The 115343-nt window shown below is 44.5% G+C and carries 92 protein-coding genes, 2 tRNA genes and 1 pseudogene (2 of these 95 cut by a window edge); 53 read left to right on the top strand and 42 right to left on the bottom strand.

Features of this window, described 5'->3' with window-relative positions:
* The 9 genes from ldpA to cheB form a co-directional block, all read left to right on the top strand.
* Window positions 1-1070, top strand: partial view of a circadian clock protein LdpA gene (gene ldpA, locus AAFP14_RS06470; RefSeq protein ID WP_341731467.1) — the 3' portion only. It extends 82 nt beyond the left edge of the window; the window shows 1070 of its 1152 coding nt (coding positions 83-1152); its start codon lies off the left edge, out of view; its stop codon occupies window positions 1068-1070.
* Window positions 1071-1394: 324 nt separating this feature from the next.
* Window positions 1395-3170 carry a R3H domain-containing nucleic acid-binding protein gene (locus AAFP14_RS06460; RefSeq protein WP_341731554.1) on the top strand — a complete coding sequence of 592 codons (1776 nt, stop codon included), beginning with the start codon at window positions 1395-1397 and terminating at the stop codon, window positions 3168-3170.
* Between the two features lie 292 nt (window positions 3171-3462).
* Complete coding sequence (locus tag AAFP14_RS06455; RefSeq protein WP_341731466.1) at window positions 3463-5130, top strand: CheR family methyltransferase; 1668 nt, start codon at window positions 3463-3465, stop codon at window positions 5128-5130.
* 115 nt (window positions 5131-5245) lie between these two features.
* On the top strand, window positions 5246-6376 hold the full coding sequence (locus AAFP14_RS06450) for a chemotaxis protein CheW (protein WP_341731465.1): 1131 nt from the start codon (window positions 5246-5248) through the stop codon (window positions 6374-6376).
* Between the two features lie 185 nt (window positions 6377-6561).
* Window positions 6562-8022: a methyl-accepting chemotaxis protein gene (locus tag AAFP14_RS06445; protein ID WP_341731464.1), complete on the top strand. Its 1461-nt coding sequence runs from the start codon at window positions 6562-6564 to the stop codon at window positions 8020-8022.
* 74 nt (window positions 8023-8096) lie between these two features.
* Window positions 8097-9905, top strand: a complete 1809-nt coding sequence (locus AAFP14_RS06440; RefSeq protein ID WP_341731463.1) for a methyl-accepting chemotaxis protein — start codon at window positions 8097-8099, stop codon at window positions 9903-9905.
* Window positions 9906-9967: 62 nt separating this feature from the next.
* Entirely contained in the window at window positions 9968-11851 is a 1884-nt protein-coding gene (locus AAFP14_RS06435) for a methyl-accepting chemotaxis protein (protein ID WP_341731462.1), read from the top strand.
* Between the two features lie 33 nt (window positions 11852-11884).
* Complete coding sequence (locus AAFP14_RS06430) at window positions 11885-14386, top strand: hybrid sensor histidine kinase/response regulator (RefSeq protein WP_341731461.1); 2502 nt, start codon at window positions 11885-11887, stop codon at window positions 14384-14386.
* 296 nt (window positions 14387-14682) lie between these two features.
* Window positions 14683-15771, top strand: a complete 1089-nt coding sequence (cheB, locus tag AAFP14_RS06425; protein ID WP_341731460.1) for a chemotaxis-specific protein-glutamate methyltransferase CheB — start codon at window positions 14683-14685, stop codon at window positions 15769-15771.
* A 3-nt stretch (window positions 15772-15774) separates the two neighbouring features.
* Here the strand turns inward: cheB and AAFP14_RS06420 are convergent, their stop codons facing one another.
* Entirely contained in the window at window positions 15775-16155 is a 381-nt protein-coding gene (locus AAFP14_RS06420; RefSeq protein ID WP_340519901.1) for a response regulator, read from the bottom strand.
* Between the two features lie 647 nt (window positions 16156-16802).
* Between AAFP14_RS06420 and AAFP14_RS06415 the strand changes: the two genes are divergently transcribed.
* The 3 genes from AAFP14_RS06415 to AAFP14_RS06405 all read left to right on the top strand — a co-directional run bounded on the left by AAFP14_RS06415 (window position 16803) and on the right by AAFP14_RS06405 (window position 21122).
* On the top strand, window positions 16803-19460 hold the full coding sequence (locus AAFP14_RS06415) for a GAF domain-containing protein (RefSeq protein ID WP_341731459.1): 2658 nt from the start codon (window positions 16803-16805) through the stop codon (window positions 19458-19460).
* 103 nt (window positions 19461-19563) lie between these two features.
* Window positions 19564-19635 (top strand) — tRNA-Gln (locus tag AAFP14_RS06410).
* Window positions 19636-19796: 161 nt separating this feature from the next.
* A complete protein-coding gene (locus AAFP14_RS06405; protein WP_333294112.1) occupies window positions 19797-21122 on the top strand; it encodes an RNA-guided endonuclease InsQ/TnpB family protein in 1326 nt (441 codons plus the stop codon).
* Between the two features lie 210 nt (window positions 21123-21332).
* On the opposite strand, the gene AAFP14_RS06400 is transcribed toward AAFP14_RS06405, so the two are convergent.
* On the bottom strand, window positions 21333-22577 hold the full coding sequence (locus AAFP14_RS06400; RefSeq protein WP_341731458.1) for a serine hydrolase: 1245 nt from the start codon (window positions 22575-22577) through the stop codon (window positions 21333-21335).
* A 179-nt stretch (window positions 22578-22756) separates the two neighbouring features.
* Between AAFP14_RS06400 and AAFP14_RS06395 the strand changes: the two genes are divergently transcribed.
* Window positions 22757-23902, top strand: a complete 1146-nt coding sequence (locus tag AAFP14_RS06395; protein ID WP_341731457.1) for an N-acetylmuramoyl-L-alanine amidase-like domain-containing protein — start codon at window positions 22757-22759, stop codon at window positions 23900-23902.
* Between the two features lie 207 nt (window positions 23903-24109).
* Here the strand turns inward: AAFP14_RS06395 and AAFP14_RS06390 are convergent, their stop codons facing one another.
* Complete coding sequence (locus AAFP14_RS06390; RefSeq protein WP_341731456.1) at window positions 24110-25441, bottom strand: D-alanyl-D-alanine carboxypeptidase; 1332 nt, start codon at window positions 25439-25441, stop codon at window positions 24110-24112.
* A gap of 213 nt (window positions 25442-25654) precedes the next feature.
* Window positions 25655-25990: a ribbon-helix-helix domain-containing protein gene (locus AAFP14_RS06385; RefSeq protein WP_341731455.1), complete on the bottom strand. Its 336-nt coding sequence runs from the start codon at window positions 25988-25990 to the stop codon at window positions 25655-25657.
* 685 nt (window positions 25991-26675) lie between these two features.
* Here AAFP14_RS06385 and AAFP14_RS06380 point away from each other — a divergent pair.
* A complete protein-coding gene (locus AAFP14_RS06380; RefSeq protein WP_341731454.1) occupies window positions 26676-27191 on the top strand; it encodes an HNH endonuclease in 516 nt (171 codons plus the stop codon).
* Between the two features lie 78 nt (window positions 27192-27269).
* Window positions 27270-27668 carry an alr0857 family protein gene (locus tag AAFP14_RS06375; RefSeq protein WP_341731453.1) on the top strand — a complete coding sequence of 133 codons (399 nt, stop codon included), beginning with the start codon at window positions 27270-27272 and terminating at the stop codon, window positions 27666-27668.
* A 269-nt stretch (window positions 27669-27937) separates the two neighbouring features.
* Here AAFP14_RS06375 and AAFP14_RS06370 read toward each other — a convergent pair whose 3' ends face one another.
* Window positions 27938-29836: a ShlB/FhaC/HecB family hemolysin secretion/activation protein gene (locus AAFP14_RS06370; protein WP_341731452.1), complete on the bottom strand. Its 1899-nt coding sequence runs from the start codon at window positions 29834-29836 to the stop codon at window positions 27938-27940.
* 340 nt (window positions 29837-30176) lie between these two features.
* Window positions 30177-31037: a DUF928 domain-containing protein gene (locus AAFP14_RS06365; protein ID WP_341731451.1), complete on the bottom strand. Its 861-nt coding sequence runs from the start codon at window positions 31035-31037 to the stop codon at window positions 30177-30179.
* A 440-nt stretch (window positions 31038-31477) separates the two neighbouring features.
* On the opposite strand from AAFP14_RS06365, the gene AAFP14_RS06360 reads away from it, so the two are divergent.
* Together AAFP14_RS06360 and AAFP14_RS06355 are read left to right on the top strand one after the other, a co-directional pair.
* On the top strand, window positions 31478-33169 hold the full coding sequence (locus AAFP14_RS06360; protein WP_341731450.1) for a transglutaminase domain-containing protein: 1692 nt from the start codon (window positions 31478-31480) through the stop codon (window positions 33167-33169).
* Between the two features lie 258 nt (window positions 33170-33427).
* Window positions 33428-33568: a hypothetical protein gene (locus AAFP14_RS06355; protein ID WP_341731449.1), complete on the top strand. Its 141-nt coding sequence runs from the start codon at window positions 33428-33430 to the stop codon at window positions 33566-33568.
* Window positions 33569-33806: 238 nt separating this feature from the next.
* Here AAFP14_RS06355 and AAFP14_RS06350 read toward each other — a convergent pair whose 3' ends face one another.
* From AAFP14_RS06350 to AAFP14_RS06340, 3 genes are read right to left on the bottom strand one after another with little or no spacing between them, the layout of a single operon-like run.
* Complete coding sequence (locus tag AAFP14_RS06350) at window positions 33807-39533, bottom strand: DEAD/DEAH box helicase (protein WP_341731448.1); 5727 nt, start codon at window positions 39531-39533, stop codon at window positions 33807-33809.
* Window positions 39534-39544: 11 nt separating this feature from the next.
* Complete coding sequence (locus AAFP14_RS06345; protein ID WP_341731447.1) at window positions 39545-40555, bottom strand: hypothetical protein; 1011 nt, start codon at window positions 40553-40555, stop codon at window positions 39545-39547.
* A complete protein-coding gene (locus AAFP14_RS06340; protein WP_341731446.1) occupies window positions 40548-42572 on the bottom strand; it encodes a hypothetical protein in 2025 nt (674 codons plus the stop codon). The genes AAFP14_RS06345 and AAFP14_RS06340 overlap by 8 nt, the downstream gene beginning before the upstream one ends.
* 219 nt (window positions 42573-42791) lie before the next feature.
* Here AAFP14_RS06340 and AAFP14_RS06335 point away from each other — a divergent pair, with 219 nt between their 5' ends.
* Entirely contained in the window at window positions 42792-42998 is a 207-nt protein-coding gene (locus tag AAFP14_RS06335) for a type II toxin-antitoxin system HicB family antitoxin (protein WP_341731445.1), read from the top strand.
* Window positions 42999-43087: 89 nt separating this feature from the next.
* Here AAFP14_RS06335 and AAFP14_RS06330 read toward each other — a convergent pair whose 3' ends face one another.
* On the bottom strand, window positions 43088-44617 hold the full coding sequence (locus AAFP14_RS06330; RefSeq protein ID WP_341731444.1) for a YifB family Mg chelatase-like AAA ATPase: 1530 nt from the start codon (window positions 44615-44617) through the stop codon (window positions 43088-43090).
* A gap of 647 nt (window positions 44618-45264) precedes the next feature.
* Here AAFP14_RS06330 and AAFP14_RS06325 point away from each other — a divergent pair.
* The 4 genes from AAFP14_RS06325 to AAFP14_RS06310 all read left to right on the top strand — a co-directional run bounded on the left by AAFP14_RS06325 (window position 45265) and on the right by AAFP14_RS06310 (window position 50374).
* Window positions 45265-45612: a histidine triad nucleotide-binding protein gene (locus tag AAFP14_RS06325; protein ID WP_341731443.1), complete on the top strand. Its 348-nt coding sequence runs from the start codon at window positions 45265-45267 to the stop codon at window positions 45610-45612.
* Window positions 45613-46012: 400 nt separating this feature from the next.
* Window positions 46013-47095 (top strand): photosystem II q(b) protein, encoded by a 1083-nt coding sequence (gene psbA, locus AAFP14_RS06320; RefSeq protein WP_341731442.1) that lies wholly within the window; start codon window positions 46013-46015, stop codon window positions 47093-47095.
* 131 nt (window positions 47096-47226) lie between these two features.
* Complete coding sequence (locus tag AAFP14_RS06315) at window positions 47227-48519, top strand: ribonuclease D (protein WP_341731441.1); 1293 nt, start codon at window positions 47227-47229, stop codon at window positions 48517-48519.
* A 292-nt stretch (window positions 48520-48811) separates the two neighbouring features.
* Window positions 48812-50374 carry a calcium-binding protein gene (locus AAFP14_RS06310; RefSeq protein WP_341731440.1) on the top strand — a complete coding sequence of 521 codons (1563 nt, stop codon included), beginning with the start codon at window positions 48812-48814 and terminating at the stop codon, window positions 50372-50374.
* 73 nt (window positions 50375-50447) lie between these two features.
* Here the strand turns inward: AAFP14_RS06310 and AAFP14_RS06305 are convergent, their stop codons facing one another.
* Entirely contained in the window at window positions 50448-50810 is a 363-nt protein-coding gene (locus AAFP14_RS06305; RefSeq protein ID WP_341731439.1) for a hypothetical protein, read from the bottom strand.
* Between the two features lie 377 nt (window positions 50811-51187).
* On the opposite strand from AAFP14_RS06305, the gene psbO reads away from it, so the two are divergent.
* A complete protein-coding gene (gene psbO, locus AAFP14_RS06300; RefSeq protein WP_341731438.1) occupies window positions 51188-52030 on the top strand; it encodes a photosystem II manganese-stabilizing polypeptide in 843 nt (280 codons plus the stop codon).
* A 440-nt stretch (window positions 52031-52470) separates the two neighbouring features.
* Window positions 52471-53244: an RNA polymerase sigma factor SigF gene (locus AAFP14_RS06295; RefSeq protein ID WP_341731437.1), complete on the top strand. Its 774-nt coding sequence runs from the start codon at window positions 52471-52473 to the stop codon at window positions 53242-53244.
* A gap of 220 nt (window positions 53245-53464) precedes the next feature.
* On the opposite strand, the gene AAFP14_RS06290 is transcribed toward AAFP14_RS06295, so the two are convergent.
* Window positions 53465-54631, bottom strand: a complete 1167-nt coding sequence (locus AAFP14_RS06290; protein ID WP_341731436.1) for a pyridoxal phosphate-dependent aminotransferase — start codon at window positions 54629-54631, stop codon at window positions 53465-53467.
* Between the two features lie 238 nt (window positions 54632-54869).
* On the opposite strand from AAFP14_RS06290, the gene AAFP14_RS06285 reads away from it, so the two are divergent.
* Window positions 54870-55382 (top strand): adenine phosphoribosyltransferase, encoded by a 513-nt coding sequence (locus AAFP14_RS06285; RefSeq protein ID WP_341731435.1) that lies wholly within the window; start codon window positions 54870-54872, stop codon window positions 55380-55382.
* Between the two features lie 201 nt (window positions 55383-55583).
* Window positions 55584-56624 carry an ABC transporter permease gene (locus AAFP14_RS06280; RefSeq protein ID WP_341731434.1) on the top strand — a complete coding sequence of 347 codons (1041 nt, stop codon included), beginning with the start codon at window positions 55584-55586 and terminating at the stop codon, window positions 56622-56624.
* Between the two features lie 400 nt (window positions 56625-57024).
* Here the strand turns inward: AAFP14_RS06280 and AAFP14_RS06275 are convergent, their stop codons facing one another.
* From AAFP14_RS06275 to AAFP14_RS06265, 3 genes are all read right to left on the bottom strand, one after another.
* Window positions 57025-59010, bottom strand: a complete 1986-nt coding sequence (locus AAFP14_RS06275) for an ABC transporter ATP-binding protein (RefSeq protein ID WP_341731433.1) — start codon at window positions 59008-59010, stop codon at window positions 57025-57027.
* 68 nt (window positions 59011-59078) lie between these two features.
* Complete coding sequence (locus AAFP14_RS06270; RefSeq protein ID WP_341731432.1) at window positions 59079-59564, bottom strand: FxLYD domain-containing protein; 486 nt, start codon at window positions 59562-59564, stop codon at window positions 59079-59081.
* A 373-nt stretch (window positions 59565-59937) separates the two neighbouring features.
* On the bottom strand, window positions 59938-61641 hold the full coding sequence (locus AAFP14_RS06265) for a flavin monoamine oxidase family protein (RefSeq protein ID WP_341731431.1): 1704 nt from the start codon (window positions 61639-61641) through the stop codon (window positions 59938-59940).
* 97 nt (window positions 61642-61738) lie between these two features.
* Here AAFP14_RS06265 and AAFP14_RS06260 point away from each other — a divergent pair, with 97 nt between their 5' ends.
* Complete coding sequence (locus tag AAFP14_RS06260; protein WP_341731430.1) at window positions 61739-62638, top strand: PPC domain-containing protein; 900 nt, start codon at window positions 61739-61741, stop codon at window positions 62636-62638.
* A 54-nt stretch (window positions 62639-62692) separates the two neighbouring features.
* Here AAFP14_RS06260 and AAFP14_RS06255 read toward each other — a convergent pair whose 3' ends face one another.
* Both AAFP14_RS06255 and ribD read right to left on the bottom strand, forming a co-directional pair.
* Window positions 62693-63289, bottom strand: coding sequence for a hypothetical protein (locus tag AAFP14_RS06255; protein ID WP_341731429.1), 597 nt, complete (start codon window positions 63287-63289; stop codon window positions 62693-62695).
* Between the two features lie 63 nt (window positions 63290-63352).
* Window positions 63353-64507: a bifunctional diaminohydroxyphosphoribosylaminopyrimidine deaminase/5-amino-6-(5-phosphoribosylamino)uracil reductase RibD gene (gene ribD / locus AAFP14_RS06250; RefSeq protein ID WP_341731428.1), complete on the bottom strand. Its 1155-nt coding sequence runs from the start codon at window positions 64505-64507 to the stop codon at window positions 63353-63355.
* 74 nt (window positions 64508-64581) lie between these two features.
* On the opposite strand from ribD, the gene AAFP14_RS06245 reads away from it, so the two are divergent.
* Both AAFP14_RS06245 and AAFP14_RS06240 read left to right on the top strand, forming a co-directional pair.
* Complete coding sequence (locus AAFP14_RS06245; protein WP_341731427.1) at window positions 64582-65436, top strand: FAD-binding domain-containing protein; 855 nt, start codon at window positions 64582-64584, stop codon at window positions 65434-65436.
* A 59-nt stretch (window positions 65437-65495) separates the two neighbouring features.
* The gene (locus tag AAFP14_RS06240) at window positions 65496-65909 is read left to right on the top strand and encodes a hypothetical protein (protein ID WP_341731426.1); all 414 of its coding nucleotides are present in this window, start codon (window positions 65496-65498) and stop codon (window positions 65907-65909) included.
* 108 nt (window positions 65910-66017) lie between these two features.
* Here AAFP14_RS06240 and AAFP14_RS06235 read toward each other — a convergent pair.
* Window positions 66018-66106: transfer RNA gene (locus tag AAFP14_RS06235), tRNA-Ser, on the bottom strand.
* A 417-nt stretch (window positions 66107-66523) separates the two neighbouring features.
* Here AAFP14_RS06235 and AAFP14_RS06230 point away from each other — a divergent pair.
* From AAFP14_RS06230 to AAFP14_RS06220, 3 genes are all read left to right on the top strand, one after another.
* On the top strand, window positions 66524-67882 hold the full coding sequence (locus tag AAFP14_RS06230) for a P-loop NTPase fold protein (RefSeq protein WP_341731553.1): 1359 nt from the start codon (window positions 66524-66526) through the stop codon (window positions 67880-67882).
* A 57-nt stretch (window positions 67883-67939) separates the two neighbouring features.
* Window positions 67940-69073, top strand: coding sequence for a shikimate dehydrogenase (locus tag AAFP14_RS06225; RefSeq protein WP_341731425.1), 1134 nt, complete (start codon window positions 67940-67942; stop codon window positions 69071-69073).
* Window positions 69074-69135: 62 nt separating this feature from the next.
* A complete protein-coding gene (locus AAFP14_RS06220) occupies window positions 69136-69567 on the top strand; it encodes a hypothetical protein (RefSeq protein ID WP_341731424.1) in 432 nt (143 codons plus the stop codon).
* A 73-nt stretch (window positions 69568-69640) separates the two neighbouring features.
* Here the strand turns inward: AAFP14_RS06220 and AAFP14_RS06215 are convergent, their stop codons facing one another.
* From AAFP14_RS06215 to AAFP14_RS06205, 3 genes are all read right to left on the bottom strand, one after another.
* Complete coding sequence (locus AAFP14_RS06215; protein WP_340524505.1) at window positions 69641-69928, bottom strand: YggT family protein; 288 nt, start codon at window positions 69926-69928, stop codon at window positions 69641-69643.
* Between the two features lie 287 nt (window positions 69929-70215).
* Entirely contained in the window at window positions 70216-70536 is a 321-nt protein-coding gene (locus tag AAFP14_RS06210; RefSeq protein WP_341731423.1) for a ssl2009 family thylakoid membrane protein, read from the bottom strand.
* Window positions 70537-70673: 137 nt separating this feature from the next.
* Window positions 70674-71042, bottom strand: a complete 369-nt coding sequence (locus AAFP14_RS06205; protein WP_341731422.1) for a YkgJ family cysteine cluster protein — start codon at window positions 71040-71042, stop codon at window positions 70674-70676.
* 158 nt (window positions 71043-71200) lie between these two features.
* On the opposite strand from AAFP14_RS06205, the gene AAFP14_RS06200 reads away from it, so the two are divergent.
* A complete protein-coding gene (locus AAFP14_RS06200; protein ID WP_341731421.1) occupies window positions 71201-72223 on the top strand; it encodes an S-layer homology domain-containing protein in 1023 nt (340 codons plus the stop codon).
* A gap of 89 nt (window positions 72224-72312) precedes the next feature.
* Here the strand turns inward: AAFP14_RS06200 and AAFP14_RS06195 are convergent, their stop codons facing one another.
* Window positions 72313-73980: a peptidoglycan-binding protein gene (locus AAFP14_RS06195; RefSeq protein ID WP_341731420.1), complete on the bottom strand. Its 1668-nt coding sequence runs from the start codon at window positions 73978-73980 to the stop codon at window positions 72313-72315.
* A gap of 275 nt (window positions 73981-74255) precedes the next feature.
* Here AAFP14_RS06195 and alr point away from each other — a divergent pair, with 275 nt between their 5' ends.
* The 3 genes from alr to AAFP14_RS06180 all read left to right on the top strand — a co-directional run bounded on the left by alr (window position 74256) and on the right by AAFP14_RS06180 (window position 77693).
* Complete coding sequence (alr, locus tag AAFP14_RS06190; RefSeq protein WP_341731419.1) at window positions 74256-75455, top strand: alanine racemase; 1200 nt, start codon at window positions 74256-74258, stop codon at window positions 75453-75455.
* A gap of 223 nt (window positions 75456-75678) precedes the next feature.
* On the top strand, window positions 75679-76518 hold the full coding sequence (locus AAFP14_RS06185) for a mechanosensitive ion channel family protein (RefSeq protein ID WP_341731418.1): 840 nt from the start codon (window positions 75679-75681) through the stop codon (window positions 76516-76518).
* 50 nt (window positions 76519-76568) lie between these two features.
* Window positions 76569-77693, top strand: a complete 1125-nt coding sequence (locus tag AAFP14_RS06180) for a patatin-like phospholipase family protein (protein ID WP_341731417.1) — start codon at window positions 76569-76571, stop codon at window positions 77691-77693.
* Window positions 77694-77917: 224 nt separating this feature from the next.
* Here the strand turns inward: AAFP14_RS06180 and AAFP14_RS06175 are convergent, their stop codons facing one another.
* Window positions 77918-80689 (bottom strand): phycobilisome rod-core linker polypeptide, encoded by a 2772-nt coding sequence (locus AAFP14_RS06175; RefSeq protein WP_341731416.1) that lies wholly within the window; start codon window positions 80687-80689, stop codon window positions 77918-77920.
* Between the two features lie 310 nt (window positions 80690-80999).
* On the opposite strand from AAFP14_RS06175, the gene AAFP14_RS06170 reads away from it, so the two are divergent.
* Window positions 81000-82247: a class I SAM-dependent methyltransferase gene (locus AAFP14_RS06170; RefSeq protein WP_341731415.1), complete on the top strand. Its 1248-nt coding sequence runs from the start codon at window positions 81000-81002 to the stop codon at window positions 82245-82247.
* Window positions 82248-82552: 305 nt separating this feature from the next.
* On the opposite strand, the gene AAFP14_RS06165 is transcribed toward AAFP14_RS06170, so the two are convergent.
* The 6 genes from AAFP14_RS06165 to moaA all read right to left on the bottom strand — a co-directional run bounded on the left by AAFP14_RS06165 (window position 82553) and on the right by moaA (window position 89151).
* Complete coding sequence (locus AAFP14_RS06165) at window positions 82553-82888, bottom strand: DUF5615 family PIN-like protein (RefSeq protein ID WP_341731414.1); 336 nt, start codon at window positions 82886-82888, stop codon at window positions 82553-82555.
* Entirely contained in the window at window positions 82888-83118 is a 231-nt protein-coding gene (locus AAFP14_RS06160; RefSeq protein WP_341731413.1) for a DUF433 domain-containing protein, read from the bottom strand. The genes AAFP14_RS06165 and AAFP14_RS06160 overlap by 1 nt, the downstream gene beginning before the upstream one ends.
* Before the next feature lie 231 nt (window positions 83119-83349).
* Window positions 83350-83538, bottom strand: coding sequence for a hypothetical protein (locus AAFP14_RS06155; RefSeq protein ID WP_472851028.1), 189 nt, complete (start codon window positions 83536-83538; stop codon window positions 83350-83352).
* 368 nt (window positions 83539-83906) lie between these two features.
* The gene (locus tag AAFP14_RS06150) at window positions 83907-84572 is read right to left on the bottom strand and encodes a hypothetical protein (protein ID WP_341731411.1); all 666 of its coding nucleotides are present in this window, start codon (window positions 84570-84572) and stop codon (window positions 83907-83909) included.
* Window positions 84550-87483, bottom strand: coding sequence for a tetratricopeptide repeat protein (locus AAFP14_RS06145; RefSeq protein ID WP_341731410.1), 2934 nt, complete (start codon window positions 87481-87483; stop codon window positions 84550-84552). The genes AAFP14_RS06150 and AAFP14_RS06145 overlap by 23 nt, the downstream gene beginning before the upstream one ends.
* 678 nt (window positions 87484-88161) lie before the next feature.
* Entirely contained in the window at window positions 88162-89151 is a 990-nt protein-coding gene (gene moaA / locus AAFP14_RS06140) for a GTP 3',8-cyclase MoaA (RefSeq protein WP_341731409.1), read from the bottom strand.
* Between the two features lie 159 nt (window positions 89152-89310).
* Between moaA and AAFP14_RS06135 the strand changes: the two genes are divergently transcribed.
* Entirely contained in the window at window positions 89311-89763 is a 453-nt protein-coding gene (locus AAFP14_RS06135) for a nitrate reductase associated protein (RefSeq protein WP_341731408.1), read from the top strand.
* A 123-nt stretch (window positions 89764-89886) separates the two neighbouring features.
* Here the strand turns inward: AAFP14_RS06135 and AAFP14_RS06130 are convergent, their stop codons facing one another.
* Window positions 89887-90969, bottom strand: coding sequence for a S1 family peptidase (locus tag AAFP14_RS06130; protein ID WP_341731407.1), 1083 nt, complete (start codon window positions 90967-90969; stop codon window positions 89887-89889).
* Between the two features lie 368 nt (window positions 90970-91337).
* Between AAFP14_RS06130 and AAFP14_RS06125 the strand changes: the two genes are divergently transcribed.
* The 8 genes from AAFP14_RS06125 (at window position 91338) to AAFP14_RS06090 (ending at window position 97710) form a co-directional block, all read left to right on the top strand.
* Window positions 91338-91790: an ATP synthase subunit I gene (locus AAFP14_RS06125; RefSeq protein ID WP_341731406.1), complete on the top strand. Its 453-nt coding sequence runs from the start codon at window positions 91338-91340 to the stop codon at window positions 91788-91790.
* Between the two features lie 50 nt (window positions 91791-91840).
* Window positions 91841-92599 (top strand): F0F1 ATP synthase subunit A, encoded by a 759-nt coding sequence (gene atpB / locus AAFP14_RS06120; RefSeq protein ID WP_341731405.1) that lies wholly within the window; start codon window positions 91841-91843, stop codon window positions 92597-92599.
* Window positions 92600-92727: 128 nt separating this feature from the next.
* Window positions 92728-92973, top strand: coding sequence for an ATP synthase F0 subunit C (atpE, locus tag AAFP14_RS06115; protein WP_006631105.1), 246 nt, complete (start codon window positions 92728-92730; stop codon window positions 92971-92973).
* Between the two features lie 100 nt (window positions 92974-93073).
* Window positions 93074-93559: a F0F1 ATP synthase subunit B' gene (locus AAFP14_RS06110; RefSeq protein WP_341731404.1), complete on the top strand. Its 486-nt coding sequence runs from the start codon at window positions 93074-93076 to the stop codon at window positions 93557-93559.
* Between the two features lie 87 nt (window positions 93560-93646).
* Window positions 93647-94174 carry a F0F1 ATP synthase subunit B gene (locus tag AAFP14_RS06105; RefSeq protein ID WP_341731552.1) on the top strand — a complete coding sequence of 176 codons (528 nt, stop codon included), beginning with the start codon at window positions 93647-93649 and terminating at the stop codon, window positions 94172-94174.
* Between the two features lie 3 nt (window positions 94175-94177).
* The gene (gene atpH / locus AAFP14_RS06100; protein WP_341731403.1) at window positions 94178-94723 is read left to right on the top strand and encodes an ATP synthase F1 subunit delta; all 546 of its coding nucleotides are present in this window, start codon (window positions 94178-94180) and stop codon (window positions 94721-94723) included.
* 168 nt (window positions 94724-94891) lie between these two features.
* On the top strand, window positions 94892-96409 hold the full coding sequence (gene atpA, locus AAFP14_RS06095; protein WP_341731402.1) for a F0F1 ATP synthase subunit alpha: 1518 nt from the start codon (window positions 94892-94894) through the stop codon (window positions 96407-96409).
* 350 nt (window positions 96410-96759) lie between these two features.
* Window positions 96760-97710 (top strand): F0F1 ATP synthase subunit gamma, encoded by a 951-nt coding sequence (locus AAFP14_RS06090; RefSeq protein ID WP_341731401.1) that lies wholly within the window; start codon window positions 96760-96762, stop codon window positions 97708-97710.
* 143 nt (window positions 97711-97853) lie between these two features.
* Here the strand turns inward: AAFP14_RS06090 and AAFP14_RS06085 are convergent, their stop codons facing one another.
* Both AAFP14_RS06085 and AAFP14_RS06080 read right to left on the bottom strand, forming a co-directional pair.
* Window positions 97854-98162, bottom strand: a complete 309-nt coding sequence (locus AAFP14_RS06085; protein WP_341731400.1) for a DUF2442 domain-containing protein — start codon at window positions 98160-98162, stop codon at window positions 97854-97856.
* A pseudogene (locus AAFP14_RS06080) lies at window positions 98143-98256 on the bottom strand (DUF4160 domain-containing protein); the annotation flags it as partial. The gene AAFP14_RS06085 and the pseudogene AAFP14_RS06080, both read right to left, overlap by 20 nt.
* Window positions 98257-98487: 231 nt before the next feature.
* On the opposite strand from AAFP14_RS06080, the gene AAFP14_RS06075 reads away from it, so the two are divergent.
* A complete protein-coding gene (locus AAFP14_RS06075; protein WP_341731399.1) occupies window positions 98488-98856 on the top strand; it encodes a hypothetical protein in 369 nt (122 codons plus the stop codon).
* 36 nt (window positions 98857-98892) lie between these two features.
* On the opposite strand, the gene AAFP14_RS06070 is transcribed toward AAFP14_RS06075, so the two are convergent.
* The 4 genes from AAFP14_RS06070 to AAFP14_RS06055 are packed head-to-tail and all read right to left on the bottom strand — an operon-like array spanning window position 98893 to window position 99904.
* Entirely contained in the window at window positions 98893-99105 is a 213-nt protein-coding gene (locus tag AAFP14_RS06070) for a helix-turn-helix domain-containing protein (protein WP_341731551.1), read from the bottom strand.
* Window positions 99106-99161: 56 nt separating this feature from the next.
* Window positions 99162-99374 carry a helix-turn-helix domain-containing protein gene (locus tag AAFP14_RS06065; protein ID WP_341731398.1) on the bottom strand — a complete coding sequence of 71 codons (213 nt, stop codon included), beginning with the start codon at window positions 99372-99374 and terminating at the stop codon, window positions 99162-99164.
* A gap of 52 nt (window positions 99375-99426) precedes the next feature.
* Window positions 99427-99639, bottom strand: coding sequence for a helix-turn-helix domain-containing protein (locus AAFP14_RS06060; protein ID WP_341731397.1), 213 nt, complete (start codon window positions 99637-99639; stop codon window positions 99427-99429).
* Between the two features lie 52 nt (window positions 99640-99691).
* A complete protein-coding gene (locus tag AAFP14_RS06055; protein WP_190735550.1) occupies window positions 99692-99904 on the bottom strand; it encodes a helix-turn-helix domain-containing protein in 213 nt (70 codons plus the stop codon).
* 271 nt (window positions 99905-100175) lie between these two features.
* Here AAFP14_RS06055 and AAFP14_RS06050 point away from each other — a divergent pair, with 271 nt between their 5' ends.
* The gene (locus AAFP14_RS06050; protein WP_341731396.1) at window positions 100176-100577 is read left to right on the top strand and encodes a hypothetical protein; all 402 of its coding nucleotides are present in this window, start codon (window positions 100176-100178) and stop codon (window positions 100575-100577) included.
* A gap of 254 nt (window positions 100578-100831) precedes the next feature.
* Here the strand turns inward: AAFP14_RS06050 and AAFP14_RS06045 are convergent, their stop codons facing one another.
* A complete protein-coding gene (locus tag AAFP14_RS06045) occupies window positions 100832-102826 on the bottom strand; it encodes an ATP-binding protein (RefSeq protein WP_341731395.1) in 1995 nt (664 codons plus the stop codon).
* A gap of 178 nt (window positions 102827-103004) precedes the next feature.
* Between AAFP14_RS06045 and AAFP14_RS06040 the strand changes: the two genes are divergently transcribed.
* The 4 genes from AAFP14_RS06040 (at window position 103005) to AAFP14_RS06025 (ending at window position 106412) form a co-directional block, all read left to right on the top strand.
* Entirely contained in the window at window positions 103005-103562 is a 558-nt protein-coding gene (locus tag AAFP14_RS06040; protein WP_341731394.1) for a hypothetical protein, read from the top strand.
* Between the two features lie 7 nt (window positions 103563-103569).
* Window positions 103570-104142: a hypothetical protein gene (locus AAFP14_RS06035; protein ID WP_341731393.1), complete on the top strand. Its 573-nt coding sequence runs from the start codon at window positions 103570-103572 to the stop codon at window positions 104140-104142.
* A gap of 116 nt (window positions 104143-104258) precedes the next feature.
* Window positions 104259-104756 carry a DUF29 domain-containing protein gene (locus AAFP14_RS06030; RefSeq protein ID WP_341731392.1) on the top strand — a complete coding sequence of 166 codons (498 nt, stop codon included), beginning with the start codon at window positions 104259-104261 and terminating at the stop codon, window positions 104754-104756.
* Between the two features lie 474 nt (window positions 104757-105230).
* The gene (locus AAFP14_RS06025) at window positions 105231-106412 is read left to right on the top strand and encodes a YcjF family protein (RefSeq protein WP_341731391.1); all 1182 of its coding nucleotides are present in this window, start codon (window positions 105231-105233) and stop codon (window positions 106410-106412) included.
* 58 nt (window positions 106413-106470) lie between these two features.
* Here AAFP14_RS06025 and AAFP14_RS06020 read toward each other — a convergent pair whose 3' ends face one another.
* Window positions 106471-108723 (bottom strand): hypothetical protein, encoded by a 2253-nt coding sequence (locus tag AAFP14_RS06020; RefSeq protein WP_341731390.1) that lies wholly within the window; start codon window positions 108721-108723, stop codon window positions 106471-106473.
* A gap of 368 nt (window positions 108724-109091) precedes the next feature.
* Here AAFP14_RS06020 and AAFP14_RS06015 point away from each other — a divergent pair, with 368 nt between their 5' ends.
* Window positions 109092-109604, top strand: coding sequence for a phycobiliprotein lyase (locus tag AAFP14_RS06015; protein ID WP_341731389.1), 513 nt, complete (start codon window positions 109092-109094; stop codon window positions 109602-109604).
* 127 nt (window positions 109605-109731) lie between these two features.
* On the opposite strand, the gene AAFP14_RS06010 is transcribed toward AAFP14_RS06015, so the two are convergent.
* The 4 genes from AAFP14_RS06010 to AAFP14_RS05995 form a co-directional block, all read right to left on the bottom strand.
* Window positions 109732-110400 (bottom strand): hypothetical protein, encoded by a 669-nt coding sequence (locus AAFP14_RS06010; protein WP_341731388.1) that lies wholly within the window; start codon window positions 110398-110400, stop codon window positions 109732-109734.
* Between the two features lie 142 nt (window positions 110401-110542).
* On the bottom strand, window positions 110543-113116 hold the full coding sequence (locus tag AAFP14_RS06005) for a DUF3769 domain-containing protein (protein ID WP_341731387.1): 2574 nt from the start codon (window positions 113114-113116) through the stop codon (window positions 110543-110545).
* Window positions 113117-113655: 539 nt separating this feature from the next.
* Window positions 113656-113772 (bottom strand): photosystem II reaction center protein I, encoded by a 117-nt coding sequence (locus AAFP14_RS06000; RefSeq protein WP_341731386.1) that lies wholly within the window; start codon window positions 113770-113772, stop codon window positions 113656-113658.
* Window positions 113773-113855: 83 nt separating this feature from the next.
* A protein-coding gene (locus tag AAFP14_RS05995; RefSeq protein WP_341731385.1) for a hypothetical protein crosses the window boundary here: on the bottom strand, window positions 113856-115343 show its 3' portion. 474 nt of this gene lie beyond the right edge of the window; 1488 of the gene's 1962 nt are visible here — the last part of the coding sequence; its start codon lies off the right edge, out of view; its stop codon occupies window positions 113856-113858.

Below are 115343 nucleotides of genomic sequence, written 5' to 3'. Positions count from 1 at the left end.
TGCCTGCGGTTCGGAACCTAACCTTGGCTTACACCTTAGCAGGCGCTGACTGTATCGATGTCGCGGCAGACCCGGCGGCGATCGCAGCAGCGAAAGAAGCCCTACAGGTGGCCGGCACCATACAGACTCAAGCCCAAAACCCCAGGTTTGACCGACAAGGTTTGCCCTGGCTGATGGTAAGTTTAAATGATGGGGAAGACCCGCATTTTCGTAAGGCCGAATTCAACCCAGCCGAGTGTCCGGTGGACTGCTGGCGACCTTGCGAAAAAATTTGTCCAGCCACAGCCATCGTTTTTCAGGGTGGTGGCGAAGGTGTTTCCGGGGTCATAGACCAGCAATGCTATGGCTGCGGTCGCTGTCTCCCGGTTTGTCCCAGCCAACTAATTTACACCCGTTCCTACGTGTCGGCCCCTGCCGCGATCGCACCTTTAATCCTGCAATCCGGTGTGGACGCCCTAGAAATCCACACCCAAATAGGCAGAGAAACAGATTTTGCAAGACTTTGGTCAAGCATAAATCCCTGGGTCGATCGACTCAAATTAATTGCCATTAGTTGCCCCGATGGAGAAGGTTTGATTGATTATTTGCGGACACTTTATCAAATAATTTCCCCCCTTCCTTGTCCCCTAATTTGGCAAACCGACGGTAGGCCAATGAGTGGAGATATTGGAACCGGAGCTACTAGAGCAGCCGTCAAACTAGGCCAAAAAGTCTTAGCGGCCGGCTTACCCGGATACGTGCAACTTGCTGGTGGCACTAATGCTCATACTGTCAGCAAACTCAGAGCATCTGGGCTGATGAGGGAGGGCAAGAAAAATTTGTCAATTTCCCAAACCCCATATATTGCAGGTGTAGCTTATGGCAGCTATGCCCGTGTTTTGCTGTCACCAATTTTAGAGCAATTAGAAACAATGCAAATCGATCGAGCCTTGGCGATTCCAAACGCCATCACGCCACCAGTAGCCGGAACTCAAACACCAAGACTAACTCAACTAGAAGCCTTCCCAGCACTGCTCAGGCAGGCCGTGAGTTTAGCTGATTCTCTAGTTTCCCAACTCAAAGAAGATTAGTTAGTAGTCAGTAGTCATTAGTCAGTAGTCATTAGTCAGTAGTCATTAGTCAGTAGTCGTTGGTTAGTAGTTACACCAGTCGCCAAGGCGCTTTGAGCATCGCTCAGGGAGCGGAGTCGCAGGGCAGGATAAACGCAGTCATTGGGTTCAATGATTATAAATGCCTTGACCACATTGGCGATTGCTATAGTTCCAATAACTAATAACCAATACCTAATAACTAATAACCAATAACCAATAACTAATAACTAATAACCAATGACTAATAACTAATGACTAATGACTAAAAAGCTTGAAAACGTCACCCGAACAGATGGACGGCGAATGCAGATTACAGACGACCTCAATAAATTACTCGACATCGTGCCAGATGACATCCGGCAACCCCTAGAACAGCACCCGCAGCGTAACAATCTGATTGAGATTGTGATGGATTTGGGGCGCCTTCCCGAAGCTCGTTTTCCATCCAAGGCCGAACACCTTTCCCAGAAGCCGATTTCCAAGGCAGACCTGAATTACTGCATTGAGCGAGTCGGTCATTTCGGTGGGGACAACCGAGCCGGCATCGAGCAAACCCTGCACCGGATCAGCGCCCTTCGCAACCGCAGTGGTGAGATTATTGGCTTGACTTTGAGGGTTGGTCGTGCTGTGTTTGGTACGATCAAGATTATCCGGGATTTGGTGGAAACCGGCCAATCGATTCTGATGCTCGGCCGCCCCGGAGTCGGCAAAACAACAGCGCTGCGGGAAATTGCCCGCGTGTTAGCTGATGATTTGGAAAAACGAGTGGTGATTATTGATACCTCCAATGAAATTGCCGGAGATGGAGATATTCCTCACCCAGCGATCGGCAGAGCTCGCAGAATGCAAGTTTCCCGTCCCGAACTTCAACACCAAGTCATGATCGAAGCAGTGGAAAACCATATGCCGGAAGTGATCGTGATTGACGAAATCGGCACGGAATTGGAAGCTTTGGCCGCCCGAACCATCGCCGAAAGGGGCGTGCAGTTAGTCGGTACTGCCCACGGGAACCGGATCGAAAACTTGATGAAAAACCCGACTCTAGCTGATTTAATTGGCGGCATTCAAGCGGTGACGCTCGGAGATGATGAGGCTAGGCGTCGCGGTTCTCAAAAGACGGTTTTGGAGCGCAAAGCACCCCCAACTTTTGCCATTGCCATCGAAATGCTCGAACGCCAGAAGTGGGTGGTACACGAGCAAGTTGCAGAGGCGATCGACACTCTACTACGAGGAAAACAACCGAACCAACAAATCAGAAGCATCAGCGAGACAGGAGAAGTCCTCATCGCTCACGAAGCAGGCACTCCTCCCGCCCGGTTTCCGGGGAACTCAGGTACTGCGTCGTCGTCATCGTCGGCTTCGGTATCGGCAATCCGGCCCGTCACTCCCCTATCCGGGTGGCGCAGTGCTGGGAAAATGGTACCCATGCCCCCTCCCGCTGACAAATTCCCAGCCAACAATGCCCCAGTGTCTGAAACTAGATATTTTGAGCAACTGCTGGAAGAGTCGTTGTCAGTGGAACCAGTCGCCAAGCCCGGACGCTTTTCTCAAAATGTCGGGCCCAATGGGGAAGATTTGCCACTCCACGTTTATCCTTATGGCATAGCTCGTCATCACCTCGAACAGGTAATTTCGACTTTGAATCTGCCTGTGGTGCTGACTAAGGATATTGACACTGCTGACGTGGTTTTAGCTTTGCGCTCTAATGTTCGCAACCAGTCGAAACTGCGTCATTTGGCAAAAACTCGCCAAGTTCCTCTGCACACCATTAAAGCTAGCACTCTGCCTCACGTAGCGAGAGCTTTGCGACGCTTGTTGGACATGGAGGACCCCGCAACCCCGGAAATCGCTGACCTCAGCTTATTTGCCCGCAGCGGTTCTTCTGACGAACTCGAAGCTCTGGAAGAAACTCGCTTAGCTGTGGAGCAAATTGTGATTCCCAAGGGACAGCCTGTGGAACTCTTGCCCCGTTCTCCTAATGTTCGCAAAATGCAGCATGAACTTGTGGAACACTATCACCTAAAATCCGACAGTTTTGGTGAAGAACCGAATCGCCGCCTGCGGATATATCCAGCTTAAAGTTGGGAATTGAGGCGGTTGCACCCAGAAGGCAGAAGACAGAATTTTTTCTGTTTTCTGCCTTTTGCCTTGGAGTTGCTGACTATTTTAGTCCAGGACACGCAAATAAGGTAATTCTGTCCGGTGCAGCCTAAATTTATATTACAATGCCTCCAGGAGACAATTTTCTGATATGATGTTCTTGGTATAGCTTTTTTCAGGGCGATCAGCTAAAATACCTACTAAAAAATAACAACTAACAAATAAGCATCACTAATTCACACAAATTTTAGAATAAATCTACACATTTAATATGAATGATTCACTAATTCAACTATTTATTCAATTAATTAGTTCTCAAATTGGATTACAAATTCGGCCTCAAGACCGACCTAATTTGTGTCAAAAAATTGTGGAGAGAATGCAAGTATTAAAAATAAAAGAACCCGAAAAATATTATAAAATATTAAATGAGAAAAGCTTTGAAAGTCAAAACGAATGGCGCGAGTTAGTATTGCTGTTGACAACGGTAGAAAGTTATTTCATGCGCGATCAGGGACAATTTGATTTATTGAAAAAAGTAATTTTACCTGAATTAATAGAGCAGAAAAGAAAGTTACAAAATGTCTTGGGAATTGTGCCGACACTCCGACTCTGGAGTGCGGGATGTTCCACTGGTGAAGAGCCTTATTCTTTAGCTATTTTGTTAAAACAATTGATTGGCGATTGGCCTCAATGGAAAATATTAATTTTAGGGACTGATATAAATGAAAAAGTAATCGAAAAAGCCCAACAGGGAGTATACAGCCCTTGGTCGTTTCGCTTGGTTGACCCCCAAGTACAAAAACAGTATTTTAATCAGCGACAAATTGAATGGGAAATAAGTCGAGAATTGCGCCAAAGTGTAAATTTTAGCTGTGTAAATTTAATCGCAGACGACTTTCCTAATATTTACAAAAATATTTATAATTTTGATTTAATTTTGTGTAGAAACGTTTTTGTTTATTTTGAGCATCAGTATATTTCACTGGTACTGAAAAAATTTGCCAAGACTCTGAGACCGGGAGGATATTTAATGACTGGCCACGCTGAAGTGCATGGTCAAATTATGAACGAGTTTCTACCCAAGGTTTTCCCGGAGTCCATTGTTTATCAGCGTCGAGATCAATTACTGGGAGAAGGCTCTCAAAATGAATCTTGGAACTTACAGCAACTCAAGTCATCCCTTGAGAAATCAGAAAATTCTGGATTCGTTGACGATCGCAATTTCCTAGGACTAGCAACCAAATCAGCTAGTTTTGCTCAGGGGCCTTTTGCAGAACTCACTCCCCTATTAACAGAATCTAGTCCCCTAGGAAAAATGCTGAGAAATCGCTATTTAGTGGGAGATTTAACCGAAAAAAAAGCTACTAAAGCACCCCATAACGAATTATTGAATCAACGCCAGGAAAAAACCTCTTCAGTATTGATTGAAGAAGCTAAGAAAAATTTTAAAAATAAAGCTTATGCAGCAGCAATTGCCCAAGCAAAACAATCTCTGAAAATGCAGCCGTATAATTTTGATGCCGATTATTTATTAGCTCAAATTTATGCAAATTTAGGTAAGTATTCTCAGGCGATCGAACACTGCCAACGAGCTAGTAAAGTTGATGTAATGTCGGTGTTTCCCTATTATTTACAAGCTCAAATTGCCGAAGAGCAGGGAAAATTAGAAACAGCTAAGCAGTTTCTTAAGAGGATAATTTATCTGTGTCCATCTTTTATTTCAGCTTATTTAGATCTGGGCAATATATACCATAAAGAAGGCCAGATAACAAGAGCTATGAAAATGTATAATTCATCCTGTGAAATTCTCGGAAAATTACCGCCCAATACTCCGATCGAGCAGCAGGGTAAAATGACGGCGAGCCAAGTTTTGTTAGAACTTAAAAAAAAATTGTTAAGATTGTACAGCCAACAAAATTTATGCACTGGTAGCTAACAACTGGCTTTCTCTATAAACCAGTCCTTCTCTAATATGTAGTCCCCGGGAATATGTATAATGTTCGCTCCCTCCCCTTCGCTGTTCCCTATACCTTTGTCCCAAATAGTTCAATATGGAAACTAAACCGTATCTTATTTTTGAACAGAACGGTTTTCTCTACGGTGTAGAAGCCTGCTGTGTTCAAGAAATTTTCTTTCTGCCGGAGTTGACGCCCATTGCAGAAGCGCCTCAAGATATTGTTGGGGCGATCGACCTTCGGGGTGAAATTCTGCCTGTGATGGATCTGAATCTCCGTTTTGGATACGTTTGGCAGGAGTATACTGTGACAGATAGTGCGATCGTCATAGAGTGGCAAGAATGGAAAGTCGGTATCATTGTCAATCAAGTTCGCGAAGTTAAAGAAATCTCAGAACATACCACCACTCCCCAGCTATCTTATGGGCGAGACGAAGGCGTCGCATCCCATCACTTTGTCGCTGGATTCGCCCGCTGCGAAGCCGATATTATCATGCTACTCAATCTGGATCGCCTAATTCGATATTCTGCTGAAAAAACAGAGGAAAGCTTACCTATTTCTATCAGCGATGCAGGTGGTGAAGAAACAGCACTAGAGACAGAAACAGAAAATCTACCCTGGTATCTCAAAGCCAAATTGTTGAGTGAAAATGCGAAAATTTTAAGCAAGCATCAGATTTTTTGCCCCCAAGCTACCCCGGAAGAAAGAGCAATTTTTAAATCGCGGGCTGACAATTTGAGGCGGCAAGCCGAGGGGGACTATTCTGCCGCAATTAATATATCCGTAGCCGTGTTTACTTTGAATGGTGAATACTTTGGTATGGAGCTGGATGTAGTCCGTGAATTTACAGAAATTCGCCCACTAACCCCAATTCCTTGCACTCCAGATCACATAATTGGCAATATGAATTTACGGGGAGAAATTTTAACCATACTGGATATTCGCAATGTTTTAAATATTTCTTTAAATATGCCGAGTGCCACAAATTATCAATCTCAGGCGATCGTGGTGCAAGTGGCAGATTTAGTCACTGGAATAGTTGTAGACGAAATTTTAGATATTGTATATTTAAGAGTTTCAGAAATTGCAAATGTTCCCGCGGCACTGCATTCAGCTAACCGCGAATATCTACGAGGTACAGCTCTTTACGGAGGAAAAATGATGGCGATTCTGAATTTGGAAAAACTCCTCACAAAAGGAGGAGTCATCGTGGATGAAGAGGTGTGAATCAAAACAATCTACCAAATCGGTTTTAAAAACGATATTTGACTAAAGAAGATAATTTGGTATTATAAATATTGATTAGGACTTACGCAAAATTTCTGCCCAAGCATTTAATCGGGGGGCATTCCCCGACTATTGCCCCGTCAGCATTGATGCAGCGTAAGTGCTGTTAAATCCCGGAGAAAAATATGTTTGCTATCTTAAAAAAAATAAATATTAGAAATAAAATGCTGATCGCCTATTTAGCGCCCGCAGCTATCTACTTAGGTTTACCCATCCTAGTTTATCAAACCACCACTCAGGTATTGAGTAGTTTTCAAGAAGTAGAAAGAATAGAAAATGTCATCGGACTAACCAACAATATTTCCGCAGGAAATGAGCAAATGATACGCGGATTACGGGGATATTTAATCAATCAAAATCCCCGGTTTTTAAATGATTTTAAAACAGGTGCAGAATTGGCTCGTCAGTCTGCTAATAATGTGGAACCCATCATTAAAAACCCTCAACAGAAAACTCGTTTACAAAAAATGCTAAGTCTCAGCAACGAATATTATAAGAATTCTAACGAAATAGTTAATTTATTGCAAGCCAATAAAAAAAGTGAAGCCCTCGCAATATTTAATACAGGAAGACACACAAAACTTGTGAATGAATTTGTCGAAATACATAGACAATTTAGTGAATTAGAATCAGACTTAATTAAACAAGAGACAAAAAAAACTAAGGACTCTTTGATATTTTTAATATCGGTATTGGTAGTTAGTTGTGGGTTTTTAGTCCTGTTAGGTGGGGTGATAGCTTGGCTAATTTCGTCAGGAATTGCCCGAACTATCGATCGCGCAATTAGCTCGATCGTCACTTCTTCCAGCCAGATTGCAGCCACCATCGAAGAACAGGAACGGATGGCCAGTCAACAAGCAGCTTCTGTCAATCAAACTACGACTACAATGGACGAACTGGGTGCATCTTCCAGGGCGACAGCACAGCAGGTAGAAACAGCAGCGATGCAAGCAATGCAAGCTTTGAATTTAGCTGGAGGTGGCACAAAAGCTGTAGCACAAACTTTAGAAGCCATGGGAACTCTCAAAACCAAAGTTGAGGATATGCAAGGACAAATTATGCAATTAAGCGAACAAACCGATCGCATTGGTAATATTTCAACTTTAGTTAGCGATTTGGCTAATCAGACCAATATGTTAGCACTCAATGCCGCCGTGGAAGCCGTGCGGGCGGGGGACAATGGCAAGGGGTTTGGTGTTGTGGCGTCCGAAATTCGCAAACTGGCCGAGCGCAGTAAAAAATCAGCAGCCCAAATTAATCTATTAGTTGCAGATATTCAAAGAGCAATTAATTCAACAGTAATGGTCACAGAAGAAGGGACTAAAACAGTAGAATTTGGCGTGAATATTGCCTCAGAAACCGCCGCTGCATTTGGCGGGGTTGTCAATGCAATTAATAATGTCGTCTTGAGTTCTCAGCAGATTTCATTGAATGCCAAACAACAAGCGATCGCGATCGAACAGGTGGTGGAAGCTATGAACTCCCTGAATCAAGCCGCAGCTCAAACAGCTTGCGGTATCAGTCAAACTAAAATCGGGACCCAAAAATTGAATGAAGCAGCCCTAGACTTGAAAGCAGTTGTGTAAGATATTTCTAATTTATGCCCCACCCTGACCCTGTGTAATTCATGATATTTTGAAATTATGAGAAGTTCAAAAAAATGCCAAATATATCCTTAAGAATTAAAGCGATTGCATTTGCTCTCGCCCTCGGTACACTTCCAGCTATCTTAACAGGAGCAATAACTTTTTTCTTTGCCAATCAGAACCTAAATAATTATGTAATTAAATATCAAGAGTCACGAGCCGTGGCCATAGCCCATGATGTCAGTAATTTTGTTTTTGAAAGGTACTTAGATGTTCAGGAGCTAGCTAATTTAAGTATACTCAACGATCCCAGAGTCAGCGAAACTACTTCCAAGAGCCAAAAACAAGCTCGGTTAGATAAATATGTAAAACAAGGGGAAGGTTACGACAGCATTGCCATCGCAGATATGCTGGGAAATACTATTTTACAATCCAGCGGAGAGCCAATTATAGATTTGGGTAAACGCGATTATTTCCAGGAAGTAGTTAAAACTAATCTGCCGACGCTCGTGCAACCTAGAGAATCATTTATCACTGGCAAATACTCTATTTTTGCTGCGGCTCCTATAGTCGAAATTAATACGGGAAAAACTATCGCAATTCTGAGAACTCGCACGCCCATAAAATATTTAGAAGAGGCTTTTCAGGAAAACAAAGAAAAATTAATTAGAGACTCCGAAGACTCCGAAGGACTAGAAGCAGATGAGTATCATTTAATTGATGGCAATGGCAAGTTTTTTTCTGCTACAGAAATCGAACATCTGGGCAGAGATGCACGTTCAGATTATAGTGTTTTTGCGACAATGCAAGCCGCCAATAAAATCAACAGTCTCATCGATACCGATCAGATTGGCGCAGGACAACAACTGCTGACCTATGCTCCTATTGAAATTGAAAAATCCAACAATATGCCGAAATTAGGTTGGAGTGTCCTGATTGCAAACGATACAGATAACGTATTTGCTCCTCAAAAACAATTGCTATTTGCTCTGATAGCAGGAGTGGGACTAACTGCTGCTGTTGTCAGCGCCATGGCAACTTTTATCGCTAGTCGAACTACCAGATCCGTGAATAAAATTGTGCGGACCATCGCCTATTCTTCCTCACAGATTGCTGTCACCATCGAACAACAAGAACGTATCGCCAGTCAACAACTATATGCTGTGGAGCGAACTGTGAGTACAATGGATGAATTGGGTGAATCAAGCAGGGCTTGTGCTTCCCAAGCAGAAGCTGCTGCTCTCGGAGCCAAACAAGCTCTCGCCCTCACCACTGGAGGTAGTCAAGCAGTACAGAATACCCTCAAAGAAATGGCAATTTTGAAACAAAATGTTGAAGCAATTGAAAAGCAAATTTTGCTTTTGAGCGAACAAACGAGTCGCATTGGTAATATCTCTAGTTTAGTTAGCGATTTAGCCAATCAAACAAATATGTTAGCGATTAATGCTGCCATCGAAGCCTGGAGGGCTGGCGAAAGTGGCAAAGGATTTGCAGTTGTTGCTACAGAAATTCGGCAATTGGCAGATTTAAGCAAGGAATCTGCGAGCAAAATCAATGCTTTAGTTGCCGACATCCAGACATCAATTAGTTCCACAACGATGGTGACGGATGATGGAGCAAAAACCGTGGATAGTGGAGTAAAAATTGCCCGAAAAACTGCCGACGCATTTGCTGGTGTAGCACAGGCGATCGATCGCATTGTTTTGAATAGCCAACAAATTTCTTTTACTGCGAAAGACCAGGCGATCGCCATTCAGGATGTAGTTCATGCCGTTAATTCTCTCAACCTCGCCGCCCAGGAAAATGCCACCGGCATTTCTCAAGTCAAACTCGGAATCGAACAGCTTAATAAAGCAGCCCAAAATCTCAAATCATCAGTCTAATCAGTCGTCAACATTCAACAGGAATTTCCTACTAACTAGCCCTTTCATATTACCCATTACTAATGATTAAAAATTTATTCAGAAAACTCCAGTACCGACTGCTAATTCTCTTGATTTTAAGTACCTTAATTCCCTTATTGATTGTTGGTTCCTATGGGGTTTATTCTTCCACTGTAGCCCTTAAATCTTTAGCATTATTAAGTCTTGATGAAGGTGTTAAATCTAGTGGCAATCAAATGATTAATAAATTAGAAAATTTTAGTTCTGATATTTTATTTATCGGCAAATCTCCCCCGATTCAGGGTATTATTAGAGCGAGAGAGGGAACTGGAGTAGACAGAGAAAGTAATTCAACTTATCAAAATTGGGTCGAGCGAATGCAAATAATCTTTTCATCACTGATGGAAGTCAAGCCCTATTATATGAAATTGCGTTACATAGACGAAAAAGGTAACGAACTTGTTCGTGTAGATTCTGATGGTAAAAATCTTAAAATTATTCGGGATAATCAATTACAGAATCAAGCAGGCAGAGATTACTTTTATTTGACTATGAAACTAAAACCTGGAGAAATCTATGTCTCTCAATTTAATCTCAATCAGGAATACGGCAAAATAGAACTTCCTTACAAACCAACAATTCGCTACGCTACTCCAATTTTTGATAGCAAAGGACAAAGAAAAGGCATTTTGATTGCTAATGCTCTGGGTCAAAGTCTGATCGATATTGCGAAAGAACTCAATCATCAAGGTTCAGACCAAGTTTTTATGTTAAATCAAGATGGTTACTATATCCACCATTCAAATCCTGACAAAGAATGGGGTTCGGAAATAAAAACCGATGAGAATTTCCACAAAGATTATTCAGAAGATATAGTTAATCAAATACTTTCCGGGGGTCAAGGCAATGTGGAACTCAGGGATGTAGTTATTAGTTATTATACAATATTTCCCATCAAAGACAACAAGCAAAGATTTTTTGTAATTGTGCATCAGGCAAACAAAAATTCCATATTTAATTCTATTTTAGGGTTCAAAATAATCGGAATCCTAGTTACTATATTATCCCTAGGGACTGTACTGTCGTTAGGACTGTTAATACTACACAAACTGGTGAAACTAATTCAGGGTTTGATATACCAAATATCTTCATTTTCCCTAGAAATAGTATCCAATATGAATCAACAAGAACAAATAGTTGAACGGCAATTTGTGTCAGTGAAAGAAAGCACTATAACTTTAGAAAATGTCGCCATATCTTCTCACCAAACGGTAGAGCAAGCTGAGGCGGTGGCGAGGGCTGCTCGCCAAGCTTTAAATCTCGCGGAACAAGGTACTGAAATGGTAGAGAAAACTCTCGATCAAATGCTGCATCTTAGAGAAGCTGTTTTGGCAATTTCTCAGCATAATCATCGACTAGATGACAGTACAAGTCAGATTGGAAATATTTCTAGTTTAGCAAGTTTGGTGAGCGATTTAGCTAGCCAAACAAATATTTTAGCCCTCAACGCCGCCGTCGAAGCAGTCAGAGCTGGCGAGTATGGTAAAGGTTTTGCAGTGGTAGCCAGCGAAATTCGGAAGTTAGCTGATGAAAGTCAACAAGCAGCACAAAAGATTAATGGTATTATTCCAGAAATTAAGAGCGCGATCGCCTCGACGGTGAAAGCCACGGAAGATGGCAAAAAAACCGCAGCAGCAGGGGTGAAAACAGCACGAGATACGGCATCCGCTTTTACTGGTGTCAGGGAAGCTTGCAATCTGGTGTTTGCGAGCAACCAACAAATTTATTTTAATATTAAACAGCAGGCGATCGCGATTCAGCAAGTAGGTGATACCATGAATGCTCTCAATCAAGCAGCATCTCAAACAGTCCATGGGATTACTCAAGTCAAAATAGGTACTCACAAACTTAATGAAGCTGCATTAAATCTCAAGTCTGTAGTGTAGTAATTTGTCAATTCCCCATTCTTGAAAATATTTATGATCATTGAAGATGAAGAACTCCGAGATATATTTAAAATTGCTAGTGAAGAACACTTGCAGAAACTCGATGACGGATTACTGTATTTGGAAGAACACCCACGGGATGCCGCTAAATTAGAAGAATTGCTGAGAGAAACCCATTCTCTCAAAGGTGATGCGGGAATGCTAGGAGTAAAAAGTGTGGCATCTTTAGCTCATCAAATGGAGCATATTTTGGGAGGTGTCAAGCGCGGAGAAACTCAACTAACTTCAGATATTAGCGATAAACTTTCCCAAGGTTTAGAAGCCATCCGCAAGCTAGTTGACGAAGCTGTAACTGGCGAAGATTCGGGAGTTAATACATTTTATATCCTTGCCAGCATGATGGGTGCTTCTAGTCAACCACAACCACAAGTTACTAACCCCATAGTAGAGCCATCATCGGCAAAATTACCAGACTTAGAAAAAGCCTTGGTAGAACCGCAAATTACTGAGCATTATACCGCAGAAATAGAAACAAGTATTAAAAAATCAGAAGTTGTTAATTCAGACGATAATTATTCTTTTTTACCGATACAATCCGAGCAAGAATTGCTGCTACAAGCTCAAAACTTGCCTACCCCTTCGGCATCAACTACTTCGGATTCACCATCCCCTGTCACTGCCTTATCTACCTCATCTTATCGTATAGAAACCATTCGCGTTGCTACCCAAAACTTAGATGATTTAATGACTCAAGCTGGGGAACTTACTGTCACTAAAACTAGACTGGGACACCGAGTGGCAGATATCGAACAAATTACGACTTTGTGGGAAGAGTGGAGTCGAGAATATTTTGCCACTAGCTTGACTTTTCATCAGATACAAATAGATGAAAACAGGATGAAAGAAAATGATAAATTTATGCAATTGCAGAATTACTGTCAACATACCCAAGAACGCTTAGAACGTCTTGGCATTTTAGTCAACCGCTTGAAAAATTTAGTGTATGAAGATACGGCGAGACTTGAAATAATTGCCGAGGAACTAGAATCAGGTATTCGCACTCTCAGACTGCTGCCTTTATCTACTATTTTTAATTTATTTTCTAGAACTGTAAGAGACTTAGCGAAACGGGAAGGTAAAGAAGTTGCCTTAGTGATTGAAGGAGGCGAAACTACAGCAGATAAACGTATTTTAGAGGAAATGAAAGACCCTTTGATGCACATGATTCGGAATGCGATCGACCACGGAATTGAAACTGTTGCCGATCGCCAAAAAATTGGCAAACCACCTGTGGCGACTCTCCGCATTAAAGGTTATAGTATAGCCAGTAATGTGATTATTGAAGTGGCTGATGATGGTCGGGGACTAAATCTTGAGCGTATTAAACAAACGGCAATTAAACGTAATATTTGTACCTTAGAACAACTTGCAGGCATGACCACAAATCAAGTGCAATCTTTGATTTTTGCTCCTGGTTTTTCCACGAGAACATTTGTAACTGAAGTATCGGGACGTGGGGTGGGTTTAGATGTAGTGCGTACTAATGTTGAAGCCTTGAAAGGTACTATTCAAGTGGATTCAGTGTGGGGAAAAGGATGTACTTTTAAATTGCAACTAAGTACGTCTTTAGCTACAGCGAATGTATTGATTGTAGTAGTTGAAAATATTGCTTATGCTCTCCCACTAGAGTTTGTAGAAACAGCACAATTAGTTTCTACTTCTGATATTTTTGCTATGGAAGGTAGGGAAACTATACTTTTAAAAGGTCAGCCTCTGTCAGTGGCTCATCTGAGAGATTTACTGGAATTAAATAATCTAAGCTGGAGGCAAATAAATCGCGCAGGTAAAGAGGAAAATTTGCCCGGAATTTACCCCCATACTCCCAAGGACTTGATGGGTTCACATTCGGGAAAAATTCCTTGTATTATTTTAAAGATAGGGGAGGAAAGATTGGGATTATTTGTAGATGCTTTGATAGACGAACAGGATGTGGTGATTAAACCTCAAAGTAAATTACTAAAAAGGGTGCGAAATGTTTCCGGTGCAACAATTCTTGGTAACGGGGAAGTTTGTATGGTACTGAATCCCCAGGATTTGATAAAATCGGTACGCCAGCAAGTTTTGTCGCGTACTATTGGTGGTTTGCGATCGCCCATGGAGACTGCCAGCCGAAAACAAGTTATACTTTTAGCAGAAGACTCGATCGCCACCCGCACTCAAGAAAAACGCATCCTGGAAAGTGCCGGTTATGAAGTGGTGACGGCGGTAGATGGATTGGATGCGTTCAATAAGTTAAAAACTCGCGATTTTGATGCGGTGATTTCTGATGTACAAATGCCAAATTTGGATGGTTTGGGACTGACTGTTAAGATTCGTCAGCAACAAAAATACAGTGATTTGCCGATAATTTTAGTGACTTCTTTGGCTTCGGATGAAGATAGAAAGAGAGGTGCTGATGCCGGGGCAAATGCTTATATTCCTAAAGGTACTTTTAATCAAGATGTGTTGGTAGAGACTTTAAAAAGGTTAGTTTAGTCATTAGTCATTAGTCATTAGTTATTAGTCATTAGTTAGTAGTTATTAGTCATTAGTCATTAGTCATTAGTCAACAGTCAACAGTCAACAGTCAACAGTCAACAGTCAACAGTCAACAGTCAACAGTCATTAATTATTAGTCATTAGTCAACAGTTAACAGTCATTAGTTATTAGTTATTAGTCATTAGTTAACAGTTAACAGTTAACAGTCAACAGTCAACAGTCAACAGTCAACAGTCAACAGTCAACAGTCAACGCCCTAGGCCCAATTAATTCCCCATTCTCCTAAAAACTGATGTTATCGCCTATTAAAGTATTGTTAGTTGAAGATTCTCCAGTAGTGACTATTATCCTCAAACGAATTTTTGATGCCTCACCGGAAATCAAAGTTGTGGGTACTGCTTGCAACGGATTAGAAGCATTAGAATTAATCCCAAAACTTCAGCCACAAGTCATCTGTACAGATTTAAATATGGCACCCATGAACGGGTTAGAATTCACCCAAGAAGTAATGAAGAAATATCCTCTACCAATTTTAGTCATCAGTGCTTCCGTGCAAGCAGATGATACTCAGAATGTATTTCAACTGTTAAAAGCAGGTGCATTGGATGTTTTTCCCAAACCGATGGGTGGCTCTGCCTCAGATTACAATGGCCTTGCTAATCAATTAGTCGCTAAAATTAAAATCCTTTCAGGAGTGAAAGTATTTACACGGCATCAAAAGTTCGTACCCACCGAACCTCTTAACAAAAATGTCACAAAAATCAACCAATTACCAGTTTCTCCTTACCAATTTTTACCTGAAAATGTTAAACCTCCAACTATTAAATTATTGGTTATAGGGGCTTCTACAGGCGGGCCACAGGCATTGCACGCGATTATTTCTAAGCTGCCGGCTAATTTCCCCGTGCCTGTAATTTGTATCCAGCACATTAGTGAAGGTTTTTTGCAAGGATTAGTTGATTGGCTGGGCTATGAATCGAAACTACCTGTTAAGATAGCTGCTGTTGGGGAATTGCCACAAGCGGGTACTGTTTATTTTCCACCGGAAAAGTTTCATTTAGAATTGGACTCTAAAGGGCGATTTGTTTATTCAGAAGCTCCTCCTGTCGGGGGACACTGCCCTTCTGTAACAGTGACATTTAAGTCAGTAGCTAATTTTTATAGTCGCGCGGCGGCGGCGGTGTTGCTGACAGGTATGGGCAGAGATGGTGCTGACGGAATGTTGGCAATCGCCAAAGTTGGTGGTTTGACAATAGCGCAAGACGAAGCTACATCTGTTGTCTTCGGGATGCCCAAGGAGGCGATCGCCCTAAGTGCTGTCCAACAGATTCTGCCCATTAGTGCCATCGCTCCTTTCCTGTTAGCTAAATTAAAAATTTAGAACTTATTGGTTAATAAATTTATGAATTACCTCGCGTAACATATCAGCATCAAAGGGCTTAGTTAAATACTCCGTTGCTCCCGCCAAGCGCCCCTGTACCTTATCAAAAGCTCCATCTCGCCCTGTGAGCATGACGATGGGCAAGTTCTGAAACTGAGGTAAACTGCGCACAGTGCGGCACAGTTCCAATCCGTCAATACCGGGCATTGAAACATCCAGTAGCAAAACTGCAACTTGTTCGTGATAAATAGTTGACAAAGCATCCACTGCATTGTCAGTCACCAGCACCCGAAACTCTTTGCTTAAAGCCTGTTTGACCAATCCTTGCATTACCGCGCTATCATCAACAGCCAGAATAGTTGGTAAGCTGCTACTTGCAGACATATTCTTCTCCCCAATCTATAATCTATTTATACTTCTTTCAAGAAGTATGCAACATAATTTCACTGTTTCATTTTTGAGTTTTCCCCAGAGGGACTAACTGCAAATGCTTTGCTATCCCGATTACTTGTGAGCTGTCACCGCTACTGGCGCGTGGGAGGCACCAATAATCTGGCTTGGGAGCATTCATCCACCTTGTGCGACTGACTCGCCTTCACTGCCAGCCCTAATCTCGACCGATGCACCAGAGGCTGAATGATATCGCTTCCAAGGAGTTTTACTCACTATTGTTACGAAATTTAACAAGTTAGGAATTTTTTCCACTGAATTTTCTAGCTGTACTTCAGTAGCAGGCATCATGGCTAGGAGTAGGACACTGGTATTGTGACACACACTCAGGATTTTAATCTACCAGTGTGGTAACTAGCTGCCTGATATAAATACGCTAGAAAAAATTTATACTGATTGAATAAACTAAATCTAAGTAACGATCTCAGTCCCCCAACTCCCAATTTCCCACATATCTCTAAACCAGGCACAACGATCCTAGATGCCACTAGGCTACAGTCTGCCCAAACCACAATCTATGCCTTTTAATTCTGTTCTCTATTGATAATTCTTAGCAAAAGCAACTCAACGGGCAGTTACACATGAAAGCACCCTTGCCTTTTACGAAAAAAGTGTTAAAGCTCCAAAATATAGACCTGTATCAGATCCTGGGCTCTGCTTCGGAGGCTTGTTTCGATGATTTGGCGGGCTTAGCTGCTCAGATGACTCAGAGTTCTATGGCTTTTGTGAGTTTCAATGACTCTAACGGCCACTGGCTCAAGTCTCACATAGGTCTCGATCGAACTTTTACCCACCACTACCTCAATTTTTGCGCCCTCGCGACGGGTCAAAACCCTCAAGAGTTCGATCGACTCTCCGCATCTAACTCCGAAGTTAGTATCATCCGAGACGCTGCCACCGATCCCCGATTTGCCAGTCATCATCTAGTCGCCTCTGACCCTTTGGTGAAATTTTACGCCGGAGTCCCGATCGTCACCAAGGACGGGGAAATGCTGGGAATCCTCTCGGTCATGGATGCCGTACCGAAAGACTTGACAAAAGAAGCAATCAATGCTATGAAAGCTTTGAGTCGGCAAGTTGCTACCCTGGTGGAACTGCGTTGCCAACTAGCCCAAGCCCAGGAACATGGCACTAAGCTAGAACCAACCAAGGAAGACTCAGGAGAATTAGCGGAATTAGAGCGATCGTCTGTGGACGAATTCTTCTCTGGCGTACAGAAGCCAGAAGAAGCTACAAAGATATTTGGCACCAAAAATCTCTCAGTGTTTGGTGAGGGTGGGACATCAATTTATCCGTGGGAAACGGCCATCATCGACCAGCAGCCAGTAGAAATAGCGCTCCGAGAAAGCCAAGAGCGATCGCGCCTGTCCACATTGCAAGCTCAAGTCGGTACGGCCCTAGGACAAGGTGGGACTATACCGACGATGCTCAAGGGCTGCATCGACGCCATAGTCAAACACCTAGACGCCACAGCGGCGAGCATCTGGACCTTGAACCGGCAGACCGATCGACTAGAATTGCAAGCTGCTTCAGGACTGAGCAATCCAGCCTGGGAAATAGAAATAGAGGAGTGGATGCCAACACAACCAGGAAAACTGCCCACAGCCCCCCTGTTTCTGCTGTCGATGCCATCTGCCATCGCAAGCGGGTTGATTGTGGAGAAGCGACTGGTGGGAGTGATGGCCCTGTGCTGCCGCCATGCAACCACGGAGGGAACCCTAGAGGCGATCGTCTCCATGGCTAACGTGATTGCTGTGGGGATCGATCGAGTGAAAGCTCGCGAAGAATTGTTGAGTAGACCCGAAGGTTTGCTGTTTGGTCTCGCCAGCCAAATGCGAAACTCCCTGGACCTCGACAAAATTTTAGATACTGCCGTCAACCAAATTCGTAACTTATTACAGATTGACCAATGCTACTTTTTATGGTATTCAGTCTCACCCCAGAACCAGGAGAGCTTTGCCATGACCCACGAGGCGGCAAATCCAGAGTTGAAGGACAGACTAGCAGATTACCCGATCGCCCAAATCACGCTCCTGGGTGAAAAAATTCGTCACCGCCAACCGCTCAGGATCGGCGATGTGGCAAATACCACTTGCATTGAGCCGCCCACCCAAGCTTTTTTGGCAGATTTGGGGATTGCGTCCAAGCTGCTGCTACCGCTCAAGACTCGCGCCGGTCAAATGGGAGCAATTGTTTGCAATCACTACAGCAACCGCCGGGAGTGGTCCTGGAGCGAAGTAGAATTGCTGCAAGCGGTGGTAGACCAACTGGCGATCGCGATCGACCAAGCCGAACTTTATGCCCAAAGTCGCGCCACTGCCTTAGCCGCTCAAACTCAAGCCCGCCAACTAAGCGAAACATTGCTGAATTTGCAGCAAAAAGAAGCTCAACTCATCCAAAACGAAAAAATGTCATCTCTCGGTCAAATGGTGGCCGGTGTCGCCCACGAAATTAACAATCCGGTAAACTTTATTTACGGCAACTTGACTTACTGCGAGCAGTACATGAAAGATCTGCTGGATTTGCTGCGCTTGTACCAAAAACACTACCCCGAACCCTGCGCCGAAATTCTCCACAAGAGCGAAGAAATTGATGTGGATTTCGTCATCCCCGACTTGCTGAAAATTTTGTCTTCCATGGAAATGGGAGTCGAACGCATCCGTAAAATAGTCGTTTCTTTGCGAAACTTCTCACGACACGACGAAGGCGAGATGAAGCCCGTGGACATTCACGAAGGCATAGATAGCACCTTGCTGATTTTGAACAGCCGCTTGAAATCCAACGGGCAGATTTCTCCCATTGAAGTAGTCAAAAATTACGGCGAGTTGCCAAAGGTGGAGTGTTACCCCAGTCAACTCAACCAAGTATTTATGAACGTGATCGGCAATGCGATCGACGCCTTGGAGCATCAGCCCGCACCCAAGAAGATCGAAATTTCGACACAGATAGTGGGAACCGACTCCCAGGAAACAGACTCAGCCAAATCCAGGGGTCAATTTGTGCTGATTCGGATTCGGGACAATGGCCCAGGATTGACAGAAAAAGCCAAAGGTCGTTTGTTTGACCCATTTTTTACAACAAAGCCTGTGGGTAAGGGAACTGGACTGGGCTTGTCCATCAGTTATCAAATAGTGGTAGAAAAACACTCCGGGAGCTTGGAGTGTATCTCACACACAGGACAGGGCGCGGAATTCAGGATTAAAATCCCGATCGCCCTCCCCTCTGTGAGCAAGACTTGAACAAGAGCGGGCGATCGTCTTCCAGAAAAATTTGAAAATTTTATTGTCAAACCCCTTGACAAATTCCGGCATCCCAATGGTAAGATAATAAAGGTTAAGACATTGGGGCGTCGCCAAGTGGTAAGGCAGCTGGTTTTGGTCCAGCCATTCAGAGGTTCGAATCCTTTCGCCCCAGTTATATTATCACAGAAATTGGGTCTAAAACCCCGTCCTTGTAGGACGGCTTTGTTAGCAGAAGTAAAAACATTGAATCTTTTCCATAAAGATATGTGACAACATCAGATAGAACGTTGTCCTACAATATACTAACAGTAGCTCAAAAAGGAGGAGTTAAACTTGTTAACAAACTATGTATACAAGTTGCGCCCAAATCAAACACAGACTTTAAAAATGTCCAATTGGGTCGATATGTTACGAAGCCATTTCAACTGGTGTCTCAGTGACAGAATCACTCAATATAGTCAACAGTTCATTCAAGGTAACTATTGCGACATTAGGACAAAAAGTGAAGCCTGCCCCTTGACCAGTTGTGTCAGTAAAAACGGTGCAACCGGAGAGCCTTGGAAAACAAGCAAAACAGATAAAGAGGGGAAAGTCAAAAACCCTCGACGCAACCCAGGTGACATTCAAATCACCGCTTTGCCCGAACTGAAAGCAGCTAGACCCTGGTTTGCAGGGATAGATTCAACAGTTCTACAGCAGAACGTCAAACGGTTAGACACTGCCTACAAAAATTTCTTTGAGGGGCGTGGTTTTCCTAAATTTAAAAACCGCAGTAACTTTACTTCTTTCACTTTTGTGATGGGGGTAAAAATACAGGGTAATAAAATTTACTTGCCAAAGTTGGGTTGGATGCGTTTTCATAAATCGCGCCCAATTTCTGGTAGTTTTACCATTAAAGCTTGTGCGGTGAGGAGGCGACAAAATGGCTGGTATGTATCTATCCGTATCGAGGATAAGTCTATCCCTGATTACACGACAAAACCTCTTAAGGGTGTCGTTAAAGTCATTGGCTGCGATATGGGAATTACGAAATTAGTCCATCTCTCAGATGGCGATCAAATTGAAAATCCCAAGTTCTCAACCACCAAAAAAACTAAACGCACTTTAAAAATCAGGCAGAGGCGGGTTACTAGAAAAGCAAAAGGGAGCAATAACCGCAAGAAAGCGGCTAAAAAACTAGGGCTTTTTCATCAGAAAATTAGCGATAAACGCCAAGCTTACCAATGGAAAGTTGCTAATAAAATAGTTTCCCGTCGCGTTGACGCGATTGCCCTGGAAGACTTGAATATTTCCGGCATGATGCGTCGGTGTAGAGTAAAGATTGACGAAAAAACAGGTAGATTCCTGAAAAATGGGCAATCAAGAAAGAAGGGGCTAAACCGTTCTATTTCTGATGCCAGTTGGGGCGAATTAATTTTGAAGATCGAGTATCTGGCTGCAAAGCAAGGAAAGGTCGCAATTAAAATTAATCCCAAACACTCCAGCCAAGAATGCCGAAACTGCGGTCATATCGATAAGTCTAATCGAGACGGCGAAAAGTTCATCTGCACTGAATGCGGATACCACGAACACGCCGATATCGGTGCAGCAAAAACTATTCGCGATCGAGCTTTGAATTTGGTACGCGGGGACTCCGCGAAACCTGGCGTTAGCGCCTAAACGCCCAAAAGATATCCTCACGCTCGATTGAGCAAACGTGAGGAGTTTGGGAACCCTGGAAACAGGGATATTAAGTTGGAAACATCTTAAGAATCCTCGCGCCTTCAGGCCGAGTGAGTGTCAACAAACAATAAAGAATCAGTATGAAAAGTACATAACTTTTCAAGGGTAGACACCATGCCTACCCTACAATGATTTTATTGCTGAATATTATTTTTGAGGATTACGAGCATTGAGGCGATCGAAAATCGAGCGCGAAATTGCCGGAAATATGGTTTCGTCCTTGGCATAGGCCGGGTCGTCAGCGAAAACCACTAAGATATAAATCGCTCGATCGTCTAAAGTCCTGACAAACGCCACTTCGCTGCGACACTTGGAAGTATAACCCACTTTAGAACCAAAATAAATATTAGTTGGCAAAGATTCCCCAAGAAATCCCTGTATCGAGTTACTAGGGTCATTTTTCCAAGCCTTGGGGTCTAAATCTCGCGTCAGCAAGTAAGCCATTTTGCGGCTGGCGATGCTGGAAACAGCTTGTCTGGTATAAATTTCATACATTAATCTGGCTCCTTGATCGGTAGTTACTTGATTCCGAATGGGCCGATCCCGGTCTCTTTGCAACTGCAATTCCCGACCTGTAGGCTGTTCTTGCTTTAAATAATATATCGGATAATTTTTGGTGGTCAAACTAATATTTTCATAACCAGATGACTGAAAAAATGTATTAATTTGATTCCTTTTTGTGAGCCAATTTTCCCAGGGTTCTCCTGTTAGTTTCCCCCCGGATTCTGTATCCGTAATCTTGTCTAAAATCCGGCTGGCTGCGTCGTTGTTGGAAACACGAATCATTTGTTCTAAATCCGAAGTAAAAGCCGATTCTTTTTCGGCGATTCTGCCTTTTTCCATGGCGGAGTAAAAGGCAGCCATCCAAAATAATTTAGCCACGCTAGCGGGAAATCTCAGGGTTTGATTTTGATATCCGGCGAAGGTGTGGGCTTGGGAATTGCTGACATCCAGCAAGCTAATTGATAGTGGTTCTATGGGTAATCCTTTGGAGGCCGCAATCTGCACTGCTTCATCAACAATAACTTGCAATTCTTGAGAATAAACTGGATTGGGCGGTGTTTTGATATTATAGGTGAAGCTAGTATCAGAATTTGATTCTAGTACATTTTCTGGTGTGGAAGTTGTTGGTGGTGCGATCGTCTCTTGAGGTGAGATTACAGGCGGTTCCATGGGACGACGACCTCTAAATGGTAGTGTGACGATCCAACCGATGGCGATCGCCCCTAGAATTAAATACAGAATATTGCGATATTTTAAACGAGCCCAAGTCGTTCTCCGTCGGCGACGGGAGTTGACTAGACGCTGATTAGTTGGGCGTCCTGGGCTGGTGCGTCCTTTGGTGGTTGGGCGTCTGGGGGAGATGGGGCGGCGGCGTCGGTCTACTTGCATTACAGTGGTGTGGTATCAAACTCGCAGGATCAGTGTATAATGAGGCGGCCTCTAAATGACAACTGTGTCGATCGACTCAGTTTTTGCCCCTTTTAAATGTTTTATGGGCTGATTTATACTTCGGGCAATTGTAAAAATCTCAGGATAGCACTCCGTTGAAGCAACATCCATTGAAAAATATGAGAAATTTTTGGGGGCTGGCTGTTTTGGGATTAACAATAGTTGGCGTTACTAATTCTTTGATACCTGCGGTTGTGGTATTTGTCCCCCAATCTGCTGCTGCTGAACCTATTGTCCATCTACAAACATCCAGACGCAACGCGGATGTGTCGCCACAGTTTACAGAAGCAAGCCCAAAACTGGAGGTAACAAACCAGCCAACTATTTTCAGTAGCAGTAGTTGGTTTTGGGAACTCAATAATTTATCCCAAATTTCCTACACTCAATTGCTTGACTTGTTGGTCAGACAACCTGATGCGAATCATATTACTACAGAAACCGTTGCACATCCTGAAGACGTATCACGTTTTGAGCGGGTTGTAAAGTATGCAAAACAACAAAATTTGTCCGATCGCCCCATGGGAGAAATTGTACAGGCGATCGGCAATTATTTTCTCGGTCAACCCTACGCTGAGGGTTTGTTAGATAAATCCGGGACCGAAAAATTAGTCATCACTTTAGACAAGTTTGATTGCGTCTTATTTGTCGAAACTGTACTGGCGATCGCACGGGGTGTGGCCGCCCAAGATTACGATTATCCAAATTTTGTAAATAGGATTGAGTCTCAGCGCTATTTAAACGGTAAAATGAACGGTTATTGCAGCCGGTTGCACTATTTTTCGGAATGGATCAATGACAATCAAAAACGCGCAAATGTAGAAAATATCACAGCCAAGTTGGGAGGAGTACCCCTGGATAAAAAACTCAATTTTATGAGTCAGCACCGCAGCAGTTATCCCCAAATGCGGCAGGATGAAGCTACTTATCAGTGCATTGTTAACATTGAAACTGATTTGGCTAAATCTACAGTTAATTACATCCCAAAAAATCAGATTAAAAATATTTATTCTGATTTAAAACCAGGGGATATTGTGGCGGTAGCTACGGATGTGAAAGGATTGGATGTCACCCATACTGGCTTGGTTTATCGAAATGCGGACGGGAATCTGGGTTTGATTCATGCTTCGCCGGCGGGACAGGTGGTGGTGGCCTATGACTTACATCGATATATTGGTCGGGTGGAAAGTGCGATCGGGATTGTGGTGGCTAGGGCGATCGATCCTAGGCAAAATGGAGTCAGATTAAACGAACCGCGAAGGCGCTAAGAACGCGAAGGAAGAGAGAGAAGAGATAGATTAAGATGTTGTTCTTTCTTCGCGCGATAGGGCGATCGATCCTAGGCAAAATGGAGTTAGATTAAACGAACCGCGAAGGCGCTAAGAACGCGAAGGAAGAGAGAGAAGAGATAGATTAAGATGTTGTTCTTGCTTCGCGCTATGATGGTGTTCGCTGTTGAATGCTCAAATTTGATGTCAATTGACAATTTCGCTACGAGATACTTTACTATTTCTCGCAGGATTTACTGTTAATTCGGGCGGTGAGGCTGCAACTGCTCCCCATTCACTCAAAAAGCTTTTTAACAATACTTCTTGCTGAGTGCGCAATACCTCGACATTAGTGCCTCCATTCATAATCACAAACCAGACTGTTTGTTGTTTCTGGGTTGGTAATGCTCCGCCTAAAGCACTGACATTATCCAATGTTCCTGATTTGATTACTGCTAGTTTTGGCAAGGGTCGTTCTGAAAGTATCCCTTTGTCTTTTCCGACTACGGTTAATACATCGGCCACTGTCATATTATAAGGTTGAAGATAGCGTTCTAATGCTAAAAATAAACCGCAGGCGGCGCGAGGTGAAATCCGGTTGTCTTCGCTTAAGCCGGAACCGTTGACAAGTTGAATTTCTGCGGGGGGAACTCCTGTTGCTGCTGCTGCTTGTTGGGCGACAATTTTTGCGCCACCGACACTATCGGCTAACATATCTGCCATCAAATTGTTGCTGTACTGGTTCATTTTTTTGATGAGTTCAGCTAGGGGCAAAGAATAATGTTTAACTAAGGGTTTTAGGCTGTCGGGGACTGCGGGCAAAACTTTGACAGTGCCCTCAATTGTTACTTGCGGTTTGGGGGTATTGGGAGGCAGTGTTTGATATTGGGCTGCTGGTTCGGCAGACCAGATTTGGCTGTTCAATCCTTCTTTGAGTAATTCTCCTGATTTCTGGGGGTTTGATTCAAAGTTCATGTAAAATTTATCGGCGATGATCAGGTTGCCGGTTACTCGTTTGATGCCTTTTTGATTTAAGGTGTTTCCTAGGGCGATCGCCTCTTCCCACACAAAAAATGGATCTTGGCTTCCTTGGATAATTAAGTCGCCTTTTAATACGCCGTTTTCGATATTTCCGGTGGTGCCAATTAAGGTGATAAATTCATGTTCTGGTCCGAATTTTTGTAGGGCTGCGAGGGATGTTGCTACTTTGGTAATTGAAGCGGCGGGCAGAGGTGTTGTGCCTTGATGATTTGCTAGTAAGGTGTTGCCGGATTGTATCCAAATGCCTTGGTTTTCTTTGGCAAATCCTTGGGATGTTAAGTTGTTGAGGTACTGTTGGATTTTGCTGTTTGTGGTGGTGGGCGGATTTTCGGCAGAGACTATTAATGGTCGATCGACTTTAATCGGCGATGGCGAAGCTGCGGTTACAGGAGTGGGAGATGAAAGTTCGGGGGATGGAGTGGCTGCACATCCACTCATCAGTGTCATTAGCGCGATCGACTTTAAATACCGCGTTTTCAGGATTATTTGAATTTGCATCAGCTTTTTTTAATAGGACTTACATATAAATATCAAAGAAACCGGGTTGTTTACTCCTAGTTGAAGGCTCAGATTCTGTTTTTCCCTAAAAAAGCCGGTTTCTGCCAACCTGACTATTTATTGAACCAATTCTCCATTCTCCATGACTGTGCAGGGGCAACCGGGTGTGGGATTGCCCCTACCAAAATTTGTGAAATTTCTCGATAAACTGGTCTATCCAGCCAAACTACCTGTACTTAAGGGTACCATCTCGCCGTGGGTGGTCAGTCCTAATAACATCGGCTCATTGGGTCGGATCAATTTTCCTGTAAGGGCGCAGCGCTCCTCCTGCTGTGCTGTGGCATCAATGCTGGCTCGAATATCCGATTGCGAAAACATCTGGCGATAATCTCCAGATTTCTGCTGCACGTAATTCCAGAGCAAATCTCGAATCAACGCTTGATAGCCTTGATTTCCTGCCAGTTCTTTGAGTCTTTCTTTGAGATCCCTCTCCAGTCGAATGCTGGTAACTTCCATTTCGGTGGTTGAAGTTCTAGGTAGGGTATGCATATTTTTTTCTCCGTGACGGGGTGGACATATCTGTAATATCAGTGTAGTATGTTTACAGCTAGATTGAAACTTCTCTTAGGACTTTCCGCCTTCTGTGAAATTTCTCCCCACCTACTCCACCTGTCAACCCAAGTTCGATCGCCCTTGCGATCGTGCAAAATCCTCACGAGTCCACCTCAGAACCGGATTTGTGAGAGTTATTGCAACGTCATGGGCCATGGAGAGCCTGTTTAAAGGCAGTTATATTGGATTAGGACAAGTTGCAGAAATTAATCATCACGACCTAGGCCGAGACGGTCTGGAAGTGGCACAGCCACAGGGAAATGTGCGAAGCGGGAGGTACTGCTAAACGACAGTACCAGGATAGGATGAAAATTTGCCTTTAGCAGTTTTTCTAGCCCCCGCTTTCCACTAAGAGAAGCGGGGGCTTTTGATGGAAAATGTGACAGATTCCCTGATATCAAATCCTCTCTTCATCGTCCTGTATTAAACTCTCTCTTCTCGAACTTCGCGTCATAAGCGCCTTCGCGGTTAAATCACCTGACGATACAACCGGAATTGATATGATGTCTCAAATCTTAAATTGACTGACTTCGGGAACTAGCCAGAAATGAGATTTCGCCAATGGTGGCGATAAATCTCATATCCCAATCCAACATCCAAAATTGATGAGGAGAAGCAAGCCATGACTGTAGCAACTGATGTATTAAGGCAATCTGTAGTGGTGTTTTCTAAAAATTATCTGCCGATGAGCCGTGTCAACATCAAACGGGCGATCGTACTTTTAGTCACAGGCAAAGCTGAACCTCTCGATTTTACTACGGGCAATGGCTGGTTGGTGCGATCGCCCAGCACAGCGATTCATGTACCCGAACACATCCGTTTAACTTTGGCAGACAGAGAACGTCTTTGGAAAGTGCCTCCGGTGAATCGCCGGGAAGTCTTGCGCCGGGATGGTCATTGTTGCCAATACTGTGGTAATAACAAGCGTTTGACCCTGGACCATGTGATGCCTCGCTCCAAGGGTGGTTTGCATACCTGGGACAACGTGGTGGCTGCTTGCGAAGCCTGTAATTCTCGTAAGGGCGATCGAACTCCCATAGAAGCTGGAATGCCTCTGCGGGCTAAGCCAAAGGCGCCCATGCACCCTACTGTTGCTTTTGCTGAAATGTTTTGGCACGAACATCAAATAGGTGAATAGGGCAATGGGCTAGGGGGGTCAGGGGGGTTCCCGATTCCCGATTTCAAATTTTCAATTCCAAATTTTAAGGCTGTCAATATGCTGAAGTTGACTTACACTGAAACGGGCTTTAACCTAGAGCGTTTGGCTCAATCTCCCGAACAGTTGGTGGCGCTGCGAGTTGTGCTGGCTATGCGAGTTGGTCAAAGCATTAGCGTCGAACCGAGCACTGCGGCGTTTTTGCTGCCGGCAAATTTACCAGCGCTGTCTTTGCTAGAATCTGAAGTGCGCGCCGACGGCAGTGGTACGATCGCCCTTTGTGTTGCTGATGCTGAATATGTAGAAGTAAGTTTGCGCGGTACATGGATTGGAACAGAGTCTGAGGACGCTGATGGGGTGTTTGTGACTGTTCTGGGCGATCGTGCGGAGTTCTTGTTACTCAAACTCTGGCTGGAAACTCAACCTGTTAATTCGGTTGTCGAGGAAGTCGGCGATTGAAATTCAAGGCAGAATCCGCTCTGTTAAACCTACAAACGATGATTGTTCAGGGGCCGTGCCTTTCTTTGTCGGCCCTCCTCATATAAAATCCTCTCTTGTCTTCCTTCGCGCCCTACCCTACGGGAACCCCTGCGGGGAACGCGCCTTCGCGGTTAAATCACCTGACGATACAACCGGAATTGATATCATCCAGGATTTTGGATGTGTTTCAGGGATTGGGGCAGCCACTATGCGCTGCCTCTACAATAGCAATGTTACAGCCCTGCCCATCAGGGTGTATAAATGATGTTGAAGTAAATCCCTGAATCTTGAAGATTGTCTCCGCGATCGCTAATTCTCACCAAAGGCAAAGCGTATTCTAAGCGGACATTCACTCGCGGTATCGGTTCCCAAAGTACACCCAAACCTAAACCAGCTAAAAATGTCTGATTGGTTAATTTATTAGGATTATTGGCAACATTCCACACTGTCCCAGCATCAAAAAATGGTGCTAATTGAAGTTTCGGCAGACCCGAAGCATCTCTCTTTAAAGTAATCCTATCCTCAATAGAAAATCGAACGCCATTATCGCCCGAACGGACATTTTGGCGATAGCCTCGCAAAGATTGTCCTCCACCAATTACAAATTGCTGGGAAGATAACAAACTATTAGCTGATAACTGCAAGTCTGCTTGCACAATTAATAAATGTTGGTTGTTCAATCGCTGTACGCGCTGCACTTGACCTAGCCAACTCAAAAATTGCCCATCGGGTACAGAACCTTCGTTGCTGGTGGCATCAAGCAAGCTAGTGCCGATCGTAAATTGCGATCGCAGGGCCCAGGCACCTTGGGGATCGCGCCGAACGTAGTCTTGTCCCAGTTTAATTGCTGTCGTGGTGCTGACACCGTTGGAGTCCGGGCCGATACCAAAAGGAGTCGGTTTCCCCTCCACGAAAGTGCGGCCTGTTTGATAAGTTAAACCCCCAGATAAGGCAAATTCTTCGATGGGCGATCGCACTAAGGGCTGGCGATAGCTAACTTCAAATAAATGGGATTTTCCCGATATATCAAAAGCGTCAAAAGGTGCTTGCACGATACTATTCCGATTCGGTGCAGCCCTCAGTTGCAAAGTACCATTCATCGCATTCAGCGGGATGCGGTAGCTAAAATCAAATACGTCTGAATCGCCGATCGAGCGGTAATAAGCACCCGCCAGTTCATCGCCATTTCCAGTTATATTCCGGTGGCGTAAACTCACCCCCAATCTTTCAGAACCGACGCTGGGAGGCGAGTAATTGTCAATACTCACACTAGCTAGAAACGGATTAGCTTCCGAGACGCGAACGATGAGAATGCTCTCCCCCTCATTATCACCCGCCCGCAGTCTAGCTTCTACATTGTCAAATAAAGGATCGACTCGCAGCAGGCGCAGTTGGTCTTCTAAGGAAGCTGTGCTTAAAGGCATTCCGGCACCGAGTCTAATCCGGCTGCGGATGTAAGCTGGATGCAATCTTTTAGTTCCTTCGACCTCAATTTTGCTGAGTTTGCCTTCGATCACTTGAATCTGGACTACCCCTGCGGTGATAGTTTGGGGCGGTAAGACCGCTCTGGAGGTGATGTAGCCTCGATTCAGGTAAATTTCAGTAATTTTGTCGGCGACCTGCTTGAGTTGTTCTAGGGTGGCAGAACGCCCCTCTAAGGGATTGACTAAGGCTTTAATTTCGTCGGCGTTTAAAATCGTACTCCCAACTACTTGAATTTTTTGAACTTGAATCAGATCCGAAGGTAGTGGCTGGGGAAGTGGTTGTGGTGATGGTGGCTGAATTTGTGGCGGTGCTGGGGGAGGTTCTGGGGAAGGTGGCTGTGTGGGTTGCAAAAAGCGATCGCGATTTGGATCTGCCCCTGTCGGTGGCGCTGGCAGATTTCTGGGCTCTGTCGGTGAATTCTGGGCTAAAAAATTAAAATTTCGCTGATTTAGGAGCGATAAATTATTGTCAATTTGTGGTTTTAGGGCGGGCAATAATATATCATCATCAACATTTTTTTGAATGGTAGAACCTAGATTTTGTATGTTTTCTACTAACCGAGCTGGTGCCTGTGTCCTATGCTGTGAGTAGGAATCTATGGCGGGCCACTGAGAAATATCGGCAGTTTGGGATCTAGCTGGATGGGCATAGGAGGGAATCATTGAGACTGCACCTAGCAGTGAGGCCCCAACCCGAAACATAACAATATTGACAGTGCGGCGCATAATTAATTGTTGCTGTTAAATAACTTTGTTTGCTGCTAGATCGCACCAGCCTATCTTTGAAGAAGACATTACTGAAATATCTGTTCTCACTTTTTACCCCCAAGTCCACACCTAAAATCTTGTCAGTGGCTTTAGGTGCTTGGGGAGGAGACTCTAGTAGAATATAGCGTTGCGCAAATTTTGGGCAACTGCTCAGATTTCACTCCAATCTAGCAACTCACAGTCACGACTTGTTTGAGAGTTCTACAAGTTTCACCTTGTCAACAAAAAGTTGGGTTTATTTTGGCTTTTCAAAATTTAAATTAGTTGGGACTAATGGTGCTTGGGAAATTGTGCCTAATTCTACCGAACTCAACATTTCTGACCATTGGAGTGCTAAGTGGGCATCGCTGGGAGAGGAGAGCCGGAGTTGGGCTAGAGTTGCGAGGTATTCGTACCAGATACCTTGTTGGGTAAAAATGCTGAGACGATCGTGCCCGGACGATCGCTCCAACTCGGTTTTCAAGCTTGGGGCCAGTGCAGTACGGTTGATCCACCCGGAAACGAGAACATCCTCTTGAGAGTTTTGGGGGTTGCATTTGATCGAAAAGTACCAATGATAGTTTTTGCCCACTTCCAAGACTGGCGAAGTGCTGTCTTTGGCAAGGCTCACATTAACGATACCAGCACGGCTAGTTACCATGTGAAAACTTTTTTTGTAAATTGTTTTGTCTTTTTCGTCAGCCAACTCAAATTCGACTTTTTTGTCCACAGCTACGGGAACATAGTAGAAAAAAGTCGGTTTGGGTGAAAGGGTTCGCCCCATAGTTGATTTGGGAATCAAGGCTGTGGTGGAAGAAGGACAATTTGAGCCCCGTGTTCCTCCGCCTTCCCGCCGCCCAGGTACTCCCTGTTCCGGTGGTTGAAAATTATTCCAAGTCATTCCTATGGACTGGCTGTTGAGTCTAGTTCCGGTTTGGGAGGAAAATTGAACTGTTTGCCACTGTAAGGGTAGATATTGTCTCTCAGGGCGACTGACGCTGTTTGTGCGAGTGTTAAGAGCGTTTGCTGGTATGGAGAAATTAACGGTGGCAACTGCCTCCAAAGACAGAATTAAGGAAAGGGCCACGGTATTTAGATGACACTTTGTCCAAGCCATGATTGACCAGCCTTCTGATAAACCTAGGAACTTTATCGTATGATTTTATTCTACCCAAAGTTTGTGTAGATATAGTAATCTGTTGTACTTAATTTATATCTTCAGGTAGATACTATTAATTTTGAGGATCTGACACATATATAATCCTGTGTGGCGATCGACCATGGTAGCTTAGTATTTATACTGAGTTGGATTCATCACAACAGGTTGAGTTGAGGGAGTTAAATCTGATATCAGGCATCATCTGAGCTCAACCAAAATTTAACTGACTCTGCGGTACCACTAAACAGGAGTGGAACTCTCAGAGTCCGATCGCTTTGATGGCAATTGGGCCTCCTCCAAGTCAGCAATTTTGCAGATGGACTCTCGGAGTTTGGCTACCAGTAACAAATTTAGTTTTCTGTTTTGGTTTTCTGTAAAGTATCGGCAATATATTTAGCATGAATCTCGATTCACCAATTCTCTGTGACCAACAGCCTTCGCGGCTGCGGATGGTCAGACCCATCGGAGTCTACGCACTGCACGGCATTACATTTTTAGGAAATAGATTGTTCGCTGTCGATCGGACAGAAGGGCTACTATTGGAAATCGATCGAGAAACTGACAACACTACCGTTTTAAATCCTTGTCAAACAGCTAAGTTTGCCGGTGCAACTGGCCTGGCTATCTGGGAAGATACCCTTTGGTTTGCAAGGGATGAGGATATTTGTTGCTGTCGCGGTGCCATTCGGGATGGAAAAGTCGGGGAACTCAAACCGGAACATTTTGTTTCCCTTTCTTATCCTGCTGACGGGATTGCTGTGTGGAAATCTACACTTTATGTTACCTGTCAGAGACTAGGCTATATTCTAGTTTTTGACTGCAATACAGGGCGGGAAATTACTCGATTTTACGCTCCTGGTATTGGGGTAGAAAATATTACTGTGCGGGATGAAGAACTTTGGGTTTGCGACAAGACTGAGCAAACTGTTTACTGTTTAGAACGGGCAAATGGGGATGTTAAATTTAGTGTTTTGACACCCTTTGAAAATCCTTCGGGCTTGGCTTTTCATCAGGATGCGGCAACTGGGGAAGAGGTTCTTTATGTGGCCTATGCTGGAGATGAACTTTACATCCGGGATGACCCGAATTCGGCAGACCCTTTTCAGTTGACTAAGCGCGATCGCACTTTTATTCACCCTTTGTATTTTCACTACAATCAAGCCGAAGGCTACGCTCTTTCCAACGGTTTTTTGATGGAAATGTCCTATGTCGAGGAACTGTCTCCCCTGGAGGAGGTAGCAATTGATAATTTGGAGTGGCGGATTGCTTTACCTTCGGAAACTCATCGGCAAAAGGTGAGGCAAATTACCCCGATCGGGATGCCTTTTACTGAGGAAATTCAGGAGGGGGAACGGGTAGCTGTGTTTAAGTTCGATCGGCTTCATGCTGGAGAACGGCGAATTTTTGGCTGGAAGGCTTTGTTGGAAGTTCGAGCAATTAAGTATCAATTGTCGCCTAGGGATGTGGAAAAGATTCCTAAACTGTCGCCGGAGTTTGAAGCTAAGTATTTGGTGGATAACGATAATTTGGCGATGGATACGGAGATTGTGCGATCGGCTGCAACGGCTGCTATTGGATCAGAAACAAACATTCTCAGAAAATTACTGAGCATTCGTAATTTTGTTTATGACCAACTTGCTTACGGAATTAGACCACATATCGACACACCGGATATTGTGCTGCGCCGTGGTATTGGTTCCTGTGGCGAATACGTGGGAGTTTTGTTGGCTTTAGCCCGGTTAAATGGTATTGCTTGTCGCACAATTGGACGGTACAAGTGTCCGGCTTTTGCTGACAGAAAAGGTTTGCCACTGGAACCAGATTTCAATCACGTTTGGCTAGAGTTTTACATTCCGGGCTTTGGCTGGGTACCTATGGAATCAAATCCTGATGACATCCAAGAAAGAGGGCCTTATCCTTTACGCTTTTTTATGGGTTTAGCTTGGTACCACGTCGAAATTGGCAAGGGAATTCGCTTTCAAAGTCTGACGAGTGATGGTCTTCCTGTGAACAAAGAGAATGTTTCTGTGGGGAGTCTGGCAATTAATCATGTGAGGTTTACAATTTTGTCAGAGTTGCCAGCGATTTGAACTCATTAGTTAACTGTTAACTGTTAGTTGTTATTTTTTGGTGTTCATCACTAATCACAAATAACAACTAACCCCGGTTCGATGCCCGATCCCACAGTTTCGCTCCCCAGTACAGGATGTAGAAGCAATTAACCTAAGTTGATCTAAAATCTAAAATAGACTTCTCCTAAAAAGCTTGTCTTGAACAGGCTGTTGAGGCCTGTTTCAGAGTAATTTTGGCAGAGGTTTAATGTGAAGTAGAAGTTTGTCGGAGGGGTTGTGGAATTTTCTATTGCTAATGTTCTGGTTGTAGTCGCCTTTTTACTGCTGCTGATGGTTACGGGCGGGGTTGCCTATTTGACTGCGGTTGAGTGGCGCGATCGCAGACGGTTAGATGAGGCTAAACGGAAAAAAAAATAGCTACTGGCTATTGACAAATGGCAATTTTTGTGATTTGAGATAAGGCGATCGAGTGCGATCGCCTTGTTTGTTGGAATTGGAAACGGAGATGAGCCAAATAATATCATTTCCGGTTACACCGTCAGGTGATGTTGACAGTTGACGGTTGACGGTTGACAGTGAACAGTGAACAGTGAATAGTGAACTCGAATTTACTATTCCGATGAAGAGAGGATTTGATATAATTGGAATATTCGCTTTAATCACCCAGTGACTGATAGCACCAACTTGGACGCCGCAGGAGATTGAAAGTATCTAGGTATCGAATGCGATCAGCTTCTGCCACTGTAGCAGCGGCTTCATTCGCTTCATTCAATAAGCCTTGACGGCAATCTATGTTCCACAAAGGATGAACGATAATAACAGTTATATCCCCCACAGTCAAACCCGGTAGAGGGCCGAACTGTTGCCCGGAACAACTAAACGATGCACAAAATGTATCGCGCAAAGCAGTTGCTTTCAATACCCAATTTTCTAAGTCTGGAGTAGAAAAATCCCCATCCAGTCCGCATTGAAAATTGCTGCTGGCTAATCCCCTCAGCAAGGAAAGCCCCAAACGCCAATCCAGCAAACCGTGATAGTTCATATTACGGTACTGCTGCAAGCAATCGTAACAAGAAGAGTCGCATTTTTGGCGGTGTTCTGGTGACATTATCGCCTCAGCAAAGCTATTTTGAGAATTCAGAATTTTGTCTAAAAGGATGTCTTCCCAGTGATTAGCTAGCCAGTAGGTGAAGCCAGAACCATTTGCAAGCCGATCGCTAATTACAATTTCTCCTACTTTTTCCCCAATATCGTCTAATTCAGCCTGTCGCAAACCGCTCACGTCTAACTCTTCAGGATCGATGTCTAACTCCTGTGCTGCTACAGCACGAACCATAAAAGCGGCTGAGTAGAAAGCAGCTTTGACGGCGGAACCGCGTGCAACAGGATCGAGGCACAATCCATCCGGTACAGCAGCAGGTTTAATTCGCAGTACGCCAGTAGTTTTTGGGGCAACAATGGCGATTTTTTCTGACTCGCCCTGCCGTTTAAACTTCACCCCATTATTTGTATTCTGAAATCGCTCATCAATCCACTGATCTGTTAATACTTTATCACCGCGCCCAAATGTTGCATTTCCTATTGCTCCTTTAAATAGCTGTCCTCGATTATCATTCACCCGAAAAACGCGGCCTGATTCAGAAAAAGCTGTCTGAGTATTTGTATTATGTACTAAGTCAAACTTTTGAGGTTGTGATTCTGCTACGCTGGCTGCACCTGTGATTAACGCATCGTATTCATCTTTAGCATCCGCCCCAGGAGTGAGGCTGGTACGGAAAGCTAAAGGGACAGCCCACTGAAAAACTCGAAATCCTTGTTCCTCATTTGCACCGCATTCTGGACAGATTATATGTTCAAATTTTGCATCATTTGTGTCCGTATGTTGGCACCGCTGACACCTCAACATCCATTGGCGATCGCTCAGAGGTTCGCCAGCAGGAACCAACCCGTTTTTAGTGTCGGGAATTAACGATGCTGTAAACCCGATCGCAGTATAAATCCGCTTGTCTTTAGTTTTTTCTGAACCGGGGGCAAATTCAGAGACAGCTAAATCTAAATCTCGATCGATAGTAGGAACTTTTTGTTTTCGGGACGGATCGTGATGATACAAATCACGCACTCTTGAGGGCATCCCGTACATCGGCAAAACCCCGCCCTCAGCAAGGCGTTCGGCTAAGCCATCCACCGTCAATTCTAAGTTCTTGGCACACTCATCAATCTTATTAAACAAATCCTGACGTGCATACTCTTCAAACTGGTTTTGATCGATTCCTTCAACGCCAACTAACAGAGAATTTACGATCTCGGTGACTTCCTTTGATTTCTCTAACCAATTACGAACTTGTTCGCGGCGTTCTTGGGTTTCCTTCCACTTTTTAAGCGTCCCAAATTCACCGTGACTGTCGGGCTTTTTTTCTACCTCCCAGCAGGTGACACCAATATCTTTAAATGCGCGTCTCAAACATTCTTTAGCTAGGAGGCGCTGCACGATCTCAACCTGTGGCATAGAAAGAAAAGGAACCGGCGGCGGATCGCCCGTAATTTTTTCAGGATGGCGGTAATAAAATTCATCGTGCGATCGACCCCGACAAAGAGTAAGTACGATCGCAAAAGCCTGGCCCCGGCGACCCCCGCGACCCGCACGCTGCTGGTAATTAAAGCGCATCGGCGGCATATTTGCCATCACCACAGCCATTAAACTGCCAATATCAATTCCCACCTCCATTGTGGTAGTGACGTTCAAAATATCGATGATATCTACCGCTGGGATAAAATCTCTTTTTTGTTCGCCAAAATTCACGATGATGTTGCGAAAATGTCGCTGTCTCTCAGCTTGATCGTCCGTTTGTCCGGTCAACTCTTCGCAGTGCAACCGCAATGGTTGACGCTTATTTACAGCTTGGGTGGAGAAATAATTGCGATCGTACAAATCAGCACATATTTTATTAGGTTCCGCTGATAAATTTGCCAAACAATTAGTATTAGTACAAATACCTCCGGCACGGTGTAGGTGAGGGCGCTGGCAAAACTCGCACTGCCACACCGGGTCATCGGACACAGCAACTCGTACAGATAAATGCCGGGGATTAAGTTTAAAGTGGTGGTGCTGACCGCATTCACAAATAGCAGATTTCAATGCCTGCTGCAACTCCTGTTCTGAAATTCCGCAAGCTTTTGCACACTCTTTAATATATTTCCGAAATTTTGATCGCGCATCACCCCAGTCTTTCCAGTCATCCAGCGGATAATCTTTAGGTTCTTGCGGATACCTGTACAATTCACCTAAAATTCGCAAACTGCCATCACAAATGCTCTCAAATACTGAGGGTGAAAGTCCGCATTGGATTGCTAGCTGTTCTAATTGATTTGGCGGTAAATTCAGGCGAACATAACCCAGACCCGATGCTTCAATCCCAAAGTATAGGCGACTAAAAAGTGTGTCGCAGACCTCAGATTTAACTTTAGAGCGAAGTTTGTTTTCTCGCCTTTCCTGTGCGCCAGGAGACAATTTAGATTTCCATCCTGCGGTATCAGAGGAAAAATCAAACAATTTTGTCCAATGATGCCAGTCACTATCATAATTAAATTCCTGGTAATCGACATCATTACCAGCAGGATTGACTCCCAACACTTTCAATCGCTGTATGAGCAAACCAGGATCTTTATTGTCAGGATCTTCACTGTCTGGTTCAAACATTATGCAGAGAGGAACTGTGCGGGTATTAACTATTTGTTGAATTTCGTTGAGTACCTTCTGAGCCTGATTTCGCCGATTTTGATACATTTCCCTATCTTCTGAATCAAGACCTTCTGGCCAGGTTTTGTTAACATTTTTAATAGCTTTTTGTAACTCTTCAAAAACTTTTGGGTTACGTTGAGCAAATAACTGGGCTTCAGAACGAGTAGGCTGACCGTATTGTTGAATATCTTCTAACAGGTGCGATTTTCCTATAGCAAGTTGTCCAAGTTCATCAAAAAGTGCTTCTCGTACCAGGTCGTCATAGTGAACTCGCTCAATTCCATTCGAGATAGAAGCTGCATCTTCACGACTATCAGAAAACACGACTAATTTGCGGGATTCTGCATCGAACGGTAGCTGATAAAACAGTTCTTTGGAAAGTAATTGGCTAACTTTAGAAAAACCAGTGCGGAACCATCGAATTGAAGATTTGCGAAACTTACGTTTCCTATAGTCTGCACCGCAGCATGGACAAATTGAGGGTAACGAGCCAATAAATTCTTGCTTCTCTGCTGAGAGCGATCGCAAGTGAAACAAATAGCCTTTCACCCACTGTTCCTCCAGGGAATCTGGATCTCCTAGAATAACGCGACCACTGCGGGTATCTAGCGATGCTTTATCCCACCAAGCCTTCTCGCTACCTTCACCTTGTCTCGATGGCTGTTTCCAACCTTTGCAAACATCTTCATCAATATTTCTAAAAGGCCAAAATACGGCAAACTCTTGATACTTGCGGCGATCTAAAGCTATGGCTGTTTTGCGATCGGGAATTCCCTCAATATCTGGTTCTGTGGGCAAAAGTTCCCATCCGTCATTATTCTGTCTTGTCAGCCTGTTTCCCCCAAAAAATACAGTTTTGCACTGTTCGCAGTAAAGAAGTTCTAAAACTCGGTAATTATCGCAAAGTATGGGAGGATTTTCTACAAATAGTTTGCCGACAGGTCTATTTTCACCAATTTCCTTTTCCTCGCACCCGTGATTCGGTTTAGTGCAAGCCCAAAGTCCTTCGATATTCCTAAAAAACCAGTGCAGCCTGAAAGATGGCAAGGATGTTTGGTCGGACAACCCACGAGCGACAAGCAATCCTCTTACTGCCAGTTTGAGATTTTCATTTGTTAAGTCATTGCCAAACATTTTTTGACCAAAATCAGCGATCGATACGGCACGAATTTTGTCATCAACGTTACAAGCATCGACCATTCTAGCGCCAATAGCCGCACTTTCTGATTCCACAATTTCGCGGCAAGCACTGTATGCAGGCGTTTCCGACAACGTTTCTATATTGTTTATTTCTGGTGCTGATGCCAAGGAGATGAACGGTTGGGCTTCCAGAAAATCTTGACCCTCAATTGGCGGAATTGGTTCTAAATGACCGGGTATAATCTGTTGGGAATGCCATTCGACACCGAAGAATTGATTCAGAAATTCTAAGCTTTTTGGATCGTCAGGTTCCAGAGATGCACTAGAGGCAAGAATCCGCAATTTTGGATGACCTGGATGCAGCCCCAAGCGTTGCAGTAAAAGTCGTAGCAAATAAGCAACTTCTGTGCCGGAAGTGCCACGATATAAGTGCAATTCGTCAACAATTAAATGAAAGACGCTGCCATCTTTATTTAACCATGCCTTAGTTTTTTCAAAGATATCTCGATCGATATCGCGCATCAGCATGATACTGAGCATAGAATAGTTGGTAATTAAAATATCTGGCGGGGCATCTTTCATATCCCAGCGACAGCGCATTTCTGACCCATCTAAACGCGGGAAAAAGAACCTCACATCATCATCGCCAGTTTGACTTGCGTGTTCGCTCGCTCGCGCGGCTGATTCCTCCATTTGCTGTATTGCTTCCAGCAGTTCTTTTATTTTTTTGCCATTAGGTTTACGATTTTCTGTGTATTCATGCCCCGGTACGGGCGTAACGCCGTTGTATCTTCCAAAATAGACTCGGTTGCCTTTTCTATTATTTTGAAACCACTCTCGCGCTGCTTCAGAATCTAAAGCGCGACGCAGCCTGGTAAGTTGGTCTTCAACTAAGGCATTCATGGGATATAAAATCAGGGCGCGAACAGCAGCATCCCGGTTTTCGTGACTTCTCTGAGGAACGCGATAAGATTTCTTAAAACTACGTTTTGTCTTCACCAATGGGTTGCATTCGTTCTGCCAATCCTTATTTTCCCACCAGTCGTTAAGGTGCTCTGCTTCTGGTTTAGGAGCATTCCAATTTCTAGATTCTTTGGCAAGATAAGCAAATAGCGGTAACATAAAAGATTCTGTTTTCCCTGAACCAGTACCCGCAGTTACTACAGCATTTTGACCTGCTAATGCCTGCCGCAGCATTTCGATTTGGTGGCTGTACAGTTCGTAATTGCCTACAAGTCCGCAGGAGGCAAGCTGTCTAAAATCTTCAAGGGCAGATTCATCTAATCCTGGTACGTTTGAAATATCTAAATCATTGATAGTTTTACCGGATTTTTGATAGCGGGGCATCAGTTCAATCCAGGGTTCTTGATGGAATGCACCGGGTTGGCGCAGCAGTCTTTCGCGTTCTTGTTCTATTTCGGGGAATTGAGTTCCGAAAGCTGTTTTTATGTACAGCAAAAAGTTGTCGCGAATTGTGTTAAAAGCATTAATTGGGTCGTGCATAAATTACCTCACTATGTTATATTTAAAGATTGCTGCAAGAGTGTTTGCCCTAATTTAGCTGCGGTCTTTTCTGCTATTTGAGGGGGAATTGCGGAGAATAACTTGAATCCCTGAATTTGCGGATCGTGGGGCAATTTTTGTACGTATGTTGCTGCATAACCGGAACAAAGAGTTAAGGCTCTTTCTAGGAGTCGCGGCAGATTGGCGCTAGCCGGTACTGCCATAGTGAATCTGCGTTTGTCATAGATTAGGACATTCCGCCGCAGTGCTTTGAGAACGGCATACCTTCCCCAATCAAGGTCTATTTCCGTACCCCTTCCTTCTTGCCAAAGATAGTACGATTTGGTGTTTCGCGATGGATGATTGTATCGGCCCAGGCGGATATTACTGTCTGTTTCTTTGATGGTTTTAAATTGTAATGAACTAGGTTCAAAAGTTTCGCGCTTCCAGCTCAATTCTAGATCGTTAGACGATTTGAGGGTAGCTAAGTAGTCGTCAATACTGGCGGAAAAGTGCAGCAAAGACCAGGCTGAGGGCGTTTCGAGAAAAGGTATGCCCAGAGAAGATGCGATCGCCCCTAATTCCCTCACATCCTCTGCTTGTACAGCCACTCGCTTCGGTATCAGCGCCAATTCACTCGCTTGTTCTTTGATTTCAAGGTTGATGCGATCGCCCGCAGACTGACAAGCGTCTGATAATTGTTGGATAGTATTGGGCGATCGCGCTCCTGCTAAAATGGCTTGAGGAAAGCCGGCACAAGGCAATCGCACCAATACAGGACTCGCAGCATAAACCTTATTCTTGCTGCGATCGTCGCTAAAATTAAAGTCGCAATGACCCAGAGAATCGAGGGCGCGAATTGCTTGATATCTTTTATTCTTAATTCCGTCTTTGTCTGTATTTTCCTCCCTCACACCCGTCTCAAGATTATACAAATAATCAAAGGTTTCCTTAAAGGATAGCCAAGCAAGTTCCTTTTTTGCGGAAATAACGTAGAGCAGTTTTTCGTTAGTTTCAGACACGTTCTGCCTCCTTTTGAAACTGTTTCCACAATGCTTTTAAGTGGGAGCGATCGGGCGGGGAAATTTTCTTGCGATCGTGCCACAGTATTTCTTTCCATTCCCGCATTTTCTTTCGGTCTTTGCACTTTGACATCAACGGTTGTGACTCTATTAAATTGGTACCGCAAAACATTGCTTGACCGCGATGGCGACCTTTGGAAATCGCCCAAACAGGCTCCCAATCTGTAGGTAGTGATTCCGCTGGGCAGATTGCTATTTGCCCTGGTTCTTTACCTACATAGAAAATCCGCTGCTTTCCTTGTATTGGTAAAAAAGTGTTGAAATTAAAGTCTGGGAAATCAACGCCCCCCACCAATGCACCGGCAACGCCTGCGCTTTCATTGTCCCCGGTGTGGAGTTCCCCGAAGCGATCGAACTGTTGCGCGTTGCTTTGGGATGGCAAAGAATAGTTTTCTACCAATAACAGAGAACAGCGCTTGATAATATCATTTCCACTGCGTGCTTCAATTAGCAACTTGGTTTCTGCTGGAGTATCGGCTGGCAATTCATAATTACCTGCTGAGTCTCTGCTATCTAATAGCTGATTATTGCAATATACTTTTATTGATTCGCTACCACCTTGTAAAAATAATTTTGGCGGGGCAAACTTAAAGAACTTATTGCCTCTTTCCAGGCGGATTCCCCCAGCTAACTCTAGCCGTACATTAGTCGGGAAAGCTAAGATTGGGTATTCTTGTTTAATCAGCTCGTCACTGCAAGCTGCCTGCGCTTTGAACAAGTGCCACCCACTGGGCAAACCATCTATTATTTGCAACTTTTCAAAGCCTTGACAGCTCAATTCTCCCCATATTGTCAGCAATTCTAAACACTGTTCGTGTGCAGCTAAATAAAATGGCTGTTGAGTTGGCAACTGTCGCACTTCCACAATACCTGGCAATCCCTGAGTGTCTCCATTAACGAATACTCGAATGGGCGATGCTGGCAGCTTAAAACACCATTTAGAGTCAGCCGATCGCACTTGCAAACCTTGCAACCAATCAAACTCTGAAGCAGCAGCCGTTTTTCCGTCTGACTCAGATATTAGAGGTGAAGACAAAACCCCACTCTCTTCGTAACAGGAAAAAACTTGAGAATGGTCTTCTATAAATAACAGCAAATCCTCTTCAGGAAATTCGTGTTTGGTACTGCAACGCAAGCTTATGGTAGCGCGTTTGGCAATTGAATCAAGTTTGCAGCACAATCTCAACAGTCCGTAAATCTGCGTTTTACCTGAATCTTCAGCAGTTCCATCCCAACCGCGCAATTCATCAATAATCCATTCCAGCAATGCTTGGCGAAGTTCTTTGCTGTCGCTGGTTTCTTCTAATAAGCTTAAAGTCCGTTTTCCCAGTTGTTTGCGCCCGTGCTTGACTAACAAACGTGCGATCGCCCCCTCAGCGGGATATGAAATAGGATCTAAGTCAGCAGCGGCAAAAATAGCAGGGAGTGCGCGGCGCTCTTTTTCAGTTAAAAGAGTTTGGGCGATCGGTAATCCAATGTGATTTCTCTTCCCAACACTTCTGCTGTTAAAGATACCCAATTCGCCAGATTTATCTTCATGAGACCACTTTTCTAAATCTTCCCAGAGTTTCCACATCTTGTCAAATGAAGGATACTGGCCTGTGGTAGGTTCTTCACCAAGTAATGTTCGCAAGCGCGGATAGTAAGAATGGGTGGCAAAATCTCCTTCAATACCGGCTGCTAAGACAAATAGCGCTAAATAACCAATGTATGGCGGATAATCTAACTCTCGCCGCCAATTTTCCTGAGTTTCCCAAGCTTTTACGCATAAACCCTTCCTTTTTGCACCAGGAAGTCCGATTTTGAGAGCTTCAATAAAATCTGAAAAATTAGCACCGCTTTCTTGACCAATATGTTCTATTAGTTCCTCTGTAACATACAGGTGAACGCTGCGCCCTGCCATTTCATTTTTGAAAAAATGAGCAGCGATTGAATTATTCCATTTTAAATAATCCATTTTTATATTTCATATAATTTAATTGGCCTGGATAATTTCAAGTATTATAACCCATGAATAGCGATTAGAGTCCGATCGTCCAGCGGTCAAAAGAAGAGCGAGTTTTTGCTGTCAGATTGCGTAATTTTACTGATATTATGCAGCCTTGCACTCACCGACACACTTACGAGAAAACCACAAAACACAGACAAGAATTGTGAGAAACGAGGATGATTAACTATGAAAGACGATCGCATCAATATTTTTTACAGCCACGAAGATGAAGGCTACATTGCCGATATTCCAGATTTAAAATATTGTTCTGCTTTTGGCGAAACCCCAGAATTAGCTTTGCAGGAAGTACAGATTACCAAAACAGCATGGCTGAAAGCTGCAACAACTGCGGGAAAATTCATTCCAAATATCGATCGGCAATATAGTGAGTAATTCTTGTAGGGGCTCTTCCCCCCCGTGGTTGCCCGATCGATCCGAGTGGTTGCCCGATCGATCGGAGGGCGGGCACGGGGGCACCGCCCCTACTGCATCCGATCGATCGTCCGATACTGCACCGCCTCCGCCACATGATTGGTTTTCAAACTTTCATCCCCCGACAAATCAGCAATAGTCCTAGCAACCTTCAAAATGCGATCGCTAGCCCTAGCCGAAAGCCCCAACTTCCGAATCGCCATCTCCAATAAATTTCGAGAAGCATCATCTAACTGACACCAGGTGTTAATGTGGCTGCTTTGCATTTCGGCATTACACCGCAAACTAGATTCTGACCTAAAACGGTGAGTGGCGATCGCCCTTGCGCGCTGTACCCTCACCCGCACCGGTTCCGACTCCTCCCCCGTCGGCTGTCGCGTAATCTCCTCCGGCTTCAAACGATTCACCGCCACTTGCAAATCAATCCGATCCATCAAAGGCCCAGAAAGTTTTGCCCAATATTGCTCCCTCTTTTGTGGCGAACAAGTACACTGTTGAATCGCGTCACCATAATAACCGCAAGCACAAGGATTTGTACTCGCAACTAAAGTAAATTGAGCCGGAAACATCACCGATTGTCTAGTTCGAGAAATTGTCACATAACCATCTTCCAACGGTTGCCGCAAAAACTCCAAAACATCTCTTTTAAACTCAGTTAATTCATCCAAAAAAAGGATGCCACGATGTGCTAAAGAAATTTCACCCGGACGCGGAAAACTGCCGCCACCGACAAGAGAAGGCCCCGATGCTGAATGGTGAGGACTGCGAAAAGGTCGATCGCCCACCAAACTACCCTTATCCTTCAGCAACCCTGCCACCGAATGAATTTGAGTCACATCCAAAGCTTCCTCAAACGTCAGTGGCGGCAAAATACCAGGCAAACGTCTCGCCAACATCGTCTTACCGCTCCCTGGAGGCCCGACAAAAATCAAATTGTGTCCCCCCGCCGCCGCAATTTCCAAAGCCCGCCGCGCGTGAATTTGCCCCTTGACATCCTTTAAATCTAAACCGGAAAACCGGGTTTTTGCTAACTCTTGTCTACCGTTTACTTCTACGGGCGAATAAACTTCAGGATTATTTAAAAAATCAGTAACTGCAAAAATATTCTCAAAACCATAGACAGATATGCCCTGTACCAAGGCCGCTTCTTCTGCATTAGCAGCGGGTACAATCAATCCTGAAATACCCATTTTGGCAGCAGCAGCGGCGATCGGCAAAACCCCAGCCACAGGGCGCAAACTTCCATCTAAAGAAAGTTCTCCTAAAAACAAATGATCTCCCAAAAGCTCACCGCTGACCTGTTCCGATGCTGCTAAAATACCAATGGCGATCGGCAAATCAAAACTCGGCCCTTCCTTCCGCAAATCCGCCGGAGTCAAATTAATCACAATACTCCGCATCGGAAAAGCATATCCTGAATTTTTCAGCGTCGCCCTAACTCTTTCCTTAGCTTCTTGCACCGCAGAATCGGGCAACCCCACCACCACAATTTTCGGTAGCCCTCCCGACACATCCGCCTCAACACCAACCTTTACCGCGTCAATTCCAACAATCGATGCACTCCAAACCCTAGCAAGCATGGTGTTTGATCCTTGTTCGGCTATCTTTCATCTATCATCTATTATGATTAACGATGGAACCGAAAACTGGAAATAGTAACCAAAACTTTTCCTTATTCCCTTTTCCCTCTTCCTAAATTTCCCCATCCCCCCTTCAGGGGCAGGGCGATAACCATTAGTGTCAACTGAAGCTTGAAAGCATGGTGTGTACTTACCATCCTCCAGGGAGGCGAGCCAATAGATCCGGTTCCCCTCCAGGGAGGGGCTAGGGGTCAGGGCTGTTTCATTCTTTGTAGGGGCAATCCCACGCCCGGTTGCCCCAATGCCTGAAATGACTGAAAATGGTCTGTGGGGGGGTAGGCACGCACCATCCACTACCCCAGGGCTGTTTCATTCTCTTGTAGGGGCAATCCCACGCCCGGTTGCCCCAATGCCTGAAATGACTGAAAATGGTCTGTGGGGGGGTAGGCACGCACCATCCACTACCCCTACAAAGCCCTCGTTTTTTGGAGAATGAAACAGCCCTGGGCTAGGGATGGGTATGATTCCCCATCATCATTTTTTTGAGAATGAAACAGCCCTAGGGGCTAGGGAGGATATCTATGACTGGCTTTCAGACGATTGTTGACACTAATGGAGCGTGACTTCTTCCTTCTTCCTTAAAACTTATGACATCTCAAGACACTATTTTCAGCAAAATCATCCGTCGGGAGATACCCGCAGATATCGTTTACGAAGACGACTTAGCCCTGGCGTTTAAAGATGTGAATCCCCAAGCACCAATCCACATCTTGGTCATACCTAAACAGCCTATTCCCAAATTAGCCGATGCCGAGTCAGGAGACCATGCTCTCATGGGACACTTGCTGCTGACTGTGAAACGGGTAGCTGAAGCAGCCGGACTGACTAACGGCTATCGAGTTGTGATTAACAATGGGAACGACGGCGGCCAGACTGTAGATCATCTGCACCTTCACATTCTGGGCGGGCGTCACATGAAATGGCCCCCTGGCTAAAGGTTTAGCACTTAACCATGGGGGCTGGTCAGTTCCAGAACCCCTAAAAAATTGTTCCAAAAACTGACCGGGCGCACCCGAAAATGGGAGATCAGCCCTATGTATCTAAAGTAGGTAGGCAAATCGAACTGAAGAATTGTTAGTTAAACTGGCGGAAATAATCTACAATCAATTAATTAATTTCGATATTTCTACAACTATATTTAAACCAGGTTTTCTGTAATAAATCTTAATCGAGCGATACATTTTTTTACTATTATCAAACAGTTATAAATATTTGTAAATTTTGAAAATTATCAGCACTCACCCCTTTGCAAACAGGAGTTACTAATGTTATCAATGTGGATGTGGGATGTCCCCACAATGAACCTTGAAAATTCAATTAAGCAATCATAACCACATGACAACAAGCGTACAGCGTCGCGAAAGTGGCAACGTTTGGGAACGTTACTGCGAGTGGGTAACTAGCACTGACAACCGCATTTATGTTGGTTGGTTCGGCACTCTCATGATTCCTACTCTGCTGACCGCCACCATCAGCTACATTATTGCCTTTGTAGCAGCTCCTCCTGTAGACATTGATGGCATCCGCGAACCAGTTGCGGGTTCCTTGATGTACGGTAACAACATCATTACTGGTGCTGTTGTTCCTTCGTCAAATGCGATCGGCCTGCACTTCTACCCCATCTGGGAAGCTGCTTCCCTCGATGAGTGGTTGTACAATGGCGGCCCTTACCAGCTCGTAATTTTCCACTTCCTGATCGGCATTTTTTGCTACATGGGTCGTCAGTGGGAATTGAGCTACCGTTTGGGTATGCGTCCTTGGATCTGCGTCGCTTATTCTGCACCTGTGGCATCTGCTACCGCAGTATTCTTGATCTACCCGATCGGACAAGGCTCCTTTTCTGACGGTATGCCTTTGGGTATCTCCGGTACCTTCAACTTCATGATCGTGTTCCAAGCCGAACACAACATCTTGATGCACCCCTTCCATATGTTGGGAGTTGCGGGTGTATTCGGTGGTTCTTTGTTCTCTGCAATGCACGGTTCTCTCGTTACTTCTTCCTTGGTTCGTGAAACCACCGAAACCGAATCCCAAAACTACGGTTACAAATTCGGTCAAGAAGAAGAAACCTACAACATCGTTGCAGCCCACGGCTACTTCGGTCGTTTGATTTTCCAATATGCTTCTTTCAACAACAGCCGTTCCTTGCACTTCTTCTTAGGTGCATGGCCAGTTGTCGGTATCTGGTTTACCGCTTTGGGTATTTCCACCATGGCATTCAACTTGAACGGTTTCAACTTCAACCAATCGATTATCGACTCTCAAGGTCGCGTGATCAACACTTGGGCTGATGTCATCAACCGCGCTAATTTAGGTATGGAAGTTATGCACGAGCGCAATGCTCACAACTTCCCACTAGACTTGGCCGCTGGTGCATCTACTCCTGTGGCTGTGGTTGCTCCTGCTATCAATGGCTAAATTTGAGTTTGAGATAGACAAAAAGCGCTCCTAGAAATAGGGGCGCTTTTTGTTTGGGTATTTTCTGAATAATTAGACATTTTTTTGATAGGATAATTATATCATCAAATTAATAGTTGAATTTTCTAGAAATGCCTTATTTAACAGTAGCTAACGACATCAAAGCGCTCATCGCTAAATTTGCCCTATCTAGAATCCTGTGGATTGATACAGAAATAGCGGATTATAAATCCCACCCCAGATTATCTCTAATTCAAGTATTAGCTGACCCTAGAGACTTGACTGGGGATGCTACTTTTCTGCTCGATGTTTTGGAGCAACCGGAATTAGTAACAGATTTTATCAACCTAATCATGGTCAATCCAAATATTGAAAAAGTGATGCACAATGCCAGCTATGACATCAGGTTTTTGGGAAATGATGAGGCCACAAATGTAACTTGCACTTTGAATATTTCGCGAAAAATTCCTTATTATATTCTCCCCTTACCTAACCGCCAACTCAAAACTTTAATAGAAAAACTTTGTAATATTAATTATGTAGATAAAACAGAACAGGGGAGCGATTGGGGAAAGCGTCCCCTGACAGAAAAGCAGGTAGAATATGCCAAGATGGATGTGGTGTATTTAGCGAGAGTGCATCGCCACTTGCTAGAAATTTTTCACAAATCTTATCCCGATCCAGCCCGTGAAAACTTGACTGCATTGGGGGAGAAATATCAGAATATAGAAGCTCGGTGGAAACCCCTAGATTCAGAATTTGCTGAGGTGAAAGAACGCATTAAAACTGGGATGGTGGCCAAAAAACTGAAAGACAGTGCTTATTTTGAGCTATCCAGTTCGATCGCCATGAAAGTAGATTTTATGACCCTGGCCAATCTGACACAAGCTGAGAGGATTGAGTTGCATTTTCCGGTGACACTGACAAAGGAAATTCAAAGACAGTTAGGGCAACTGATCGAGCATCCATCTTTGGCAGTAGAAGAGGTGCAGAGTTGGCGGTTGATGTTTAACGCACAGCAGCGGCGAAAATCAACTAATCAAATTGCGCCACGACCTGTGAGTGATGATTTAATAGTGTTGGGGGAAAGGTACAAGGAAATTTTGCCTGAATGGAAATTTTTGGATTCAGAAGTTGACCATCTAAAAGAGCGTGTAAAAAAAGCAATGATGGCGCAAAACAAGGGAAACACTCCCCATTTTAAGCTGTCGAGTTCTTGTTTGATGAAAGTAGATTTTGCGAGTTTGGCAAGACTGGTGCAATCTCTGGGGATTGAATTGGACTTTAGGGTGACGCTGACTCAATATATTCAAAAACGGTTAGGGGAAGCTATTAATCAAATTGATGTGGAAATTGAGTATATTACCAGTTGGCGGATGAGGGCTAAGACGGTGGAAGATGAAGATGAGGAAATTCCGTTTTGAACCGACATATCCCATAATTATTGTGGCGGGTAGGGGTGAGGCATCCAACTAGCCCTTAACAGTGTTTTTGCTACAGGTCTAATGTTCTTTTAGGGCCATGACAACTTCTGGGAAGTAGGGGATTTGGGTATTGGCCCGATCGCACTTCCCGACAATGGCAAAAATTATCTAGTCCCATACAGCCAGACCAATATCTCAACTATGCTAACGTAGGCAAGCGATAATGCTTGGTGTTAAAGGCGATCGACCTAATTTAAAACAAATTATTTGATTGAGGAGCAGTGTATCCCCTATGGCAAACCTAATCGGCACAGACAGCAATGATTTTCTGCTCGGAACTCCCCAAGGCGATCGCATTCGTGCCTTAGATGGCGATGACACCCTCTTGGGTGCCACAGGAGATGACACCCTAGAGGGCGATAGTGGCAACGACCAAATGATTGGAGGCGATGGAGCCGATTCGCTCTTTGGTGGTGAAGGAAACGACGAAATTATTGGCAGCCAAGGCCGCGATACGGCCAGCGGTGGCAACGGCGATGACTCCATTCGCGGTGGTTTGGGCAACGATATCCTCGATGGCAACGACGATAGCGACACCGTGTTCGGAGACGCAGGGGATGACTTAGTTCGTGGCAACGCAGGTTTGGATGTGATTGCTGGCGGTACTGGCAACGACACCCTCACCGGCGGTGATGGCGACGATTCGGTATTTGGGAATGGTGATGACGACTTTCTCTACGGAGATGCCGGCGATGATTCTCTCAACGGCGGTAGTGGTAGCGATCAATTATTTGGCGGTGATGGCAAGGACTACTTCAAAGGTGAAGATGGGAACGACACTTTATACGGTGGTGCCGGTACCGATTCGCTCTACGGAGACGGTGGCAATGACCAGATATTTGGTGGCAAGGCTAACGATACAGTCGTTGGCGGCACTGGTTCCGATACCATGCGGGGCGATGAAGGCGAAGATTTGCTACAGGGAGGTGAAGATAATGATTTCCTGTTTGGAGGCAAAGGCAGCGATATTCTCGACGGTGGTTTTGGGGACGATTCCTTAGCTGGCGGCCTCAGCGACGATACACTTTTGGGCGGTTTTGGCAATGACAATTTATTTGGGGCAGAGGGTAATGACTGTTTGAGCGGAGGTGAGGGTTCAGATACCCTGACTGGTGGAAGTGGCAGTGATATATTTGTGCTGGGGGCAGGACCAGGCAGTCTGGCTTTGATTACTGATTACAATGAGGCCGAAGATTTCTTTGGACTGCCGACTAATTTATCTTTTACTGACTTGGCAATTACCCAAGGCAACGGTGCAAACCGGAGGGATACAGTCATTACGACGAAGAAGGACGGGAAGCTGTTGGCAATTTTGACAGACACTCCGGCGGGCTTAATTGAGGCTACTGATTTTGTATCTGTGACTGGGACGGTTCCTGTCAGACCAACTACAACTACAGTTACCACTACAGTTACCACTACAATTACAGATCCGACAACTCCGACTCCGACTCCGACGGCGACAACTCCGACTCCGACTCCGACGGCGACAACTCCGACTCCGACTCCGACGACGACAACTCCGACTCCGACGACGACAACTCCGACTCCGACGGCGACAACTCCGACTCCGACGGCGACAACTCCGACTCCGACGGCGACAACTCCGACTCCGACGGCTTCGAGGATTCCTTCTCCCCCGACAATTAACCTGCCGGATTCTCCTTTGCTGACGATTAGTTCGATCGCCCCAACACCTACCTCCGGACTTTTGCCTATCCCTAGCCCGACACCGATATTTCCCTCGATGTTGCCGAGTCCGATACCCGTACCTCCTACACCTTTCGGATTTTAGGCCAGATGCCGATCGCGCGAGTTAGTTATGAGTTATGAGTTAATTTAAAACTCATAACTCATACACAGCACAACTATTTAAGAGCTTGCGGATTCTGGGCCGATTCACCATCAGACTCGGTTCGAGAATCTTCTAGCAGAGATAGTTCTTCCGTGTAGCCTAAGAGCTCGCGCAGTTTCATCCGGTGGATGTAAGGCCAGCCACCATTGGCCTCTATATTCCTGAGCAGTTTATACAGTGCTTGGCGGTTTTCGGGAAAAGACGCTTGAAACAAACCGTCCCGAATTTCTCGGTGCGAACTTTCCAGTGTCCGCAGCAAAGCCAAAAGCAGCACACTGTCTTCCTGACAACTTTCGGCTAAAGTCCGAATCGCCTCTGTCAGGGATTGCAGTTGAGACTGCAACTTTCCTGACTCTAAATCTTTGCCGTTGTCCATACCGCTGCTTCCTTTGAAATCTACAAGGCGTTTGTCCCCAATCTGAGTATCAGCAGACTAAATCGAGCTAGTCGCGATCGCCATTCGGGGTCATAAGCAACCTAACTTAAGTAGGTTGACCTAGGCAATATTAATTTGTAGTCTAAGTCAAGAAAAGAGCACAACCCGTCGTACCATGTGTATTGTGCTACGATCCGCAGATTTTGAGAAATCCTAAGTTATGGCTTAATTTCGCCGTACTCGCTCGACTTTTTGAGTCTAAGCCGGTGAGGGCTTTCGGATGGTTGGACTGGCATAGCCTGCTCGCGAGCAATTATATTTGGCTCGAAGTAGGGTTTTTTCTTAATATAATCCGATGTTGGATATTGAGGTTTGGAATGAAATATCGTTCTTTAATTGTGGCACTTTTAGCATTTTGCATGAGTGCACTGGTTGCTTGTTCTTCTGCTCCTGATACAACGGTGGCGACTACGGAGTTACTCACCTACGACCAGATTAGAGGTACTGGATTGGCAAATAACTGCCCTAGCTTGGCAGAAACTTCTCGCGGCTCGATCGCCATTGAAGCGGGTGCTACCTATAAGCTTACTGGTTTGTGTTTGCAGCCCACCACTTATTTTGTTAAGGAAGAACCAGCAAATAAACGCCAAGAGGCAGAATTTGTACCTGGTAAATTGCTGACACGGTTCACGTCTAGCATTGACCAAGTGCAAGGTACTCTCAAGGTTGGTACTGACGGAACTCTGACTTTTACAGAAGAAGACGGCTTGGACTTTCAAGCAATTACGATTCAGCTACCTGGTGGAGAACAAGTACCTTTCTTGTTCACCATTAAAGAGTTAGTTGCTACTTCCGAACCCGGAGTAGTTGCGATCAATACTTCCACAGATTTGCAAGGGACTTTCAACGTTCCTTCTTACCGCAGCGCTGGCTTTTTAGACCCTAAAGGTCGTGGCGTTGCGACTGGCTATGACAATGCTGTAGCGCTTCCAGCTTCTGACAATTCCAAGCGTGTGCGGGCTAATGTTAAGTTAGCTGATACCAGCACCAAGGCGGGTAAAATTTCTCTCCAAGTTGCTAAAGTAGATAACACCACCGGAGAAGTTGGCGGTATTTTTGAAAGTATACAGCCTTCTGATACAGATTTGGGAGCTAGACCTGCTTTGGATGTAAAAATCCGTGGCATCTTTTATGCTCGCATTGAGCCTTCTGTATCCTAGAATTTGACTGGACGGTCGATCGCACGCTTAGTAGTTTCTTACTCTAAAGATACTACTCTTTATTGATTAGCCAACAGTAGGAAGGAATGTAACTGAGGACTGTTGACTAATCAATACATTTATGATTTGATTATTATCGTTTGTGGGTTGTAAAATTTTATTTTTAAATTAATTAAAGTCTTGCACTAAAATAGATTGTGAATTACAATACCCACTGTAAAAAATCCGAAAAATTATACCTGTAAGACCCTAGGGGTAAAATCATACCCGCGCAGGACTCCACCAAATCACTGCACCTTGGCCAAGCTCAACAGATGTGTCGGCTGTCACAGCTATCAAGTGCTAGGATTACACCAATTAAATAGGAATTTTTTAGACTAGATTAGAAATCTACATCTAAGGCCAAATCACTGCTCTGCTCTACCAACCCCCATGCCACTATGTCTACCACAGTCCCAAACGAACTAAAAACCGAAAACTTGCAATTGTTGCGCGAGTACCAAAGTTCTGCATCCAATGAAGTCCGCAATCAGTTAGTTAAACTCAATATCGGATTGGTGAGAAAAGAAGTTCATCACTGGCTCAACCAGTGCGGGGAAAGCTACGACGACTTGCTGCAAGTTGGGTGTATTGGTTTGATCAGAGCGATTGAGCGGTTTGATTTATCCAAGGGACACGCCTTTAGTTCCTTTGCAATTCCCTACATCCGGGGGGAAATTCAGCACTATCTACGGGATAAAAGCCCTTCGGTGCGAGTTCCGAGACACTGGTTATCGCTGGAACGCAAATCTGTATCCGTGATTAAGGATTTGCAAGTCCAGTTCAACCGAAATCCTACAGATGCGGAAGTTGCCGCGGTGTTGGAAGTTTCTGTGGAAGAATGGCGAGAAATTAAGCTGGCCCACCTCAACCGGGCACCTCTGAGCTTGGATGCGCCGGTGCAAGATGAAAATGAGGGGACTACTTGTCTGGGAGCATTGGTGCCCGATAGCAAGTATCGCAGCTTTCAGTTGGCTCAAGAAGACCAAATTCGGGTGCAGCAAGCTTTGTCTATGTTGGAACAACGAACTCGTGAGATATTGGAGTTTGTGTTTCTTTATGATTTGACGCAGAAGGAAACGGCTGAACGGTTGGGTATTAGTGCGGTGACTGTTTCTCGGCGTGTTAAGAAGGGGCTGGATTTGCTCAAAGAGATTATGACTAAACAACTGTAGTTATTGGTTATTGGTCATTGGTCATTGGTCATTGGTCATTGGTCATTGGTCATTGGTCATTGGTCATTGGTCATTGGTCATTAGTCATTGGTCATTGGTCATTGGTCATTGGTCATTGGTCATTGGGAACAAATAACAAATAACAAACAACAAATAACAAATAACAAACAACAAACAACAAATAACAAACAACAAATAACCACTGACTACTAACGAATTTTTAGACGTGGCGGATAAATTTATCAAGCCTTTCCACAGCTTTTTTGATTGTGCCTAAATCGGTGGCGTAAGACAAGCGAATGTGGTCATCTGCACCAAAAGCAATACCGGGAATAACTGCTACTTTTTGCTGTTCTAATAAAGCTTCGGAAAATTCTAGAGAAGTCATGCCAGTTTTGCTGATATTGACAAACATATAGAAAGCACCATCGGGTTTGGTGCAGCTAATTCCGGGGATAGCATCGAGTAATTCAAATATTACTTCACGGCGCTCGGCAAAAGCCAGACGCATTTTTTCCACAGATTCTTGGCTGCTTTCCAAAGCTGCGATCGCCCCGTACTGTGCAAAGGTACACACGTTGGATGTACTATGTCCTTGAACGGTACTGGTAGCTTTGATTAATTCGATCGGTCCTGCTAAATAACCGATGCGCCAGCCAGTCATGGAGTAAGCTTTAGCAAAACCGCTACTGATGATGGTGCGATCGAATATTTCTTTGCCTAGGGAACCGATGCTGACGTGTTGGGCTCCGTCGTATATAATTTTTTCGTAAATTTCGTCCGAAACGACTAAGATATCTCGCTCGACAATTACCTCTGCTAGTGCTTTGATTTCCGCTGGAGTATACACCATTCCCGTAGGGTTAGATGGGGAATTGAGGACAAATAACTTGGTGCGGGGGGTAATGGCTTGACGCAGTTGTTCCGGGGTGATTTTATATCCCGTAGAAGCATCAGTCTGGACAATTACTGGTTTACCGCTGGCTAGTTTGACCATTTCTGGATAACTCAGCCAGTAGGGAGCAGGGATAATTACTTCGTCTCCCTGCTCAATCAGAGCCATCATCAGATTGTAGAGAGAATGCTTACCACCGTTGCTGACAATGATATTCTCAGGTTGATAGTGGAGGTTGTTGTCATCGCGGAGTTTACGGGCGATCGCAGCTTTTAACTCCGGTTCCCCAGCGGCCGGGCCATACTTAGTTTTACCACTATCTAAAGCTTGCTTTGCCGCTGCTTTAATATGTTCTGGGGTATCAAAATCTGGTTCTCCTGTACTCAAACTACAGACATCAATCCCCTCGGCCTTCATGGCTTTTGCCTTAGCTGCGATCGCTAAGGTAATGGAAGGAGGAACTTCGCCCACTCGTGCTGCCAACTTGATCATTGGATTTTAGATATGAGATTTTTGACTTTAGATCTTAGGGCGAAAAATCTGAATATTCAACCCTGTTGTTAGGAAATTATGACATTTCCTTGGATGGTAGGTACTGTTTTAACCAATTCAAAAATAAAACGCTAAAAAGTTATTAGTTTTATTTTTTATTTTTAGTTTCTAATTTTTGACATTATTGGTGTACCATTTTTGATGCCTTGTTACTCTTAAACCCCCACTTTACAAGCTTATGGATCTCAAATCTCTGATTCGCGATATTCCTGATTTCCCAAAACCGGGAATCATGTTTCGAGATATTACAACTTTGTTGCGAAACCCCCAAGGACTGAGCCATACTATTGACAGTTTAGCCGAAAAATGCTCTGCAATGTCTCCTGACTATGTGGTAGGCATGGAATCGCGGGGCTTTATATTTGGGACGCCTTTGGCTTATAAAATGGGAGTGGGCTTTGTTCCCGTCCGCAAGCCAGGGAAATTGCCATCAGCGGTTCATTTTGCTGAGTATGAGTTGGAGTATGGTAGCGATCGACTGGAAATGCACCAAGATGCGATCGCATCGGGTAGTCGGGTGCTAGTGGTGGATGATTTAATCGCCACTGGGGGGACCGCGGCTGCAACGGCTAAGCTGTTAGAACAAGCTGGCTGCGAACTGGTGGGTTTTGCTTTTGTAATTGAATTGCAGGGTTTGGGCGGCAGACAGAAATTGCCCGATGTACCAATTGTGACGCTAGTTGAGTATTAGTCAGTTGACTGTTAACGGTTGACGGTTGACGGTTAACTGTTGACTGTTGACTGTTGACTGTTAACTTTTGAATAAAGACTTTTTAACCGCAGAGGCCACAGAGGGCGCAGAGGAAGAGTACAGAGAGATGAATAATTTCGATACCAATGGATTTTAGATCGTTGACCAATCTAAAATCTCAAATCTAAAATCTAAAATGCTATGACTTCTATTAAACTGAACCGAAGTTTCCGAGTATTGAGTTCTCTGTTTGCTGGTGATACATTTATCTATGTTTTCAAGAGACTGTTGCAGGCTCTGTTAACGCTATTTTTAGCATCTATTCTTTGTTTTGCAATTATTGAGCTTGCACCGGGAAGTTACTTGGATACTTTGAGCCAAAATCCGAAGATTTCGCCGGAGACTCTTAAGCAACTCGAACAACAGTTCGGCTTAGATAAACCAGCATTTGTTCAGTATTGGTTGTGGTTGCAACAAATTGTAACGCGGGGTAATTTTGGTACGAGTTTTGTGTATCAGCGATCGGTGGCTTCGCTGCTGTGGGAAAGGGTGCCGGCGACGCTGTTAATGGCGATCGCCTCTTTGATTGTAACTTGGGCGATCGCTATTCCCTTGGGAATCATCGCCGCTGTCAATCAAAACCGGACAGTCGATCGCGTTTTGCAAGTAGTCAGCTACACAGGACAAGGATTTCCCAGCTTTATCATGGCCTTGCTACTGCTATTTTTCGCCCAGAATACATCGCCTCTGTTTCCTGTAGGAGGAATGACCAGTATTGACCACGCAGATTTACCTTGGTGGGGTCAAATCATGGATTACGGCTGGCACTTAATTTTGCCAACAGTCGCCTTGAGTCTGACGGGTTTTGCAGGTTTGCAAAGATTGATGCGGGGACAATTATTGGATGTACTGCGTCAAGATTATATCAGGACGGCACGGGCTAAAGGTTTGCCAGAAAATCGCGTAATTTATTTTCATGCTCTACGGAATGCGGTTAATCCATTGATTACGCTGTTGGGTTTTGAGTTTGCTAGTTTGTTGAGTGGTGCGTTTATTGCCGAACTTTTTTTTAATTGGCCGGGTTTGGGAAAGCTGGCTTTGGATGCTGTGACTAATCAAGATTTGTATTTAGTCATGGCAACTTTGATGATGGGTTCTGCGATGTTGATTGTTGGTAATTTGTTGGCGGATTTGTTGCTCAAGGCGATCGATCCTAGGATTAAACTGGAAGATTTAAAATGACACTCAAGCGTTCCCAAGTCGATTGACAATGCTTGGCTGCGATCTAAATCATGCTGCTGACATTCTACTTCATAAGACATTTCTAAGTAGAAAGCACCGTTCTTAGGAAGGATTGTGAAGTCTTTAACCTTTGAGCAATCAATGTTTGACGGCCTGGGCAAAAAGAATTCAGAAATCCCAAACCAGCGCCGTACAGTTAAACCGAAGGAAAATCTCAACTGTATAACTGAGCGATCTTCTTTAGGGTTTGATCGGATTTTTTTTACCGCAGAGAGCGCAGAGGACACAGAGGAAGAGCAGAGTGAGAATTACTAATTACTCATCATTAATAACTTATGGCACTCTGTTTAGATAAAACCCTGGTTTCTTGGGCGGAGTCGATCGGTCTTATTTACTTTAATTAACTGAATTGCTGAGCATAATAACCAGCATAACGCTCGCCTTTTTCTAGCAATTCCTCATGGGTTCCTGACTCCATAACTCTCCCTTTTTCTAAAACTAAGATTCTGTCGGCTTTCCGCACAGTTGCCAAACGGTGGGCGATAATAAATACAGTCCTGTCTTGCATCAATCTTTCCAACGCTTCCTGTACCAAAGCTTCTGATTCTGAATCTAGAGCCGATGTCGCTTCATCCAGGATCAGAATTCGCGGATTTAGCAGCACTGCACGGGCGATCGCAATTCTTTGTTTTTGACCTCCAGATAAATTTACACCCCTTTCCCCAACCCAAGTTTGATAGCCGTCGGGAAAATCACTAATAAATTGATGGGCGTTGGCAATTTGCGCCGCTTTTTCCACATCTTTGAGTTCGTAATAAGAGCGCCCAAAGGCAATATTTTGAGCAATTGTCCCGGAAAACAAAATAGTTTCCTGGGGTACAATCCCGATTTGCCTCCGTAGTGTATTTAATGTCACATCTTGAATATTAATCCCATCAATTAAAATTTGTCCAGCTTGCGGATCGTAAAATCTGGGTAATAAGTTTACCAAAGTAGTTTTCCCGGCACCGGATGCGCCCACAAGGGCAATCATTTCTCCCGGAAGTGCCAGTAAACTCATATTTTGTAAAATGGGAACCCCCCCTTGCCCCCCCTTATTAAGGGGGGGTTGAGGCTGTTTTACCCCCTTTTCAAGGGCGGGTTGAGGTTGTTTTACCCCCTTTTCAAGGGCGGGTTGAGGTTGTTTTACCTCCTTTTCAAGGGCGGGTTGAGGTTGTTTTACCTCCTTTTCAAGGGCGGTTTGAGGTTGTTTTACCTCCTTTTCAAGGGCGGGTTGAGGTTGTTTTACCTCCTTTTCGAGGGCGGGTTGAGGTTGTTTTACCTCCCGATCGAGGGGGTAGGCAAAATTAATGTTGCGGTATTCGACTTTTCCCGTAACATGGGGAAGTTCGATCGCCCCAGGCTTTTCGACTATGGTGGGTACAATTGCTAATAGTTCAAAAATTCGATCGCTAGATGCCTCTCCCTGTTTGAAATCACCGTAATTAGCAGTAGTAATGGCGATCGGATCGATTAACAGCGCTACTCCCGCGATGTAACTAATAAATTCAGTACCTGTGAGATTTCCTTGAGCAATTTGCCAACCTCCCAGGAAAAACAACAAAATTACGCTAATTGCTTCGAGAAAACCCACTACCACGAACTGAAGTGCTTTTACTCGTTCGGATAAATATTTAGCCCGACGATTTTGTTCCGCTGCTTCTGTAAATCGAGAAATTTCATATTCTTCGGCTACAAAAGCTTTGATTAAACGAATACCGCTGAATACTTCTGTTAGCAAAGATGATAAGTCAGAGATTCGATTTTGACTTTCTCGCGAGTAACTCAGCAGTTTCTCTCCAAACCAGCTAATTAATAGTGCCATCAACGGTGCAATGATTAATGCACCTAAAGTTAATTGCCAGTTGAGATAAATCATATATCCCATTACCACAATTAGCTGTAAAATGCAAGGAATAAACTGATGAAAAAATTTATTTATGACTTCGCCAATGCGGTCAATATCTTCAGTGAGGCGATAGGATAAATCTCCCGTTTTTGCAGTTTCAAAATAGCCAAGATTCAGTAATTGCAGGTGTGCGTAAACTTTTTTGCGGATTTCTAAAGCAATAGTCAAAGCTGCTTTTGCCATCAGCGTATCTTGACCGTACTGGACTGTTCCCCGAATCAGAAATATAATGGCACTAAGTGCTGCAATTTGGGCGAATCCTTTTAAATCTCCTTGGCCTATAAATTTGGCTGTTTCGCCAACCAGCCACGCTATAATCGGCCAACAGACAGTAAATACTAAGGTACAAGCTAATGCTTTACCGATGGTTTGCTTTTGGGGACGGAGGTAGGGTAGGATTTGCCAATAAGTCGATCGCGTTTTCAAGCTATTCTGCATCTGCAAGTGTTGTGTTTAGAAATATCTGAGTCAAAACATGATAACAGCGATCGGGCACATATCGAAAATCATTCTTGACCGTCTGCGTGAGTCGCCAATACCTTCGCCCCCGCCACAACTTCTCCCCGAAAGGTGGCTGACTTTCCTGGTTCAACCGTCACTGGTTGAGTGGTAATGAATCCATTGTCTATGGGATTACCTAACTCATCCAAAACCTCATAGTTAACTTTGATATTCTTGACAATTTTACAACCTTGATTGATGATTTGACCACTTAAAAATTTGCCGTCATAATTTACGTTATTTATGGAAACTTTCGCGGCAATGTTGGAACCAGTAATACAACTTTGCGAAATGTTTGATGGTGTTTTATTTTCGCACAATTTCCCTAAATCTACTATTTTGCCATCGGTAGTTCTCATGTAGCAAAACGGTTCGTCTCTTTCGACGAGACTTTGAGTTAAAGGATTTGCCGTATTGGCTAGCAAAGATTTAGGGGAGAGCGGCTGCGTTAACAAAATTGAGAAAGCTACGGTTAAATGTAAAAGTTTCATATTTTTTAGTTGATTTTATGAAGTTAATTATACAAGATAATTTACATAAAATTGAAGATAATCTATTTATATATAGCAATCCTTGCAGGAGTCGTAAAGTTTTTACCCCACCCCAACCCTCCCCAAACTCGCGGGGAGGGGGTAAGAGAGAAATTTCACAAAGGATTTAGGATTGCTATAATATCTGAGAGATAATTTAGGTTATAGAGAAAAGTCTAGAAGCGTAATTTTTTGTTTGTTACATTAATCAGGTAAAATTGATAGTTCGACAGGGGTTTAAACCCCTGTCAGACTGGTGGGATGACTAACAGACTTGGTACGCTGACAGCTTCAGTTGACACCAATTCAGATCCGTTTCAGCAATTACTCCCTATCATCTAATACTGGGCTTCCTATTCTCACTATTCCTTGCTCCCGGAACTTTTCGACTAGGTCTACGAGTTTTTAAACTACTAGCTGAACGAGTGTTCAAAGCATTAGCAGAACTTGTCAAACCCAAATCTTGCAAAATTTCCAAAGCCGCTCTTTGTCCAGTTTCGCAACCTCCTTCCATATAGCCTTGATTTTCTAGGGAGGTGTGTTCCCCTGCAAAATATAAATTGCCAACTTTTTCGCCTTCAACGCCGTACATTTGTGTCCATTGTCCGACTAAGTAGCAAGAATAGGAACCTTTAAAATAACGTTCTCCAGACCAAAAAGCTCGCACAGCTTTACCCGATCGCAAATCTTTCACTCCAGGGAAAACTTTTTCAAATTGTTGCAAGAATTTTTGGGCTTGCTCTTCAGGAAGCCCACTACCGATCGCCAAACCCTGTTTGCCTCCTGTAAAATTAGTAACTAAGGCATTAGGCGTAGGAGCAAAAGGTGTAGCTTCCCAACAATTTTGGAATCCTAAATCTGTAAACACAGAAGCCGTGGATTTATAAAGTTCCCGCCAGAGACGGCTGCGGTAGCCCGTAACTAACTTAGAATTAGTACCGTAGCCCAATTGCTCGATCGCCCGTCGTTTCGGTTGAGGTAAAGGCACATTGATATTAACGTCTCGCAGAGTGCTGAAGGGCAAAGTTAACAAAACTCGCTCGTAGGTGCGATCGAATGCACTTTGTCCCGCTCGCAAACTTACCCGATAACGGCCATCCGGCAAAATATTAATCGCTTCCAAAACAGTCCCCGCTTCGATGGAACCAGACAATTGACCCGCCAAACCATTGACAATTTGACTGTTGCCACCCTCAATTTGATAGCGCTCATCGCTGTCACCATACAACTCAAAACTCTCAGCCTCAGAAGCAATTAAAAACAGCAAATTTAACGCAGACTGTTCGTCCACATCTAAACCGTATTCCGTAGTGTAAGCAATGCGGAGTAACTGCTTAACAATGACGCTAGTATCTACACTATCTAAATATTCACCGATGGAAAGATTGTCCACTCTTTCGGCTGTTTCCGTAAAATCTTGATAGTCAATATTATTTCCAATTCCCTCCAAATCCGCCCTAATTTTACTAGCAATAGGCGCAAAATCGGTGATTAATTGTTCCAGAGAAAATCGCCGTCCTTGCAAGAAAAAGGTATCCTTGACCAATCCCCTCTGCGTCTCAACTAAATCGATCGCTCGCAGGCCCAATTCCGTCGCTAGGGAAATCAAAGTAGTATGACCACTATCAATATATTCTCCTCCCACATCCGCCGAAATCAAAGTTCCAGCCACCTTCGGAATAGTGCGTATCCGCCCCCCCACGCGGTTAGTTGCCTCAATGATATCGGCACGTACACCCCCTTGACGCAACCGATAGGCCGCCGTCAAACCGGCAATTCCCGCCCCCACAACCAAAATGGGCGATCGACCTTGCTGTTGAGCAAAAGCCCCCTCTCCCTCCCGCGTCAAAGTCGCAGCAGCCAGCGCCGCCCCCGTCGCCAAACCCCCCCGTAGCAATCCGCGCCGAGATATGGGAAAATTGGAAGTGCGATCTGTGAGCATCCCCACGAGTTCATCAGCCGGAATACCCGTTGCCATTGACTTCTGGGCAATTATCGAAGCGCGACGCAGCATTGTCATCAGTGCAGATTTAGCCATAACCTAGACACCTTCACAAAAATTTGATATGAACTGGATTATTGATTAAATGTGATTATCCACTTTCCAGGTTAAGTCTACATAGATTGTTATAAAAATGCTAACCCTCAGAACTCTTTTCGATCGCAAATTTTACCTCGAAAACAACCCCGATGTTGCTGTAGCCGTCGCCAGAGGTACCGTATCGAGTCCCTTCGATCACTACCAAAAGATTGGCAAATTTGAAAATCGCGACCCCAATCCCCTATTTGATGCCAGCTATTATTTAGAAACAAACACCGATGTAGCCGTATCTGGAGAAAAAAATAAATTTTCGGGTGCCGATCATTTTATTACCTACGGTCAATTTGAGCGTCGAAGTCCCAACCCTTTATTTGATGTTAGTTTTTACCTAACCAGTAACCCCGATGTTCAAAGAGTAGTTCAAACCAATCAAGTTACAGCCTTTGAACACTTTCTGAAAATCGGTCAAACAGAAATTCGCAAACCCAGTCCTTTCTTCGATCCTGAATTTTATTTAGCCAAGTATCCACTGGTAGCAGCAGCAGTAAGAAATGGCGTGGTAAAAAGTGCGATCGAGCACTACATTCAATTTGGTCAAGCCGAAGGACTTTTGGGTACATTACCAGATGTTGCTGATAATTTAAGTGTTGCTAAAAACCTAGATCTTCTCACAGGAACTAAAAATTTCAATGATTTTGTAGGTGCTGCGGAACCAACGGATATTTATAGTTTTATCTTGAATACTCCTAGCCTTTTCAGTGCAACTCTGGATGGTTTGAGTGCAGATGCGGATCTAGAATTAATTCAGGATATCAACGGTCAAGGTGCAGTGGGATTGAGTGGTATTATTGCTTCGTCTAATAATTTAGGTACGGCTGCGGAACAGATTGTGAGTAATGGAGCTTTGCCTGCTGGTACATATTTTCTGCGCGTTTCTCAATTTGAAGGTGATACAAATTATAACTTGACATTGACATCCGCTCCTAGTCAGTAGTTATTGGTTATTTGTTATTGGTTATTGGTTATTTGTTTAACCAATAACCAATAACTAATTCGTATTATCTGGTGTTCCCGGAGAAGGCATAGATTGAATAGGAGCCAAAGGCACATTAGAGCGACTTCTGATTAGAGTCGTAGACACCAAAGCATAGCCCAAAATAGCAGGAAGTACCATGGCGCTCAGAAACACGATCGCCCCTGCCAAAGTAGTTCCATTCAACATGGGGCCGTAATGAGTGCGGTAAGGGTCAAAGGCTGGCAAATCTGACCTCTGGCTATCCCGAAGCGCGATCGCACGTTTGAACCTCACCCGCCTGTCGTCCAGCTTTTCTAGCAGCATCCAGCCAACTTCCGCCTCTTCTCGACACAGCTTTTGAAAAATAGCAGGATTCCGAAATAAATCGCTGTTAGCCCGCACAATTTTATACTCCACAACCGTAGTATCAGGTCTAGGATTGCCGTTAGATTGCGAATTATCTCGGCCAGCTAAATGTTCCTCTTGAGATTCGTAGCGAGTCAAAACTTCCTCCTCCTCATCGCATTGTTGCCCCATAGCGAATTGCTGGCGGTTGATGAACACCCCCGCCAGCGCAGACTCTAAACCGAGACTCCCAACCATCAAACTCCAAATCAAAATTTCCAGCATAGAAATACTTAAAAGTTAAAAATTCTCAACTTAAAAGAGAGATTACCTTTGATTTTTCAGCTTTCAATCTTGACTTTTCAAATAGCCTTCTATCAAACAATCTGTACCCACGGTGCGCCAAGAAACTCGCTCTAAAGTTAAAGCATCAGTCATTTTGGCAAACCCCAAATCTCCCACAGGAGTTGGAGCCTGGGAGCCTCCTACAATTTTAGGAGCAATAAAAGCCATAATTTTTTGCACCGCACCGTCAGCAATTGCTTTTGCCGCCAGAGTGCCGCCACATTCCCACAGTACAGACAGAAAAGAGCGATCGTACAAATAACCCATAACATTAGTCGGTGTCAGTGGCGACAATTCCACAACTTCCACCCCTTTTGCCATCAAAAATGCTTGAAACTCCAGATTAACCCCAGGCTCTGTGAACACCAAAGTAGGTGCACCAGAGGTTTCCCACAAACGAGCCGACTTGGGCAAATCGAGCGATCGACTCATCACCACCCGTAGGGGATTATGGCGATCGGGTTGATGGCTAGTCAATTGAGGATTATCCAAACGCACCGTATTTCCTCCCACAATCACAGCATCGCAGCCGACACGCACCCCATGTACTTCGCTCCGAGCCGCCTCGCCTGTTACCCAAGCGCTGTGACCGGTAGTGCTAGCAATTTTACCGTCTAAAGTCATAGCATATTTCAAAATTCCGAAAGGACGGCGGTGCAAAATCCGGTGTACAAAAGCCTCATTCAGTTTCTGACAAGCTTCCTCTTCTACCCCAGCCACAACTTCAATGCCAGTGGAATGCAACCGAGCAAGTCCTGTACCCGCCACCAAAGGATTCGGATCGACCATCCCAGTCACTACTTTTGCCACCTTAGCCTGAATTAAAGCTTCGGAACAGGGAGGAGTCCGTCCATAGTGGTTACAAGGCTCTAGGTTCACATAAACCGTGGCTCCGGCCGCGAGTTCCCCAGCTTCCCGCAGTGCAAAAACTTCGGCGTGGGGTTGGCCCGCACCTGGGTGAAATCCTTCGCCGACAATTTTGCCGTCGCGGACAATTACAGCACCCACGAGGGGATTGGGAGCGGTTTTGCCGAGAGCGCGACGGGCTAATTCTATGCAGCGACGCATCATGGCTCGATCGAACTCTTGAATTTCGCTATTTTTCATTTGTGTACTTGAGCTGACGATCGCACTGGCGTCCGTCGGAAAAGTTGCCATAAGATTTTGCTATGATATTTAATCTTGAGTGTATAGCTTTAACATTCAGGAACAATAACAGGGGATTAAGAAAAATGACTCAGGACATGAAGCGGGAATTTGCCAGCCGCGAAGAATTAATTACCTACCTGCGCCAACAGTTCCCCGAAGCCGCCACCAGAGACAGTCACGTATCCCCTACCCTAGGCGGGCGTAAAGCCGCCGAAACAGCACTACAAAAAGTCGATCCCAGCAAGTACAGCTCAACCCGCAACTTTCTCAACGGCGCGGTAACTCGCTTGTCGCCCTATTTACGTTACGGCGTTTTGAGCCTAGCAGAAGTCCGGGATCTGGTGCTAGCAAAGGTGCGACATCAAGAAGATGCAGTGAAACTTGTTAACGAGTTGGGTTGGCGAGATTATTGGCAGCGACTTTATGCAGAATTGGGAGAGGGGATTTGGCAAGACCGAGAACCCTATAAAACTGGCTATACCGCTTCATCTTACAGCGAAACCATGCCCGAAGATATCGTTGAGGGAACAACAGGTTTGGTTTGTATCGATAGTTTCAGCCACCAGTTGCAAGAAACTGGTTATTTACACAATCACCAGCGGATGTGGATGGCCGCTTATCTCGTACACTGGCGCAAAGTGGGCTGGCAAGCTGGAGCTCGCTGGTTTTTGGCACATTTGCTAGATGGAGATCCTGCGAGTAATAATCTTTCTTGGCAGTGGGTAGCCAGCACTTTTAGTCACAAGGCTTATTTTTTTAATCGGGAGAATTTGGAACGTTACACTAAGGGGGTATATTGTGGCGATTGTCCTCTGTACGGACAATGTGATTTTGAGGGGAGTTACGAATATTTGGAAGGGAAGTTGTTTCCTGGGGCAGAAAAGGTCGATCGCAGTGGCGGTTCTAAAAGTTGGAATCGTCCTAAAAAACCTCGCTAATTTGTTATTGGTTGGTGGTCATCACCAATTCCCGATTCCCGATTCCCGATTACACATTTATGAACAATCCGATTATTTGGCTACATGGAGACTGTCTAAACCCCGAAAGTCCGGTTTTTAAAGCCTACCCAAATGCGCCGGCGATTTGGGTTTGGGATGATGCGCTAATCGATGAATGGCAGTTAAGTCTCAAGCGCATCTTGTTTATTTACGAATGTTTGCTGGAATTGCCAGTAATTATTCGTCGTGGCGATGTGGCGACAGAAGTTATGGCTTTTGCTCAAGAATTCAGTGCCAATCAAATAGTGACTATGGAAAGTCCCAGTCCTCGGTTTCAGGATATTTGTATCACAATTGGGCGATCGCTCCCTGTGGAAATTTTATCCCCAGAACCCTTTGTGCGCTACGATGGCTACATTGATTTGAAGCGTTTTTCCCGGTACTGGCGCGTAGCGGAAAAATATGTTTTTTAATTAATTCAGGACTTATCCACTACCTCTGCATATCCCCTTGTGTAGGGGAAAAGCACATCCTCAGTTTTTAAATCTGGTTTCTAGAGCTTAAGCATATTACATACTAAACGGAGAGGGAGGGATTTGAACCCTCGAAGGATGTTAACACCCTTAACAGATTAGCAATCTGCCGCTTTCGACCACTCAGCCACCTCTCCAAGATGACAGTAACTAATAATAGCACACAGATTCTGGTTGTGGCAACCCCTAATTCAAAAATTCCTATACCGCTTACCCTGTCTAGATTTCAGCATTTATTACTCTCCCGTAATTCCTGTAGCACAGGCAGGATGCGTGTTTTTGAGTATTTGGGACAAGTCGGGAAGAATGCTCAACGCAATTCTGGATGCAGTTGTATTAGACATCTCCTAAAATGATGGTGGGTAGGAATCTTCCCTCCCCTTGACAGGCTTTTTGGCAGATGTATAGAAAATGTAAAATTCTTTTAATTAGGGGGATAAATATTAAAATAGCTCATCTAAAAACAAGAGAATAAATTGGCAATTTGGGCTGATAATTAAGATAGCGAAATGAATAAGGTATTAGAGTATAATATAAATTTGAGTGGACAGGGTATGGAACTAGATTTACAGAGATTTTATAAGGTTTGCAATCCCAGCTACACCCTCGCAGTAGGAAATTCAGAAGACAAAAAATATTACATCGAATTCTCTTCGGTTAGGGGTGGCACTATCGTAGAACAATTGGAGCGGACTATCAGCCGTCTCTCCCCTGACGAACCGACTTGCCAACTATTCACTGGACACATTGGCTGTGGTAAATCTACAGAATTGTTACGGCTGCAATCGGAATTGGAACATCAGGGATTTCACGTAGTCTACTTTGAGTCTAGCAAGGACTTGGATATGGCAGATGTGGATATAACTGACATTTTATTGAGCGTGGCTCGTCAGGTGAGCGAAAGTATTGAGAAACTAAAAATTAAGCTGCAACCGACAGGTTTTAAGGCTTTGCTGAAGGGGGTGGCAGATGTTTTTCAAACTCAAATCGATCTGAAAGCTGACGCAAATTTTCCGGGTGTGGGGGAAATAAGTGCCAGCACGGAGGGAGAATTTTCTTTGGCTTTTGGTATTGGAAAAATTACCGCAAAAGCTAAGGATTCTCCGAATTTGCGATCGGAGTTGAGGCAATATTTGGAACCTCGAACTAATGTGATTTTGGAGGCTCTGAATAAGGAGTTGCTAGAACCAGCTATTCAAGCACTCAAAAGTCGGGGAAAACGAGGTCTGGTGGTGATTATTGATAATCTCGATCGCATACATTTGTGCGCTAAGCCCACAGGACGACTTCAGCCGGAATATCTGTTTGTCGATCGCGGCGAACAGTTGGCCAGACTCAATTGTCACGTAGTTTATACCATTCCTTTGGTGTTGATATTTTCTAACGATTTGGGTCAGTTGACCAATCGATTTGGGGTCGATCCCAAGGTGTTACCAATGGTCCCGGTACATAGTCGCGATGGTTCTGAATGTACAGAGGGTGTAGAATTGTTGCGCCAGATGGTGTTGGCTCGCGCTTTCCCAATGGTGCAGGAAAACGAACGCTATGCTTTGATTGGCAAGATTTTTGATTCTCCCGAAACCCTCGATCGCCTCTGTCGAGTTAGTGGCGGACACGTCCGTAATTTGCTGCAACTACTTTATGGTTGTCTCCAGAGAGAAGATCCACCGCTGTCTAGGGAAACCTTGGAAAAGGTAATCGTTCAGCGGCGTCATCAACTCACTTTGGCGATCGAGCCTGATGAGTGGGAACTGTTGAAGCAAGTATCCTCAGCCAAAACAGTCAGCGGAGAAACAAAATATCAAATTTTGTTGCGCAGCCTGTGGGTATTTGAGTACCGTTATGGTGAGGATTATTGGTTTGATGTCAACCCAATTTTGGCTGACGCCAAAGAGTTGACAGTTGACGGTTGATGCTTGAGAGTTGATGGTTGACAGCTAATAGCTCACAGTCAACCGTCAACTCAAAAAATGATTAAAGGTACTACTAAATTGTTGGGAGTGATTGGCGATCCGATCGCCCATTCTCTGTCACCGGTGATGCACAATGCTGCGATTTCCCATCTGGGAGTCGATTTTGTGTACCTCGCATTTCCGGTAAAACCAGAGGATCTAAAAGCTGCTCTTTTAGGCTTTGAGGCGATCGGGTTGCGGGGATTTAGCATCACCATTCCCCACAAACAAGCAATCTTACCCCTATTGTCCGAGGTTTCTCCCATTGCTCGTGCGATCGGTGCTGTCAATACCGTATACCGAACTGACAAAGGTTGGTGCGGTACAAATACTGATGTGGAAGGCTTTCTCGCCCCGTTGCAACCCCCCCCAACCCCCCCTTACCAAGGGGGGGCGGTTTCATTCTCAGACAAATCATGGTTTTCTAGGGGTAGTGCCCCCGCGCCTACCCTCTTCCTCCACGATTTTGTATGTGTTTCAGAGATTGGGGCGGGCACGGGGGCACCGCCCCTACAAGAGAATGAAATAGCCCTGCCTTACCCAGGGGGGGCTACAGAGGTGAAATCTGCCTTAGAAAGTGGCAATAGGACTGCCGAATCCTCTGACTCCCCTTACCCAGGAGCGGCTAGGGGGGAGTCCGATTGGAGTCAGAAAGTAGCCGTAATTTTGGGAAATGGGGGCGCGGCGAGAGCGGTGGTGGCCGGCTGTGCTCAATTGGGCTGTGCCCAGATTCATGTTGTGGGCCGCGATCGGCAAAATTTGTCGGAATTTCAGCAGAGTTGGGTTGATTCTCCCATACCTGTCAAATCTTTGCAAGTGCATACTTGGGATAATTTGTCAAGGTTAATTTCTCAGGCCGATTTGCTAGTCAACACGACTCCGGTGGGGATGTATCCCCACGGAGAAAAGTCGCCGGTGCCGTTAGCTGCGATCGACCAAATTTCCCCAGGTGCGATCGCCTATGATTTAATTTACAACCCCAGCCCTACTCAATTTCTCAAAGATGCCCAACTTCGCGGAGCCCAAGTCATTGACGGGCTACCCATGTTAGTTCAACAAGGAGCCGCCGCCTTAAAAATTTGGCTGGAGACAGAATCAGTCCCCGTAGAAGTCATGCGCCTAGCCTTGCGAAAGCATTTGGGCTTAGATTGACTAGCAATTTGCTACGGAATTCGCGCTAAGCTGAGATTTAAAATATTCTGGCGCTGCCACCTATGAAATTTAGAGCTATCAGCCTGTTTTTCGCTACTTGCCTGATCGGAATTTTTAGTTTAGCATTCACTCCACCAGCTTGGGCGCTGACACAAATTAAACTATCGGATCTTTCCTATCGCGAATGTCCGGCAGAAATGGCAGAAGGAACCGTCACCAGCGGCAGTTCCATGGAAGCTAACTGTTTTTTAATTACTGGTAAAGCTGAAAATACCAGCGGTAAACCTGTTGTTAATGCTGATATTTTCGGCCGGATTTATGATGCCGATGACAACCCGGTGATGCAGAATCGCACTCGTTTGGGGTCCATCGAAGAAGTTCCTCCCGGAGTTAGCGATTTTCAGCTTAGAATCTCCGTGGCGGCAAATCAACCAACTCCTTTGAAGCTCAAGCAGTTTAAAGCTACTGGTTTTACTGGTGTTGTGCGTCGCTAAAAACTCTAAACCCGACTTCTGAAAAAAGTCGGGTTTATAATTATTCTGTGATTTTTGATAGGGACTTAATTAGCTAAAGTGCTGTTTGCAAGTTGCTTAAAAGACCGATCAAGAATTCCGAGCCGAACTGAAGGACAAAAAAGGCAATCAGGGGAGAAAAGTCAATACCTCCTAGGGGAGGGATAATTGAGCGAAATAAATTAAGGTAAGGGTCTGTTAACTGACTCAAAATCGAAAAAGGAGGGTCATACCAATTGATGTTGGGAAACCAGCTTAACAGCACCCGAATAATCATGAGAACGAAATAGATTTGCAGAAATGATGACAGGGTGGTTGCCAAAAGCCCTATTGAATAACTCATAAATTTTGCTTGATGTTGAGTAAAGTTTAGAAAAGCTTTGAGTTTTAGTTTAGCATAATTGCCACAGTGATACCAAATCCGTTAGCATCGGAATTATTAAACTCTCTCTTCTCTTCCTTCGCGTCCTTCGCGCCTTCGTGGTTAAATCATTCCGATACAACCGGAATGGATATGAAGCGATTTTCGCTGTTGGATTCTAGATTGAGGATTGCAGAATTGACCCCACGGATCGATCCGGGGGCTGATAAGCAATTGCTTTGGGTTAGGCTAAGCAACCTGAAATTGATTCAGGAATCTTCAGCTAAAGAACTTTGGCTGGTGTGCTGTGCGTTGCCATTCACATCACGGATTTCGAGTCGCACATCATCGATTGCTTGATTGAGTTGGGAAATTTTATCTTCTAAACTCAGCCTTGCTACTTCCATGCGTTGGGCTTCCATTTGGCTGCTTTTGCCCTTGCTTCCCTTGATGGACTTTGACTCCGAGGAGTCTGCCAGGAATGCCTCAGCAGCGCGTCTCGATAGCACCGCCCCCAAAACAGCACCCACCAAGCCACCAACTGCGGCACCTGCAATAAATCCGCCTGTAAAACCGTCTCGATTGCTCATTTTTCAACTCAACTAGGCGATATTTCCTTGATTTTTTTATTGTAACCAGACGAGGGGGCAGCTATCCATTGAATGCTTTTGGTTACAGCTATAGCTGAAGGTGGCGAAATAGATGATTAATTGATGGGATTACACTATCAGTTTTGAGGATGGGCGATACTTCCGACTTGTTGCTGGAAGCGGATCATCTCTAAAGATCGATCGCCATAAAGGTCTTCAATATGCTCTAAGCAGCAGTCGATCGCAAAATCGTTCAACTCAGCAGGCTCAATACCGTACATATCCTCAAACACCTCTGAGTCTACACGACAAAAGCGCGGGCGATCGGCATAAATTCCGCACTCTCGCGTTTCTTTGTCAAAGTTGACACACCAACCGTCATCACCTACGAGGCTCAAGTATAGTCCTAATTCTTCCTCTGATAAATACTCGTCTAAGTCAGGGCGCTCTGTGGGGTCGAGGTAACAACAAGCACCGCACTGTTTTACGCAAAGCCAGGTAGCCATAGTTTTATTGGAGATTTTAGATAGAGTTTAGATTTTAGATTTTAGATTGGGATCGTAGCTTAGCATATCTATAGAAATGTGAGATTTTAGATTTTGGTCCATCGTAGTTTACCATGACTTAGACAGAGACGATATCTATAGATATGTAGGTGATAATTATGTCTTCTTCACAACCTCCATCAAGGGAAAAAAGACCTCTCGGATTGGATGAATTAATTGCGATCCTAGTCGCCTTCGGGACTATGGGTGGAATTTTATTTTGGGTAATAGGGAAAAAACCCAGTCAATTCGGTGTTACCAATTGGCAATTTCCAGCGGTATTCTCTCAACCTGCTGCTGTGTCCGATCGCCCCACAATCTTAACGCCCCCGCCGTCTAGTTCGGATCTGCCATCCCCCCCAGCCAGAGTAATTCCCTCCCCCTCTCCAGGAACTTCCCTCGCACCATTACCGCAAGTTGTGGTGCCAATTCCTGTGATTGTCCCTCCAGCTAGCGTTGTTCCCGAACAGCCAATTGTGCCCTCGACTCCGGCTCCGATAATTACCAAACCTAAACCTGCTCAAGGAAAAATTGCTCCGGTCAAATTATCCGATGTTCCAGATAAGCATTGGGCCCGTCCATTTATTTTAGCATTAGTCGATCGGCAAATTTTTTCAGATGTCACAGACAACAAATTTCGTCCCGACGAACCAATAACGCGAGCGGAACTAGCGCGATTAATTAAGCAAATGTCCGATCAAGAACCGCGTCGCAAAGCAGTTGATTTTAAAGATATCAAATCCGGCGATCCGGCCGCTCCTTTCATCGACTACAGCGTCAAAACAGGATACTTAAAAGGATACCCAAACCAGGAGTTTCGTCCTGACAAACCAGTTCCCCGTGTGGAAGTAATCGCATCTCTGGCTAGCGGCTTGAATCTGAAACCATCAAAGACAACGACCAAAACTTTACAGTTTTATACCGACAAACAAAAGATACCTAAATGGGCTGTTAACCAAGTAGCAGCCGCTACAGAAGCTGGCCTTATTGTCAACTATCCGAAGCGCCAACTTTTGAGGCCAAATACAACAGCAACTCGCGCAGAAGTAGCGGTCATGCTTTACCAAGCTATGGCAAAAAAAGGGAAAGTACCAGCTAAATCTTCTTTGTATGTTGTGCGGCGTTCCAAGGTGTTGAACTAAATTTTAGGGTGGGGTAAGCTTCTAGCCTAGCCCACCCTAAAATTCATCGGTTTGTTTTTTATTACCTAGAATGAAGATAGGATTTGAGTTCAATCTTGAAAAACCATGATACTACCAGAATAACAAGCCACCCAAACCTGATTAGTTTGCGGATCGTAGGTAATGCCGATGGGACTTGAATTTACTTTCACTGTTTGCAAAACTTTCATATCTCCGGTGCTAATCTTGCTGACAGTATTAGAAGAATAGTTAACTACGTAAATCAGTTTGCCGTCATCAGAAATTGTCATGCTGCGAGGCTGACTACCACTCGAAACCTTGTCAACAACTTCACCAGAATTCAGGCTAATTTTTGCGACATTTCCTTCACCATTCAAGGTAGTATAAAGATACTTACCCTTGGGGTCTATTACCAAATGACGGGGTGAACTACCAACATTTCGTAACCAACTTACTGAAAAATCTCTGAGATTAACCTTGGCAATATCGGCGGAACCCATGACAGCAACATAGGCGGTTTTCGAGTCAGGAGTTACCACAATACCGCGAGGATAAGCACCCAATTTTACCCGCTCAATTTCGCGGTTTTGCTGAGTGTCAACTACGCTTAAATCCCAACTACACCAATTACTCGCTAGCACCAACCGATTATCTGGGGAAACAGCATTGAATTTCGGTACAGCACCTACAGAAATTACTTTTTCTATTTTGAGAGTTTGGGTATTGATGCGGTACATGAAACTTTGGTCATGTTTGGCGGCGGGAGAACATCTGTCACTACCGGGATTGTCAAAGCCAGCACCGTACATTTGATAGTTTGATATATAGGCATATTTGCCATCATTGGAAAAAGCAGCTTCCACAGGAGCGCCTTGATAATTACCCTTGAATTTGGAAAAACCGAACTTTGATAAATTTACGCGATCGGGAATGGTCTTGACTAATTTAAAGTTGCGATCGTACACTGTGATTGTGTGGCTGTACATCATGTTTTGAGCAAAAAACAGACCAGCACCTGAATAAACAATTGATTTCGGGGATATGCTACCGTAAATCGTTTTTTTCAAGGTCATTTTTCCCTGGCTTTTGGGACGGGGACGAATCAGCTTTTTGGGTGCTACTTGCGGTGGGGGAGTTTCCACCATAAATGGGGGTAAAAATGGATTAGAAAATGTCGGTCTTTTGGGTGAATTATTGGAGTTAGAATCTTCTAATTGGTTGGAATTTTCCGGGGCTGTAGGTGAGGAAAAATCTTGTGGTTTAGTGGTGTTTTTTTCGGACTGCTGTTTGGTAGGCGATTGTAATTCGTCTTGATTTTTTGGGGCGATAAATTCGGGTTGTGGGCGATCTGGATTTGGTGTTTTTTGCACCGCCGATTCTGGGGCTGTAGCTTCGGGCTTAACTTTCAGTGCAGCCAAGGTTTTTGGGCCGACAATTCCATCAACTTTGAGATTGTTTTCTGCTTGGAACTTTTTCACCGCGGCTTGAGTTACAGAACCGTAAAATCCTGTGGGTTTGCTACGAAAATATCCGGCATCTTGGAGAGTTTTCTGGAGTTGGGTAACTTCCGGGCCTGAATCTCCTTTTTTGATGGCTAGTGCGGGATTTACTAAATAGTTAATCATGCTTAAAGCCAGGAGCAAGCATAGTAAAGGAGTAGAGGGTAAATTTAGGTGCGTTGTTGAGTTTTTTCCTGGAGTTTTGCTGGGTGGGGTTTCCCAGGTTTCTGCTAAGTGCAGGTAGGCTAGTCCGTCCATAGTTTTGACTCAGTGGTTTTGGTGATATGATACACCAATTAACATCGATCGAAATGATAAACTGGAAAAGTTTATAATAGGCATCTCCCGATAAGTCTCTTAAGAACAGGCTAGGGATGTTGGCCCCTTCTACCCTTCGACTAGCCTTTGGCAAAGCTGAGCTCTTAACCGTCACGTAGTCGAAGGGGGTCTGTTATACAATATTTATGGGAGAGGTATCGCCTACGGAATTGAGAAAAATTTTTAATAGTGCGAGCAAGTGGGAGTGATTAATCATGTTGAATAGGGAACAAACATCGGCAGAAGCATTGCCTAAAGAATGTCCGCCGAATTTACTTTCCGATGGTTACGGTGGACTTTGCCAGCGGGCTTGGGTAGAAATTGATTTAGCAGCTTTAAGTCACAATGTAAAACAGCTTAAAAATATTTTATCTCCCCGATCGCAACTGATGGCTGTGGTGAAAGCTGATGCTTATGGACACGGTGCGATCGCAGTTAGTCAAACAGTTTTGCAAGCCGGTGCTAGTTGGCTGGGAGTGGCGACAATTCCAGAGGGAATTGAATTGCGAGAAGCGGGGATTACAGCGCCGATTTTGGTGCTGGGGGCCACTTATACTACCGAACAAGTAAAAGCGATCGCCCATTGGCACTTGCAGCCGACTATTTGTACTGTCAAACAAGCTCTCATATTTTCGGAAGTTCTGGCTACTCTCCATCAATCTGTACCAGTTCATGCTAAGTTAGATACAGGAATGTCTCGCTTAGGTACACCTTGGCAAGAGGCTACAGAATTTTTGCAGTTAATCCAGAGTTTACCTCATTTAAAATTGGCGAGTGTTTACTCTCACTTGGCGACAGCAGATAGTCCAGACCCAACTATTATGCTAGAACAACAGGAGAATTTTGAACGGGCGATCGCCCAACTTAAGATAGCAGGAATTAATCCCGATCGCCTGCACTTAGCAAACTCGGCTGCTACCCTGGCTAACCCAAACTTGCATTACGATTTAGTCCGAGTTGGCTTAGCTAATTACGGTTTTTATCCAGCACCTCATTTACAAAGTGTTGCTAAATTAAAGCCAGTCATGCAGGTAAAAGCTAGGGTGACACAGGTGAAAACAATAGCAGTCGGAACAGGAGTCAGCTATGGCCATCAATTTGTAGCTCAGCAACAGACGCAAATTGCGGTAGTTGGCATCGGTTATGCCGATGGCATTCCCCGCAATCTTTCTAATAAAATGAAGGTGTTAATCCGGGGTAGTTTTGTGCCACAAGTGGGGGCAGTGACTATGGATCAATTAATGCTGGATGTGAGTTCTATTCCCGATCTCGAAGTAGGTGAAGTGGTGACTTTGTTGGGTAAAGATGGAGGAAATGAAATTAGCGCTGATGATTGGGCTGGGATTTTAGGAACCATTTCCTGGGAAATTCTCTGCGGTTTTAAACACAGATTGCCGCGCGTAGCAGTATCATAATTATTTGTTGTTAGTTATTGGTTATTTGTTGTTGGTTATTGGTTATTAGAATAAACTACAAAACAACAAATAATATCAATTCCTGTATTCATTGGAATTATTCATTTCTCTCCGCTCTCTCTGTGTTCTCTGTGTTCTAGTAAGGTTAAATCATTCCGATGCAACCGTCAACAATATAACCAATAACCAACAACGAATAACAAACAAAAAATAACAAATTAATATGAGTATTTTAAAATTTCAAATAATAGCCCAAACCTTGTATTCCCAACTAGATACAGAAAGAATTCAAGCCATGCAAGTCGCCCAAGAACTTTCCAAAAAGTTCATAGAATTGGGGTTTGACATTGTGCCTAAACTGCTGTGGGCTATTGGCATTTTGTTAATGACGCGGTTTGCGATCGGGATTGCGGGGCGCGTGACTCGCCGAGCCCTGAGTCGCACTGAAGCCACGTTACGAAAATTTTTAGTCCAAGCTGCTGAAATTGCGATTTTAGTAATCGGAGTCATCACCACTTTGAGTCAGTTGGGAATTCAAACTACCAGTGTAGTTGCTGTGGTGGGTGCTGCTGGTTTGGCGATTGGTTTGGCTTGGCAAAATACTTTATCACACTTTGCTGCTGGGGTGATGTTGATTAGTTTACGTCCTTTTGAAGTGGGAGACACCATCGAAGGTGGGGATGTTAAAGGAGTTGTAGATGCGATCGGCATTTTTTCCACCACCTTAGTGACAGACGATCATGTCAAAATAATTGTACCCAACAATAAGTTATTTGATGGTACCCTGAAAAATACCACGGCAATGGGGACCAGGCGGGTGGACTTGAAGATTGATATTGGCGATCGCCCCATCCGTCCAACTGTAACCGAGTTATTAGAAATTGTCCAATCTCATCCCCTAGTTTTGGACAATCCACCCGCTACTTGTTTGGTGGCTGAGATTACTCCCAATTCCACTATTTTGTCTCTGCGCCCTTGGTGCGCCTCCGTAGCTTACGAACAAGTGCGATCGCAAATTCAAGAACAAATCAAAGAAGCCATGAAGTCTGACCAAAATCAATAATAAATGTCAATCTCAAAACTCACATTTAACATCAATCCGAGGTATTTCCCATGAACAAATGGTATCCCCAGCAAATTCTTCAAGAACCAGGTGTCAGGATTTCCCCCGCCGAAAAACAAAAAATTCTCAGCAAATTTCCGCCTCCCGACGACCAAGGTCAAATCTATGCCGACGGCATTTTTGAAGGTGGTGGCGTGCGAGGAATTGCCTTTTTAGGAGCCCTCAGATGCTGCAACGATTTGGGAATCCGTTGGCGCAAATTAGCCGGCACATCTGCCGGTGCAATTACCGCAGCAGTTTTGGCCACAGACTTATCAATTGATGACTTAGAAGAATTACTAGGACAGCTTGATTATAACATATTTCTCAGTCAAAAAAACAGCCCTCTAATTTTAAATGGCGACCCAGCAGACGACTTGCAATCTCCAGTATGGACCTTACTTTTCCTAACAATTAGTCGTCAGATGGGAGAATACTCCTCCTTGCCTTTCCGACAGTGGCTGGAATCCACCCTAGCCAAAGGTGATTTACGAACTTTTGCCGATGTCAAACAACTCGTAAAAGACCGAGAACTAAAAGTAGTAATATCCAACCTCACTCGCGGTGAAATGTTGGTAATTCCCGACGATTTACAGCGGAGAGAATCAGCGGATGCTGATGCTTTGTACGAACAGTTACGACTCGAAAGTGCTGATGATTTTAGCGTAGCTGAAGCCGTGCGCTTGTCCATGAGTATTCCGCTATTTTTTGAACCAGGAAAGCTAGGGGATGACATCATTGTAGACGGAGGAATTTTGAGTAATTTCCCGCTGTGGATTTATGACAAACAATCCGGTGCAACTCCCATACCACCCCGCTGGTTTACCTTTGGGTTTCGATTGATTGATACTGGTATTGAGAATCAAGTTAATATTAAAAGTCCCGTGTCAATGTTGTCGGCGATGTTCACCACCATGATGAAAGCCAGAGACAGGTATCACCAACGAGAGATGGATAAAGGTAGGGTAATTAATATTGACGTGACTGAAGCTGAGGTGACGGCGACTCACTTTAATCTGGATGGCGATCGCAAAGCTAAACTGTATCGGTTAGGATACTTACATACTAAAAGATTTTTTCTGAGTTCCAATTTTAGTTGGGAAAAACACTTAAAGGCTAGGGGATTTGGAGATTAGTTCTGCTGCTTTGAGCTAGGGGAATCATACCAAATCCGTTAACATCGGAATAATGATTTCTCTCTTCTCTTTCTCTGTGTCCTCTGTGTCCTCTGTGGTTTAATAATTCCAATACAACCAGAAACGATATAAGCAATCAAAAAGGGCTGGTAAATACACCAGCCCAGCCCCTAATTTGAGATGTTAAATTCAAGCTAATTTAACATCTCCCATCTCAAATCAATCTAGCTTCTGTCCGTAGCAGCCGCTGGCTCAAAACTCGGAACCACAATCTCACCATTCTGCTTAGTCAACTGATTGTACAGTCTTTCAGTATTGGGGAAATTAGCAGCCGGTAGAGTCGGGAAGCGACGGTAAGGAACAACATCCTCACCAAAAGCCTCAGCATATTCAACAGTGTTCAACATCGCGTTGATGAAGCCCTTAATCCCTTTACTTGCCAAGATTTGGTTATAAGTCCGAATCTCTGCTTGATTCAGAGGAGCACGGCCCAAGAAGTGCTTAGTACCCAACTCAATCACCTTAGTATTTGGATAAGGTGCATAGAACTGTTTCACGTAAAGTGACGAACAACCTAAACCTTCAATGAACTCCTTGAGATTAATTTCATTGTTGCCCAGTTTGCTTTCCAGCGCCGTGAATTCATTCTTCACAACGTAGGGATTCAAATCGCGTTCAAAAACTTGACGGTAAGCAGCTTGGATTAATGTTTTCAAAGCCACCTTGTCCGAAGTAGTCGTCAGCTTGAACACCTTAGTTTGTTCCCGACGCTTGCTAACACCTTGAGCAATCCGATTTTGCAACTCAGTATCACCGCGATCGAGCGCAGTGCCCAATTCGATAAACCGAGGAGTTTCTGTTGTCGGCTCAACATTGACCTTTTTCTCACCAAAGGAACTCGATCGCATCGTCCGCATGGACAACCCAGCCGGAGTCAAATAGCGCTCATAGGGCACTGTATCTTCGCCAAAAGCTTCGTTGTACTCTAGACTGTCGATAATTTTATCGACCAAGGCGTAGAAGCCCTTCTTAGAACAAAGATCAAAGTAAGCATTCATTTCCTGACGACCATAGGTAGGGCGGCCCAGGAGTCGGCGGTGAATATACTCGATCGCCTTACAAACGTAAAACTTGCTCCAGTACATATTGCGGAACACATCGGACTTAGCCAACATCCGAATAAACTCACGCATCGTGATCTCGCCATTTTCCAGCTTAATCTCCGCCACCTTTTGGCGCTGGCCATCGAACACATCGCGACCAAACACTTGCAGGTAAGCAGCCCGAATCACCGCTTGAGTGGAACTTTCCGTAAATTTGACACTGGAAGCATTGCTGTAGCTGCTAGAGACACCGCGAGCAGTTTTCTTAGAAGCTACATAATTGCTTGGTAACTGGTCTAATTTAAACACCTTGGGTCCAAGAGAACCAGGAGCCTTACCACGAGCACCTGGGTTGCTCAATTGATTATCAATCCCCGCACCTTGATGAATCAGGATACGACGAGTGTCTTTACCAAAAGGAGCTGGACGGTTCTTAGGATTGCGAGTTTCTTTCGGGAAAATCGCACCGAACTGAATTTCCAGGGGGTCATTACCCACACCATAAACGTGCTGGTCTGGGAGAGGCTGAGTGTAGCCAGCGAACAAGGTGATGAACTGAGGCACCTTGCGGAAAGGAGCACTGAAATTGAACAAATCAATTTGTGGGCCCCAGTTGCGACATTCCTGAGCTTCTTGGCCCAAGCCTCGCAGGTAAGGGACAGTTTCTTCACCAAAGTAGTCAGAATATTCCTGAGAATAGACCATGGCATCTACCAGGGCTGCCAAACCGCCTTTACTGACGATCGCAAAATACTTGCTAAATTCCTCCCGCGAGCTCAAACCCCGGCCGAGGAAGTGACGTGCGGCCAACTCTACAGCACGGCTGTTGACAAAGGGCTCGAAAAATTGCTGACGATAAAGAGGAGACTTACCAAGGCGGCGAATAAACTCTTTCATCGAGATTTCGCCATTTTTGACCTTAGATTCCAAGTCAGAAATGCTTTGGCTGTAGGCGCGGCTGATGTCCCGCTCAAAAACTTGGCGGTAAGCTGCTTTAATCACCTCAATCTTTTCTGCCGACGACAGACCGGTCTTCATGACGAACTTCGCCCGACGTTCCGCTGCGTTGAAGTAAATTTGAGGCAGTTGCAGCCCTTGCTGGTCCTTGCTTTCGCGCTGCCGCACCTTATCTGAAGGCGTAGGGGCTTTAAATTCAGTAATAGCGACGTCAAAATATTGTCCGACGATCGTAGCAGCTTCGCTATCCTTTTGGAAATAGCTCAAAGAAGCTGACTTCATTTCCTGCATTGCCACAATTGTCGCCGCCGACGAGCAAGCATTTTCGATAATTTCCCGCAATCCGCGGACGTTCACCGAAATGATATTCGGGTCGCCTGCGACGATCGCGTAGGTGATATAACGCAGAAACCAGCTCAAATCCCGCAGGGATTTAGTCATGTTCCCAGGGCCATAGCGCGAGACATTAATCGGCTGAAATCCTGGAGGAATTGGGCCGCTGTAGCCACCGTTACCAGAAAACAGATTTCCCAGTCCCAAGAATCCACCGCCACGGCCATTGCTGCCACCAGCGCGACCTTCAACGTAGGTAACAGTTCCCAGTTTCATGCCTTCAGAGACCGTTGCAGCACCGCCACGAGTCGCCCCAGCCATAGCCATCACAGGTTCTGCGGGTCTTTCCAAGAAAGCCAGCGGGGAACCCCCGGTAAAAATCCGGTTGGCTGCACGGGATACAATCAATTCCGAGTTTTTGGTCAGAATTGCGGAAATATCGATCCGTAGCGCCCCAGAACTGAAATAACTCGCCAATTCGCTGAGTTCACCCCGCTGTAAAAAGCGGTCTTGCTGTTCTGCTTGCGAAATTGTTGCGACCGGTACAGTTTGATATAGTTGCGGACGCGCAACTGAACTTCCGCCACTTGCTTTTACAGTCATTAGACTCCTTCGCTCCCTATCTAAATCGTTACAGCGTTTGCTCAGACTAATTTTGCCTTTCCCTAGCTTAAGGTGCCGGCCTACTTACTTTCTCAGATTAAAATGTTTTGGGGTTCATCAACCCTAATTTGTTAAAAAGCCTGCCGAAACTTATTGTATAAATTTAATAGGGTCTATATGAGAAAAAATGATAAGTTTTATTACAAACAAGAAGGAAGAAGTTACCCCCCAGCCCGGTTGACTAAGCCAACGCTCCCTAGTCTCCGTGAATGACTATACTTTACTTTAAATAAAAAAATTCCCTCACATTATGGAAACTTCGCCTGATATCAGTGCAGCCGTGCGTCGGCTTTACGATACATTCCCTTTTCCGCCCGATCCTTTGTCCGATGAACCCCCCCCTGGGTACAACTGGCGCTGGAGTTGGCCGGATGCTTACAATTTTTGCAACGGCCAAAAGCCGCCAAAACTCGATATTCGGATTTTAGATGCTGGGTGCGGCACCGGTTCTAGTACCGATTATCTGATTCACCTCAATCCTGAAGCGTCGGTAACGGCGATCGACCTTAGTTCCGGTGCCTTGAAAGTAGCACAAGAACGCTGTAGGCGATCCTCTTCGAGGGCTTCGCTAACGGGTGCGCGAGAAGCAGATTTCCGCCACCTCAGCATTTATGATGCCGCCGAGTTAGAAGGCGAGTTTGATTTGATCAACTGCGTCGGCGTGCTCCACCATTTGCCCGATCCGATTCGCGGCATTCAAGCGCTGGCGGCGAAGTTGGCGGCGGGTGGTTTGATGCACATTTTTGTGTATGCTGAGCTCGGACGCTGGGAAATTCAATTAATGCAAAGGGCGATCGCGCTTCTCCAAGGCAACAAAAAAGGCGACTATCCCGATGGTGTGAAAGTCGGTCGTGAAATCTTTGCCTCCTTACCAGAAAACAACCGTCTTGTCAAGTACGAAAAACAGCGTTGGGCGGGAGAAAATCTGCGAGACGAATGTTTTGCTGATATGTACGTTCACCCGCAGGAAATTGACTACAACATCGAGACATTATTTGAGTTAATTGACGCTTCGGGATTGGAATTTATCGGTTTCTCAAATCCCGGATATTGGCAGTTAGAAAGACTTTTGGCAAAAGCACCGGAATTGATAGAAAGAGCTCAGGGTTTGACAGAACGAGAGCTTTATAGATTAATTGAATTGTTGGATACGGAAATAAGTCATTACGAGTTTTTCTTGGGGAAAAAGCCGATTCATAAGATTGATTGGTCGGACGATAAGGCGCTTTTGGCGGCAATTCCAGAGTTGAGTAGTTGTATCCACGGTTGGCCTAGTCAACAAGTGTTTGATTGCAACTACCAATTGGTCAATTTGTCAAGTGCTGAATTTGAGTTTCTGCAAGCTTGTTCACCCCCCCCAGACAGGGCGGGCACGGGGGCACCGCCCCTACAAATTGGTGGGAAGACAGTGGGGGAGATTTTGGTGGATGTGGAGATGGGATTGAATGAAGTGCGATCGATCTTATCAAAACAGCTAATTTTGCTCACACCGAATTAACAGCGCTTTTTAATTATTTGAACCAACCGCGAAGACGCAAAGCTTGATAAATCGCGCTTGTATCTAAGTTTAGATCCCCCTAAATCCCCCTTAAGAAGGGGGACTTTGAATGCTCTTTTTTACCCTCCCTTGTGAAGCGAGACTCTGAATACTCTTGTCCCCCCCTTCTTAAGGGGGGTTAGGGGGGATCTCTTCGTCTATTTATTTGACTGACGCATGGGTGGCCAGAAACCGGGTTTTCCCCTTGAATTCTTGGTTGTGATGCGTAGATTCGGCCAAAAACCCGGTTTATTTAAACGTTTTTATTAAAACAAACTGATAATACCGCTATTAGGATTATCACTTAAAGCTGCGATCGCATCATAGTTCTCTCTTAGTAGCCCCTCGATATCCCGCGTCGAGCAATTTCCGCGCCGTATCCAAATTACCTTGGGAGGAAACCCCAACAATAGACTTAATTCGCTAAAATCCGCATCCTTGGTAACGACAATATAGTCATTCTGACGAGCATAATCCCAAACTTCGCGATCGGGTGCGGTAGGTAATCCAATTGCATCAACATGAGCGGAATCTGGATAAATATCAGCAAGGAGATTGATGAGACGAGGAGAGAGATTTTGGTCAAACAACAGTAGTTTCATCACCCAACAATTAACATAAACTGCTCTCGTTTAGCTGCGAAACTCAAGCAAGCTAAAATATCCTGTTGCGTGAGATAAGGAAAATCATCTAGGATTTCTTGGTAAGTCATCCCAGAAGCGAGATATTCCAACACATCATAAACCGTAATTCTCATACCTCGAATACAAGGTTTACCACCTCGCTTACCGGGTTCGATCGTAATTATCTTAGCGATGTCTTGTTCTGACATGGCATTTTTCCTTTAGCTACTGTTCTCAATTTTAGCATCAAAAGATGGCGATATATCGAACTTTTTAAATTGATTGTAATACTATAACTCTCGCTTGCATCTAAAATTAGATCCCCCTAAATCCCCACCCCCCCTAGCCCCCCCAAGGGGGGATGAAAGCATCAGCATCCTCTACAAATGGTTCTCGTTCTAGCAAACTATCGAGAATAATGTTGGTGTCTATTAATACCTTTATTTTAGGTATTTCTTCACCAAACGTTCTTCTAACATGAGTGCAACTTCGGCATCGGTTGGAGGTGGCATATCAGTTTTTGCTAGCCCTCTGAGTCGCTTGGCCGCACCTTTGCGATCGCGCCGCAATCTAATTTTAACTTCGGCATCTGTTGCGGGTGGTGTATCAGTTTTTGCTAGCCCTGTCATGGGTTCCACAAAGTCATCTAGCAGGGGCTGGCGGGGTCTGAGTTCCTGTCTGATGGACTCAACAATCGCGTTGACTAGAGCTAGTCTATCGGTAACTGATAGTTTGTGCGCTTCTCGGCTTAATGGCAGCCAAGGAATTTGCGGTATTTGGGATTCGTTTATATTTATATTTTGATATTTTCTGAGTCTATTTTAGCAAATTTAGGGCTTACGCATGGGGCCAGAAACCGGGTTTTTTCGAGAATACTTGGTTGTGATTCGTAGATTTGGCCAAAAACCCGGTTTCTTTGAGGGCTGACGCGGGCGCCCGAAACCGGGTTTTTTCGATAATTTATTGATGATAATTGAATTAGATTTTCCAGTCGGTTTCAACCGACTTTCGCTATGAGACGGGGAATTGATTCCCCTGCGGTGTTGTGGGTGAATGCAAAGACTTTTGAATGCGAAAGATTGTGGGTAAGCCCGATAGTCCGCCAGGGGTTAAAAACCCCTGTCTCATAGCGAAAGTCCTCTGAAAGAGGACTGATGAGTTCTTGATTTTTGGGTACTCCTTTGATTGAGCGAAACCCGCTTTCGGCTGACGCGCGGGTGGCCAGAAACCGGGTTTTTTCGACAATACTTCGTTGTGATGCGTAGATGTGGCCAAAAACCTGGTTTCTTTGAGGCTGACGCATGGGGGCCAGAAACCGGGTTTTTTCGACAATACTTCGTTGTGATGCGTAGATGCGGCCAAAAACCTGGTTTCTTTGAGGCTGACGCATGGGGGCCAGAAACCGGGTTTTTTCGAGAATTCTTGGTTGTGATGCGTAGATGCGGGCAAAAACCCGGTTTCTTTGTCGGAGTGCGGGTGGCCAGAAACCGGGTTTTTTCGAGAATTCTTGGTTGTGATGCGTAGATGCGGGCAAAAACCCGGTTTCTTTGTCGGAGTGCGTAAATCCTGTGAACTTTTGGTGTAAGTTAACTGGACAAATCCGCCTCCTGAATGCCGCATCTTTACTAATTGCGATCGGGCTAACTGCTGACAGTATCCTCACCAAAATCATCGAGAATTTTTTTCAGCAAATTGCGCCTATTGTAAACCGAATTATCATTAGGAGCAATGGCTAAAGATCTATTCATCATTTCCAACGCCTCTTCACAATTTTTGAGTGCTTCTTGTTTCTCAGATAATTGTAGTTGCAAAATACTCAATCTTAGCAGCACACCTCCTTTATTGTTGAGAGCAGCGATATGATCCGGTGTAATAAGTAAAACAGAATTAAAGGCTGAGATCGCCTCTGAGTAAGATTGTTTGGCAGCCTCAAATTCACTTAGCTGTGCTTGCAATTCACCCAGACTTTGGAGTGCATTTCCTTTGATATTGAGAGCAGGGATAAAATCCGGTGCAATAAGTAAAAAAGAATTATAGATAGCTATCGCCTCTGAGTAAGACTGTTTTGCCGCCTCAAATTCACTTAGCTGTGCTTGTAAACTACCCATATCTATCAGCGTATTCCCTTTGTTTCTGAGGCATCTAGAATCATCTGGTGCAAGTTGTAAAGCATAATTTAAGGTAGCGATCGCCTCAGAATACGATTGTTTGGCAGCCTCAAATTCACTTAGCTGTGCTTGCAAATCACCCAGACTATGCAGCGCATTCCCTTTGTTGTTGAGAGGAGTGGTATCATCCGGTACAATAAGTAAAGCAGAATTCAAGACTGCGATCGCCTCTGAGTAATACTGTTTGGCAGTCTCAAATTCACTTAGCCGTGCTTGCACATCACCCAAACTTTGCAGCGCAAGCCCTTTGCTGTTGAGAACATAATTCGCATCCGGTGCAATAAGTAAAGCAGAATTCAAGACTGCGATCGCCTCTGAGTAAGACTGTTTTGCAGCCTCAAATTCTCTTAGCCTTGTCTGCACATCACCCAGAAAGTTCAGCACTAGCCCTTTGGTATTGAAAAGATTAATATAATCCGGTGAAATAAGTAAAGCTAAATTACAGGTAGCGATCGCATCTGAGAAAGACTGTTTTGCAGCCTCAAATTCTTCTAGACTTATCTGTAACCTACCCAGATTTAGCAGCACAAACCCTTTGCTGTTGAGCGTATTGAGATCGTCAGGATTTGTGATGAGTGCGCGATCGTAAGCTGCAACTGCCTCCAAATACTCTTGTTTTGCTTCTGCATATCGAGCTAATAAATAATAGTAAAATCCTTCAGCTCGTGAAATCAGTCCCAGCAAATAATCACTTTTAATCCACAACTCCTCTCTAACTCCTAGCAGCGACTTGCATACCTCATAACGACTCTTGTTTAAAACTCCATTAAACACCTGTTCCCATTGGCTCGCACCTCGCTCCCAATCCAAGCGATTAGCATGAAAAATTGACTCGGCCATATCCCCCACTTCCCAATAATGCCTCTCTAAAAATTTATGAGCTCTGCGAGTTTTCGGATTATCCCTTTCCGCATCCAACCGCCGCAATAAATCATGAATCCGATACCAATTATCCCCCCGCTTTTCCGATTTCCACACAAAGGAAAAACCAGTCAAAACCTCAAAATTTGCACTGCTTGCTTGGAAGTGGCAACCAGCTCCCAATTTCACGTACAAATCCTCATCGAAAGCGCGGCAAGCACTCAGCGAATGCACCGCCGATCGCACTTCCCGATCCACATACAAAAGCAACCGATCCGTTAACTCCGCAGTCTTATTTTCCAACTTCGGAATCCGCGCAAAATCCGACGACAGCAACTCAATTCCCCGCCTTCTTTCTGCCAGCACCACATCCGCGCACAAACCCAAATAAAACGGATGTATCTGCAAATTCTCCCAACTCTCATCAGGATTGACGCTGGCATATTTAATTACAGCATCAGCCAAATCAACCTTGTCAATCTCCACTTTGTGCAAGTAATCCCTCGCATCGGCGGGAGACAAATGCCACACCAATTGTTTATCTATATAATCTGCGGGAATCGGAAACCTCGGCGCATTCGGCCACCGCAGTTGTGTGACTGGACACTCTCGCCCCGCCACCGCAACCACAATTCCCAATTTGTAATCCAGCGCCCTAAGCAACCGCCGAAACCACTCATCTTGATACCAAAAAGTTGCGCCTTGAGAATTGCGTTTTTCATCCCACATTTTCTCGTGAGTATCGAACAGCATCACGAGGCGATCGGGTTTATTTCTACCAGCCATTGCCGCATTCAAATCCCCAGCAAACAATTTCGGCAAACTGTCGATTAATTCAGTATCAATATCTTTCCGCCGAATTTCATCAGCCGTTTCGTCGCTGACACCCAAGCGATTTTGAATTAATTTCATCGCCCGCTTAATCCCGCCCAATTTATCTATCCCTTTCAGCACCGCCACAGCTTGCGCCACCACCGGAAATTCTGCAAAAGTTTCCATTACAGGTGTCAACAATTCCATCACATCATCGGGGAAAAGTTGTGCGAGAGTTGCGTTGGATTCGCCTTTGTTCAGCAAATACCAAAAGCAAGCAAAATCATAATTAGGAAATTTAAATTTATATTTCTTTGTGGCTGTTGCGACATTTCGCCGCAACATTAGCAAGCCGTAAAATCTATCTTGGGGTTTATCTTCTTTAATCGGTATCAATCCGAAATCGTGTCTGACTACGGGGATGGGAGTGTAGGTTTTCGGTGCGGCATTGCGGACAAAATTAGCAACTTCGGCGGCTCTTGATTCTGGGAGTGCGCGCCATTGTTGCCAAACCTGTGGCGAAAATCTTTTGCAACAGTGATATTCCAAGTGTTTTAAGAGCAATGACTTGCCGTTGCCTCCATCCCCGAAAAAATACAAAATTTGTTCGCGGGGCTGGTCATCGTTTAAATAAGAGGCAAATCGGCGGGTAAATTCGTGTCTGTCTGTGAAGAGTTGCAGTTTGCGATCGTCGCTGATTTCGGTTTGAAAATCTTCGTCGTCTATTGGCATAATTGTTATTGTTTTGGGGAATTTTATGTTAAGGTCGAGTTGAGTTTTATCCCAATTTAATGGGTCGTTGCACATATTCCGATCCCCCTAAATCCCCCTTAATAAGGGGGACTTTGAACGCGCTCTTGTCCCCCCCGAACTCGCGGGGGGTTAGGGGGGATCAAATTCGGGAGCAGCCTCACAAAAAATTGGTATTATCCCTGTAGGTAACAAATATAGCGTATTCCAAGTTTGTAGGAAAACGGCACTGCCCATAGGTGTCAACTTAAGGTACAACCGATAGTCCGCCGTTCGTTTCAACCCCCGTCTCAAAGCGAAAGTCCTCTCAAAGAGGACTGAAGAGAAGAATTTTCAACTCATTAGTCCTCATAGCGAGGACTTTTGCTATTAGACAGGGGTTTCAACCCCTGTCGGACTCGTGAACCCACTAACGGACTTGGCGGGCTGACAGCTTAAGTTGACACCAATGGGCATGGTCCTATCCTGAAAGGCTAGTGGCGATCGATCGCACGTATCCTTCATTAATCTCGAATCTGCTATAAATTATGGCTCTAGGGTTGAAAAAGAGCGATCGAGATGGTGTTCGTTAAATACCTGATTTATAATTAACCACAGAGAACGCAGAGATTACAGAGAGGGGGAGAGAATATCGAGGGAATACTAAAATCGGAATTGATATCACCCGCCGATTTGAGACATGGTGCGGCTGTAATTTCCTTGGGTAGTTCCCGAATCTCGCTGCTTGAAATTAATCTCCGGTTTAATATTCAATATCTGCTGCACTCGATCGCACAATTCAACCGTAGACACCCCATTCCGCAAAGCGGTTTTTAAGTCAATTTGCCCCGTTTCGTTCAGCAGACAAGGCCGCAGCCACCCGTCAGCAGACAAACGCATCCGATTGCAGCGATCGCAAAAACACTCCGACATCTGACTAATAAATCCCAAAGTACCCTTGGCCCCCGGAATTTGAAACACATCCGCCGGCCCATTTCCGCGCACTCCCGACTCCGCTAAACCATATTTGTCGCTAATTTGTTGCCGCAAATCGGCTGAGGCTACCCAACCCTTATCGCCAAATAAATCGCCATTCCCGATCGGCATAAACTCAATAAATCTAACGTGCCAATTCCGGTTAATAGTTAATGCAGCCAACTCCAATATTTCCCCATCATTCACACCGGGAATCACCACCACATTCAATTTCAGCGGGTCAAATCCTGCTTGATAAGCCGCTTGAATTCCTTCCCAAACTTGCATCCAGCGCGATCGACCCCGACTACCAATAATCTTATCAAAAGTCTCCGATTCCAGCGAATCCAAACTAATATTAATCCGGCGTAAACCAGCATTGTAGAGATCTGCCGCCATTTCCCCCAACAAAAAGCCATTAGTAGTCATTGACAAATCTCGCGTTTCCGGCAAAGATGCGATCGCCCCAACCAACTCCACCACCCCAGGCCGCAACAGCGGTTCCCCACCAGTCAACCGAAACTTAGTAAATCCCACAGGTATGAAAACCTCCCGCAGCAAAGTTAGCAATTCCGAGTGACTTAACAACTGCTGCTGCAAAACATAGTCCAACTCGCTACCTTCCGGCATACAATAGAGACAGCGGAAATTGCAGCGGTCTATCAAACTAATCCGAAGGTAGTCTACAGGGTTCATGTCAATAGTTTGTAATATTATTTAATTATAAATCCCGACTTGATTTTGTGCAATTATTGATAGAAACCTCAAATTCAGCTATATTAACTCTCTTACTCTGCGCTCTCTGCGCTCTCTGCGGTTAAGAAAAAAAAATCTAGTAAGCAAATCTATATACCCATGACATTCTTTAAATTTGAAGCCGACTTTATAGAAGCCCTGCGCTGCATTCCCATGCAAGTACGTCTTAAGTTAGATACCTGCGGCATCAAACTCAAGTTGCAAGATTGGAATCATTTTACTCAAACAGAACGCCAAACACTCGTCGAGCTTCCTTGCGTGACAACGGCAGAAATTGCGACTTACCGAGAATATCTCAACCAAATACTGATTCAACATACTGGTGAATCGGGAACAGATTTACCCATCGATGAACATCCGCCCTGGATGGATGCTGGAACCATACCCGAATCTGTGACGGCAAAAGCCCAAGAGCTCGGCTTGACTATTACGGGGGAACAATGGATGGCTTTGGGGGCGATCGAGCGGTTCGCTTTAATTAAACTTAGTCGATCGAGCCACGAGAACAAAAACTTTCTGCCGGCGCTTCGAGAGTTTCAACTGGTGGAATAATATCTAATTTCTACTCGTTACTGGGCGAGGCAGAGCCTCTGGATCTGGGTTCCCAGGCAGAGCCTAGGAACCAGTAAGCACAACGCGCATTTTGTGTTTAGCCGCGTCTACCTACTAATATTTTCAAGCTTGTTTTTGGGGTAACTTTCGGCGGCGACGGGCTAAAATCAAACCGCCCAAGGAAAGCAATCCGCCGACAACTGTAGTCGGTTCCGGTACTGGTTCGGAGTTGTCCCAAGTATCCTGTACTATTTCCAGTGGTTGCGACAAGTCGCCGATAGTCTCTGATTCATCAAGTATCACCTGGGCGAGAGTAGTTGGACCAAAGTTTGAGCTAGTCCTGGGTAAGCTATTGAGTATTCCTGTTCCAGCCATCCCCCTGATGACGTTCTGAATCCAGTTGCTGTGGGAGGACACGCGAGTGGTAGCGGAAATGTCGCCGTAGTCAGCATCTGTATTGCCATCGAGACTGCTAATAAAGGAGTTGACCCCAGCCAGAAGTCCGCCGATAAACAGTGCTCCACCACTGTCGCCCTTGGCTAGCTGATATTCTAAATTGAGAGGGCGGGTTAGAGGATCTGAAGGATTCACCGATCGAGGATCGTCGAAATCTGACACAAGTACCTGGTTGGAGTAGCCTAATCGACTTCCTAGCCCGATCGTATTCTGACCAGCTCGTTTGATGCCGAAGCTTTTGTTATTTGCGCCAGTTAAACCATTACCTGTATTCCCGAACCCGACGTAACTGCCAACTTGCAAATCTTCGTTAGTACCTGAGTACAATATTGCCGGATTGATGTTCGATACTGAACTGTTGAGTCTGTACAAGGCAATGTCAGCGCCTGCACCCCCGTTCCGGTTGCTACTTGCCCATCCTCCGTTCTGAAGTCCCAAATTGATTGCATAGCTGCGGCCGCCAATGGTAAAACCTGCACCAGCGAGACTCTGTTGGCCGTTTTCTAAACAGTGGGCTGCGGTTAGCACCCAGTTGGCACTGATCAAGGTTCCCGAACAACCTGTGAACGTGTTGTTAGCAAATCTCATGTCGAGACGGCCGACGCTGGCAAATTGGTTTTGGTTGGCAAAGTTTCTGTACTGGGCGTCGGATCGATCGTGCCGAATCGTACCGGCGATCGCACTCCCACAGAGGCCCGCTGCTGCTACCAATGCTGTTACAGTTGATGTAATTAGGTTTTGAGTTTTCACAGTAAGCACCGAGATCGATATTAGATTTGTGGTTCTATTTAGATATCTGGTGCAAAACTTAGTTTTTATGCAGAATGCCGAGCTTTGTTACAATTTTTTATTATTTACTAAACAATTAGACTTATCTTATATTAAGTGAGAAACAAGAAGGGTTGTGTGCGAACAAAGCCCGGTCATATGTGAGAGGGTGCGATCGCGGGGTGGGACACGTAGAGTAATGTCGCTGGCAAAAAAAGATTTCCGAAGCGATAGATACCAAAACCCAAAAAAATCATTAAATTAATTTTAAGTATTGTTACCACACCGTGGTAATATTTTTGTGAGCTTGCAAAGCACACGCCTGCTACCTGCATTAGTTTCTGAGCTTCGTGAACACGCCAAACACACCCACCCAACCCGCACCAGCAACCGAGGAGCTTCCTCAAACTGGCACTGTCTCGACAGTCTCGTCAGAGACAGGTAATTCCATGCAAGACTTCTATCGCCTTCAACAAGAGTTGTTGGTTTACACCCTTGCGTTTACAGGGATAATTTTTATCTCCGTTTGGATTTTTTACTCGCTCAACATTGCCCTGAATTATTTGCTAGGGGCGATCGCAGGTGTGGTTTACTTAAAGATGTTGGCTAGAGATGTTGAGCGAATCGGTAGCCAAAATCAGAAGATTAGTAAGACAAGGCTCGGTCTGCTTATTGGGTTGATGATAGTAGCAGCTCGGTTAGACCAGTTACAGATTTTACCAATATTTTTGGGATTTCTGACTTACAAAATTTCCCTGATGATTTACGTGTTGCGAAGTGCATTAGCACCAGACTACAGGTAGGTCAGGCAATCTAGCAATACTCAACTCATAGATTTGGGGAAACCCGTTGAATGGCAATGCTTGACGTTCTAAACACCTTTAATCGTTTCCCCCTGGCAGAATTGGAAGTTGGCCAGCAGTTGTACTGGCAACTGGGCAATCTGAAAGTGCATGGGCAGGTTTTTCTAACCTCGTGGTTTGTAATTGCCGTTTTAGTCATTGTTTCGCTTTTAGGAAGCCGCAAAATCCAACGAATTCCCAGCGGAATGCAGAATTTAATGGAGTATGCGCTGGAATTTATTCGCGACTTGGCTAAAAACCAAATTGGGGAAAAAGAATATCGCCCCTGGGTACCTTTTGTTGGTACATTATTTTTGTTCATCTTTGTGTCAAACTGGTCAGGCGCTCTCATTCCTTGGAAGCTGATTAAGCTACCATCTGGAGAATTGGGAGCACCTACGGCTGACATCAACACGACGGTAGCATTTGCACTGCTGACTTCTCTAGCATATTTTTATGCAGGTCTCAGCAAAAGTGGCTTGGGGTATTTCGCCCACTATGTAGAACCGGTACCTTTTATGTTGCCGTTCAAAATCATAGAAGATTTTACTAAGCCTCTTTCGCTAAGTTTCCGTTTGTTTGGTAACATCCTCGCTGACGAATTGGTTGTCGGAGTGCTGGTGTTGCTAGTGCCTTTATTTGTGCCTTTGCCAGTAATGGTTCTGGGACTATTTACAAGTGCCATTCAAGCTTTGATTTTTGCTACCCTAGCAGCAGCCTATATTGGTGAAGCTCTAGAGGGCGGTCACGGTGAAGAACATCACGATTAAATAACGATAAACGACGCAGAATGAAAGAGGAAAAATCAAATTTCTCAGTTCAAACTTGCTGTCGTAAAATCGGACGATTCTGTAGACTTTCTGTTCTCAATTTTGTACTTTAGATAAGGAAAATCATCATGAACCCAACAGTTGCTGCCGCTTCCGTAATTGCCGCCGCCTTGGCAGTAGGTTTAGCCGCAATCGGCCCTGGCATCGGTCAAGGAAATGCAGCAGGTCAGGCAGTAGAAGGGATTGCCCGTCAGCCTGAAGCCGAAGGTAAAATTCGCGGCACCTTGCTGTTGAGTTTGGCGTTCATGGAAGCGCTGACAATTTACGGTTTGGTCGTAGCCCTAGTGCTATTGTTTGCCAACCCCTTCGCATAATAATTTGGGGTCGGAGATTTTGGATTTTGGATGGTAATTAAAACTCCAAAATCCAAAATCAATAATCTCAAATAGAATTAGGTGGGAGCCGTCAAAAAAAATGATGCACTGGACAGTATTACTAGCAGTTGAAGAAGCAGCAAAAGAAGGCGGACTTTTTGATATTGATGCTACGCTGCCTCTGATGGCGGTGCAGTTTTTGATTTTAGTCGCAGTCTTGAATGTAATTTTTTATAAGCCACTCACCAAGTCAATTGAGGAACGGGCAGATTACATTCGGAACACTCAAGTTGCAGCGAAAGAACGCTTGGCAAAAGCTCAGCAACTAGCCAAGGAGTACGAGCAAAAATTGGGAGATACTCGCAGGGAGTCTCAAAAGGTAATTGCTCAGGCTCAAGCAGATGCTCAGAAAATCGCTGCGGCGAAAGTAGCTGAGGCTCAAAAAGAAGCTCAAGTCGCGCGAGAAAAAGCAGGACAAGAGATTGAGCAGCAAAAGCAAGATGCAATGCGATCGCTAGAACAAGAAGTGGACTCCCTGAGCCACCAAATTCTAGAGAAGCTATTAGGGCCGGAGCTGGTCAAATAGTAAAATTGAATGGTTTTAGATTTTGGAAGAAATCTAAAATCTCAAATTGGTTCAGCCAACCTGCACGCGCAATTATGGAAGACTATCATGGGGACTGTTTTATTGCTAGCCACAGAAGCTAGCCGGGAAGGTGGTTTCGGTTTCAATTTTGATATTTTAGAAACCAATCTGATTAACCTGGTCATTATTATTGCAGTGCTGTTTTATTTCGGGCGCGGTTTTTTAGGAAATATCCTAAATGAGCGACGCACGGGCATCGAAGAGGCGATTTTAGAAGCAGAAAAACGCCAAAAAGAAGCCGCAGCAGCTCTCGCAGAGCAACAGCAAAAATTGACTCAAGCGCAAGCAGAAGCAGAACGAATTCGTACTTCGGCTGAAGAAACTGCCCAGAAAGCCAAAGAAGCAATTCTAGCAACTGCGGCGCAGGACGTTGAACGCATGAAAGCAACAGCAGGTCAAGAGTTGGAATCGGAGCGGGAAAGAGCGATCGCCCAAATCAGATCTGCGGTTGTATCTATGGCATTAGCAAAGGTGGAAAGCCAGCTAAAAACTAGCTTGAACGAAAACGCTCAACACCAATTAATCGATCGCAGCATTGCCTTACTGGGAGGCTAAAACGTGAGTAAAATCAACACACAAGTTTTACAGCCTTACGCATCGGCTTTGATGTCATTGGCTAAATCTAACAATCTTTCAGAACAGTTCGGCAATGATATTCGTTCCTTACTGAGTATGTTAGAAAGTTCTGAAGAACTGCGTCAATTTTTAGCTAATCCTCTGGTTAAACCAGATGCTAAAAAAGCAGTAATTCAGCAAATAACAGGGGAAGAAATAAACCCGTTGATGCGAAGCTTTCTAAGCCTGTTAGTAGACAAAGGAAGAATTCTTTTTTTAGAAGGAATTGGTAAACAATACTTGACCCAACTCCGAGAACTCAACCAAACTGTATTGGCTGAAGTTACCTCGGCTGTACCGCTGTCAGAAGCTCAACAGCAGACTGTAAGTGAAAAAGTACAGTCAATGACCGGCGCAAGGCAAGTAGAGATTGAAACCAAAATTGACGCAGATTTAATTGGCGGTGTGGTAATTAAAGTAGGCTCTCAAGTGATTGATGCCAGCCTGCGAGGACAATTACGCCGTCTGGGAATTCGCTTGGCTTCTTGAGAGAAGAAGGAAGCAGGAAGCAGGAAGCAGGAAGAAGGGAAACAGGAACTAGGCATAAGTTAATTTTTATTACCTAGTGGTCAATCCTCAATTCTTAGTACCAAATCCAAACGCTTTTTTTACCTAAAACATCGACAGACAACTGACAACTGACACATAATAACTGACATGGCAGCAATCAGACCCGACGAAATTAGCAACATTATTCGCCAGCAAATTGAGCAGTACGACCAAGAGGTCAAAACCTCTAACGTTGGTACTGTTTTGCAAGTAGGCGACGGCATTGCTCGGATTTATGGCTTGGATAAAGCTATGTCCGGTGAATTGCTAGAATTTGCCGACGGCACCGTTGGTATTGCACTGAACTTGGAAGAAGATAACGTCGGCGCAGTGCTGATGGGCCAAGGTTTGGGAATTGAAGAAGGTTCGGCAGTTACTGCTACAGGCAGAATTGCAGAAGTCCCCGTGGGAGAAGCCATGTTGGGACGGGTAGTTGATGCTTTGGCCCGTCCGATTGACGGCAAAGGCGATATTAAAACTACTGAGTCTCGCTTGATTGAATCTCCGGCACCGGGGATTGTTTCTCGCCGTTCTGTTTACGAACCGATGCAAACAGGGATTACCGCTATTGATGCGATGATTCCAGTAGGTAGAGGACAACGGGAACTGATTATTGGTGACAGACAAACTGGTAAGACTGCGATCGCGATCGACACGATTATCAACCAAAAATCTGAAAACGTGGTTTGCGTTTATGTGGCGATCGGACAAAAAGCTTCTACAGTAGCTAATATTGTCAACGTGCTGCAAGAAAAGGGCGCAATGGACTACACAATCGTAGTAGCAGCCAACGCTAGCGACCCCGCCACACTGCAATATTTGGCTCCCTACACAGGTGCTAGCTTAGCCGAGTATTTCATGTACAAAGGCAAGCACACTTTGGTCATTTATGATGACCTTTCTAAACAAGCACAAGCTTACCGCCAAATGTCCCTGTTGCTCCGTCGTCCTCCAGGTCGCGAAGCATATCCAGGAGACGTGTTTTATCTGCACTCTCGCTTGCTAGAACGGGCTGCTAAATTGAGCGATGATTTGGGCGAAGGTAGCATGACAGCTTTGCCAATTATCGAAACCCAAGCTGGTGACGTTTCTGCTTACATTCCTACCAACGTAATTTCGATTACCGACGGTCAAATCTTCCTGTCTTCTGACTTGTTCAACGCTGGTTTGCGTCCAGCAGTAAACCCTGGTATCTCGGTATCGCGGGTAGGTTCTGCGGCTCAAACTAAGGCAATGAAAAAAGTAGCCGGTAAGGTGAAATTGGAATTGGCACAGTTTGAAGAATTGGCTGCATTTTCTCAGTTTGCTTCGGACTTGGATAAAGCCACTCAAAACCAATTAGCCCGCGGTCAACGGTTGCGCGAACTGTTGAAACAACCCCAAAGTTCGCCTCTACCAATGAACGAACAAGTTGCTGTGATCTATGCCGGAATTAACGGCTACATGGATGATATTCCGGTAGAAAAAGTCAGCAAGTTTACTGTTGGTTTGCGCGATTATTTGCGGACTACTAAGCCGAAGTACGGTGAAATTGTTCAAGGTGGTAAGGCTCTGACTGATGAAGCTGAGAGTTTGCTGAAAGAAGGCATTACTGAATTCAAGCAAAGTTTCCTAGTTTCTGCGTAATTAGTCTTTAGTCATCAGTCATTAGTCATTAGTTAAGTTTCGATCCCCCCTAAGCCCCCCTTATTAAAAGGGGGGGACAAGAGTGTTCAAAGTCTCCCGACTATCAGGGAGAGAATGGAAGCATTCAAAGTCCCCTTTAAGAAAGGAGAAACTAGAAGCACTCAAAGTCCCCCTTCTTAAGGGGGATGCGAGGGGGATCGAGACTTCGAGACAAACGAGAGAGGCAGAAGGTTTCAGTCTTACAGTTGATACAAATCGGCTATGCCATGTCTCTACCGTACCTAAATTTAAAAACTGATGGCTGGGAACTAAGAACTCAGAAATAAAAGCTAAGGAAAAAGGAGAAAATTATGGCAAATCTGAAAACTATTCGCGATCGCATTAAGTCGGTCAAGAACACTAAAAAGATTACAGAAGCAATGCGCTTGGTGGCTGCTGCAAAGGTGCGCCGCGCTCAAGAACAGGTTACTGCAACTCGGCCTTTTGCCGATCGCCTCGCAGAAGTATTGTACGGTTTGGCGGAACGGTTGCAGTTTGAAAACTTGGATTTGCCGCTGTTGAAGAAACGGGAAGTTAAGACTGTGGGGCTTTTGGTCGTTTCGGGCGATCGGGGTTTGTGCGGTGGCTACAACGGAAACATCATCAAATACGCCGAAAATCGTGCCAAAGAACTGAAAGCCGAAGGCGTAGAGTACAAATTTGTGTTGGTAGGACGGAAAGCTACTCAGTATTTCCAGCGCCGGGAACAGCCGATCGATGCGACTTACACTAACTTGGAACAAATTCCAACAGCACCGGAAGCAGCGATGATTGCTGACGAATTGTTGTCGCTATTCTTATCAGGAACTGTGGACAGAATTGAGTTAATTTACACCAAGTTTGTGTCGTTAATTAGTTCTCGTCCAGTGATTCAAACCTTGCTACCTCTCGACCCCCAAGGTTTGGAAACTGCTGATGATGAAATCTTCCGTTTGACTTCCCAAGGCGGAGAGTTTCAAGTATCCCGCGAAAAGGTTTCTGCACCTAAGAAGAGTTTACCGCGCGACATGATTTTCGAGCAAGATCCAGCGCAAATTTTGGATGCTCTTTTGCCATTGTATTTGAACAACCAATTGCTGCGGGCTTTGCAAGAGTCTGCTGCGAGTGAGTTGGCTGCGCGGATGACGGCGATGAATAATGCTAGTGAGAATGCTAGCGATTTGATTGGTAGTTTGACGCTGACTTATAACAAGGCGCGGCAAGCGGCAATTACTCAGGAAATCCTGGAAGTTTGCGGCGGTGCTGAGGCTTTGAACGGTTAGGTTAGGGTTGACAATTTGTTGATTTTATGCTATGCGTCTGGGGGAACTCAGGCGCTTTTTTTTTGAGATAATTCGGCGGTTGAAACCGCTGCTACACACACGAAGTCCGCCTGCGCGGACTAAGAATAAGAAGGACATTTAAATTAGACTGTGTTCCCACGTTCTTCTAACCACCGCTGAAATGATTTCTGACTTTCTCCAGATGGTTTACCGAGAATGATATTTTTGACGCTAATATCTTCGTCAATATCAGGCCAGTGGATTCCCTGATTTTCACCAATAAATCGCCAATTATTGCGCTCGATCGGTGTACCATGCAATAGCCGAGGATACCAAGCTAAAGGAACAGAAATAGTACGACCATCGGATAGATCGACTGTCAGCGCATCATCTGTAAGAACTACCTGTTGCGCTTTTGGGATTTCTAACAATTCAACCATTAAAGAAGTCATTCCAACCTGCTAGCAACTGCTCTTGATTTTCTTCAACAAGTTTCTGAATACCATTGATTTCTGTACGGCTGAAGCCCTTGTTATTTTGAAGGCGAACCGGACTAAGCCAAAACTTAGCTTCTTCTCGATCGCGCTCAACGTCAACCTGTGGTGGTTAATCCCGATCGCCCGCATAGCAGAAGAAACGGTATGGGCCGACTCGGAGTAACGTAGGCATTCAGACTTATCGATCGCAAAATTACTTCTCTATTTTAACGGATGCACCAGCTTTCATCTCTGATATAGTCGAAGTATTGAACCCGATTGTGCGATCGTCTTTAAAAAAATGACTAAAAAAATCTGGATTGTCTACAAAACTGAAAGCATGAGTGCTCCCGGCTGGGAAGAACGTCAACTCATGCCGAGGGGCGGTCTAACTAATATACTTTGGGAGAATTGGACTTGGGAAAAAAATCCAGAAATTCCCCAAGTAGGGGACAAAACGCGCGATTATGAGAATCTATCTGACCCCGGTAATGGAGTAACTCACGGAAAAGATGGAGATTGGGTTATTACTCGCGTTCAGCAGTTTTCTGCTTTGGATAATGAAGAGCGAATTGTAGTGTGTTACTGTTCTTACCAACCTGTTACATCTGATTGGGAAGCGTTGCAACAAAGCGAGTCTGTCGATCGAATTCTGGCAACTGTCGAGTAATATTGACTGGATAATTAGTCTGTAAAAAGCGATCGCTCACTCCTGCACAATTTCCACCAAATCTTCGATCGTGACATCAAAGGTGCGAGCCAATTTGTGTATGGAAATGAAATCAATAGTTGACACTCCCGGACAGCGGGCGTAGTGTCTGACGGTGCTGTAAATTACTCCCGATCGCTCTGAAACCTCTTTTAGCGTCCAACCTTTCTCAGCAGCGAATTCTCTGACTTTTAGTCTAACTAAACCCATACTTGACAAATGATGGTGTACCATCATGAGATATTTTTATCCCAAAAGGCGATCGCCTATTCTTTGACTACCTCAACCAAATCTTCGACCATCACGTCAAAAGTACGTGCCAGCTTCAGCAGACAAGTAAAATCAACCATCGCCATTCCCGCAGAACGTGAATAGGTGCTGAGGGTGCTGTAGTTGACTCCCGATCGCTCTGAAACCTCTTTGATCGTCCAGCCTTTCTCACCAGCAAATTCTTTAACCCGCAATTTTATTAGACCCATTGCCAGACCACTAGATTTAGTTTTGAATAATTTTATCGTAAACAGCGATCGACTATTCCTGCACAATCTCATACAAATCTTCGACCATCACGTCAAAATTCCTCGCCAACTTGTCCAAGGCTGTGACGTCAACTGTTGCTAATCCGGGCGATCGGGCATAGGTTCTGAGCGTACTGTAGACTACGCCCGATCGCTCGGAAACCTCTTTGATCGTCCAGCCTTTCTCGCCAGCAAATTCTTTAACCCGCAATCTTATTAGACCCATTGACACACTACTAGATTTAGTATATTATAATTTAATCGTAAAAAGCGATCGCTCACTCCTGCACAATTTCCACCAAGTCTTCAATCATTACATCAAAAGTGCGAGCCAATTTGTGTATAGAAATAAAGTCAATGGTGGACACTCCCGGACAGCGGGCGTAGTGTCTGACGGTGCTGTAAATTACTCCCGATCGCTCTGAAACTTCTTTCAGCGTCCAGCCTTTCTCGCTAGCTAGTTCTCTGACTTTTAACCTGACTAAACCCATACTTGACAAATGATGGTACACCATCATATGATGGTTTTATCGTAAAAAGCGATCGCCCCAACGTCGGCAAAACTTAAAGACGATCGCCTATCAAAGTTCAAACCCCATCAATGGGGATTTATTAACCATCTGAAATTCCCATCAAGTGGGATGTACCAACCATCTGAAATTCCCGCTAATTGGGATGTACCAACTATCTGAAATTTTCATCAATTGGGATGTACGAACTATGTTAACAAAATTTTCGCGAAAATCAACCCCCAGAAACAGATTGAGCCGGTTTGTCACAAAAGAGGCGATCGCGCGGCTGCTGAAAATCAAGGTAGAACAGATATATCGCTTCGAGTGCTGGGCGCACATCCTCTACGTGCACGCCCAAGGGATGAGTCGGTTTGTGAGTTATGCCGACTTTCCGCCTGTTTTGGGAGTGGAATCGCCGGCGGGTTTAGATTTTGGTTATTGGAAGCGGAGGATGGCGAGTGTGAAGCAGAGATACGCGCCGGATTTTTGGGTGGATTTCTATGGGGAGAAATTTCAGAAAGCTGTTTCTGTTGCTGAATTGTTGGAGTGGGGAGAGTTGGTTGGGGTGATTAAATTGATGTTAAGTGCGATCGATCTTGAGTCGCTGCGAAAGATTTACGCCCAAGAGAAATCTCTGCTGGAACATTTTTAAATTATGACTAGAACACGGGTGATTAGAAACCGGGTTTTTTTGAGAAAATACGGCATCCCAGCCTTTAACTAAGTGAAAAACCCGGTTTCTGTGGTTTTGATGCGTCGATGAATGTGAATCCTACTCTTTCTACTACGCCAAACCCTGCGATACAAACCCCGCCCAATAATGGGGACTGACAAACGGCAATTTTTACCGGCTAAGCAACTCTAATGGATAACGAAATCCAGCCTATCTATGTTTATAGTTTTTAACTATCGGGTTCGTTTTTTTGATGATTGTGAAACTAAACTACTCAAACCTTTTTTCCAGTGACAGTGGAAAGTTTTATGTATTAAGTCTTTTAAGCAAACGACTTGAATATTAGAATTATGACATGAACCATATCTGTTTTGTATATTAATAATTTCACAGCCAATACCTTTTAAATCATTAGTAAAGGAAATTTCTCCAACATAATCTCCATCATCCACAGGATTACCATCTTGCACAGATTCATCGAGTTTCCAACATACAATCTGATCGGTGACTACCAATGGATGGTTAAATAGCTCATCGCTTGAAAATGTATATTTATATTCCAAGCCTTTAAGTTCTTTTTTTAATGTATCATCATTAAATTCAGCGGCTAAACTATCAATTCCTTGACCGCAAAAATTTAAAGGTCTTAACCAAAACTTAGAATAGCAAGAATTGGCAGGAATCAGATGAGCTAACAATGTATATAATGCACCTACTCCATGTTCTTCTCCGACACTAGGAACAAAGAACTTTTTGTCTTTTAAAACTTCATGATCTAAAATATGAAAATAATCTCTTTGAATGATTTCTGTTTTAACTTTATTGAATTGCTTAACTTGAACTTCGGTCTTTGATTCACTAACTTCACTTCCGATTCTCTGTATCAACTCTCTAAAAACTTTGCTGTCATTCCAAGCTCGATCTAAAAAGCTCTTAATATGTTCTAAAAAATGTTCATTCCTTAGAGTTTTAATTGACGTTCCGCTTAAAGAATTTCTGTCCGTTACTAGCTGAAAGGTACCGTTAATCATCAACACATAATGTGTCATAGCTTTACCATCACTTAAAACCATATAATCTTGTAATAAACTATGATTAAATATTTCATTATAAGAACATATTTTTAGGCCTTCCGAACAAATAAAGGTTCCTCTTTGTGAACTAAACCCAATACCTGACTTCTTTTTTCCTTGGCGATCTAACTCTTCATAATATTCTAAAGCTCTTCTGTTTCCATCAATAGCCAATACTAAACAGTAGGTAATGCCGTCAAATTTAAACGGCTGGGCGCTACGATAATAAAATCTACCTGAATTAAGTCTCTTTATCTCTGTTGGCGATTTCCTTGAATATTCTTCCAAGCCTGGAATAATAAAGTCTTGTTTATCAATTTTATCAATATATGGATATCCCGAATTAATCTCTTCTAATTGACTTTCCCTGCAGTTCCAAAGAAAAAGCTGGCATTTATCGTTATAGGTAGAAGATGAAGTTTTAAAAGTTTTAGCGTCTATTGCCCTAAACCCTGTTCTTTCGTGATCTAGGATTCTGACATCTCCATGTCGGGTATAAAATTTGATATAACTTTTGATATAGGGATACTTTTTGTCGGTACCGTAATAGCTGGAAAAATTATCAATTTCTAAATTTTTCACAAGTATTAGGGAGCCAGTTGCAAGATGTGATTGGAAATATTTTTGGTCTAAATTATCTAGAATACCTACTGTTCGAGCATCAGGTTGCGGTAGTAGGCTCTTTAAAGTTAACCACGGTTCCATATCTTCTTGAATATCAATGTTGTCTTGTTCAGAATCTAAAGTATCTCTCGGATTATCTATAATTACGGAACTCCAGCAAGATTCATTATCCTCTTTACATCGGGTAATGAGTGCAAATTTTGCTGAAGCAAAGCAAAGTTTTGAGCCTTGGCATTTGTAACCTATAGATTTTCCAGGAGTTTTAGTTGAAAGACCTATTGAGAAGAAAGCATCTATTGGAGTTACTCCATTAACTTTTTTTTCCGAGCTTATACCAATCCCATTATCAATAAATATAAACCCGTCATATTGAAGTAAAGGATAGATTTCAATAGCCGATGCTTTAGCATCATAGGAGTTTGAAATAAGTTCTCGAATTACTTCACAGGGATCTTTCCTATTAACAGATAATTCTAATAAAGTATGTTTGTAATTAATCCGGCAACGAATTTTACGATTATTTTTAGCCATAAAAAATTGAATAGAGATTTTTTTTATTATTTATGTTATTGTAATAATTAAGTTTATCATCGCTCAGTAGATTTGTCAAGCATGGCAAATAACAAATAAATCAGGAGTTGAGATACATGGTCAATGGTGAAAAACTGGTCTGAAGAAAGCCGTTATCAAAAACATAACTGAAAACTGCTTGATAGCTGAGGATGTGGAGTTGGTGATATTTGTCTTTTTTTTGGTCAAAGCGCGATCGCCCTTATTGCCAACAGCAACATTAGCCACTAACCTTAGTAGTGGATTATCGTTAAATTCTGTTGTGACACAATCATTTTCAAATAATGTTCCCAGCCCTCGTTTTTCCAATCAGTCCCCTGGTAGTCTAGATGATGAACTTCGATCGGCAGATGAGTTAGGCATCAGACCCGTTAAAGTGGGAGAAGCAGGATTTGACGATATAATTAATGAAGGGACTGTCAAATGGGCAGTAACAACAGAGCTAGAACTCCTTGTAATTCCGAAATTTTTAGATGTTAGCAATGAAATCTACCATACGGTTATAACTCTTGGTGAGCCTGTCTTGGCTGCGGGAGAAGCCGAGATAGTCGGCAGTGACGGTTCGTATATTTTGCTAACAATCAGCAATCACAGCGGGCATTTTAGACCCACTTCAGAGAGCTTAGAACTAGGAATTACAGCCTTTAGGCAGCAAGGAATTGATACAAGTAATGCTGATATAGAATATGTGGAGTAGATAAATTATGACTCAATCTCCTACGACAATATCCGTCGATCGCATCCTAGAACAAGATGCCGAATCTGTACTGATTTGGATAAACAACATATTTTCAGGTCAAACCGCCCAACCACAAGACTTTAACTGGCTGTTATTAGCCGATGTTGCCTCTGCTAAGGCTCGAAAAGGTGAAAATGAGTCAGGTTTGTGCGATCGCACATGGGCACAAGTAGCAACGACAATTTACGATAACCTATCTGAAGCCGCAGAACAGAAAAAACCAGGTAGCGGCGAATCTTTTAGGATTTCCTCAATGATGCTGCGGGCTGGGGCGATAGGAAAACTCGGAGTAATTTCCGACGATCCTGTTCTCGATGTTAACTTAATTCTACAATGGTTTTGGCATAACATCAAAGAGTCGCGGGAAGATGTGGAAAAAAAGGCAGCTAATTGGCAAACCCTACCCATTGCAGACATTCGCGAATTAAGACAACTTAAAAATCGATTCAAAGTTATCGCTGCACTCGCTGACACTGATAAATATGTTTTAGATGAAGAACTCAAAACTTGGCTTTCGCTGCGGGAGAAACTACCATAAGTGCGATCGCACTTATTGCATAATTCGGCTCATTTGGGCCCGTAAAGCTAACTTCAGCGATAAATTATCGAATATGTTACACTTATGTGTAGAGAAGAGAAAGGGAGTCAAACAAAATGACAACTATCCAATCAATGACAACTGCAATAACCTCGCTTTATGAACGGGATTTTTATCTGTGGTTACAGACAACAATCAACTTATTAAAAGAGGGAAAGTTTTCTGAAATAGATTTAGAAAACTTACTAGAGGAACTAGAAAGTATGGGGAGAAGCGATAAGAATGCTTTAAAAAGTAATTTGAGGGTACTTTTAATGCACTTACTTAAGTATAAATATCAGCCAGAAAAAAGAACAAACAGTTGGGTGTACACCATTCGCGAACATCGTAAACGCATCCGAGATACCTTCAAAACCAGTCCGAGTTTATATCGTTTTTTTGAAGAAATTTTTAATGAATCTTATCAAGATGCTAGGGAATTAGCCGCAGATGAAACAGGTTTATCTATTCAGATATTTCCCCCAGAGTCTCCATTTACTGAAGAAGAAGTTCTTAATCCTGATTTTTTATCGCCTGAGTGCGATCTGCCTGAAAATCCTGAGAATATTGAATAATGGAATCAGATATCTTTCTCTGTACCGATCGCTTGCTAGCTTAAACTACATTATATAACCTTTCATCCCACATTCGCGACCCAAAAGTCTCCTCCAAGCGTTCCACCCGTTCTGAAATCAAATTGCTACAATATCTTTGAGACTCCTCAGTCCGCGTAGGCGGACTTCGTTTGTATAGCCCCGAATTCTATTCGGCGGGCTTAACATTAACTTCGTTTGTATAGCCCCGAATTCTATTCGGTGGTCTTATACCAATTTTTTATGAGGCTGCATAGAATCTGATCCCCCCTAGCCAAGAGGGCGGGCACGGGGGCACCGCCCCTACTAAGGGGGGGACAAGATTCTTCTCAAAGTCCCCCTTCTTAAGGGGGATTTAGGGGGATCTAGATCTGTGCAACGACCCATTAAATTGGTATTAAAATTAAAAATGAATGTTTAATCCAGACTGAATATCCCACCATTCTAGAAACCGCCATGTCAGACGACTTTTCCCTAGACGACCTTTTAAACAACAGTTACGACGCTTTCAAAGACGCAGAAAATAACGTGGGACAGTGCAATGTTTTAGTCATCGGTAAAACAGGCGTAGGCAAAAGTACCCTGATTAATGCTGTGTTTCGCCAGCGCTTAGCAGAAACCGGAGTCGGCCGCCCGGTTACTCAAGGTATCCGCCAATATACCAAACCTAATTGCCCGATCGCAGTTTACGACACTCCCGGGCTCGAACTCAACGCCGAACAAATTAAAATTATTCAATTAAACGTTGCTAAACTGATTGAAGACCAAAGACTCCTGCACCCCAAAGAACACATACACGTCATCTGGTACTGCATCAATCACGGCGCAAATAGAATAGAATCCGTGGAAGAAAACTGGCTAAGAGAAATGGAAATCATCGATGTACCAGTGATTTTAGTTCTCACTCAAACTACATCGAAAAAACCCAGCGAGTTTTTCAAGCAACTGGAACACATGAATTTACCAGTCAGTCAAATCATCCCCGTCATGGCGGAACCGGAAGAAATAGATGAGGACTATACAGTAAAATCTCACGGTTTAGACAAGTTGGTCGATGCCACTTTTCAACTGCTACCAGAAGTAGCTAAAAAAGCTTTTGTCAAAGAGCAAATTGCCAATATTGCACTTAAGTCTGATATGGCATTTAAATATCTCAGTGCCTATGTTGCAGGTTCTGCGATTATCGGTGCGACTCCTATACCCTTTGCTGATGCGCCAATTTTGATGACGATGCAAACGGCAATGATTGCAAATATTACTGTGATTTTTGGAATGCCTTTTGATCAGGGGTTTATCTCGGCGATGCTATCAGCTATTAGCGGCAGTGGTGGGGTTACTGCTGTGGGTAGAAGCATAGTGACTAATTTGATTAAAATGATTCCCGGTGCTGGTACAATTGTCGGTGGTGCTATCTCTGGTGCTACGGCAGCAACTCTCACCCTGGCTCTGGGTTTGGCTTATATTGAAGTGCTAAAAACTTATATGAAATCTCAAATTAATGGAGAACAAATCTCTTTGCCACAGTTAACTAAAATGCTGGTGGATTTGTATAAGGAGTATGCAACTTCTGGACGCAAAACTTTGCTGGATGATAAGCAGAATCAACCGAAGCCTCCTAATCAAATTGACATTCAGTAAATTTAGGATTGGTTATTTTACTTGTAAAAGTGCGATTATTTAACCATCGCCACATTAACTAATGACTAGGGACGGAGGACTGAGGACTATTTTCTAACTTTAAAAAATGTACCTGTCCCGAAACTTCCCCCGCCACAATTGTCACCCCATCCGGTGCAATAGCACAAGCTTTCAACGCACTATCTCCTCTAAAAATAGCAATTACTTCTCGACTTAACAAATCCCAAACTCTCAGGGTATTGTCATCAGAAACAGAAATCACCCTAGTCCCCACCGTCGCCAAAGCTGTTACCGCATCCCCATGACCAGCTAAAGTAAAAATTTCCTTTCTACTTGACAAATCCCAAACTTTGATAGTGCTCTTTCTACCCCCAGAAATTGCCCATTTACCATCCGCTGTAACTGCTACAGCATTTACTAAATTATCATCACCTTTGAGAGTGAAAAGTTGATTTTTTACTACTAAATTCCACAGGTCAGCCAAACTATTTTTTTCGGTTCCCAAACTCCAAATTTTGAGAGTTTTATCACCAGCCGCAGAAATTAAGCGTTTACCATCAGGAGTAACTGCAACAGCTTTTATCCCGTCAGTATGACCTACAAATGTAAAAATTTCTTCTCCTGTTTCCAGACTCCAAACCTTAATAGTTTTGTCACCGGAACCCGAAATTACCATCCTGCTGTCCGCAGTCACAGCCACAGAATTTATCCAATCTGTATGACCTGCAAAACTCTTAATTTCCTCTCCTGTTGCCACATTCCAAACTTTCACCGTTTGGTCACCGGAACCCGAAATTATGCGCTGGCTGTCTGGGGTGACAGTGATTGCCTTAACCCAATCTTTATGACCAGAAATAGTCAAAAGTTCTTCTCCATTTTCCAGATTCCAGACTTTAATCGTGTTGTCGCCAGCACCGGAAATTGCTTTAGTACAATCCGGTGTCACAGCCACAGCATTTACGGAGTCATGATGGGCTAAAAATGATACATTTTGTGTTTCTGTTTCTAAACACCAAATTTTGAGAGTTTTGTCAGAGGAACCAGAAACTATCCGTTTACCGTCCGCACTCACCGCCACAGCATTCACGGGGGCGATGTGATCCGTAAAACTGAATATTTCTGCTTTGGTTTCTAGATGCCAAACTTTGATAGTTTTGTCACCGGAAGCAGAAATTACTCGCTGGCCATCGGGAGTTATTGCCACAGATTGGATGAAACTGTCATGAGTTCCTAATGTAAATATTTTCTTTCTTTCTCTCAAACTCCAGACTTTTACAGTGCCGTCATAACTACCAGAAATAATCTTTTCTCCGTCGGGGCTAACTGCTACTGATTTGACCCAATCCCGATGACCAGTCAGAGTAAAAAGTTCTTTTCCAGTTTCTAAATTCCAGACTTTGATGCTGTTATCGCCGGAACCGGAAATCAACCGCTTGCTGTCCGGTGTTACTGCTACTGATTGTACAAAACTTGTATGACTTTTGAGGTTAAAGATTATTTCGCGGTTTTTTAAATCCCAAACCTTAATACTGCCATCCCAGGAACCAGAAATTACTGCTTTGCCGTCGGGAGTAACTGCTACAGCTTCTACGGCAAAGGTATCGCCGCCAAAGGTAAATACTTCTTGTCCTGTTTCTAGGTTCCAAATCTTGATCGTATTATCCCAAGAACCGGAAATTAGTTGAGTGCCATCGGGGGTTATTGCCACAGCATTAACGTAGGTAAGATGACCTGTGAGGGTGAAAATTTCCTCTCCTGTGTCTAAATGCCAAACTTTGATATTATGGTCGGATGAGCCAGAAATTACTCGCTTACCGTCGGGGGTAATTGCTACAGTTTGTACCCAATCTGTATGTCCGGTGAGGGTGCGCTGCAATCTTCCTCCCGGAGGGGTAAAACTGGCAGTTAATGGTCGGAACCAGGGGTATTTTTGGTGTTTTGCTTGGGCTAGTAGTGCTTGAATTTCGGGATTTTCAAAACACATCAAGCGGGCTATTAGTTGTGTGGGTAATTGGGTATTGTCTTGGGCGATAATGTGGGCAGAAATTCCCAGGGTTTCTTGGATTAATTTGAGGGTTTTTATTTGGTGATTATCTGTGAAATTCGGGATGTTTATTGCTAAATTGTAATCTTCTATTAGGGGCTGCACTCCCGATGCTGACAGCTTGGTTTGAATAAAATTGTAATCTGTTAGTAAACTGTATAATCGATGGATTTCGGAATTGGCGGCTAACTGACTGGACTCGATTTCTAGTTCGGGCATTTGTGCTGCGGGCAGTATGCGCTCTGACCCTGGCGTAAACTCGCTCATAAATTTTTGGATGTTTTTGTCAAATGTAGGCGATCGCTAACTGCACCTTGCTAAAAACACGATTGAGAAACTTGTCTCTTTGGTTAGCATGACATATTTAATTTCTGTTTGCTACTGGTAGGGCACTGAATCTTGGTAATTAAAAATTATATCATTATTTGAGTTTTTTGATTCTTGTTAATACATCCTGCTGACAGGATGATTGTCCCTCGGTTGCTGTCTCTGGTATTTTGCTGTAGCCAAAGCGCCCTCTACGGTTACTTAATTTGATTAATTTCAAACTGAAAATTCTTTGACAGCTTTGCAGGTGTTCCCCATTCCTTTAAAATATACAAAATAGAGAAGTATTGAGTTCAGAGACAAAATTCATGGATGTTATCGAGTTTTTCGAGCTAAGTGCAGGCAAATGGTTTTCCCAGCGCACCGTACACTATCTCAATTCCGGGGAATTGCAGGCTGGCAAATCTGAGGTCAAAATAGAAATACTGACTGCTACCGAACCCGCAGTCGTGAAGCTGTGCCAACAGCACTCGATCGATCCGAATGCTACTGGGTTAACTAGCGTTAGGGTGAGTTGGGAGGGTACTCCCGATCGCACTGAGCAAAAACAAATCGGTTCTACAATATTAGCCGTCTTACCCGATGCCGACAACCCCAGGGAAGGCAAAGTGCTCCAAGACAAGGGCAACACTCGCTACGTGATGGGCAGTGATGACGTGCTGACATTGATTACGGAATCTGAAACTATCCATGCCGAAGAACGCCTCTGGTATCTCATCCCCAACCTCCGACTGCGTACCAGTGTTGTCAAGGAAGCTAACGGTACTGAACAAGCTTCTTTTTGTTCAGAAATTCGGATGGGAGCAGCCCCCAAAAAATAAATTTTTTGTGATTTGTGATTTGTGATTTGTGATTTGTTGTTTGTTGTTTGTGATAACTAATAATCAATAACGAATAACCCCTAACCAATTTCTCCCGTTTGCTTCGCCCAGTGCCCTCCGGCCCGTATCAGACTTTTTTTCTTCTTTCTCCCTTTTTTCGGCGGCCTTCTTTGGCAATAGCTTTTAACTTGGAGTGAAAATCAGTATGTTTGACGATGGGGACTGATTTTTCAACCAATGGCGAGGCGACTGAAATATCAGCTTCGGCTCGATCGGCCACAGCAGTTACTGCCAAATCTTCATAAATTACAACTTCGGCATTTTCCCTGGTGAGATTGACTGCGGACAATTCGGATATTTCCTCAGTGTCTACTTTGGGGAGTTCTGCATTGTCAGCGGGATCTAACTCAACATCTGGAGTCGGAAGCAAATCTAGTTCTAACCCACCTAAATCGGCTTCTGGACTAGGTAAAAATATCTGTTCTTCTGACCACTTAAAATCAGTTTCTAGCATTAAATCTTGAGGAAAATTACTGCAAACTAAGCGTTCAAACTCGCCATTAAAATGATAAATAGGTTGGTTTAAACGCTGCCACATACTCAATATTTGTGCCACAGAAACGGCTTTGTAACGACCTTGATAAAGCGCTTCAATCACTGCTAAACGGAGCCAATGGCTGGGATAATTAGTCAGCCATTCGCCCGCCAATTTTTCTGCTTTCTTGCCACCTAGGTCAAAACCATAGTGAACCAGCAGAGCCGCTGCTTGTGCAGATATTGCCGTCACTTCTGTCATTGGTTAGTTGTTATTTGTTAGTTGTTATTTGTTAGTTGTTATTGGTTAGTTGTTATTGGTTAGTTGTGATTGGTGATGGTTTAGGGTGGGTCATTTTTTTGACTGGAAACACCCCCTAATTAATCACCAATAACTAATTTAATTAATCGGATAAACGCACGCCTCCTTCTACACTTCGCACATCCCCACCAAAAGATTCTGGAGTGCCATTCCAATTGAAGTCGCTAATCCTAAAAGTCAGGCTACCGACTTGACGTTCTGGATTAAAACGTAAAATGATTGCATAACTGCGGCGACTGTATTCCAAAGTGTAATTTGTACTAATGGTTTCCTTGGTATCTAAATTAATGGCACTTTGAATTCCGACTCGAAACCCGCCATAAACTTGTTGGACAAGTCCAAAGGAAAGGATTCTGACGTCTACCAGGCGATCGAACAAAAATGGGGATAGACCATCCCGTCCTACCTGAGTGTAAGTCACGTTAAACCCAGTGTAGTCCAGGAAAGGGCGGGAGAAATGACCGAATTGTCCTTGAATGCCGACACTGCCGGCGAGAGAATTTTGTCGATCGTCACTGCTGTAAAAACTCCCAACACCACGGATACCCAAAGCCAGTTTCACGTAAGGAACCACGGGAGTCCGCGTATACTTCAAACCCTGGGTAGGAGTGCGGGGGAGGGATTGACCCTGCCATAGGGTAAAGTCGCGGGTTAAGGCGGCGCTCAGTTGTAAGCGGCTCAAATCGATGCGGTTATTTTCCCTCACAGGTTCGAGCAAGTCAAATCTGTCGGTGTCTGCATTGATAAATTGATAACCGGCTTGGTAACTAAGATTAATGCCAGAGCTGCCCAGGGGGATGATGGGGGAAGTGAGAACAACTCCCAGGCTGCTGTTGACGGTTTGAAAGCCTAGAGAACCGTTAAAGAGACGATCGCGATAGCTATATTCCCCGACCAGAGTGTGAGTGCCGATCGACTGCCGCAAACGCAAATTACCCCGAAAATCATTTTCAGCTAGATTCGGGAAATTATCAAAATTGAGAAATATTGCCGAACCGTCGAGCCTAGTACGGGGGCCAAGGGCCGCCGTTAACTTCGCTTTCAGGCCGTAACTATCCGGGGAAAAGGGGCTACCGCCGTTTTTTTCGATCGCCCGCTGAAGATAAACCTGGGGAGTCAAAGTCAGCCTGACTGGTCCTGCTTGCAGTACATCCAAAGCGCACTCAGCGTACAAACCACCGCGATCGCCACCATCGAAGCCAAAGGTCAAACATGGGCCATTGCGCTGCTGACTGTCAAACACCTGTCGGCGAGGATACACAGGTATTTTCACCCGGTTGTCGAACACCAAACGAGGTTTAGTTGTGACCAATTCCTCCGCCGTGGGGGAAATCCTTCTAATCGTCGCCGTCTTGGCGCGGTATTCCAGTTCCGGCGGAGAAAAGGGGTCATTAGTAATCCGAATATTAGTAGCCACCCTGACGCCATCGGGTCGTAGTTCCAGGCGTTCTGCTTCAAAGCGCACGCGGTTAACGGCCCCAGTGATTTGGGGTGTGGACACCTGTCCGCCCTGTCCGCCACCGCCGAGGGTAAAGGTAGCGGCGCCGGGGGAGCGAACTCCGCGCACTGGCTGCTGACTGGTAATTCGATCGCTCAGGGGCTGATTGAGAATTGTCCCTGCACTGATATCTGTGGGGAGTGTGGGGGTTAACTCGCTACCTGCCGCGGGTAAGAACAGTTCACCTTTTGCCTGTTCGACGGCACCGGAATTGAGACCGAGATTAAAGTCCATCCGTTCCCCGCGGACTACTTGTTGGCCGCGGGTATAGGCGACATTACCGGATGCTATCACTTGGCGGGTGACTAAATTGACGATCGCGCGATCGGCATCAATCACCGTTTGTCGGAACCGCACCACCACATTACCAATAGCGGTAACAATTTGCTGCTTGTCATCAAACTCCTGACTATCTGCTTTCACCTCAATCGTATCTGCCGGATTCACAGGAAAAGGTACCGTCCGCTGGGAAGGTGGGGTGCGGACTCCTGGGGCTGGGCCTGGTTTGGGCTTCGGTTTTGGGGCTGCTGGCGTTCCGGGCGTTGGGGCAGTACCCGGAGTCGGAATTTCTAACTGTGGTTGTCCGCTTGGTGTTGGTTCCGGGGGTGGTTCGGGAACTGGAATATCCTGGGGTTCAGGAGGTGACTTATCTTCTAGTTGCAGCCCCTTTGCTTGATAACTGCTTTCATCGGGGTGTGAAACCTCTGCCGGTGGTGGTTCTGGTTCCCCCGGTTTTTTCTGGGTCAATAATGCCTCTGGGGTTGGTGTTGGATTCCTACCGGAAAGGCGATTTTGTGGCGGTGCAAAATGATAAGTAGTAAAGGAAGAGTCTTTGGGAGTTTCCCTGGTTGCGGTTTCTACAACGGGAGTGGGATTTTGAAATCTCAACTCTGCTGTGCCGTTTGCCACTGCTGCTAGGGGGTCGTCGATTTCTGAAGGCTGACCTGCTGCTGCGGTTGGGTTCAAGAGTCTGGCGGAGGGTGCTGGTTCGGTGGCTGGTTTTACTTCTGACAGAACTAGAGCTGGGCTTGGTTCCGGTGGTTCTGCGGAGTTGCTGCGGGTGTCTCTATCACTTGCCGCCACAGCGATGGCGACTTTTTTGGGCTTTGTGATATTGATGATGGCAGGGGGTTCTGGTGGCGGTACCGGATAGGGCATAGTTATAGCAGAAGGAAGAAGGAAGAAGGAAGATGGAAGATGGAATAAGGAATAAAATCAATGGTTTGAGCAATTGAAAACGTCCTAGTTACCTATTTAGGTTGCTATAAAGGAAGATGGAAGATGGAAGATGGAAGATGGAATAAGGAATAAAATCAATGGTTTGAGCAATTGAAAACGTCGTAGTTACCTATTTAGGTTGCTATAAATGTTTAAACAGAAATTTGATGTCTGAAATTTGCAGTGGCTGCGCTGCTTGGGATGCTGGCTGCTGTTAGAACTTGCTTTCACCACAAGATAACCTCACTGACCAGCGAGGTTAAGTTTTTTTAACTAATTTTTGATGGTTTGTGGGTTCATGGCAGGGGCTGCTGTGGCCCGCCCCTCATCTGCTGGATGGATTGCTCGCTTGTATCCAATCCGCTAGCATCGGATTTCTGTGGTTGAGTCAAGTGGCTACCAACACCTAAGTACAATTTTTGGTTTTTGGACTCACTTTGCACTGTCAACAGTCTTTCCGGTGCAACCCGACATGGCGATTATTCCATGTCTCTGCGGTTGGGGTTCCGAGCTGGGTCATTGGACAAAAATCCAAATATGAACAGGGAAACAAAGAATAGGACAACTATATTAACTGCGATTTTGAGGGTTAGCACTGTGGGAGTCTCCAAGAATGCGATCGAGCTGAGTGATTTGTTGCTGGTGCAACTTTTTTATCATATGTCAAAGATTAGCGAATTTAATCTTTGCTGTTGATGATTTTTGGGAAGTGGATTTTTGCCCATTCCCACAGTTGTTCGACTATTGTTTCTAGTCGCACCATGATGCGATCGAGCCATTCTAGCACTTGTTCTAGGGGATGCTTGATGTATCCCATTGATTCTGCTGTGGTTTCTAAGCACTCCTGTGCTTGTTCCTCTGGGTTTTTCTTTTCTGTTTCTTTGGTGATGCTGATGTATTTGCTGGCGGTTGCGCCGAACTCAGGGGTGGTTGCTGTTTCTGGTTGAGTTTTCTGTGTCTGGATCTGAGTTGATGCTTCTAGGTTGCTCTGTCTGCTATTTTTTTGAGTATTTTCTAAATTTGATGTTTTTTGGGGTTGACTTTTGGTCACTTTTATGTTAATGCTACTTTTGAGCTGGGCGAGCAGGTTTTGAATTGCCTCTGGGTATGGTGATGGAGATTTTGGTGTCGATCGACCAGGGGGCAATTTTTCGATTTCCGTATTTTCGGGCTTGACTTTTGTGCTTATTTGTGTTATTTTCTCTGGGGCTGGCGGTGCTGGCTCTCCAAATAGGTCTTGCCAATTTAGCCAAGGTCGATCGCCCTTGGTCTCGGTTTTTTCAGTGTTTTCCACACTTTTTTGTTGCAAAGAATACTTGATTGCTAGAGATTTTTCGGTATTATCGCTGGCTGCTGTTTCTTTGCCTAGGAGGTAGTCTACTGATGACCAAATCATCTGTTCGATGCTTTTGGCGTAGTTTTCAACTATGGAGCGGGTGCTTGGGCTCAATTTTTCGGTTGTTGGTTCTATCTGGGCTGGCTGGCGGTCTGTTAAGTCACCAGTAATTTTTGATACTTGGGGAATAGTGAATTCTTCGAGGTTGACGGCGGCGCGATCGAGTAATGTGACGAAGGATAGAGGATTGGTGGCTCGATCGAACTTACTATAAAAATCTGTGGTTAATTCTGATGTATGGTAGTCGATCGCACTGGCGGAGGTAATTGCCGGTCGATCGATTTTGACTCCGGTGATTGGCGCTCGATCGGTTTGGGCTATGATTAAATGGCGATCGGCACTGGCATTAATGGCTTTTTTCATCGCCAGGATTGATTCTCCAAACTGATTTCTTTTCAGCGCCAAGGGACTTGTTTGTACCCAAGCCATCAATTGCCAAAAACCGCGCACTGGCGGAAGTAGGGATTTTGCCGCAGCCTCTTCTAAGCCGAGATTAAATTTTAATTCTTTTTTAGCAATTTCTCGTCGCCCTGGCCCGGAGTTGGCGACTTCCCAAGTTATGCGACCTTCCAATAGTTCTTGCTGTTCCTGGGTTAAAATATCTAAAATCTGATTTTCTGCTCCCACTAATACTAAACTGCGGGCTGGTAAAAAAGTCGCAATTCCCCGAACTTTCGGTGTGGTGTTAACGGCTGCGCCATTGTTGATGGAAATTTCGGTTAGTGGAGTTTCTGTGTCTTGATGTTCTAAAACTAAATTCCTGGGAGTTTT

Origin of the sequence: Microcoleus sp. EPA2, from assembly GCA_020882975.1 — a bacterium.
Lineage (GTDB): Bacteria > Cyanobacteriota > Cyanobacteriia > Cyanobacteriales > Microcoleaceae > Microcoleus.
The sequence above is the reverse complement of the archived record's forward strand: the minus strand, read 5'-3'. Positions and strand labels throughout refer to the sequence as shown.

Bases quoted from the DNA above. Each gene is read 5' to 3' on its own strand.
- AAFP14_RS06290 (WP_341731436.1), bottom strand. From the start codon at position 54,631: ATGATCAAGTTGGCAGCACGAGTGGGCGAAGTTCCTCCTTCCATTACC.
- AAFP14_RS06200 (WP_341731421.1), top strand. From the start codon at position 71,201: ATGTCTTCTTCACAACCTCCATCAAGGGAAAAAAGACCTCTCGGATTG.
- AAFP14_RS06395 (WP_341731457.1), top strand. From the start codon at position 22,757: ATGAGAAATTTTTGGGGGCTGGCTGTTTTGGGATTAACAATAGTTGGC.
- atpE (WP_006631105.1), top strand. From the start codon at position 92,728: ATGAACCCAACAGTTGCTGCCGCTTCCGTAATTGCCGCCGCCTTGGCA.
- AAFP14_RS06390 (WP_341731456.1), bottom strand. From the start codon at position 25,441: ATGCAAATTCAAATAATCCTGAAAACGCGGTATTTAAAGTCGATCGCG.
- AAFP14_RS06285 (WP_341731435.1), top strand. From the start codon at position 54,870: ATGGATCTCAAATCTCTGATTCGCGATATTCCTGATTTCCCAAAACCG.
- AAFP14_RS06085 (WP_341731400.1), bottom strand. From the start codon at position 98,162: ATGACTTCTTTAATGGTTGAATTGTTAGAAATCCCAAAAGCGCAACAG.
- AAFP14_RS06165 (WP_341731414.1), bottom strand. From the start codon at position 82,888: ATGAAACTACTGTTGTTTGACCAAAATCTCTCTCCTCGTCTCATCAAT.
- AAFP14_RS06015 (WP_341731389.1), top strand. From the start codon at position 109,092: ATGGATGTTATCGAGTTTTTCGAGCTAAGTGCAGGCAAATGGTTTTCC.
- AAFP14_RS06350 (WP_341731448.1), bottom strand. From the start codon at position 39,533: ATGCACGACCCAATTAATGCTTTTAACACAATTCGCGACAACTTTTTG.
- AAFP14_RS06260 (WP_341731430.1), top strand. From the start codon at position 61,739: ATGCTAACCCTCAGAACTCTTTTCGATCGCAAATTTTACCTCGAAAAC.
- AAFP14_RS06215 (WP_340524505.1), bottom strand. From the start codon at position 69,928: ATGAGTTATTCAATAGGGCTTTTGGCAACCACCCTGTCATCATTTCTG.
- AAFP14_RS06420 (WP_340519901.1), bottom strand. From the start codon at position 16,155: ATGTCTGCAAGTAGCAGCTTACCAACTATTCTGGCTGTTGATGATAGC.
- AAFP14_RS06380 (WP_341731454.1), top strand. From the start codon at position 26,676: ATGACTGTAGCAACTGATGTATTAAGGCAATCTGTAGTGGTGTTTTCT.
- atpB (WP_341731405.1), top strand. From the start codon at position 91,841: ATGGCAATGCTTGACGTTCTAAACACCTTTAATCGTTTCCCCCTGGCA.
- AAFP14_RS06415 (WP_341731459.1), top strand. From the start codon at position 16,803: ATGAAAGCACCCTTGCCTTTTACGAAAAAAGTGTTAAAGCTCCAAAAT.
- AAFP14_RS06305 (WP_341731439.1), bottom strand. From the start codon at position 50,810: ATGGACAACGGCAAAGATTTAGAGTCAGGAAAGTTGCAGTCTCAACTG.
- AAFP14_RS06195 (WP_341731420.1), bottom strand. From the start codon at position 73,980: ATGGACGGACTAGCCTACCTGCACTTAGCAGAAACCTGGGAAACCCCA.
- AAFP14_RS06270 (WP_341731432.1), bottom strand. From the start codon at position 59,564: ATGAAACTTTTACATTTAACCGTAGCTTTCTCAATTTTGTTAACGCAG.
- AAFP14_RS06280 (WP_341731434.1), top strand. From the start codon at position 55,584: ATGACTTCTATTAAACTGAACCGAAGTTTCCGAGTATTGAGTTCTCTG.
- ribD (WP_341731428.1), bottom strand. From the start codon at position 64,507: ATGGCAACTTTTCCGACGGACGCCAGTGCGATCGTCAGCTCAAGTACA.
- AAFP14_RS06360 (WP_341731450.1), top strand. From the start codon at position 31,478: ATGAATCTCGATTCACCAATTCTCTGTGACCAACAGCCTTCGCGGCTG.
- AAFP14_RS06335 (WP_341731445.1), top strand. From the start codon at position 42,792: ATGAAAGACGATCGCATCAATATTTTTTACAGCCACGAAGATGAAGGC.
- AAFP14_RS06275 (WP_341731433.1), bottom strand. From the start codon at position 59,010: ATGCAGAATAGCTTGAAAACGCGATCGACTTATTGGCAAATCCTACCC.
- AAFP14_RS06240 (WP_341731426.1), top strand. From the start codon at position 65,496: ATGAACAATCCGATTATTTGGCTACATGGAGACTGTCTAAACCCCGAA.
- AAFP14_RS06455 (WP_341731466.1), top strand. From the start codon at position 3,463: ATGAATGATTCACTAATTCAACTATTTATTCAATTAATTAGTTCTCAA.
- AAFP14_RS06055 (WP_190735550.1), bottom strand. From the start codon at position 99,904: ATGGGTTTAGTCAGGTTAAAAGTCAGAGAACTAGCTAGCGAGAAAGGC.
- AAFP14_RS06180 (WP_341731417.1), top strand. From the start codon at position 76,569: ATGAACAAATGGTATCCCCAGCAAATTCTTCAAGAACCAGGTGTCAGG.
- AAFP14_RS06330 (WP_341731444.1), bottom strand. From the start codon at position 44,617: ATGCTTGCTAGGGTTTGGAGTGCATCGATTGTTGGAATTGACGCGGTA.
- AAFP14_RS06310 (WP_341731440.1), top strand. From the start codon at position 48,812: ATGGCAAACCTAATCGGCACAGACAGCAATGATTTTCTGCTCGGAACT.
- AAFP14_RS06035 (WP_341731393.1), top strand. From the start codon at position 103,570: ATGACTCAATCTCCTACGACAATATCCGTCGATCGCATCCTAGAACAA.
- AAFP14_RS06265 (WP_341731431.1), bottom strand. From the start codon at position 61,641: ATGGCTAAATCTGCACTGATGACAATGCTGCGTCGCGCTTCGATAATT.
- AAFP14_RS06440 (WP_341731463.1), top strand. From the start codon at position 8,097: ATGCCAAATATATCCTTAAGAATTAAAGCGATTGCATTTGCTCTCGCC.
- AAFP14_RS06135 (WP_341731408.1), top strand. From the start codon at position 89,311: ATGACATTCTTTAAATTTGAAGCCGACTTTATAGAAGCCCTGCGCTGC.
- psbO (WP_341731438.1), top strand. From the start codon at position 51,188: ATGAAATATCGTTCTTTAATTGTGGCACTTTTAGCATTTTGCATGAGT.
- AAFP14_RS06010 (WP_341731388.1), bottom strand. From the start codon at position 110,400: ATGACAGAAGTGACGGCAATATCTGCACAAGCAGCGGCTCTGCTGGTT.
- AAFP14_RS06060 (WP_341731397.1), bottom strand. From the start codon at position 99,639: ATGGGTCTAATAAGATTGCGGGTTAAAGAATTTGCTGGCGAGAAAGGC.
- cheB (WP_341731460.1), top strand. From the start codon at position 14,683: ATGTTATCGCCTATTAAAGTATTGTTAGTTGAAGATTCTCCAGTAGTG.
- AAFP14_RS06110 (WP_341731404.1), top strand. From the start codon at position 93,074: ATGATGCACTGGACAGTATTACTAGCAGTTGAAGAAGCAGCAAAAGAA.
- AAFP14_RS06065 (WP_341731398.1), bottom strand. From the start codon at position 99,374: ATGGGTCTAATAAAATTGCGGGTTAAAGAATTTGCTGGTGAGAAAGGC.
- AAFP14_RS06460 (WP_341731554.1), top strand. From the start codon at position 1,395: ATGCAGATTACAGACGACCTCAATAAATTACTCGACATCGTGCCAGAT.
- AAFP14_RS06160 (WP_341731413.1), bottom strand. From the start codon at position 83,118: ATGTCAGAACAAGACATCGCTAAGATAATTACGATCGAACCCGGTAAG.
- AAFP14_RS06255 (WP_341731429.1), bottom strand. From the start codon at position 63,289: ATGCTGGAAATTTTGATTTGGAGTTTGATGGTTGGGAGTCTCGGTTTA.
- AAFP14_RS06185 (WP_341731418.1), top strand. From the start codon at position 75,679: ATGAGTATTTTAAAATTTCAAATAATAGCCCAAACCTTGTATTCCCAA.
- AAFP14_RS06170 (WP_341731415.1), top strand. From the start codon at position 81,000: ATGGAAACTTCGCCTGATATCAGTGCAGCCGTGCGTCGGCTTTACGAT.
- AAFP14_RS06070 (WP_341731551.1), bottom strand. From the start codon at position 99,105: ATGGGTTTAGTTAGACTAAAAGTCAGAGAATTCGCTGCTGAGAAAGGT.
- AAFP14_RS06155 (WP_472851028.1), bottom strand. From the start codon at position 83,538: ATGACAGGGCTAGCAAAAACTGATACACCACCCGCAACAGATGCCGAA.
- AAFP14_RS06005 (WP_341731387.1), bottom strand. From the start codon at position 113,116: ATGCCCTATCCGGTACCGCCACCAGAACCCCCTGCCATCATCAATATC.
- AAFP14_RS06075 (WP_341731399.1), top strand. From the start codon at position 98,488: ATGACTAAAAAAATCTGGATTGTCTACAAAACTGAAAGCATGAGTGCT.
- AAFP14_RS06325 (WP_341731443.1), top strand. From the start codon at position 45,265: ATGACATCTCAAGACACTATTTTCAGCAAAATCATCCGTCGGGAGATA.
- AAFP14_RS06230 (WP_341731553.1), top strand. From the start codon at position 66,524: ATGGAACTAGATTTACAGAGATTTTATAAGGTTTGCAATCCCAGCTAC.
- AAFP14_RS06205 (WP_341731422.1), bottom strand. From the start codon at position 71,042: ATGGCTACCTGGCTTTGCGTAAAACAGTGCGGTGCTTGTTGTTACCTC.
- AAFP14_RS06225 (WP_341731425.1), top strand. From the start codon at position 67,940: ATGATTAAAGGTACTACTAAATTGTTGGGAGTGATTGGCGATCCGATC.
- AAFP14_RS06385 (WP_341731455.1), bottom strand. From the start codon at position 25,990: ATGCATACCCTACCTAGAACTTCAACCACCGAAATGGAAGTTACCAGC.
- AAFP14_RS06105 (WP_341731552.1), top strand. From the start codon at position 93,647: ATGGGGACTGTTTTATTGCTAGCCACAGAAGCTAGCCGGGAAGGTGGT.
- atpA (WP_341731402.1), top strand. From the start codon at position 94,892: ATGGCAGCAATCAGACCCGACGAAATTAGCAACATTATTCGCCAGCAA.
- AAFP14_RS06025 (WP_341731391.1), top strand. From the start codon at position 105,231: ATGTCAGACGACTTTTCCCTAGACGACCTTTTAAACAACAGTTACGAC.
- AAFP14_RS06220 (WP_341731424.1), top strand. From the start codon at position 69,136: ATGAAATTTAGAGCTATCAGCCTGTTTTTCGCTACTTGCCTGATCGGA.
- AAFP14_RS06145 (WP_341731410.1), bottom strand. From the start codon at position 87,483: ATGCCAATAGACGACGAAGATTTTCAAACCGAAATCAGCGACGATCGC.
- AAFP14_RS06045 (WP_341731395.1), bottom strand. From the start codon at position 102,826: ATGGCTAAAAATAATCGTAAAATTCGTTGCCGGATTAATTACAAACAT.
- AAFP14_RS06375 (WP_341731453.1), top strand. From the start codon at position 27,270: ATGCTGAAGTTGACTTACACTGAAACGGGCTTTAACCTAGAGCGTTTG.
- AAFP14_RS06020 (WP_341731390.1), bottom strand. From the start codon at position 108,723: ATGAGCGAGTTTACGCCAGGGTCAGAGCGCATACTGCCCGCAGCACAA.
- moaA (WP_341731409.1), bottom strand. From the start codon at position 89,151: ATGAACCCTGTAGACTACCTTCGGATTAGTTTGATAGACCGCTGCAAT.
- AAFP14_RS06245 (WP_341731427.1), top strand. From the start codon at position 64,582: ATGACTCAGGACATGAAGCGGGAATTTGCCAGCCGCGAAGAATTAATT.
- AAFP14_RS06175 (WP_341731416.1), bottom strand. From the start codon at position 80,689: ATGACTGTAAAAGCAAGTGGCGGAAGTTCAGTTGCGCGTCCGCAACTA.
- AAFP14_RS06445 (WP_341731464.1), top strand. From the start codon at position 6,562: ATGTTTGCTATCTTAAAAAAAATAAATATTAGAAATAAAATGCTGATC.
- AAFP14_RS06435 (WP_341731462.1), top strand. From the start codon at position 9,968: ATGATTAAAAATTTATTCAGAAAACTCCAGTACCGACTGCTAATTCTC.
- AAFP14_RS06090 (WP_341731401.1), top strand. From the start codon at position 96,760: ATGGCAAATCTGAAAACTATTCGCGATCGCATTAAGTCGGTCAAGAAC.
- alr (WP_341731419.1), top strand. From the start codon at position 74,256: ATGTTGAATAGGGAACAAACATCGGCAGAAGCATTGCCTAAAGAATGT.
- AAFP14_RS06400 (WP_341731458.1), bottom strand. From the start codon at position 22,577: ATGCAAGTAGACCGACGCCGCCGCCCCATCTCCCCCAGACGCCCAACC.
- AAFP14_RS06450 (WP_341731465.1), top strand. From the start codon at position 5,246: ATGGAAACTAAACCGTATCTTATTTTTGAACAGAACGGTTTTCTCTAC.
- AAFP14_RS06295 (WP_341731437.1), top strand. From the start codon at position 52,471: ATGTCTACCACAGTCCCAAACGAACTAAAAACCGAAAACTTGCAATTG.
- AAFP14_RS06315 (WP_341731441.1), top strand. From the start codon at position 47,227: ATGCCTTATTTAACAGTAGCTAACGACATCAAAGCGCTCATCGCTAAA.
- AAFP14_RS06430 (WP_341731461.1), top strand. From the start codon at position 11,885: ATGATCATTGAAGATGAAGAACTCCGAGATATATTTAAAATTGCTAGT.
- AAFP14_RS06370 (WP_341731452.1), bottom strand. From the start codon at position 29,836: ATGATTCCCTCCTATGCCCATCCAGCTAGATCCCAAACTGCCGATATT.
- AAFP14_RS06365 (WP_341731451.1), bottom strand. From the start codon at position 31,037: ATGGCTTGGACAAAGTGTCATCTAAATACCGTGGCCCTTTCCTTAATT.
- AAFP14_RS06030 (WP_341731392.1), top strand. From the start codon at position 104,259: ATGACAACTATCCAATCAATGACAACTGCAATAACCTCGCTTTATGAA.
- psbA (WP_341731442.1), top strand. From the start codon at position 46,013: ATGACAACAAGCGTACAGCGTCGCGAAAGTGGCAACGTTTGGGAACGT.
- AAFP14_RS06340 (WP_341731446.1), bottom strand. From the start codon at position 42,572: ATGGATTATTTAAAATGGAATAATTCAATCGCTGCTCATTTTTTCAAA.
- AAFP14_RS06210 (WP_341731423.1), bottom strand. From the start codon at position 70,536: ATGAGCAATCGAGACGGTTTTACAGGCGGATTTATTGCAGGTGCCGCA.